This window comes from Consotaella salsifontis, assembly GCF_900167365.1.
Classification (GTDB): Bacteria; Pseudomonadota; Alphaproteobacteria; order Rhizobiales; family Rhizobiaceae; genus Consotaella; species Consotaella salsifontis.
Map to the genome: position 1 here is coordinate 55,125 of NZ_FUXL01000003.1, position 109,811 is coordinate 164,935.

General features: G+C 63.7%; 118 protein-coding genes (1 of these 118 only partly in view). 80 read left to right on the forward strand and 38 right to left on the reverse strand.

Annotation, left to right across the window (positions count from 1 at the left end):
• Positions 1–682, forward strand: partial view of an alpha/beta hydrolase gene (locus tag B5D38_RS04440; protein WP_245318828.1) — the 3' portion only. 74 nt of this gene lie to the left of the window's left edge; the window shows 682 of its 756 coding nt (coding positions 75–756); its start codon lies off the left edge, out of view; it ends in the stop codon at positions 680–682.
• A complete protein-coding gene (locus B5D38_RS04445; protein WP_078707181.1) occupies positions 679–1,359 on the forward strand; it encodes a GNAT family N-acetyltransferase in 681 nt (226 codons plus the stop codon). Before B5D38_RS04440 ends, B5D38_RS04445 begins: the two co-directional genes overlap by 4 nt.
• Positions 1,360–1,465: 106 nt before the next feature.
• On the opposite strand, the gene B5D38_RS04450 is transcribed toward B5D38_RS04445, so the two are convergent.
• The 4 genes from B5D38_RS04450 to B5D38_RS04465 all read right to left on the reverse strand — a co-directional run bounded on the left by B5D38_RS04450 (position 1,466) and on the right by B5D38_RS04465 (position 4,625).
• The gene (locus tag B5D38_RS04450) at positions 1,466–1,927 is read right to left on the reverse strand and encodes a hypothetical protein (protein WP_078707182.1); all 462 of its coding nucleotides are present in this window, start codon (positions 1,925–1,927) and stop codon (positions 1,466–1,468) included.
• A 103-nt stretch (positions 1,928–2,030) separates the two neighbouring features.
• Complete coding sequence (locus tag B5D38_RS04455; protein WP_078707183.1) at positions 2,031–2,990, reverse strand: 2-hydroxyacid dehydrogenase; 960 nt, start codon at positions 2,988–2,990, stop codon at positions 2,031–2,033.
• A 1-nt stretch (position 2,991) separates the two neighbouring features.
• Positions 2,992–4,044: a LacI family DNA-binding transcriptional regulator gene (locus tag B5D38_RS04460; protein WP_078707184.1), complete on the reverse strand. Its 1,053-nt coding sequence runs from the start codon at positions 4,042–4,044 to the stop codon at positions 2,992–2,994.
• A 113-nt stretch (positions 4,045–4,157) separates the two neighbouring features.
• Entirely contained in the window at positions 4,158–4,625 is a 468-nt protein-coding gene (locus B5D38_RS04465; RefSeq protein ID WP_078707185.1) for a MarR family winged helix-turn-helix transcriptional regulator, read from the reverse strand.
• Positions 4,626–4,744: 119 nt separating this feature from the next.
• Here B5D38_RS04465 and B5D38_RS04470 point away from each other — a divergent pair, with 119 nt between their 5' ends.
• From B5D38_RS04470 to B5D38_RS04485, 4 genes are all read left to right on the forward strand, one after another.
• On the forward strand, positions 4,745–5,539 hold the full coding sequence (locus B5D38_RS04470) for a creatininase family protein (RefSeq protein ID WP_078707186.1): 795 nt from the start codon (positions 4,745–4,747) through the stop codon (positions 5,537–5,539).
• A 164-nt stretch (positions 5,540–5,703) separates the two neighbouring features.
• Positions 5,704–6,819 (forward strand): CobW family GTP-binding protein, encoded by a 1,116-nt coding sequence (locus B5D38_RS04475; RefSeq protein ID WP_078707187.1) that lies wholly within the window; start codon positions 5,704–5,706, stop codon positions 6,817–6,819.
• The gene (locus B5D38_RS04480) at positions 6,819–7,799 is read left to right on the forward strand and encodes a WD40 repeat domain-containing protein (protein WP_078707188.1); all 981 of its coding nucleotides are present in this window, start codon (positions 6,819–6,821) and stop codon (positions 7,797–7,799) included. Before B5D38_RS04475 ends, B5D38_RS04480 begins: the two co-directional genes overlap by 1 nt.
• Positions 7,800–7,835: 36 nt before the next feature.
• On the forward strand, positions 7,836–8,246 hold the full coding sequence (locus B5D38_RS04485) for an NUDIX domain-containing protein (RefSeq protein WP_078707189.1): 411 nt from the start codon (positions 7,836–7,838) through the stop codon (positions 8,244–8,246).
• Between the two features lie 8 nt (positions 8,247–8,254).
• Here B5D38_RS04485 and B5D38_RS04490 read toward each other — a convergent pair whose 3' ends face one another.
• The gene (locus B5D38_RS04490; protein WP_078707190.1) at positions 8,255–8,917 is read right to left on the reverse strand and encodes a glutathione S-transferase family protein; all 663 of its coding nucleotides are present in this window, start codon (positions 8,915–8,917) and stop codon (positions 8,255–8,257) included.
• A gap of 204 nt (positions 8,918–9,121) precedes the next feature.
• On the opposite strand from B5D38_RS04490, the gene B5D38_RS04495 reads away from it, so the two are divergent.
• Entirely contained in the window at positions 9,122–9,826 is a 705-nt protein-coding gene (locus B5D38_RS04495; RefSeq protein WP_078707191.1) for a haloacid dehalogenase type II, read from the forward strand.
• 138 nt (positions 9,827–9,964) lie between these two features.
• Here the strand turns inward: B5D38_RS04495 and B5D38_RS04500 are convergent, their stop codons facing one another.
• Positions 9,965–10,357: a winged helix-turn-helix transcriptional regulator gene (locus B5D38_RS04500; protein ID WP_078707192.1), complete on the reverse strand. Its 393-nt coding sequence runs from the start codon at positions 10,355–10,357 to the stop codon at positions 9,965–9,967.
• 174 nt (positions 10,358–10,531) lie between these two features.
• Here B5D38_RS04500 and B5D38_RS04505 point away from each other — a divergent pair, with 174 nt between their 5' ends.
• Both B5D38_RS04505 and B5D38_RS04510 read left to right on the forward strand, forming a co-directional pair.
• Positions 10,532–11,350, forward strand: coding sequence for an alpha/beta fold hydrolase (locus B5D38_RS04505; RefSeq protein WP_078707193.1), 819 nt, complete (start codon positions 10,532–10,534; stop codon positions 11,348–11,350).
• Positions 11,351–11,395: 45 nt separating this feature from the next.
• A complete protein-coding gene (locus tag B5D38_RS04510; RefSeq protein WP_245318831.1) occupies positions 11,396–11,539 on the forward strand; it encodes a hypothetical protein in 144 nt (47 codons plus the stop codon).
• Between the two features lie 21 nt (positions 11,540–11,560).
• On the opposite strand, the gene B5D38_RS04515 is transcribed toward B5D38_RS04510, so the two are convergent.
• The 3 genes from B5D38_RS04515 to B5D38_RS04525 all read right to left on the reverse strand — a co-directional run bounded on the left by B5D38_RS04515 (position 11,561) and on the right by B5D38_RS04525 (position 13,254).
• Positions 11,561–12,010 carry a MarR family winged helix-turn-helix transcriptional regulator gene (locus B5D38_RS04515; protein WP_078707194.1) on the reverse strand — a complete coding sequence of 150 codons (450 nt, stop codon included), beginning with the start codon at positions 12,008–12,010 and terminating at the stop codon, positions 11,561–11,563.
• 23 nt (positions 12,011–12,033) lie between these two features.
• The gene (locus B5D38_RS04520; protein ID WP_078707195.1) at positions 12,034–12,459 is read right to left on the reverse strand and encodes an organic hydroperoxide resistance protein; all 426 of its coding nucleotides are present in this window, start codon (positions 12,457–12,459) and stop codon (positions 12,034–12,036) included.
• Positions 12,460–12,837: 378 nt separating this feature from the next.
• On the reverse strand, positions 12,838–13,254 hold the full coding sequence (locus tag B5D38_RS04525) for a MarR family winged helix-turn-helix transcriptional regulator (protein ID WP_078707196.1): 417 nt from the start codon (positions 13,252–13,254) through the stop codon (positions 12,838–12,840).
• A 61-nt stretch (positions 13,255–13,315) separates the two neighbouring features.
• Between B5D38_RS04525 and B5D38_RS04530 the strand changes: the two genes are divergently transcribed.
• Positions 13,316–14,002: an alpha/beta fold hydrolase gene (locus B5D38_RS04530; RefSeq protein ID WP_078707197.1), complete on the forward strand. Its 687-nt coding sequence runs from the start codon at positions 13,316–13,318 to the stop codon at positions 14,000–14,002.
• Positions 14,003–14,211: 209 nt separating this feature from the next.
• On the opposite strand, the gene B5D38_RS04535 is transcribed toward B5D38_RS04530, so the two are convergent.
• Both B5D38_RS04535 and B5D38_RS04540 read right to left on the reverse strand, forming a co-directional pair.
• The gene (locus tag B5D38_RS04535) at positions 14,212–14,790 is read right to left on the reverse strand and encodes a GNAT family N-acetyltransferase (RefSeq protein WP_078707198.1); all 579 of its coding nucleotides are present in this window, start codon (positions 14,788–14,790) and stop codon (positions 14,212–14,214) included.
• A gap of 96 nt (positions 14,791–14,886) precedes the next feature.
• Positions 14,887–16,020, reverse strand: a complete 1,134-nt coding sequence (locus B5D38_RS04540) for a type III PLP-dependent enzyme (RefSeq protein ID WP_078707199.1) — start codon at positions 16,018–16,020, stop codon at positions 14,887–14,889.
• A 526-nt stretch (positions 16,021–16,546) separates the two neighbouring features.
• Here B5D38_RS04540 and B5D38_RS04545 point away from each other — a divergent pair.
• The 3 genes from B5D38_RS04545 to B5D38_RS04555 all read left to right on the forward strand — a co-directional run bounded on the left by B5D38_RS04545 (position 16,547) and on the right by B5D38_RS04555 (position 19,255).
• Complete coding sequence (locus B5D38_RS04545) at positions 16,547–17,461, forward strand: LysR family transcriptional regulator (protein WP_078707200.1); 915 nt, start codon at positions 16,547–16,549, stop codon at positions 17,459–17,461.
• A gap of 79 nt (positions 17,462–17,540) precedes the next feature.
• A complete protein-coding gene (locus tag B5D38_RS04550; protein WP_245318833.1) occupies positions 17,541–18,203 on the forward strand; it encodes a DUF1007 family protein in 663 nt (220 codons plus the stop codon).
• Positions 18,194–19,255 carry a nickel/cobalt transporter gene (locus B5D38_RS04555; RefSeq protein ID WP_116002583.1) on the forward strand — a complete coding sequence of 354 codons (1,062 nt, stop codon included), beginning with the start codon at positions 18,194–18,196 and terminating at the stop codon, positions 19,253–19,255. Before B5D38_RS04550 ends, B5D38_RS04555 begins: the two co-directional genes overlap by 10 nt.
• A 30-nt stretch (positions 19,256–19,285) precedes the next feature.
• Here B5D38_RS04555 and mntR read toward each other — a convergent pair whose 3' ends face one another.
• Entirely contained in the window at positions 19,286–19,780 is a 495-nt protein-coding gene (mntR, locus tag B5D38_RS04560; RefSeq protein WP_078707203.1) for a manganese-binding transcriptional regulator MntR, read from the reverse strand.
• Between the two features lie 148 nt (positions 19,781–19,928).
• Between mntR and B5D38_RS04565 the strand changes: the two genes are divergently transcribed.
• The 7 genes from B5D38_RS04565 (at position 19,929) to B5D38_RS04595 (ending at position 26,136) form a co-directional block, all read left to right on the forward strand.
• A complete protein-coding gene (locus B5D38_RS04565) occupies positions 19,929–21,239 on the forward strand; it encodes an Nramp family divalent metal transporter (RefSeq protein ID WP_078707523.1) in 1,311 nt (436 codons plus the stop codon).
• A 115-nt stretch (positions 21,240–21,354) separates the two neighbouring features.
• Entirely contained in the window at positions 21,355–21,906 is a 552-nt protein-coding gene (locus B5D38_RS04570) for a regulatory protein RecX (protein ID WP_078707204.1), read from the forward strand.
• A gap of 133 nt (positions 21,907–22,039) precedes the next feature.
• Positions 22,040–22,603, forward strand: a complete 564-nt coding sequence (locus B5D38_RS04575) for a type 1 glutamine amidotransferase domain-containing protein (protein WP_078707205.1) — start codon at positions 22,040–22,042, stop codon at positions 22,601–22,603.
• 154 nt (positions 22,604–22,757) lie between these two features.
• A complete protein-coding gene (locus B5D38_RS04580; protein ID WP_078707206.1) occupies positions 22,758–22,982 on the forward strand; it encodes an aa3-type cytochrome c oxidase subunit IV in 225 nt (74 codons plus the stop codon).
• Positions 22,983–23,087: 105 nt separating this feature from the next.
• The gene (locus B5D38_RS04585) at positions 23,088–24,290 is read left to right on the forward strand and encodes a Re/Si-specific NAD(P)(+) transhydrogenase subunit alpha (protein WP_207552891.1); all 1,203 of its coding nucleotides are present in this window, start codon (positions 23,088–23,090) and stop codon (positions 24,288–24,290) included.
• Positions 24,290–24,718, forward strand: a complete 429-nt coding sequence (locus tag B5D38_RS04590; protein WP_078707207.1) for a proton-translocating transhydrogenase family protein — start codon at positions 24,290–24,292, stop codon at positions 24,716–24,718. Before B5D38_RS04585 ends, B5D38_RS04590 begins: the two co-directional genes overlap by 1 nt.
• A gap of 14 nt (positions 24,719–24,732) precedes the next feature.
• Positions 24,733–26,136: an NAD(P)(+) transhydrogenase (Re/Si-specific) subunit beta gene (locus tag B5D38_RS04595; protein ID WP_078707208.1), complete on the forward strand. Its 1,404-nt coding sequence runs from the start codon at positions 24,733–24,735 to the stop codon at positions 26,134–26,136.
• Positions 26,137–26,226: 90 nt separating this feature from the next.
• On the opposite strand, the gene B5D38_RS04600 is transcribed toward B5D38_RS04595, so the two are convergent.
• From B5D38_RS04600 to rpsU, 4 genes are all read right to left on the reverse strand, one after another.
• Positions 26,227–26,709: a DUF992 domain-containing protein gene (locus B5D38_RS04600; protein ID WP_078707209.1), complete on the reverse strand. Its 483-nt coding sequence runs from the start codon at positions 26,707–26,709 to the stop codon at positions 26,227–26,229.
• 241 nt (positions 26,710–26,950) lie between these two features.
• The gene (locus tag B5D38_RS04605) at positions 26,951–27,805 is read right to left on the reverse strand and encodes a tetratricopeptide repeat protein (protein WP_078707210.1); all 855 of its coding nucleotides are present in this window, start codon (positions 27,803–27,805) and stop codon (positions 26,951–26,953) included.
• Between the two features lie 55 nt (positions 27,806–27,860).
• A complete protein-coding gene (locus B5D38_RS04610; RefSeq protein ID WP_078707211.1) occupies positions 27,861–28,061 on the reverse strand; it encodes a hypothetical protein in 201 nt (66 codons plus the stop codon).
• A gap of 26 nt (positions 28,062–28,087) precedes the next feature.
• Entirely contained in the window at positions 28,088–28,318 is a 231-nt protein-coding gene (gene rpsU / locus B5D38_RS04615; protein ID WP_078707212.1) for a 30S ribosomal protein S21, read from the reverse strand.
• A 356-nt stretch (positions 28,319–28,674) separates the two neighbouring features.
• Here rpsU and B5D38_RS04625 point away from each other — a divergent pair, with 356 nt between their 5' ends.
• Positions 28,675–29,736 (forward strand): cytochrome-c peroxidase, encoded by a 1,062-nt coding sequence (locus B5D38_RS04625; protein ID WP_078707214.1) that lies wholly within the window; start codon positions 28,675–28,677, stop codon positions 29,734–29,736.
• A gap of 86 nt (positions 29,737–29,822) precedes the next feature.
• Here the strand turns inward: B5D38_RS04625 and B5D38_RS04630 are convergent, their stop codons facing one another.
• The 3 genes from B5D38_RS04630 to B5D38_RS04640 all read right to left on the reverse strand — a co-directional run bounded on the left by B5D38_RS04630 (position 29,823) and on the right by B5D38_RS04640 (position 32,571).
• The gene (locus tag B5D38_RS04630; protein ID WP_078707215.1) at positions 29,823–30,437 is read right to left on the reverse strand and encodes a glutathione S-transferase family protein; all 615 of its coding nucleotides are present in this window, start codon (positions 30,435–30,437) and stop codon (positions 29,823–29,825) included.
• 106 nt (positions 30,438–30,543) lie between these two features.
• Complete coding sequence (locus B5D38_RS04635) at positions 30,544–32,097, reverse strand: ABC transporter substrate-binding protein (protein ID WP_078707216.1); 1,554 nt, start codon at positions 32,095–32,097, stop codon at positions 30,544–30,546.
• 144 nt (positions 32,098–32,241) lie between these two features.
• Positions 32,242–32,571 carry a hypothetical protein gene (locus B5D38_RS04640; RefSeq protein WP_078707217.1) on the reverse strand — a complete coding sequence of 110 codons (330 nt, stop codon included), beginning with the start codon at positions 32,569–32,571 and terminating at the stop codon, positions 32,242–32,244.
• A 280-nt stretch (positions 32,572–32,851) separates the two neighbouring features.
• Here B5D38_RS04640 and B5D38_RS04645 point away from each other — a divergent pair, with 280 nt between their 5' ends.
• Positions 32,852–33,766 carry a class I fructose-bisphosphate aldolase gene (locus B5D38_RS04645; RefSeq protein WP_078707218.1) on the forward strand — a complete coding sequence of 305 codons (915 nt, stop codon included), beginning with the start codon at positions 32,852–32,854 and terminating at the stop codon, positions 33,764–33,766.
• 171 nt (positions 33,767–33,937) lie between these two features.
• Here the strand turns inward: B5D38_RS04645 and B5D38_RS04650 are convergent, their stop codons facing one another.
• Entirely contained in the window at positions 33,938–34,378 is a 441-nt protein-coding gene (locus tag B5D38_RS04650; RefSeq protein ID WP_078707525.1) for a c-type cytochrome, read from the reverse strand.
• A 595-nt stretch (positions 34,379–34,973) separates the two neighbouring features.
• Here B5D38_RS04650 and B5D38_RS04655 point away from each other — a divergent pair.
• Complete coding sequence (locus B5D38_RS04655) at positions 34,974–35,690, forward strand: outer membrane protein (protein WP_078707219.1); 717 nt, start codon at positions 34,974–34,976, stop codon at positions 35,688–35,690.
• Between the two features lie 94 nt (positions 35,691–35,784).
• On the opposite strand, the gene B5D38_RS04660 is transcribed toward B5D38_RS04655, so the two are convergent.
• The 5 genes from B5D38_RS04660 to B5D38_RS04680 all read right to left on the reverse strand — a co-directional run bounded on the left by B5D38_RS04660 (position 35,785) and on the right by B5D38_RS04680 (position 41,697).
• Positions 35,785–36,723, reverse strand: coding sequence for a carbohydrate kinase family protein (locus B5D38_RS04660; protein ID WP_078707220.1), 939 nt, complete (start codon positions 36,721–36,723; stop codon positions 35,785–35,787).
• A 199-nt stretch (positions 36,724–36,922) separates the two neighbouring features.
• Complete coding sequence (locus B5D38_RS04665; RefSeq protein WP_078707221.1) at positions 36,923–37,918, reverse strand: magnesium transporter CorA family protein; 996 nt, start codon at positions 37,916–37,918, stop codon at positions 36,923–36,925.
• A 212-nt stretch (positions 37,919–38,130) separates the two neighbouring features.
• Positions 38,131–39,816 (reverse strand): sensor histidine kinase, encoded by a 1,686-nt coding sequence (locus B5D38_RS04670; protein ID WP_165690786.1) that lies wholly within the window; start codon positions 39,814–39,816, stop codon positions 38,131–38,133.
• Positions 39,817–40,160: 344 nt separating this feature from the next.
• Positions 40,161–40,892, reverse strand: coding sequence for a L,D-transpeptidase (locus tag B5D38_RS04675; protein ID WP_078707223.1), 732 nt, complete (start codon positions 40,890–40,892; stop codon positions 40,161–40,163).
• A 142-nt stretch (positions 40,893–41,034) separates the two neighbouring features.
• Positions 41,035–41,697 carry a haloacid dehalogenase type II gene (locus B5D38_RS04680; RefSeq protein WP_078707224.1) on the reverse strand — a complete coding sequence of 221 codons (663 nt, stop codon included), beginning with the start codon at positions 41,695–41,697 and terminating at the stop codon, positions 41,035–41,037.
• Between the two features lie 197 nt (positions 41,698–41,894).
• Between B5D38_RS04680 and B5D38_RS04685 the strand changes: the two genes are divergently transcribed.
• The 4 genes from B5D38_RS04685 to B5D38_RS04700 all read left to right on the forward strand — a co-directional run bounded on the left by B5D38_RS04685 (position 41,895) and on the right by B5D38_RS04700 (position 45,274).
• Positions 41,895–42,770 carry a branched-chain amino acid aminotransferase gene (locus B5D38_RS04685; RefSeq protein WP_078707526.1) on the forward strand — a complete coding sequence of 292 codons (876 nt, stop codon included), beginning with the start codon at positions 41,895–41,897 and terminating at the stop codon, positions 42,768–42,770.
• Positions 42,771–42,983: 213 nt separating this feature from the next.
• On the forward strand, positions 42,984–43,586 hold the full coding sequence (locus B5D38_RS04690) for a superoxide dismutase (RefSeq protein ID WP_078707225.1): 603 nt from the start codon (positions 42,984–42,986) through the stop codon (positions 43,584–43,586).
• Positions 43,587–43,766: 180 nt separating this feature from the next.
• Positions 43,767–44,231: a c-type cytochrome gene (locus tag B5D38_RS04695; RefSeq protein WP_078707226.1), complete on the forward strand. Its 465-nt coding sequence runs from the start codon at positions 43,767–43,769 to the stop codon at positions 44,229–44,231.
• Positions 44,232–44,356: 125 nt separating this feature from the next.
• Positions 44,357–45,274 (forward strand): c-type cytochrome, encoded by a 918-nt coding sequence (locus B5D38_RS04700; protein ID WP_078707527.1) that lies wholly within the window; start codon positions 44,357–44,359, stop codon positions 45,272–45,274.
• Between the two features lie 27 nt (positions 45,275–45,301).
• Here the strand turns inward: B5D38_RS04700 and B5D38_RS04705 are convergent, their stop codons facing one another.
• Together B5D38_RS04705 and B5D38_RS04710 are read right to left on the reverse strand one after the other, a co-directional pair.
• Positions 45,302–46,783, reverse strand: a complete 1,482-nt coding sequence (locus B5D38_RS04705; RefSeq protein ID WP_245318837.1) for an MFS transporter — start codon at positions 46,781–46,783, stop codon at positions 45,302–45,304.
• Positions 46,784–47,003: 220 nt separating this feature from the next.
• Positions 47,004–49,100 (reverse strand): S9 family peptidase, encoded by a 2,097-nt coding sequence (locus B5D38_RS04710; RefSeq protein ID WP_078707529.1) that lies wholly within the window; start codon positions 49,098–49,100, stop codon positions 47,004–47,006.
• Positions 49,101–49,483: 383 nt separating this feature from the next.
• On the opposite strand from B5D38_RS04710, the gene B5D38_RS04715 reads away from it, so the two are divergent.
• The 8 genes from B5D38_RS04715 to B5D38_RS04750 are packed head-to-tail and all read left to right on the forward strand — an operon-like array spanning position 49,484 to position 55,894.
• The gene (locus B5D38_RS04715) at positions 49,484–51,841 is read left to right on the forward strand and encodes a putative monovalent cation/H+ antiporter subunit A (RefSeq protein ID WP_078707530.1); all 2,358 of its coding nucleotides are present in this window, start codon (positions 49,484–49,486) and stop codon (positions 51,839–51,841) included.
• A complete protein-coding gene (locus tag B5D38_RS04720; protein ID WP_078707227.1) occupies positions 51,838–52,257 on the forward strand; it encodes a Na+/H+ antiporter subunit B in 420 nt (139 codons plus the stop codon). The genes B5D38_RS04715 and B5D38_RS04720 overlap by 4 nt, the downstream gene beginning before the upstream one ends.
• On the forward strand, positions 52,257–52,634 hold the full coding sequence (locus B5D38_RS04725; protein ID WP_078707228.1) for a Na+/H+ antiporter subunit C: 378 nt from the start codon (positions 52,257–52,259) through the stop codon (positions 52,632–52,634). Before B5D38_RS04720 ends, B5D38_RS04725 begins: the two co-directional genes overlap by 1 nt.
• A gap of 3 nt (positions 52,635–52,637) precedes the next feature.
• The gene (locus B5D38_RS04730; protein WP_078707229.1) at positions 52,638–54,242 is read left to right on the forward strand and encodes a Na+/H+ antiporter subunit D; all 1,605 of its coding nucleotides are present in this window, start codon (positions 52,638–52,640) and stop codon (positions 54,240–54,242) included.
• Entirely contained in the window at positions 54,239–54,712 is a 474-nt protein-coding gene (locus tag B5D38_RS04735) for a Na+/H+ antiporter subunit E (protein ID WP_078707230.1), read from the forward strand. The genes B5D38_RS04730 and B5D38_RS04735 overlap by 4 nt, the downstream gene beginning before the upstream one ends.
• Entirely contained in the window at positions 54,709–55,062 is a 354-nt protein-coding gene (locus B5D38_RS04740; RefSeq protein ID WP_078707231.1) for a cation:proton antiporter, read from the forward strand. Before B5D38_RS04735 ends, B5D38_RS04740 begins: the two co-directional genes overlap by 4 nt.
• A complete protein-coding gene (gene mnhG / locus B5D38_RS04745; RefSeq protein ID WP_078707232.1) occupies positions 55,059–55,472 on the forward strand; it encodes a monovalent cation/H(+) antiporter subunit G in 414 nt (137 codons plus the stop codon). Before B5D38_RS04740 ends, mnhG begins: the two co-directional genes overlap by 4 nt.
• Positions 55,469–55,894, forward strand: a complete 426-nt coding sequence (locus B5D38_RS04750) for a DUF423 domain-containing protein (RefSeq protein ID WP_078707233.1) — start codon at positions 55,469–55,471, stop codon at positions 55,892–55,894. Before mnhG ends, B5D38_RS04750 begins: the two co-directional genes overlap by 4 nt.
• A gap of 12 nt (positions 55,895–55,906) precedes the next feature.
• On the opposite strand, the gene B5D38_RS04755 is transcribed toward B5D38_RS04750, so the two are convergent.
• Positions 55,907–57,151 (reverse strand): D-alanyl-D-alanine carboxypeptidase family protein, encoded by a 1,245-nt coding sequence (locus tag B5D38_RS04755; protein WP_116002584.1) that lies wholly within the window; start codon positions 57,149–57,151, stop codon positions 55,907–55,909.
• 206 nt (positions 57,152–57,357) lie between these two features.
• Between B5D38_RS04755 and B5D38_RS04760 the strand changes: the two genes are divergently transcribed.
• From B5D38_RS04760 to B5D38_RS04785, 6 genes are all read left to right on the forward strand, one after another.
• Positions 57,358–57,609 carry a hypothetical protein gene (locus B5D38_RS04760; protein ID WP_078707234.1) on the forward strand — a complete coding sequence of 84 codons (252 nt, stop codon included), beginning with the start codon at positions 57,358–57,360 and terminating at the stop codon, positions 57,607–57,609.
• Positions 57,610–57,658: 49 nt separating this feature from the next.
• The gene (locus B5D38_RS04765) at positions 57,659–57,901 is read left to right on the forward strand and encodes a hypothetical protein (RefSeq protein WP_078707235.1); all 243 of its coding nucleotides are present in this window, start codon (positions 57,659–57,661) and stop codon (positions 57,899–57,901) included.
• Between the two features lie 315 nt (positions 57,902–58,216).
• Positions 58,217–58,477, forward strand: a complete 261-nt coding sequence (locus B5D38_RS04770; RefSeq protein WP_131829865.1) for a hypothetical protein — start codon at positions 58,217–58,219, stop codon at positions 58,475–58,477.
• Between the two features lie 98 nt (positions 58,478–58,575).
• A complete protein-coding gene (locus B5D38_RS04775; RefSeq protein ID WP_078707532.1) occupies positions 58,576–59,034 on the forward strand; it encodes a DUF411 domain-containing protein in 459 nt (152 codons plus the stop codon).
• A gap of 220 nt (positions 59,035–59,254) precedes the next feature.
• Positions 59,255–60,583: an omega-aminotransferase AptA gene (gene aptA, locus B5D38_RS04780; protein ID WP_078707237.1), complete on the forward strand. Its 1,329-nt coding sequence runs from the start codon at positions 59,255–59,257 to the stop codon at positions 60,581–60,583.
• A gap of 45 nt (positions 60,584–60,628) precedes the next feature.
• Positions 60,629–61,048, forward strand: a complete 420-nt coding sequence (locus tag B5D38_RS04785) for a VOC family protein (RefSeq protein ID WP_078707238.1) — start codon at positions 60,629–60,631, stop codon at positions 61,046–61,048.
• A 14-nt stretch (positions 61,049–61,062) separates the two neighbouring features.
• Here B5D38_RS04785 and B5D38_RS04790 read toward each other — a convergent pair whose 3' ends face one another.
• From B5D38_RS04790 to B5D38_RS04815, 6 genes are all read right to left on the reverse strand, one after another.
• Positions 61,063–64,254 carry an efflux RND transporter permease subunit gene (locus tag B5D38_RS04790; RefSeq protein ID WP_078707239.1) on the reverse strand — a complete coding sequence of 1,064 codons (3,192 nt, stop codon included), beginning with the start codon at positions 64,252–64,254 and terminating at the stop codon, positions 61,063–61,065.
• A gap of 9 nt (positions 64,255–64,263) precedes the next feature.
• A complete protein-coding gene (locus B5D38_RS04795) occupies positions 64,264–65,784 on the reverse strand; it encodes an efflux RND transporter periplasmic adaptor subunit (protein WP_078707240.1) in 1,521 nt (506 codons plus the stop codon).
• Positions 65,781–66,293 (reverse strand): GbsR/MarR family transcriptional regulator, encoded by a 513-nt coding sequence (locus tag B5D38_RS04800; protein WP_165690787.1) that lies wholly within the window; start codon positions 66,291–66,293, stop codon positions 65,781–65,783. The genes B5D38_RS04795 and B5D38_RS04800 overlap by 4 nt, the downstream gene beginning before the upstream one ends.
• 109 nt (positions 66,294–66,402) lie before the next feature.
• A complete protein-coding gene (locus B5D38_RS04805; RefSeq protein WP_078707242.1) occupies positions 66,403–67,737 on the reverse strand; it encodes a FliI/YscN family ATPase in 1,335 nt (444 codons plus the stop codon).
• Positions 67,734–68,459, reverse strand: a complete 726-nt coding sequence (gene flgF / locus B5D38_RS04810) for a flagellar basal-body rod protein FlgF (protein ID WP_078707243.1) — start codon at positions 68,457–68,459, stop codon at positions 67,734–67,736. The genes B5D38_RS04805 and flgF overlap by 4 nt, the downstream gene beginning before the upstream one ends.
• Before the next feature lie 2 nt (positions 68,460–68,461).
• Entirely contained in the window at positions 68,462–69,253 is a 792-nt protein-coding gene (locus B5D38_RS04815) for a DUF1217 domain-containing protein (RefSeq protein ID WP_078707244.1), read from the reverse strand.
• A gap of 142 nt (positions 69,254–69,395) precedes the next feature.
• Between B5D38_RS04815 and motA the strand changes: the two genes are divergently transcribed.
• The 17 genes from motA (at position 69,396) to fliP (ending at position 81,811) form a co-directional block, all read left to right on the forward strand.
• Positions 69,396–70,268 (forward strand): flagellar motor stator protein MotA, encoded by an 873-nt coding sequence (motA, locus tag B5D38_RS04820; RefSeq protein WP_078707245.1) that lies wholly within the window; start codon positions 69,396–69,398, stop codon positions 70,266–70,268.
• Positions 70,269–70,271: 3 nt separating this feature from the next.
• Complete coding sequence (locus tag B5D38_RS04825) at positions 70,272–71,225, forward strand: FliM/FliN family flagellar motor switch protein (RefSeq protein WP_078707246.1); 954 nt, start codon at positions 70,272–70,274, stop codon at positions 71,223–71,225.
• Positions 71,206–71,610 carry a hypothetical protein gene (locus B5D38_RS04830; protein ID WP_078707247.1) on the forward strand — a complete coding sequence of 135 codons (405 nt, stop codon included), beginning with the start codon at positions 71,206–71,208 and terminating at the stop codon, positions 71,608–71,610. Before B5D38_RS04825 ends, B5D38_RS04830 begins: the two co-directional genes overlap by 20 nt.
• 138 nt (positions 71,611–71,748) lie before the next feature.
• Positions 71,749–72,066, forward strand: a complete 318-nt coding sequence (gene fliN / locus B5D38_RS04835) for a flagellar motor switch protein FliN (protein ID WP_425349314.1) — start codon at positions 71,749–71,751, stop codon at positions 72,064–72,066.
• A 37-nt stretch (positions 72,067–72,103) separates the two neighbouring features.
• A complete protein-coding gene (locus B5D38_RS04840) occupies positions 72,104–73,129 on the forward strand; it encodes a FliG C-terminal domain-containing protein (RefSeq protein ID WP_165690788.1) in 1,026 nt (341 codons plus the stop codon).
• 195 nt (positions 73,130–73,324) lie between these two features.
• Positions 73,325–74,413 (forward strand): flagellar biosynthesis protein FlhB, encoded by a 1,089-nt coding sequence (gene flhB, locus B5D38_RS04845; protein WP_078707249.1) that lies wholly within the window; start codon positions 73,325–73,327, stop codon positions 74,411–74,413.
• A gap of 4 nt (positions 74,414–74,417) precedes the next feature.
• A complete protein-coding gene (locus B5D38_RS04850; RefSeq protein WP_078707250.1) occupies positions 74,418–74,864 on the forward strand; it encodes a hypothetical protein in 447 nt (148 codons plus the stop codon).
• Positions 74,865–75,162: 298 nt separating this feature from the next.
• Complete coding sequence (flgB, locus tag B5D38_RS04855; RefSeq protein ID WP_078707534.1) at positions 75,163–75,543, forward strand: flagellar basal body rod protein FlgB; 381 nt, start codon at positions 75,163–75,165, stop codon at positions 75,541–75,543.
• A gap of 7 nt (positions 75,544–75,550) precedes the next feature.
• Positions 75,551–75,967, forward strand: a complete 417-nt coding sequence (flgC, locus tag B5D38_RS04860) for a flagellar basal body rod protein FlgC (protein ID WP_078707251.1) — start codon at positions 75,551–75,553, stop codon at positions 75,965–75,967.
• A gap of 86 nt (positions 75,968–76,053) precedes the next feature.
• Entirely contained in the window at positions 76,054–76,299 is a 246-nt protein-coding gene (gene fliE, locus B5D38_RS04865; protein ID WP_280949369.1) for a flagellar hook-basal body complex protein FliE, read from the forward strand.
• An 85-nt stretch (positions 76,300–76,384) separates the two neighbouring features.
• Positions 76,385–77,167: a flagellar basal-body rod protein FlgG gene (flgG, locus tag B5D38_RS04870; RefSeq protein WP_078707253.1), complete on the forward strand. Its 783-nt coding sequence runs from the start codon at positions 76,385–76,387 to the stop codon at positions 77,165–77,167.
• Positions 77,168–77,169: 2 nt separating this feature from the next.
• Positions 77,170–77,661 carry a flagellar basal body P-ring formation chaperone FlgA gene (gene flgA, locus B5D38_RS04875; protein ID WP_078707254.1) on the forward strand — a complete coding sequence of 164 codons (492 nt, stop codon included), beginning with the start codon at positions 77,170–77,172 and terminating at the stop codon, positions 77,659–77,661.
• Complete coding sequence (locus B5D38_RS04880) at positions 77,661–78,851, forward strand: flagellar basal body P-ring protein FlgI (RefSeq protein ID WP_078707255.1); 1,191 nt, start codon at positions 77,661–77,663, stop codon at positions 78,849–78,851. The genes flgA and B5D38_RS04880 overlap by 1 nt, the downstream gene beginning before the upstream one ends.
• An 11-nt stretch (positions 78,852–78,862) precedes the next feature.
• Entirely contained in the window at positions 78,863–79,531 is a 669-nt protein-coding gene (locus tag B5D38_RS04885) for a MotE family protein (protein ID WP_078707256.1), read from the forward strand.
• Between the two features lie 2 nt (positions 79,532–79,533).
• Positions 79,534–80,238, forward strand: coding sequence for a flagellar basal body L-ring protein FlgH (flgH, locus tag B5D38_RS04890; RefSeq protein ID WP_078707257.1), 705 nt, complete (start codon positions 79,534–79,536; stop codon positions 80,236–80,238).
• Between the two features lie 233 nt (positions 80,239–80,471).
• On the forward strand, positions 80,472–81,029 hold the full coding sequence (locus B5D38_RS04895) for a flagellar basal body-associated FliL family protein (RefSeq protein ID WP_078707258.1): 558 nt from the start codon (positions 80,472–80,474) through the stop codon (positions 81,027–81,029).
• The gene (gene fliP / locus B5D38_RS04900) at positions 81,026–81,811 is read left to right on the forward strand and encodes a flagellar type III secretion system pore protein FliP (RefSeq protein WP_078707259.1); all 786 of its coding nucleotides are present in this window, start codon (positions 81,026–81,028) and stop codon (positions 81,809–81,811) included. Before B5D38_RS04895 ends, fliP begins: the two co-directional genes overlap by 4 nt.
• Positions 81,812–81,897: 86 nt before the next feature.
• On the opposite strand, the gene B5D38_RS22700 is transcribed toward fliP, so the two are convergent.
• The 3 genes from B5D38_RS22700 to B5D38_RS04915 all read right to left on the reverse strand — a co-directional run bounded on the left by B5D38_RS22700 (position 81,898) and on the right by B5D38_RS04915 (position 84,305).
• On the reverse strand, positions 81,898–82,023 hold the full coding sequence (locus B5D38_RS22700; RefSeq protein ID WP_280949366.1) for a hypothetical protein: 126 nt from the start codon (positions 82,021–82,023) through the stop codon (positions 81,898–81,900).
• A 231-nt stretch (positions 82,024–82,254) separates the two neighbouring features.
• Complete coding sequence (locus B5D38_RS04910; protein WP_078707261.1) at positions 82,255–83,130, reverse strand: flagellin; 876 nt, start codon at positions 83,128–83,130, stop codon at positions 82,255–82,257.
• Positions 83,131–83,447: 317 nt separating this feature from the next.
• Positions 83,448–84,305 (reverse strand): flagellin N-terminal helical domain-containing protein, encoded by an 858-nt coding sequence (locus B5D38_RS04915; protein ID WP_078707262.1) that lies wholly within the window; start codon positions 84,303–84,305, stop codon positions 83,448–83,450.
• A gap of 502 nt (positions 84,306–84,807) precedes the next feature.
• On the opposite strand from B5D38_RS04915, the gene B5D38_RS04920 reads away from it, so the two are divergent.
• The 22 genes from B5D38_RS04920 to B5D38_RS05025 all read left to right on the forward strand — a co-directional run bounded on the left by B5D38_RS04920 (position 84,808) and on the right by B5D38_RS05025 (position 109,430).
• Positions 84,808–87,351, forward strand: a complete 2,544-nt coding sequence (locus B5D38_RS04920) for a flagellin N-terminal helical domain-containing protein (protein WP_165690789.1) — start codon at positions 84,808–84,810, stop codon at positions 87,349–87,351.
• Positions 87,352–87,931: 580 nt separating this feature from the next.
• Complete coding sequence (locus B5D38_RS04925; RefSeq protein ID WP_078707264.1) at positions 87,932–90,052, forward strand: flagellin N-terminal helical domain-containing protein; 2,121 nt, start codon at positions 87,932–87,934, stop codon at positions 90,050–90,052.
• 257 nt (positions 90,053–90,309) lie between these two features.
• Positions 90,310–92,052: a flagellar basal-body MS-ring/collar protein FliF gene (fliF, locus tag B5D38_RS04930; protein ID WP_078707265.1), complete on the forward strand. Its 1,743-nt coding sequence runs from the start codon at positions 90,310–90,312 to the stop codon at positions 92,050–92,052.
• A complete protein-coding gene (locus B5D38_RS04935) occupies positions 92,049–92,810 on the forward strand; it encodes an SPFH domain-containing protein (protein ID WP_078707266.1) in 762 nt (253 codons plus the stop codon). The genes fliF and B5D38_RS04935 overlap by 4 nt, the downstream gene beginning before the upstream one ends.
• The gene (locus B5D38_RS04940) at positions 92,807–93,973 is read left to right on the forward strand and encodes a flagellar motor protein MotB (RefSeq protein ID WP_078707267.1); all 1,167 of its coding nucleotides are present in this window, start codon (positions 92,807–92,809) and stop codon (positions 93,971–93,973) included. The genes B5D38_RS04935 and B5D38_RS04940 overlap by 4 nt, the downstream gene beginning before the upstream one ends.
• Complete coding sequence (locus tag B5D38_RS04945; RefSeq protein WP_078707268.1) at positions 93,970–95,322, forward strand: hypothetical protein; 1,353 nt, start codon at positions 93,970–93,972, stop codon at positions 95,320–95,322. Before B5D38_RS04940 ends, B5D38_RS04945 begins: the two co-directional genes overlap by 4 nt.
• Entirely contained in the window at positions 95,319–96,989 is a 1,671-nt protein-coding gene (locus B5D38_RS04950; protein WP_078707269.1) for a flagellar hook-length control protein FliK, read from the forward strand. Before B5D38_RS04945 ends, B5D38_RS04950 begins: the two co-directional genes overlap by 4 nt.
• A 91-nt stretch (positions 96,990–97,080) precedes the next feature.
• On the forward strand, positions 97,081–97,548 hold the full coding sequence (locus B5D38_RS04955; RefSeq protein WP_245318841.1) for a transglycosylase SLT domain-containing protein: 468 nt from the start codon (positions 97,081–97,083) through the stop codon (positions 97,546–97,548).
• A gap of 122 nt (positions 97,549–97,670) precedes the next feature.
• The gene (locus B5D38_RS04960) at positions 97,671–98,342 is read left to right on the forward strand and encodes a response regulator transcription factor (protein ID WP_078707271.1); all 672 of its coding nucleotides are present in this window, start codon (positions 97,671–97,673) and stop codon (positions 98,340–98,342) included.
• Between the two features lie 193 nt (positions 98,343–98,535).
• Positions 98,536–100,518: a flagellar hook-basal body complex protein gene (locus B5D38_RS04965; RefSeq protein ID WP_078707272.1), complete on the forward strand. Its 1,983-nt coding sequence runs from the start codon at positions 98,536–98,538 to the stop codon at positions 100,516–100,518.
• A 36-nt stretch (positions 100,519–100,554) separates the two neighbouring features.
• Entirely contained in the window at positions 100,555–101,973 is a 1,419-nt protein-coding gene (gene flgK, locus B5D38_RS04970; protein ID WP_078707273.1) for a flagellar hook-associated protein FlgK, read from the forward strand.
• 13 nt (positions 101,974–101,986) lie between these two features.
• Entirely contained in the window at positions 101,987–103,063 is a 1,077-nt protein-coding gene (locus B5D38_RS04975; protein ID WP_078707274.1) for a flagellar hook-associated family protein, read from the forward strand.
• 54 nt (positions 103,064–103,117) lie between these two features.
• Entirely contained in the window at positions 103,118–103,465 is a 348-nt protein-coding gene (gene flaF / locus B5D38_RS04980; RefSeq protein WP_078707275.1) for a flagellar biosynthesis regulator FlaF, read from the forward strand.
• On the forward strand, positions 103,465–103,923 hold the full coding sequence (gene flbT / locus B5D38_RS04985) for a flagellar biosynthesis repressor FlbT (protein ID WP_078707276.1): 459 nt from the start codon (positions 103,465–103,467) through the stop codon (positions 103,921–103,923). Before flaF ends, flbT begins: the two co-directional genes overlap by 1 nt.
• The gene (flgD, locus tag B5D38_RS04990) at positions 103,920–104,351 is read left to right on the forward strand and encodes a flagellar hook assembly protein FlgD (RefSeq protein WP_078707277.1); all 432 of its coding nucleotides are present in this window, start codon (positions 103,920–103,922) and stop codon (positions 104,349–104,351) included. Before flbT ends, flgD begins: the two co-directional genes overlap by 4 nt.
• Positions 104,351–104,617: a flagellar biosynthesis protein FliQ gene (gene fliQ / locus B5D38_RS04995; RefSeq protein WP_078707278.1), complete on the forward strand. Its 267-nt coding sequence runs from the start codon at positions 104,351–104,353 to the stop codon at positions 104,615–104,617. The genes flgD and fliQ overlap by 1 nt, the downstream gene beginning before the upstream one ends.
• Before the next feature lie 158 nt (positions 104,618–104,775).
• On the forward strand, positions 104,776–106,866 hold the full coding sequence (gene flhA / locus B5D38_RS05000; protein ID WP_078707279.1) for a flagellar biosynthesis protein FlhA: 2,091 nt from the start codon (positions 104,776–104,778) through the stop codon (positions 106,864–106,866).
• Positions 106,866–107,615 carry a flagellar biosynthetic protein FliR gene (locus tag B5D38_RS05005; protein WP_078707280.1) on the forward strand — a complete coding sequence of 250 codons (750 nt, stop codon included), beginning with the start codon at positions 106,866–106,868 and terminating at the stop codon, positions 107,613–107,615. The genes flhA and B5D38_RS05005 overlap by 1 nt, the downstream gene beginning before the upstream one ends.
• Positions 107,612–108,019: a hypothetical protein gene (locus B5D38_RS05010; RefSeq protein WP_078707281.1), complete on the forward strand. Its 408-nt coding sequence runs from the start codon at positions 107,612–107,614 to the stop codon at positions 108,017–108,019. Before B5D38_RS05005 ends, B5D38_RS05010 begins: the two co-directional genes overlap by 4 nt.
• Positions 108,020–108,066: 47 nt before the next feature.
• On the forward strand, positions 108,067–108,597 hold the full coding sequence (locus B5D38_RS05015; protein WP_078707282.1) for a rod-binding protein: 531 nt from the start codon (positions 108,067–108,069) through the stop codon (positions 108,595–108,597).
• A gap of 9 nt (positions 108,598–108,606) precedes the next feature.
• On the forward strand, positions 108,607–108,960 hold the full coding sequence (locus tag B5D38_RS05020; RefSeq protein ID WP_078707283.1) for a hypothetical protein: 354 nt from the start codon (positions 108,607–108,609) through the stop codon (positions 108,958–108,960).
• Complete coding sequence (locus B5D38_RS05025) at positions 108,957–109,430, forward strand: hypothetical protein (protein WP_078707284.1); 474 nt, start codon at positions 108,957–108,959, stop codon at positions 109,428–109,430. The genes B5D38_RS05020 and B5D38_RS05025 overlap by 4 nt, the downstream gene beginning before the upstream one ends.
• A 20-nt stretch (positions 109,431–109,450) precedes the next feature.
• Here the strand turns inward: B5D38_RS05025 and B5D38_RS05030 are convergent, their stop codons facing one another.
• Positions 109,451–109,765, reverse strand: a complete 315-nt coding sequence (locus tag B5D38_RS05030; RefSeq protein WP_131829866.1) for a hypothetical protein — start codon at positions 109,763–109,765, stop codon at positions 109,451–109,453.
• Positions 109,766–109,811: the final 46 nt, after the last annotated feature.

Below are 109,811 nucleotides of genomic sequence, written 5' to 3' on the forward strand. Positions count from 1 at the left end.
GCGTACGCCCCTGGTCGTCTTCCTCTATGGTGGCAGTTGGGACAGCGGCTCGAAGGACCTCTACTTCTTCGTCGGGCAGTCGCTCGCCAGCGCCAACATCGCTGTCGCCATTCCCGATTATCGGCTTTATCCCGACACGGTCTTTCCCGGCTTTGTAAAGGATGCGGCGCGCGCGGTAGCGACGGTCCACCGAGCCCTTGGGGAGGGGCAGTACCTCCCCGAGGGCGATCATCCCCTGTTCCTGATGGGTCATTCGGCGGGGGCCGAGATCGCCGGGCTCGTCGCCCTCGATGGCAGCTATCTTCGCGCGGAGGGCGCCGATCCTTCAAAGATCGCCGGGTTCATCGGGCTTGCTGGTCCCTATGATTTCCTACCTCTGAAGGAAGAGCGTTACCGGCGCATCTTTCCCGCCGCAACGCGAGCCCAGAGCCAGCCGATCAACTACGTCTCGCGCGCTTCGCCGCCCATGCTCCTCATCGCCGGAACGGATGACACCACCGTCGATCCCGCCAACACGAGACGTCTTGCCGACAAGGCCAGCGCCGTCGGCGCAAAAGTGGAGGCGGCGCTCGTTCCCGGCCAGACTCACATCGGCGTTCTCAGCGCCCTGGCGACGGCGCTGCCGTTTCGCGACACCAGTATTCGCGCCCGCATTCTCGATTTCATTGGGAGCCGATCATGACCAAAGATCTCGCGCGGTTCTCCCCGCGTGCCCTGCCAGGGGCCGAGACCATGTCCGGCAGGAGCGTGGATATCGTCCCCATCGTCGATGAAAGCCGCTTCGGCGAACTCTGCGAAACCTTTGCCGGCATCGACGAGGCGCAATGGCGTTATCTTGGATACGGCCCCTTCGGCGATGCGGACGAGCTTCTCGCGGCCCTTCGCAAGACAGCGTTTTCCAGCGGTCTTCTGCTTCATGCAATTGTGCCGAAGGATAGCGGCAAGGCCTCCGGCTGGATCGCCTTCATGCGCGCCGACCCGGCCAACGGTGTCATCGAGATCGGCCATGTCAGCCTTGGGCCCGCGCTGAAGCGCAGTCGGGCGGCGACGGAAGGCTTCTTCCTGATGATGCGCCGGGCGTTTGACGAGCTGGGCTATCGCCGCCTCGAGTGGAAGTGTGACTCCGGCAACCAGCCTTCAAGGCAGGCGGCCGCGCGGCTCGGCTTTACCTACGAAGGCACGTTCCGCCAGCACATGGTGGTGAAGGGGCGAAACCGCGACACGGCCTGGTTCTCGATCATAGACGGCGAATGGCCGGCTCTCAAGGCGGCCTTCGAGGCGTGGCTGGCGGACGACAATTTCGACGGATCAGGCCAGCAGAAGCGCCGTCTCTCTGGTTTAATGACGATGAGTGCCTGAGGCCCGCGCATACGCGAATGAATGGCCCACCGGCCTCGGCGTCCGAGCCTGCTTCATCACGCGAGTCGTAAGGCGTCCGGCGACGCCGCCCCGGTGCCAGAAGCCGTCAGCTTCTGGCCGGGACAATGGTGATCAGCGCATTCGACGGATAGATCGACTCGTAAAGCACACCGTCGCCCGGCGCGAACTCCAGCACGGTCTCGCCGCCGCTGTCCGCCATGATCAGCACACCCGATGGGGTCGAGCGCCAATAGGCGATCTTGGAGAGCTCGGGCGAGGCCGAGCAATGGGAGACGATCGGCACACGGCTGAAATTGTGGTCGGCCACCTGAGGATTGGCCACCTTGCAAGTGGCGCCCGACCTCAGGTCGATCAGCCGAGCGGCCTTGGGGCCTTCGCGGGTGTCGCTCTGGATCGAGCCGGTGATCTCGTGGCTGGGCTGGACCTCGGCATCGGCAATGACGGTGGCCGGCAGCCCCGCGCCCGGGACAATCGCAACCCCCTGCACACGGGAAGCCAGCATCACTCCGGCCACGCCAATTGTAAGGGCGATCGCGGCAAATCTCATCGCACCTACTCCGACAAGGTTTCGTTCATCCTATCCAAGAACCGATATTCAATAAAAGTTACCCGAACCTTTCCGTGGTTCGTTAACCATCATCACAGAAACGTCAACGATATTCCTCCCGCATTTCCGCCACGGGCGTCAAGGGCTTGCGCGTTTCAAACCAGCTCTTGAGGTTGTCTACGACCAATTGTCCCATGGCTCGCCGCGTCGCGCGCGATGCGGAAGCCACATGGGGGGTCAGCACGACGTTGGGGAGGGAGAGGAGCTCCTCGGGCACGTTCGGTTCGTTCGCGAAGACGTCGAGGCCGGCGGCCCGGATGGTTCCGCTCTCCAGCGCCTCGACCAACGCGGGCTCGTCGACGATCGTCCCACGACCGATATTGACGAGGATGCCGTCCGGGCCGAGGGCCCTGAGAACCTCCGCGTTCACCGCCTTGTCGGTTTCCGCGCCGCCGGGAGCCGCGATGATCAGCGTATCGACCGCACCGGCGAGTTCGACAAGGCTCGGATAATAGTCATAGCCGATGTCGTCGCGGCGCCGGCGGTTGTGATAGGCGACGGAGAGTCCGAACGCCTCGAGTCTGCGGGCGATGGCCATGCCGATCCGTCCGAGCCCCAGGATGCCCGCGCGCCGTCCCCTGAGGGTCGCCTGCGTCAGCGGGTAGGAGCCCTTCGCCTTCCACTGTCCCGCCCGGAGATAGGCTTCTGCGCGTGGCAGCTCGCGCACCGTGTTGAGAAGAAGGCCGAGCGCAGTGTCCGCCACCTCTTCCGTCAGAACGTCGGGGGTGTTCGTCACCATGATCCCGCGTTCCAGCGCCGCCGCCGTATCGATACCGTCGTAGCCGACGCCGAAATGGGAGATGATCTCGAGGTCGGGCAGGCTGTCCATCGCATCGGCGTCGACGGCGCCGAACAGGGCGACGCCCTGAATGCCGCCACGAACCTCCGCGGACAGCTCATCTCGAATGTTCCGGTCGAAGACGGTGACGTCGAAGGTTTCCTTGAGAGTGGCCAGCGTGTCCGGATTCAGGCGCGAATTGGCGAGGACGCGGATCGTCTTCATGTCAGGCATGGCGGGAGGCGGCTTCCGTGCGTTGAAGAGTGAATGGGCGGTATTCGCTGGAGCTGCGAATCCTGAGTGTCGGCGTGATGAGCTGGGTGCCGAGGGGGATGTCTTCACCTTGAAGCCGCGCCAGCAGGCTGCGCGCCGCCAGCCGTCCCACCTCGCTCTGGCCATTGGCCACGGTGGTCAGCGACGGCGTCGCGATTTCGGCTTCCTCGATGTCGTCATAGCCGACGACGGCGATATCCTCGCCGGGCGTCAGGCCCGCGCGGCTGAGGCCGTACATCAGACCGAGCGCCACAAGATCGGAGTAGCAGACGACGGCCGTCGGGAGCGGGGAAAGCGCGACCAATCTTGGCGCGGCCTCAAACCCGCCATGACGATTGCGGGCGCCCTTGAGTCGCCATTCGGGTTTGAACTCGATATCCGCCGCCTCTAGGGCCGCAAGATAGCCCGCCTCGCGTTCGCGCGCGGTGGAGGTGAGGTCGTCGCCGCCCACCATGGCGATCCGGCGATGCCCCTTCTCGATGAGATGTTCGACGGCCAAGCGCATACCGCGCCGGTCGTCGCCGTGAAAGCCGGGCACCTCGACGCCGTCAACCGTACGGGCGACGAGCGTAACCGGCAGGTCGTTCTCCTCGGCAAGGCGGATGTCGGCGGCCGGCGTGCCGATCGCCGGCGACATGATCATGCCGTCCGCGCCGAGCTGGAGCATGGTGTCGATGAAGGCGCGCTGCTTGGCGAGCTGGTCGTAGTGATTGCAGAGGATGAAGGTGTGCTGCTGGCGGTCCAGCTCGCGCTCGATGGCGGTGAGAATTTCGCCGTAGAACGGGTTCATCATGTCATGCACGCAGACGCCGATGATTCCCGATTTCGATGTCCTGAGGCTCGCCGCACGGCGATTATAGATATATCCGGAGGCGCGCGCCTCCTCCTTGATGCGTTCCCGCGTGGCTTCCGCCACCAGCGGGCTGTCGCGAAGCGCGAGCGAGACGGTGGCCGTGGAAAGGCCCAGCGCCTCTGCGATCGTCGACAGTTTTACTTTTTGGGCCAACGGGTTTCTACCTGACGTGGAGACGACGTTCGTCGGCATCTATGACAAAGTCGAAGCGGGACCGGAAGGCCAACTTCGCAATCCGACGCAACAAGTGCGTTCTCCGTCCGCATTTATTCATCGTTCTCCGTCTCGTCGGAGGATGAAGCCTCGCCCAGGCTGCGCTCGATGCGGCGCAGCAGCTTGCGCAGCGCCTTGCGCTCCTTTGAGGAAAGATCCTGAAGCGCGGCCTCCTCGACTTCCTCCTGAGCGGCGCGCACCTTTCCGACCAGCGACTGTCCCGCCTCCGTGAGATAGGCACGGCTCTGGCGCGCATCCTCGGCCGAGACGCGCTTCTCGACAAGGCCCTGCGCGGCAAGGCGGGTGATGGTCTTCGTCACCGTGGGCGGGCGCACCGCCAGCTTCTCGGCAAGATCGCGCAGCGCCACGCCATCTTCTTCCGCCAGTGCCAGAAGCACGGCATCCTGGCCGGGATAGACGTCGATTTCGGAAAGGCGCTGGGAGAGTGCCGTGCGGCCGGCTCGCGCCGTCAGAACCAGCTGACGCATCGTCGAGCGCTGTTTCTTTTTCTTGCCGGCCATCGTCGCCCCCCTCGGCGAAATTCCGGCTAAGATGGCCTATGGGCAGGCATACTGTCCAGCCGCAGTTTGCGGCCTACGGCCAATACTGTTGCATTTTGACGTGGAGAGACGGGCGGACGATGCTGGCAAGACGTTTCGAGGAGGCCTCAGCCGCTGAATTGGGGCGGGCGCGGGACCATCTCGCGGAGGCGGTCGCCGTGCTTCCCATCGCCGCGACGGAGCAGCATGGGCCTCATCTGCCGATCGGGACTGATTCGATCATCGCGGATCACATGGTGGAAGCCGTTCTCTCTGGCCTGCCGGACGATTGGCCCGTGACGTTCCTGCCGACGATGCGGATCGGCGCTTCGGCGGAGCACGCCGGGTTGCCGGGAACGCTCAGCCATGACTGGGACCTGACGGCGCGACTCTTGATCAGCCTTGGCGAAGGGCTGTCGAAGACGGGATTCCGCCGCCTCGTGTTCGTTTCCTCCCATGGGGGTAACACGCCGTCGATGGACGCCGCGGCGCTGCATCTGCGCCAGACGATGGCGATGATGGTCTCCGCCGTTTCGTGGCAGCGCTTCGGCCTGCCGGATGGGGTCCTGCCGGAGGCGGAGATCGCCCACGGCATTCACGGCGGCGCGGTGGAAACCGCGCTCATGCTGCATTTCCGGCCAGATCTGGTGAGGCACGATGCGGTCGCCGCCTTCCCGTCGCTTCAGACAGAGCTGGAACGCGGGGCAAAGCGCCTGCGCGCCCACGGCCGCATCGGCTTTGCCTGGAGCGCCGGCGATCTCAATCCTCAGGGCGCCGTCGGCGATGCGCGGCTGGCGACGCCCGAGATCGGACGCGCCATCGCCTGCCATCAGGCGGTGGGCTTCATTGAGCTTCTCGCGGATATGCTGGCCTTCGATCTGAAGAGGCTCGCCTGAAAAGCTTCGTCCCCCGTGCAAATGACGCGAAGCGGGCTTATATCGAAGGCCGATCCCTGATCGGGCTCGAGGCTTGGCCGTTCAAGTCCGACATCAGTTCTCTTGCTTGGCGCAGGTTCTGATCCCAAGAAGGCACTCTTGCGGACCCTGCTTAGGAGTTTTCCATGTCCGAGACGCTTCCCGCGACCGCAGACCAGATCCCCGTGACCGTCCTCACCGGCTATCTCGGCTCCGGCAAGACGACGCTTCTGAACCGGATCCTCTCGGAGGATCATGGCCGCCGCTACGCCGTCATCGTCAACGAGTTCGGCGAGATCGGCATCGACAACGACCTCATCGTCGAATCGGACGAAGAGATCTACGAGATGAACAACGGCTGCGTCTGCTGCACGGTGCGCGGCGATCTGGTGCGCGTCGTCGAAGGGCTGACGCGGCGCAAGGGGCGGTTCGACGCCATCCTGGTGGAGACGACCGGGCTCGCCGATCCCGTTCCCGTCGCCCAGACCTTCTTCATGGACGACGACGTGCGCGCCAAGACCAAGCTGGATGCCGTGGTCGCCCTGGTCGACGCCAAGCATCTGCCGCTTCGTCTCAAGGATTCGAAGGAGGCCGAGGACCAGATCGCCTTCGCCGACGTGGTTCTTCTCAACAAGACCGATCTCGTGACGCCGGAGGAACTGGCCAAGGTCGAGGCGACGATCCGCGCCATCAACCCGCACGCCGTGATCCACCACACCCAGCGCGCCGAAATTCCTCTCGACCGTGTGCTCGGGCAGGGTGCCTTCGATCTCAGCCGCGTGTTGGACAACGATCCGGCCTTCCTGGAAGAGGCCGAGCACGCCCATGAGCACGACGACCACGTGTGCGGGCCGGACTGCGACCACGACCATCATCATCACGGCCATGACCATCATGACCATGACCACCACGATCATGACCACGACCACCATCATGGCGCCCTGTCGGACATCCATGACGTGACGGTGGTCTCCGTGTCGCTTAGGGGTGGCGAGCTCGACCCGCGCAAGTTCTTCCCGTGGATTCAGGCGATCACCCAGGAGCAGGGGCCGAACATTCTTCGCCTCAAGGGCATCATCGCCTTCTCCGACGATCCCGACCGCTATGTCGTCCAAGGCGTCCACATGATCATCGAGGGCGACCACCAGCGTGCCTGGCGCGAGGACGAGCGGCGCGAAAGCCGCCTCGTCTTCATCGGGCGCGAGCTGGATCGCAAGGCGCTCGAGGAGGACTTCGCCCGCTGTGCCGCGAAGGCCGCCTGATGCCTTCCGTTGCCCCTTACGACTTTGACGAGCTGGTCGAGGCCGCGCTCTTCCTGAAGGGAGAGCCGGTCTTCGCTCTCGCCGACGGCACGGTGCGCTTTCCCGCCGGCGGAGAACGAACCGTTGAAGCCCATGCCGGCGGGCTTCTCTCGGCGCGGCTGGACCCGGCCGGGGGCCGGCTGATCACCGGCGGAGAGGACGGCCGCGTCGTGGCCGTCACTTCCGACGCAAGTGTCAGCGAGTTGGCCTCGATCGGGCGCAAATGGGTAAACCGGGTTGCCGCCGGGCCGTCGGGCGTGGTGGGCTTTGCCGTCGGCCGCAGCGCCTTCGTGTGCTTTGCCGACGGCAAGGTGAAGGAGTTTGCGCAGCAGCGCACCGTCGAGGATATCGCCTTCGCCCCCAAGGGGCTGCGCCTCGCTACCGCGCGCTACGACGGCGCGACGCTGTTCTTCGCGGGAACGGACTCGGCGCCGACAGAGCTGGAATGGAAAGGCGCGCATATCGGCATCACTTTCTCTCCGGACGGGCGCTTTCTCGTGACCTCGATGCAGGAGAACGCCCTTCATGGCTGGCGCCTCGACGATGGCCGCCATATGCGCATGGCCGGATATCCCTCGAAGGTGAAGAGCTGGTCCTGGTCGGCCAAGGGGCGCTGGTTGGCGACGGCAGGGGCGCAGGTGGCTGTCGTGTGGCCCTTTGCCGGCAAGGACGGGCCGATGGGCAAGCCGCCGCTGGAGCTGGGCCTTAGGGGCGGGGACATCATGGTGACTTCGGTCGCCTGCCATCCCACCGAGGACATGGCGGCGATCGGCTATGCCGACGGCATGATCCTCGCTGCGCGCTTCGCCGACCAAAAGGAGGCGCTGCTCCGGCGCGGTGGGAAAGGCGCCGTCCAGACCATGGGCTGGGATGCCTCTGGCTCACGCCTCGTCTTCGGTTCGGAAACCGGCGAGGCCGGCATGGTCGATATCACCGGCTAGGGGCGACTCGCTTGTCGAAGCGGTCGGGGCGTTCCAATGCAGTTTGAACCGCGCGTCGGCTGTGGCGCCGCGATCATCCGCGATGGCCGCATCCTGCTCATTCAGCGCCTCACCCCGCCCGAGGCCGGCGCCTGGGGGCTTCCTGGCGGCAAGATCGACCTCTTCGAAGAGGCTGCGACAGCGACGCAGCGCGAGATAGAGGAGGAAATCGGCCTCGCCATCGAGCCGCGAGAGCTACTCTGTTGCGTCGATCAGATCGATCGAGGCGCGGGCACCCATTGGGTCGCGCCCGTCTTCCTGATCGAAGGCTTTTCGGGGACACCGACAATTCGGGAGCCCGCCAAACACGGCGGGCTCGGCTGGTTCGTCCTTGAGGAACTGGCTTCTGAGATTACAACGCCGACCAGGGTCGCCGTCGCGGCGCTGCTCCGCCGAGCGGCCGAATAACCTTCGATTCATGCCGTCGGCGCGCCTTGCGCTCGGTCCGCCGCTGCGAAATGCGCGAGCTGGTCGCCATGCGCCTTGACGAAAGCCGGGCGCGCCGTCGCCCGCGCGACATAATCCCGACAGGCGGGGTGAGACGTCAGCCCGCCGAGGCCGTCGGCGACGCGCAGCACGTCCGCCATTAGGATGTCGGCGATGGAGAACGGGCCCGCGAGCCATTCGCGGTTGGCCAGAACCGGTTCGAGACGGTCGAGCCGGCCTTGGAGAAAGGTCTCGAAGCGCCTTTTCTCGGGCGAATCGTCGGCAAATTTCTCGAATTTCAGGATCGCCCAGGGCAGGACCGCCGTCTCCACCGAATTGAGCGCCGCCAGCACCCATTCCAGCACCACGGCGCGGCCGCGCGGGTCGCTGGGCATCAAGGCTTCGCTCTTGTCGCCGAGGTGGAGAAGAATCGCGCCGCTCTCGAAGATCGACAGGTCGCCGTCCGTCAGCCAAGGCACCTGGCCAAACGGCTGGTGGAGAAAGTGCTCGGCCGGCCGGTCGCGCACCGGAGTCGTGGCGATGCTGTAGGGCAGGCCCGCCTCTTCGAGCGCCCAGCGCACCCGAAGGTCGCGCACGAAGCCTCGCGGTGCCTCTGGCACCCAATCAAACGTGGTCAGAACGAGTTCAGCCATGCAGCGCCTCCTATGGGTTGATATCAACCTATATGGATAAAGGAGCATTTGCAATTGGATCAGGAGCGCGGAATGCCGTAGCGGAGCCGCGCCCTGTTCCAGTGCATCGACCAGGATCCGCGACGGGAGGACTGGACGTCTGAGCCCGGGATGCGCGACAAATCACACCGTTGGCTGAACCGCCAACGGTGGAGGGATCCTTCGATGACACTACCCGGCAACAAGCCGTCATGGCTGACCTTCGATTGCTACGGCACGCTGATCCAGTGGGACGAGGGGCTTCTGGCGGCCGTCGAACGCATCTTGTCTCGGCAGGGCGAGACGAGCATCGACGCGCGGTCGCTGATCGCCACCTATGACCGCTACGAGCATGCACTGGAGCAGGAAGAACCGCACCGCCCGTTCCGGACCGTGGCGGGTGAGGGGCTGCGGCGCGCGATGGCCGAGCTCGGCCTCGAATGCCGCCCGGAGGACGTCGAGACGCTGACCTCCAGTATCGGAGCAATGCCGCCGTTTCCCGAAGTCGTCGGCGCCCTGGCGGACCTCAAGGCGCAGGGCTTCAAGCTATGCATCGTCTCCAACACCGACGACGACATCATCGCCGGCAACGTGGCGCAGCTCGGCGGCCATATCGACCGCGTCATCACCGCCGAGCAGGCGCGCGCCTACAAGCCGTCGCGCGGGATTTTCGAGCATGCCTGGGAAGCGCTGGGCGTCTCCATGGACGAGGTCGTCCACATCTGCGCCAGCCCCCATCTCGATCTGGTGGCGGCGCGCGATCTCGGCTTCCGCGCCATCTGGATCGATCGCGGCACGGGCCGGCGCGCACCTGTGGACTATAAGCCGAACGAAGTCTTCCCGACGCTGGACCGCGTGCCCGCTCTCGTTAAGCAGGTTGGCTGGGGTTGAGCGAACGCCATTGATCGATGCAGGCGACGCCGCAGAAGGGCGGTCCAGCGCAATGAATTCCGCGACAAGGGCGGGCGCGGGGTGTTCGACCCAGCGGTCTCGAGCCGGCGTTCGGCATGTCCTCAGCGCAACAACGTCTTAGGCGTCGTTTGCCAAGGGGGTATTCTGCTGCTTGGCATCGTAAAGCCGCTTGGCTTCTTCGAGGTCATCCAGGTGTGCGATCGACCAGTCGTAGACAGCTCCAAAAGGGACCTGGAGCGTTCGCCCGAGGGAGGTGATGGAATACTCCACGGCGACGGGCGAGGTTGCAAGAACGCAGCGTGAGATCAGACCGTTGCGCTCCAACCGTCGCAGCGCCTGCGTCAGTGCCTTGTGGGTGACGCCTTCCAGGCGGCGCTTCATCTCGTTGAAGCGCGAAGGGCGCTCGCTGAGGATGGTGAGGATCATGACGGCCCATTTGTTGGCCACCTGATCGAAAAAGGATCGCGCCGCGCAGTCGGCGAAGAAAATCGGATCATTTTCGCAAGCCACTAGGTATCCTCAAATCGCTCTACGCTCCTCGAAGTGCGTAATTGACCCTAAATATACGACGTGTACCTACCTGTCAGCTTTTATTTGAAGCCGATTTGACAGGAGACGGGGACACAGATGGATCGACGGGAATTTTCGAGACGAAGCCTATCCGGTCTTGCGGGAGCAGCAGCGATGATTGCCGCAGCACCCGCAAAAGCTCTAGCGGCAACGCCTAAAACCGCGCGCCTTTTCTCGACTGAGAGCGGCAAGGGACGAAACCTTCTGCTGCTTCACGGCTGGACAGCGGACTCGAACGACTGGAGCTGGCAGCTTCCCGTTCTGGAAAGTCGATACCGCATTGTGGCCGTCGATCTGCGAGGCCACGGCTGGTCGGAGGTCATGCCGTCCGGCGCCTACCGCCCTGCCGACTACGTCGCGGATATCGAGGCGCTGCTGGACACCCGCTACCCGGAAGAGAGGTTCGTGGTCATCGGGCATTCCATGGGGGGACAACTTGCCGCACGCCTTGCAGCCAAGCGTCCCGACATCGTGGATGCCGTCGTGTCCGTGGATGGCTCCCTGGGGTTCGACGAAAGCCTGACCCCAGTGTTCGAGAAGGTCAGCGCTGATCTTCGTGCCGGTGATCCGGGCTCAGTCGCGCCCGCGCTCTTCGATCAGTTCTACGATCCTGCGACGTCGCCCGCCATGAAACGTTGGCACGCGCGGCGTGCGCAAGGGATGCCAGCCCATGTGGTGAGAAAGACATTCGGACCGCTGTTTCTGGGCGCCGGCCAGGTCGGAGTCGGTGCTCAAAGCGAGCTGTTCTGCCGGACGCTTCGCGTCGCCTTCTATCATCTGTGCCGCGATCAGGCGCAGGCCGAGCGAATGCGGCCATGGTTTTCCCATCCCTCATCGAAGGTGGAGGCGTGGAGCGATGCCGGGCACTGGATCATGGAGGATCGCCCCGACGACGTGAACGCCGCGCTCACAGACTGGATCGACAGTCTGTGATTGCTTTCAGATAACCACGTCAGACCAAAACGCGGTTCCGATCTGGTGGCGGCGCGCGATCTCGGCTTCCGCGCCATCTGGATCGATCGCGGCACGGGCCGGCGCGCACCGGCGGACTATACGCCGAACGAAGTCTTCCCGACGCTGGACCGCGTGCCCGCTCTCTTCGCTGAGATCGGCTGGGGCTGAGAGCGGGCGAGGTGCTTTACCTCATGGGGGGGCGCCCTCTGCCAGCGTCTTCACGACGTGGCCCAGCATGTCGCGAAGCTTTCGCGCATCATCGCGATCGATATGAAGATTGCGCGCCAGCGTTTCAGGCACAATATGGGCGCGAGCGCGCAGCGCGCGACCCGCCTCCGTCAGGTTGATCAGAACACGCCGCTCGTCGGCAGGATCTCGCTCGCGGGTGATCAGCTCTGCGCGTTCCATGCGTTTGAGAAGCGGCGTCAACGTTCCGCTGTCGAGGAAGAGACGCTTGCCCAAATGGCCGACGCTGGACGGCGCCTCCTCCCACAACACCAGCATCACCAGATATTGCGGGTAGCTCAGGCCGAGCTCGTCCAGCGCGGGGCGGTAACGCCGCGTAACCAGATTGGCCGCGGCGTAGATCAGGAAGCAGACTTGGTTGTCCAGGCGAAGAAGTTCGTCCGATTCGGCCATGTGCGCCTCTCTCGCTTGTTCCCTCAGCGTGTCGTCACGTTGAGAGCGACATCGATATTGCCGCGCGTCGCGTTTGAATAGGGGCAGACAGCATGCGCCTGCCGGACGATCTCTTCGGCCTGGGTCTGCTCTATCCTCGCGATGACCACGTCCAGAGCCACGGCGAGGACAAAGCCACCGCTTTCATTCGCCGAAATGGACACGGTCGCCGTCACCTCGATGTCGTCATCCTTGATGCCGGCCTTGGCCTGGTGTGCCACGTGCATCACGGCGTTCTCGAAGCAGGCCGCATAGCCGGCGGCGAAAAGCTGCTCCGGATTGGTCTTGCCGCCTTTGCCTCCAAGCGCTTTCGGCATCGCCAGGGAGAGATCCAGGATGCCGTCCTCGCTCTTCACCGAGCCATTGCGCCCACCGACGGCGACGACTTTCGTCGAATAAAGGGTGCTCATAGCGCGTTCCTCTGTCTTAAACTGATTTCAGACAATTATATTGTGCGCAATATAATTGTCAACTGGCGGAGCCGCGTTTGCGTCGGCAATGCTTGAGAAATGCCTTCAGAAGGTAAAAAGGGCCCCACCCGGGCAGAGCGGCATTCATTATCTTGATTGGAAGCGGAGCCTTACGCCGCCTGTTCGCGCCGCTCAGCCTGGCGCCCTGTAGGGAGGGCCTCCTTGCGAAACCGTCGAGCCAGCCAGGAGCACGTTCCAAGGCTACAAACCGATCCCGCTCGAAAGGACCGAGCATGAAGACCGCGCCGGTCTTTCGGCGGAAACGCCGGAGGCGCATATATTCGGCATCGAGGCGCTGATCGATCCGCCTCGTCTTCGTCAGTCCGAGGTTTCCAACAGCCGATCGAGAAGGTGCGCGAGATGCTTCCGCTCGTCTTCGCCCAGCGGCGCGAAGGATTGGGTCAGCACATCCTCGACGATGGAACGGCCGTGTTCGAACATTGCCTCGCCGCTCTCGGTCAACGAATAGGCGAGGGCGCGTCCCCGTCCGGCGCTACGGCTGACCAGACCCTTGTCCACCAGTCGTGCCACCAGGGCTCCGAAGGATTGGTCAGTCTGAAATGTATACCGAGCCAGGGCGTGGGACGAAGCGCCAGGGCAGTGGGCGATCGCCCGTAGCGCATCCCATTGGGCCAGCGAAGATCCGATCATTGTCAGGCGCGAATCCAGCGCGCGGTGGTGGCGCGTCTGCAGCTCCTTGATCGCGCGTCCCAAAAGCTCGACCGTGTTTGACATCAAATAAGGAACCTTATATAAAAATACTTACGATAAATCTCATCCGCCGCAGGAGCTGTCAATGTCGAAGTCTTTGTCCGCGCTCGCTCGGGAAAACGAAATGGACATTCAGGAGTTCGGCGAGGGTCGCCAGCTGCTGTTGCTCCATGGCGGCGGTGGCCGCGGCACCTTGGAGCCTTTCGCCCGTTCCCTGGCCGACCGATTCCAGGTCTTTCTCCCAACCCATCCGGGCTTTGACGGGACAGCGCGGCGCGACACCATCGCCTCCGCGCGGGACCTTGCTTGCGCCTATGTCGACCTCGTCGCCGCCGCCGACATGCGGGGCCTCCTCGTCGCAGGGTTTTCCATGGGAGGATGGATAGCCGCAGAAATGGCGGCCTTGCACTCGGCGCGCCTCGCCGGGCTCATTCTCGTGGACGCCGTCGGCCTTTCCGTACCAGGCGAGACAATTCTGGACGTGTTCACGACGCCACCAAGCGATCTGCCGAGCTACAGCTATCACCGCCCCGAGAGGTTCCGCATCGATCCTGCCTCGCTCGGTCCCGAACGGAGAGCGGCGATCCAGGCGAACCTCAGCGCTCTTGCCGCCTACGACACTTCGCCGACCATGCAGGATGAGAGCCTTGTCGATCGGCTGCGCGGCGTAGACATTCCTGCGCTCGTCCTATGGGGAGCAAGCGACCGCGTGGCGACGCCCACCTACGGCGGGCATTTGCTGATGCGCTGCCGAGAGGACGCTTCGAGATGATTGCCGAAGCCGGACACATGCCGCAGATCGAACAGCCGGATAGCCTCCGCTCCGCCATCGTGAATTTCGTTGAGACCCTTCGCTGAAGGTCGGTTTGCTCCGGACCGGTCGTGGAATGACTGACGGCAACCGCGCTGAAGCGTCGAGGCGACTGAGCGCGGCCTCGGCGCCTCCCGTCCCGAAGCGCGCAGGTCACCCGGTTTGCGGCCTTACGCCGCCACCCGCCGACGTTCGATCTTGCGTCCCGTGGGCGTGATTCGCCCGGCGACACCGTCGAGCCAGCCCGGGATGAGTTCCAAGGCCAGGAGCCGGTGCCGCTCGAAGGGGCCGGGCATGAACAGCGCGCCAGTCTTCTCCGCCGAAAAGCCGAAGCGGGCGTAATATTCGGGATCGCCCACCAGGATGATGGCGCCGTGGCCGCGCTTCTGGGCGTCGGCGATCGCCTCTCTCATCATGGCCGAGCCAAGACCGCCGCCGTGCTGGCGCGGATCGACCGCCAGAGGTCCGAGGAGGAGAGCGGGGACCGCCGCGCCTTCGCGCATGCCGGCGCCGATATTCCACAGCCGAACGGTGCCGGTGAGGGCGCCGCTGCCGTCCAATGCCGAGAACGCGAGCCCTTCGGCAGGCAGCCGGCCGCGCCGGATGGCCTCCGAAGACTTTCGCTTGCGCCCCGGCCCCATGGCGCGGTCGAGCAGAGCCTCGCGCGCGGCCACATCGGCCGGCGCCTCGGCGCGGATTTCAAACGCGGGGCGGGTGAGACCCTCGGAGGAAAGAGCGAGTGCGGACATGGCACCACCTCGAATGGACGAGAGGCGGAAGGATGCGCGCCGAACCGGGAAGCGATGCAGCGCGCGGGCGAAAGGCCCGGCGCCGCTGGCGCCGGGTCAGATCACGTAGCTTCGCAGCGGCTCAAAGCCGTTGAACGCGACGGAAGCGTAGGTCGTCGTGTAGGCGCCGGTGCCCTCGATCAGGATCTCGTCACCGACGGTGAGCGAGATCGGCAGAGGGTAGGGCGTCTTCTCGTACATGACGTCCGCCGAATCGCAGGTCGGACCAGCGAGAACGCAAGGCTGCTTCTCTTCATGGTCGCGTCCCGTGACGATCGGGTAGCGGATCGCCTCGTCCATCGTCTCGGCGAGACCGCCGAACTTGCCGATGTCGAGATAGACCCAGCGGTTCTCGTCGCTGACGGACTTTTTCGAGACCAGGACGACCTCAGCCTTGATCACGCCCGCGTCGCCGACCATGCCGCGACCCGGCTCGATGATCGTCTCCGGGATGCAGTTGCCGAAGTGGCGGCGCAGGGCATCGAAGATCGAGCGGCCATAGGCCTCGGCCGTGGGTACGTCCTTGAGGTACCGGGTCGGGAAGCCGCCGCCGAGATTGACCAGCGTCAGCACGATGCCCTTCTCGGACAGCGCGCGGAACACCCGGCCGGCATCGGCGAGCGCCTGGTCCCAGGCCTCGGTATTGGTCTGCTGCGAGCCGACGTGGAAGGAGATGCCGGTGGCCTTGAGGCCGAGGGCATGGGCCGTTTCCAGAACGTCGATCGCCATCTCCGGCACGCAGCCGAACTTGCGCGACAGCGGCCATTCGGCGCCGGCGCCGTCGGTCAAGACGCGGCAGAACACGCGGGCGCCAGGGGCCGAGCGGGCGATCTTCTCCACTTCCTCGACGCAATCGACGGCGAAGAGCGACACGCCAAGCTGGGAGGCGCGGGCGATATCGCGCTCCTTCTTGATGGTGTTGCCGTAGGAGATACGCGCCGGCGTCGCGCCGGCGGCGAGAGCCATCTCGACCTCGGCCACTGAGGCGCAGTCGAAATTGGAGCCGAGCCGCGCGAGCAGCGACAGGATCTCGGGTGCGGGATTGGCCTTCACCGCGTAGTAGATGGCCGAGTCCGGCAGCGCCCTGCGAAAGGCGTTGAAGTTGGATTCGACGACATCGAGGTCAACCACGAGGCAAGGGCCATCGGGTCGTCGGTCGGCGAGGAAATCGAGAATGCGCTGCGTCGCCATCGGGGGCCTCCCAACAGTCAAGGTGTCAAGGTGCGTCAACGCCTTCGTGCACACCGGCGCATGGGCCGGGCGTGAACGCTGCGAAACGCGACTCGAGCGACGAATCAAACGCTGCCATAGCGTCGTCCGCCGTTATGTCTGCCTTGGCTTGGAGGGCTTGGACCCGCCGCACTTAAGGCAATGAGGGTGTGCCTCTTCAGTATTCCCGGCTTTGGAGACCGGGAGAGACCAGAAAGGCCCGCACCGTCGTTGCTTCAAGGCGTCCTCGATCTTGCTCGCTGCAAGACCGACTGGGTTTGATCCCAGGTACCGTCCCGGTAATCCTCGCATTTAAGGACCGGGGGACGCCCACAGGCACGTGCGACTTTGGGCAAGTCGGGATATAGGCAAAGCGAGTGTCACACACAACCCGCAAACTTGACGCGGCGGTTGATTTTTCCGGTCCAGTGAAGGACGACACTGCGGGTGCGGGAAAACTGCAACGCCCGTCAGTTTCGCGTAAGGCAAGTGGGGTGCCGGCAAGCCAATGGACACGCTGACGCGCATGCGCGCCTTCATCGCCGTGGTGGAGAACGGCGGCTTCTCCGCCGCCGCCCGAAAATCGGGCCGCTCCAAGGCGCTTCTTTCCAAATATGTGCGCGAGTTGGAGGACGAGCTCGGCGTTCTCCTCATCAACCGGACGACGCGGCAGGTGGCCCTGACGGCGGCGGGGGAAACCTATTACGCGCGCTCGACCGCCCTTCTCGATGACCTCGAGCATCTCAACGAGGAGGCGCGTGAGGCCGCCGGGCGTCCGCAGGGTCGTATCCGCGTGAGCGCGGCGCGAACCCTCGGCGACAGCGAGTTCGGCGGCTGCCTCGTCGATTTCTGCTCGGCCTACCCGGATATTTCGCTCGACGTCGACCTCAACGACAACTTCGTCGATCTGCTCGAGGAGGGCTTCGATGTCGCGATTCGCATGACGCGGCTCGCTGATTCGACCTTCATCGCGCGCCGCCTGGCGTCGCTCGACTTCGCGATCTGTGCGGCGCCTGCCCTGATCGCCAGGGTGGGACGGCCGAATCACCCCTCCGACCTCGCCGGACTTCCGGCGGTGGTCGATACCAATTCGCGTTTCAAGTCGAGCTGGGCGTTTCGCGATCCCACGACCGGCGACAGTCTGCCGGTCGCCATCGCGGGACAGTTTTCGGCCAACAGCCCGGTGGCGGTCAAGGCCGCGGTTCTGGGCGGGCTTGGTTTCGCGCTTTCTCCGGAATTCGTCGTGAGGGACGACGTGAAGGCGGGGCGTTTGGTCACGGTGCTGGATGATTTCATGCCGCGCGAGGCCGGCATCTACGCGGTGTTCCCTCATCGCCGCCACATGCCGGCGCGCGTTCGCCTGTTTGTTGATTTCCTGGCGGGGTGGTTCAAGCGGCACGAGGCCGGCGCGCCGGAGGATTGAGCGCTGCGGGGCGCCGGGGCGATCCACACTTCCGCCACGCTTGCCCGGTTAACGATGATCCCAGAGTGGGGCGATGTTCATGACTCGATTCTGCCTTCCTGGGGCGCTGGGATTTGTACTTGGGATTGCCGCCGCGTCCCCCGCATGGGCGCATCCCCATGTCTTCATCGACGCTCATATGGAGATCGTCGGCGCGTCCGACGGCAAGCTGAAGTCGGTTCGCAACGTCTGGCGGATGGACGAGCTCTTCTCCTCGTCGGTGTTGATGGACTTCGACAAGAACAAGAACGGGACGCTCGATCCGGACGAGCTTCAGGCGGTCGGCAAAACCGTCAGGGATTCGATCGCGGAGTGGTCCTACTACACCTTCGTCTCGACGGCGGGAAAGGAGGTGACGATGCACGCCCCGGCGGAGATCGGCGCACTCTACAAGGACGGTCAGCTCTTGCTGTTCTTCGAAATGGAGGCCGGGGAGGCCGTCGACCTCAAGACGCAGCCCCTGACAATCTCGAACTTCGACGAGACCTTCTATGTCGCCTTCGACTATCCGGACAAGGATGGCTTCCAGCTGGTGGATATGCCGCCAAGCTGCACCGATCAGGTGGTGATTCCCGACGAGGATGAAGCCGCGCAGCAATGGGTGAACTCGGTGGCCGCGCTCGGGCCCGACCAGACGATCCCCGACGACGGCATCAACTATTCGCAGATCCTGGCGACGAGGGTGGAGATCAAATGCGGGTAAGGCTTCTCCTTGCACTGGCGTTGCTCTGCGTCCTGGCGGCGCTGGAGCCCGCGCTCGCCAAGTCGTCGCTCGGCATCGGCAGCGCCGACTCCAGCATCGACGCGAGCGGCGGCGTCTCGCGTTGGTTCCTCTGGGTCACAGCTTATCAGCGCGAATTCTTCACCGCTCTGCGCCATGCGATCGTCGGCCTCAAGGAGGGGCCGCAGGGCATGCCGCTCCTCGTCGGCGTCTCGTTCGCCTACGGCATCTTTCACGCCGCCGGACCGGGCCACGGCAAGGCGGTGATCTCGTCCTACATGATCGCCAATGAGGTTCAGCTGCGCCGCGGCGTCGTGCTCTCCTTCGCCTCCGCGCTGGTCCAGGCGCTGTCGGCGCTGCTCGTGGTGGGAGCCGGGTGGTTCGTCCTGCGCGGGACGTCGATCTCGATGACCGATGCGAGCGACGCGCTGGAGACCGCTTCCTTCGGCCTCATCGCGCTTTTCGGCGCCTATCTCTTCGCCAAAAAGCTCGTCGCCATCTGGCGTCGGCGCCGCCCCGCCCTGGCGTTCTCGCTCGCGCCGAACCTGATGGTCGAAGGCGCGCCTGCTCTTCGTGCCGGCGGCGCAAGCGGCTCCTCGGTTCGTATGATGCCAGCCGCCTCGGGATACTATGACGCCGGCGTCTGCACGGGCGAGGCCGACTGCGACTGCGGCCGAAGCCACATCGCCGATCCGGCCAGTCTCGGCGGGCGCCGCCTCGGTTTGAGCGCGGCGGCATCGGCGGTGGTCTCCGTCGGGATTCGTCCGTGCGCCGGCGCCATCGTGGTTCTGACCTTCGCGCTGATGAACGGCCTCTATGCCGCCGGCATCCTCTCCGTCCTCGCCATGGCCGTCGGCACGGCGATCACGGTTTCGGTGCTGGCGACCCTTGCCGTCATGGCAAAGGACGTCGCGCTCCGGATGGTGGGCGGAACCGGATTTTCGGGCCTGGTGCGGGATGGCCTGGAGCTGGCGGCGGCGGCCGTGCTGATGTTTTTCGGGCTCGGCTTCGTTCTGGCGATGCTGAGCGCCTGAGCCTTAATCTTCCTATCGATCGGACGCGGTCTACACCTCGGGGGCCGATCGCACGAAATCCGAGAAGGCGGCGAGGGTCGCATCCGATACGTAATGCTCGATGCCCTCGGCATCGACCGCTGCGATTTCCGCCGGGACGCCGATCGCCTTCAGGAACTCGATGACGATGCGGTGGCGCACGCGAACGCGTTCGGCCATGGCCGCGCCCGCCTCTGTCAGGAAGACGCCGCGGTAGGGGCGGGAGGTCACGAGCCCCTCGCGCTTCAGCCGCGCCACGGCCTTCGCCGCCGTCGGATGGGTGACGCCAAGACAGCGGGCAATGTCGGTGATGCGCGCCTCGCCATGCTCTTCCATGAGGTCGGCGATGAGCTCGGTGTAATCCTCCAGGATTTCGGCCGATCGGGCCGAGCGTGTCTGGCTGAAGCGATGGGCTTCCGCGCCGAGATCGGGGGCGGATTGTTCCGCGCCGGCTACGGCTTCGGCCGGAACGGCGGCTCTCTTCTTTCTCGGCGCTTTGTTCTTCATCGGCACATTATGAAGACATGGCTTTAAAATTCAACGGGCAGCACTGTCCCCGCTGAATTTATCCACGGGCTGCCTCTTGAACGTGAGGCCTATTGACAAAGATGTAGCCTTGGCTTCATTTCACTGCATCGGCAACATCGCGACCTCCATGACATTGCTCTCTTCATCAAAATCCTCGATGTCGCAGCGCACCAGCGCGGCGATCGCCAACACTCTCGCGGGGCGGCGCACCGGTCCGTTCTCGGCGTTTCTCTTCGCCGGGCCGGCGGTCATCGCCTCCATCGCGTACATGGACCCCGGAAACTTCGCGACCAACATCCAGGCCGGGGCCAAATACGGCTATGCGCTGCTGTGGGTGGTTCTGGCGGCCAACCTCATCGCGATGCTGTTCCAGGCGCTCTCAGCCAAGCTTGGCATCGTCACCGGTCGCAACCTCGCCGAGCTATGCCGCGAGGAGTTTCCGAAGCCGCTGGTCTGGGTCATGTGGGTGGTGAGCGAGATCGCGGCGATGGCCACCGACCTTGCCGAATTCCTCGGCGGAGCCATCGGCCTTTCGCTGATCTTCGGCTGGCCGCTCATGGACGGCATGATCGTCACCGCCGTCGTGACCTATGGAATTCTGCTTTTCGAGCGCCATGGATTTCGGCCGATGGAGCTGATCATCGGAGCTCTCGTCGCCTTGATCGGCCTTTGCTACCTCGTAGAGATGTTCATCGCGCCAGTTCGCTGGGGCGAGGCGGCTCTCGGGCTGGTGACGCCGCAGATGCCGGATGCAGAGGCTCTGATGATCTCCGTTGGCATCATCGGCGCCACGGTCATGCCGCACGCCGTCTATCTCCATTCGGGCCTGACGCAGAACCGCGCGTCGCCACGCAGCAATGCCGAGCGGCGCATCCTCGTGCGCTTCTCCAACCGCGAGGTCGTGTTGGCGCTGGCGCTTGCCGGCATGGTCAACATGGCCATGGTGATCATGGCTTCCAGCGCGTTCCATATCGGCCACAGCGAGGTCGCCGAGATCGAAACCGCCTATCACACGCTGACGCCGCTGCTGGGCGCCGCCGCCGCCGCGGTATTCCTCGTCTCGCTCATCGCCTCGGGCATCTCGAGCTCGGTCGTCGGTACCATGGCAGGGCAGATGATCATGCAGGGTTTCGTCGGGTTCCACATCCCGATCTGGCTCCGTCGTCTCATCACCATGGCGCCGGCCTTTGCCGTGGTGGCGGCGGGAGTCGACACCACCTATGCCCTGGTCATGAGCCAGGTGATCCTGTCCATCTCACTGCCTGTGCCGATGATCGCTCTCGTCCTCTTCACGCGGCGGCGCGACCTGATGGGCGAATTCGCCAACCGGCGCCTGACGGACTTCGCCGCCATCGCCGGTGCCACCGCCGTCCTCTCGCTGAACTTCATTCTCCTCGCCATCACGTTCGGCGTGCCGATCCCCTATCTCGACGCCTGAGCGAGAGGCGGAAGGCCGCGTCCGGTCAAGGCGGGGGCGGACTGCGGAGCTGTTTGCTTCCCGCTGTCGCGCCCTGCGTCTTTTCCGGCGGCAGTATCGTTGTCTATAGAGACGCATGACCGACGATCGCCCCGCGCCCGAACCTCGCCAGCCCCGGCCACGACCGGTGACGCGGGAATGGCTGATGCGCGCGTCCAGCACCTATCTCTCGCGCTATGCCAGCTCCTCGGATAATCTGCGCAAGGTTTTGCGGCGCAAGCTCGTCCGCCGCTTAGCGGGGGAGACGGCTGCCGTTTCCGACGAACATGCCGCGCTCGTCGATTCGGTCGTCGCCAGTTTCGTCGAGCTCGGGCTTCTCGACGACGAGGCCTATGCCGAGGCGAGGCTGAACAGCCTCAGGCGGCGCGGCGCGCCCTCCCGCCAGATCGCCGCCAAGCTCGCTAATCGCGGTGTCGATGCGGAAACGGTGGCCCGCGCGATCGCCGCCGATCCCGTTTCCGACCGGCAGGCGGCGCTGCGCTATGCCCAGCGCCGGCGCCTTGGCCCGTTTCGCATCAGGGACAGGGCGGAGCGGCGCGAGCGCGACCTCGCGGCGATGGTGCGCGCCGGCTTCAGCCTGGCCGACGCGCTCGCCGCCATCGATGCGACCGACGATCCAACCGACTGATCGCATTTTGAATTTTTGGCCGGGCGGGAACTCCCTCCGGGTCGACCCGTTAATCGAGGGACCCAAGAAAAATCAGCGTCCGCCACGCCGCTTTCGCCGGCGATGGACGCCTTTTGACAAGGAGTTTTTCTCGATGCCCAGCATCAAGAACGCCAAGATCGCCATTCTCGCCACCGACGGCTTCGAGCAGTCTGAGCTCTTCCAGCCGCTGGAGGAACTCAAGAAGGCGGGAGCCACCGTCGAGGTGCTTTCGCTCGAGCCCGGCGAGATCAAGGCATGGGACAAGACCGACTGGGGCAAGAGCGTCAAGGTCGACAAGACCCTCTCGGAGGTGCGCGTGACCGAATATGACGCGCTGGTGCTTCCGGGCGGTCAGATCAATCCGGACAAGCTGCGGGCCGAGCCCAAGGCCGTCAGCTTCGTGCGCGAATTCTACAACTCGAAGAAGCCGCTCGCCGCGATCTGCCACGCTCCGTGGCTGCTGATCGAGGCCGGCGTCATCAGCGGCAAGGACGTGACCTCGTACAAGTCGATCAAGACGGACGTCATGAACGCCGGCGGCAAGTGGACCGACCAGGAAGTGATGGTCGACGAGGGCCTCGTGACCTCCCGCAATCCCGGCGACCTTCCGGCCTTCATCGCCAAGGTCATCGAGGAAGTGGAAGAGGGGCGCCACGACGACCGCCGGGCGGCCTGACACGGCTCGCTCTGGGTGCGGGACAACGCACCATTATCCCTTATCGCATGACGGAAACCGGCGGCCCCAGGCCGCCGGTTTTCTTTGGTCCGTCGGCGTTGCCATTAAGATGTGCGATCGTGTATTTCCACGAGATGAGACGACGGAGGTTTTAATGGCCGAACATGCGCGTTTTGAGATGAGCACCGCCGCCCAGATGGATTATCCGGAGCACGAGCGGACCTATTCGTTATTCCTCAAACTCCTGAAGTGGGGCAGCATTGCCGTCGCGTCGCTGTTGATTGCCATGGCGTTTGGCTTCGTCGGCGGCGGTGGCTTCTTCGGCGGGGTGATCTCCTTCGTGGTCGTCCTGGCGATCGCCTATTTTGTCGCACGTTGAGGTTTCCACACCTCGATTGATTGACAGGAACGCCGGTCGCATTCTTTTTCGGCCTGATGGTCGGCATTGGCCAGCGACGGCCACAACAGCCTGAGGGGGCTTTCATTGAAGCTATTCGTTCCGAAAGAGCGCGACTCTGCGGAGCCGCGTGTGGCGGCGTCACCTGACACGGTGAAAAAACTGAAAGGGCTCGGTTTCGACATTGTCGTGGAAAGCCGGGCCGGTATCGATTCGCGCATCACCGACGAAGCTTTCACGGCGGCTGGAGCCACGATCGGTTCTGCCGACGACGCCCGAGACGCCGACGTCGTTCTCAAGGTTCGTCGCCCGACGGACGAGGAGCTGTCCTCCTACAAGCGCGGCGCCGTCGTCATCGCCATCATGGACCCCTACGGCCAGGACGAGGCCGTGGGGCGGATGGCCGATGCCGGCATTTCCGCCTTCGCGATGGAGTTCATGCCGCGCATCACCCGCGCCCAGGTCATGGACGTTCTCTCCAGCCAGGCGAACCTTGCCGGTTATCAGGCGGTGATCGACGCGGCGGCGACCTATGATCGCGCCTTTCCGATGATGATGACGGCTGCCGGCACCGTTCCTGCGGCCCGCGTCTTCGTGATGGGCGCGGGCGTCGCCGGCCTCCAGGCGATCGCCACCGCCAAGCGCCTCGGCGCAGTGGTCTCGGCCACCGACGTGCGGCCCGCCGCCAAGGAACAGGTCGAATCGCTCGGCGGCAAGTTCATCGCCGTCGAGGACGAGGAGTTCAAGCAGGCGGAGACTGCCGGCGGCTATGCCAAGGAGATGTCGAAGGAGTATCAGGCCAAGCAGGCCGAGCTCGTCGCCTCCCACATCGCCAAGCAGGACGTGGTGATCACCACGGCGCTGATTCCCGGGCGCCCCGCGCCGCGGCTCGTCACGCGCCAGATGGTCGATTCGATGAAGCCGGGCTCCGTGCTCGTCGATCTCGCGGTCGAGCGCGGCGGCAACGTCGAAGGCGCGGTCGCCGGTGAGGTGGCCGAGGTCGGGCCGGCAAAGGTCGTCGGCTACCTCAACGTTCCCGGCCGCATCGCCGCCACCGCGTCGCTGCTCTACGCCAAGAACGTCCTCGCCTTCCTGGAGACCATGGTCGACAAGGAGACGAAGGCGCTGAAGCTCGACTTCTCCGACCAGCTGATCAGCGCGACCGCGCTGACCCAAGACGGCAAGGTGGTCCACCCGAACTTTCAGAAGAAAGCCGAGCCCGCTCCGGCGAGTGCCCCTGAGGCGGCTCCCGATCAGAACGGCGCCGAGCCCGCGAAGGGGAACGACTGATGGAAAGTCAGAACGCCTTGGACGCGTTGCGCAACATCGATAGCGCCGGCACGGCGATCGAGAATGCGCGCGCGAGCATCGAGAACCTTCTCACCGACGTCGCGGCTCAGGGCGTCGCCGGTGCGGCACACGCAGCGACGGGGGTCGACCCCTTCGTCTTCCACTTCGCGATCTTCGTGCTGGCCATCTTCGTTGGCTATTACGTCGTCTGGTCGGTGACGCCGGCCCTGCATACGCCGCTCATGTCCGTGACCAACGCGATTTCGTCGGTCATCGTCGTGGGCGCGCTGCTCGCCGTGGGCATTGCCACCTCGGGACTTGCGACGGGCTTCGGCTTCATCGCCCTGGTGCTGGCAAGCGTCAACATCTTCGGCGGCTTCCTCGTCACCCAGCGCATGCTGGGCATGTATAAAAAGAAGGAAAAGTGAGGGGCTGATCGATCATGTCCGCAAGCTTCGCAGCCTTTCTCTATCTCGTCTCCGGCGTCCTGTTCATTCTGGCGCTGAGAGGCCTGTCGCACCCGACCACAAGTCGTCGGGGTAACGTGTTCGGCATGGTGGGCATGGCGATCGCCGTGCTGACCACCCTGCTGCTCGCTAAGCCCAGCTTTGGTGGCCTGGCGCTCATCGTTCTCGGCATCGCCATCGGCGGCGGCTTCGGCGCCTATGTCGCGAAGAAGATCGCGATGACGGCCATGCCCCAGCTGGTGGCCGCCTTCCACAGCCTCGTCGGCCTCGCCGCCGTCATGGTCGCCGCCGGCGCGCTCTATGCGCCCGAGTCGTTCGGCATCGGCATGGTCGGTTCCATTCACACCGAGGCGCTGGTCGAGATGTCCATCGGCGTCGCCATCGGCGCCATGACGTTCACCGGGTCGATCATCGCCTTCCTCAAACTCGATGGGCGCATGAGCGGCAAGCCGATCATTCTCCCGGCTCGCCACCTCATCAATCTCGGGCTCGGCGCGCTTCTGATCATCCTGGTGATCACGCTGGCCACCACGGAAAGCCATCTCGCCTTCTGGCTGATCGTCGTCCTCGCGCTGGTGCTCGGCGTCCTCCTGATCGTCCCGATCGGCGGCGCCGACATGCCGGTCGTGGTCTCGATGCTCAACTCCTACTCGGGCTGGGCGGCGGCCGGCATCGGCTTCACGCTGCAGAACCTTGCGCTGATCATCACCGGCGCGCTGGTCGGCTCTTCCGGCGCGATCCTTTCCTACATCATGTGCAAGGGCATGAACCGCTCGTTCATTTCGGTCATTCTCGGCGGCTTCGGCGGCGAGACGGGACCGGCGGGCGCGGGCGGCGACCAGGGCGACCGCACGGTGAAGCAGGGCTCGGCCGACGACGCCGCCTATCTGATGAAGAACGCCGCCAAGGTCATCATCGTGCCGGGATACGGCATGGCCGTGGCCCAGGCGCAGCATGCCCTGCGCGAGATGGCCGACGTTCTGAAGAAAGAGGGCGTCGACGTGCGCTATGCCATCCATCCGGTGGCGGGTCGCATGCCGGGGCACATGAACGTGCTGCTCGCGGAGGCCAATGTGCCGTACGACGAGGTGTTCGAGTTGGACGACATCAACTCCGAGTTCGCTCAGGCGGACGTTGCCTTCGTCATCGGCGCCAACGACGTGACCAATCCGGCCGCGCGTGACGATCCGTCGTCGCCGATCTTTGGCATGCCGATCCTCAACGTCGATCAGGCGGGCACCTGTCTTTTCGTCAAGCGCTCGCTCTCCTCGGGCTACGCCGGCATCGACAACTCGTTGTTCTATAAGGACAACACGATGATGTTGTTCGGCGATGCAAAGAAGATGGTCGAAAGCATCGTCAAGGCGATGGCCGAATAGCTTCGGTCCATTCGAACGGCAAAGGCCCGCCTCGGTGTCTCCGCGGCGGGCCTTTTTGTTTGGTCGCTCAAACCTGCGGGAACAGCCGATTCAGCCGGCGTTGCCTGCCGGAGACAACGTGAACTTCGTGACGCCGATGGCGGCATTAACGCCGCTCTGCGCCTGGACGCTGATCGGCTGAAGCGTGAGACCGTTGTCGGCGCCGGCAAGGACCTTGACGCCGCCACCCGCCGCGAACGAGGCATCGGCGCTGGCGCCGCCATAGGTGCCTGCCAGAGACCAGGGCTTGTAATCATTGCCCCCCACGGAAAGCACGGTCCACTGCATCACCGTCTCGCCGGTGACGCCGACATCCAGGCCGAAATTGTCGAGCTTGGCGTTGTAGAGCTCGTGAGGCGCCTGGGAGTTGGCGGGCGTGAATTCACAGACCAGGTTTTCCGAAGAGCCGATGATGAAGCCGGTGGAGCCATTGCTGTGGCAGACGAGAGATCCGAGTTCCGAGTCGGCGGAGGCGGACAGCGGCAAGGCGACCATGGCCGAGGCAAGGGCGGCGGCGAAAACAAGCTTCTTCATTGGGGAATGACTCCGAACATTTCGTTGGAGGCGAAATGATGCCGAGCCGAACCGGTTCCGTGTCGCTGCCAAAGCGCTCATCGCGAAAGTCCCGGAACGGAGCCAATCGGACGATGGCTCGTGCCCGACAAGAAGGGCGCCACAGCCTGGGCCTGGAGGAATCAACCTTCCTGGTCACACGCAAAAAAGAAAGGCGCCGGGAAGGGCGCCTTCGATGATGCCGGATAAGCTGCCAGAAGTCTCAGGCGCCGCTGGTGCGCGCCATGCCATCCTTGGCCGGTCGATAATTCGGGTCGATCTGAGCCGCGCGGGCGTAGGACTTGAAGGCGCGGGATTTTTCGCCGCGGCGTTCGTAGACGATCGCCTGGTTCGTCCAGTATTCGGCGTTGTTCTCGTCTAGCTTCAGGGCCTGGTTGAAATCCGAGAACGCGTTTTCGTCGTCGCCGAGCGCCAGATAGGAGACGCCGCGGCCGGAATAGGGCTCCGGTGCGTTGGCCTGAAGCGAGATCGCGGTCGAGAAGTCCTCGATCGCCTGCTTGTGCTGTCCGTCGAGCTGATAGAGAAGCCCGCGATTGTGATAAGCGCGGGGATCGGTGGTGTTCAGCGCGATCGCGCGATTGTAGTCGGAAAGCGCCTCGCGATTGCGTCCGGCGGCGCGATAGACGTTGCCGCGCCCGATATAGGCAGCGTCGTAGTTGGAATTGATCTTCAGCGCCGCGTTGTAGTCGTTGATCGCGTTGACCGGCTGATTGATCTGTCGATAGACCAGCGCGCGGTTGGCGTAGGCCTGATAGAAATTTGGATCGATCTGGATCGCCGCGGTGAAATCGGCGATGGCCTTCTCGTACTCGCCCGCCCGGCCATAGGCGGTGCCGCGAACGTTGAGCGCCTCGGGGTCGCGCGGGTTGGCGGCGACGGTAGCGGAAAGCGAGGCGATGTTCTCTTGCGAGCCTTGCGCCTGATCGAGACGGATCACCTGAGCCGTTGGCGTGGACTGGCAGGCCGCGAGCAGGAGCGAGAGGAGCGTGGCCACCACGGGACCGGTCGAGCCGGCCTTCTTCGCAAGGGCCCGGCCAGCGGACAGATCATTCCCCATTCGATTCACGCCTCGGTTCCTCTGCTTGTCATCCATGTTTCGAAACTTGGCGCGTTCATGACGCGAAACCAGAGCCTTGGCGACTGCTTAAGGCCTGATCGCCCGTGATTCGCCGTTTCAGCCACATGGCCTTTGCCGTCGATCCTGCCATCATTCCTTCCGACAGAGCCAAGATGTTGAGCTCTGGCTTGATGGATGGTGCCAGAACAGACCGCAAGCGCAAAAAGACGACGTCCTCGCGGCCGTCGTCCATCATCGCATCCGTCCGTGAGAGATGGCGGATCAGTGCGCCGCGACGCGGCCGCCCGACGTCAGCCCCTCGCGCTGGGCGCGCTTGCGGGCGAGCTTGCGGGCGCGGCGTACGGCCTCTGCCTTCTCGCGAGCGCGGCGCTCCGACGGCTTCTCATAGAAATTACGCATCTTCATTTCACGGAAGACGCCTTCGCGCTGCAGCTTCTTCTTGAGCGCGCGGAGAGCCTGATCAACGTTGTTGTCGCGAACGAGTACCTGCACCGAAGAGTCCGTTTCTCATGTTCGATCGGATTGTGGAAGAGGATCAATATATAATCCTCTCGCGGAAGACTAAGCTTCCGCAAGTGGCGCTCCATTACCAGATCACCGGATCGTTGTCGAGCGGCTTCGATGCAGCCGCGAGCGGAAAAGTGGATGGCGCGGCGGCTGTGCTTTTGCTGTCAACGAATGAGCGAATACGAGCTGGGCCCCGACTGGCTGCGACGATTTAACCCATGATTTGGCCGGCATTGGAGGCTGAAAAGCGGCCGGTGCAGGTGGCGGCATTGATCCATATCAAAGTTGCATGGGTGGTGCGATGATCGTATCGGGCGAGTTTTTTAGAAGGAGTCTAAGAAATGACCCGCCTGGGAGTATGGTTTTTGGGAGTGGGAACTGGGGTGCTGCTCGCGGCCTCGGGCGCCTCGGCTGATGAACTTCGAGATCAGGCCAAGGACCTGTTTCCGCCGGTTCCGGCCAAGGTGGCCCACGTGCGCGGCCAGCCGGTGACGAGCGGCCAGATAGACCTCGGCCGCATGTTGTTCTTCGATCCGCGCCTTTCGGCGAGCCACGTCATCAGCTGCAACACCTGTCATAACGTCGGCACCGGCGGGGCGGACAACGTTCCGACCTCGATCGGCCATGCCTGGCAGCAGGGCCCGAGAAATTCGCCGACAGTGTTGAACTCCGTGTTCAACGTCGCCCAGTTCTGGGACGGGCGCGCCGCCGATCTCAGGGAGCAGGCGAAGGGTCCCGTCCAGGCTGGGGTCGAGATGGCCAACACGCCGGATCGCGTCGTCGCCACGTTGAAGAGCATGCCGGCCTATGAAGCTGCCTTTGAGAAGGCCTTTCCGGACGCGCCGGACGCTGTGACCTTCGACAATATGGCCCTCGCTATCGAAGCCTTCGAAACGACCTTGGTCACGCCGAATTCCCGTTACGACCAGTTCGTCCAGGGCGACGACCACGCCCTGAACCAGGAAGAGCGCCGTGGCCTCCAGGTCTTCATCGATTCCGGATGCAGCGGTTGCCATTACAGCTCGAATTTCGGCGGTCAGGACTACTTCCCCTTCGGCGTTGTCGAAAAGCCCGGTGCCGAGATTCTTCCCGAGAAGGACAAGGGCCGCTTTTCCGTCACTCAGACCGCGACCGACGAGTATGTCTTCCGCGCCGCACCGTTGCGCAATGTCGAGTTGACCGCCCCCTATTTCCACAGCGGGCAGGTGTGGGACCTTAAGCAGGCCGTCGGCGTCATGGCGACGGCTCAGCTGGGAACGGAGATGCCCGAAGGGGACATCGACGCAATCGTCGCCTTCCTGAAGACGCTGACCGGCGAACGCCCTGAAATCGACTACCCGGTTTTGCCGGTAAGCACGGAGGCGACGCCAAAGCCCGACTTTGGCAGCTTGCCCACGAAATAGGGAAAGGTGCGGGAGGGTTCGCCTCTCCTGATGACGGTCTAAGGCCCCCGGCGTTCGAGCCGGAGGCCAAGAGTCGTCAAGGTGTCTCACGCTGGCGCGGAGGCTCGCGCCAGCGCGGGCCGGGCCGCGATCGGGCCGACATAGGCCTGGATCGTCGCACTTTCCCGAATGCGTGGCGCGCCGAATGCGCCCGCGAAGTTAAGCGCGGCGCCCATCACCAGATCGGCGGCCGTGAAGCGATTGCCGACAAGGAAGCTGCGGCCTGCCAGCTCCTTTTCCAGCGTCTCAATTACCCGGTCATAGCTGCCCCAGCCGGCGGAAATTTCCGGCAGGGGCGGCGCGTCCTTGCGCATCATCGCCTCTGTCATGGCCGGCTCCAGACAGGACCCGACGAAGAACAGCCACCGATAATAGGTGCCGCGCTCGCTGGAGGACAGGGCGGGGGCGAGGCCCGCTTGCGGATAGGCGTCTGCGAGATAGGCGATAATCGCGTTGGCTTCGGTGATCACCGTCCCGTCCGCCAGGATCAGTGTCGGGATCTTCCCCATCGGATTGAGTTCGCGCAGTCGCTTGCGGTTGGCGTCATCGTGGTCGAACTCAATGGGGATCAGAGTGTAGTCGGCTTCGACCTCTTCCAGCATCCAACGGGCGATGACCGCCCGGCTTCTCGGGTTGAAGAAAAGCGACAGCTTGTCCGTCATGATGCCTCCGCGTGAAAACGATGATTCGAGAGCGTGATCGCCGAAGCATAGCGCAGCTCACGCTCCGCTCTCGCTCCAATGTCGCGCATTCATGGGCGGTGGACGACTACTCCTTCCTCACCTTGTCGAGGCGAGGGAGAGCCGTGGGGGGGAGAGCGAAATCCTTGACGGTGCTCCGGGCGACGGCATTCGCCTTCCCATGGGCGACGAAGACCCACGGCGCATCGTCGTGGGCGATGCGCTGAATCTTGCTGTAAAGCGTTGCCCGCTCTGCTCTGTCCGTACTGACATGCGCAGCCTCGATCATCTGGTCGAGGTCCTTGTTCGCGTAAAGCCCGACGTTGAAGCCGCCCCTGTCCGGCGTATTGCTGCTTCGCAGAGCCAGATAGGGCAAGGTGTCCGGGTCCGCTGTCATCCACGCCATCTCGGCCATGTCCGCCCGGCCCAAAAGCCCGGGATTGACCCGCGAGAGGAAGCGAGTCCAAGAGGCGCTCTCGATCGCAACGTTGAGGCCCACCTTCTGGAGATCCGCGGCGATCGCCTTGGCCATGGCAAGAGGCGACAGCATGCCGGCGCCATCCTCCGCTGCCAGCAGAACGACCGTGCGCCCCTCCGCGCCCGCTTCACGGATCAGCCGCCGGGCCTTGTCGGGATCGTAGGGGTAGGGCGCGGTCTTGCCGTCGAGAGCCCATGTGAAGGACGGCGAGATGGGGCCGGCGGCTTCCACGGCCGACCCGCCCAGCACGTCCTCTACCAACGTCTTCTTGTCGATGGCCAGATTGGCGGCCTTGCGCACCCTCTTGTCGGCAAACGGCCCTTCTTGCGTGTTGAGGAAGAGGAACCAGAGATGCGGCTTCACCGCCTCGAAGACCTGGAATGCGCGATCCTTGGCGAAGGCGCGCCGTGCATCGGGATCAAAGTCGAACGCAAGATCGATGTTGCCGGAACGAAGGGCCGCCGCGCGGGCGGCGGCATCCCCGACAGTGCGAAATTCGACCGCCACAAGGAGAGGCGCGCCGTCCCAGTAATCATTGTTGCGTGACAGGGTGAGGGCTTCTCCGGGGCGCCACTCGCCAAACCGGAACGGACCGGTGCCTACGGGCGACCGGGCGAAGGTCTTGCCGCCTTTCTTCACCGCCTCAGGAGAAACGATAAGGCCGGCGGGATGAGCGAGGTGGGAAAGGAAGGGCGCGAACGGCTCTTTCAGATGAAAGATGACGGTTTGCGGATCAGGCGCATCGATACGAGCCACCGCTGAAAACAGGTACGCAAACGGAAATGGACCGGTATCGTGGAAAGGATGATCCGGCCGTAGCATCCTCTCAAAGGTGAACTTAACGGCTTGCGCATCCAAGAGCGCCCCGTCGTGAAACCGGACTCCCTGGCGCAAATGAAAGGTGTAGGTCAGTCCATCGGGCGATATGTCCCATCGGCTCGCCAAAGCGGGCTCGATGTCGAGGGAGTCCGGCTTGAACCGCACCAGACCGTCGTAAAGATTGACCAGGACGCGGAAATCGCTGTCCAGCATCGCCGATTGCGGGTCGAGGGAGGTGGACTCGGATGCTTCTCCCACGATGAGCCTGTCGGCTGCGCTCTCGGCACGACCCGGCGCCGCCCAAAAGGCCAAGGCGACCAGCGTCAGGGCAACAACAGCCTTCAAACGTTGACCGGAACAGAAGAGACGGCGGAGCAGGAATGACAAGAAACGTCCCCGTCGATCGATTGGCGCGACGAAGGGGCAAGATAAGGTTCGATGCCGCCGATGCAAACCCCGCGTTCCGATCAGGGGCACCAGACGCTGTCCTTAGAGCATTGGGCCGATCAGGCCGCCGGCGATCACCAGGAAGCCCGCTACGATGGTCAGCGGAACGAGATTGTCGGAGGGGGTGTCCTCTGGCTCCATGGTCTCGTCTTCTTCTCTCACGGGGTCGAGGTGAAAGCCAAGAGGGGAGAGTGTGACGGACGGCTTAGTCAAATCCCATCTCGCCGGCTGGCGCGTCGCGGCATCCGTATCGACCATCTGCCACTCGAAATGAGCCCGCGCGGCAGCGGCGACGCTGCTTCTCGTCAGCGACGGCACGGCGGACGATGGATGGTCCGTCGGTGAGAAATGCGATCGTTTGCTGTGCGCCATGACACTCCTCCCTTCATTCCCTTCGTTAATAAGAAGGAAACGATCGAACGGGCTGTTGGTTCAAGAACCCAAGAACGGATGAGCGAGGAAAAAGGAACGACAATCCGCCGCGTCGTGGGCGAATGCTCGTGCCCTCGAGCGACAGGAAAAAGCCGAAGAAATTCAACCGATTTTAATATTCCCTTCGGCGCTGCAACATCTTTACGCGGCGAAATGTGAGAGCAAATATGCCCACGTCACCAGCGGTGATCCCGAGCATTAAGGATATACGTGAGGCAAGATGTATAGAACTGAGAAGGTGCGAGAAATTCTGTCCTGGTACGAAGGTGAAACGCCGGGCGTCAAAAGCAATCTCTCGCGGCTGTTGATGCATGGAAAGCTCGGGGGAACCGGACGTCTGGTGATCTTGCCTGTGGATCAGGGCTTCGAGCATGGGCCGGTGCGCAGTTTTGCTCCCAATCCGGCCGGTTATGACCCGCATTATCACTATCAGCTCGCCATCGACGCCGGGGTGTCAGGCTACGCCGCGCCTCTCGGCCTTCTCGAGCAGGGGGCAGATTCGTTCGCCGGCGAGGTCCCGCTAATCCTCAAGATGAACAGCGGCAACCTGCTCGGGGCGGCAGCCAACGACCAGGCAGTGACCGCGAGCGTGGCGGATGCCTTGCGCCTCGGCTGCGTCGGCATCGGCTTCACCATCTATCCCGGCTCCGACCGATGCTACGACATGCTGGAAGAGCTTCGCGATCTTAGCCTCCAGGCCAAGTCTCGCGGTCTTATCACCGTCGTGTGGTCCTACCCTCGCGGTGGCAAGGTCACCAAGGAAGGGGAAACCGCCGTCGACGTCGTGGCATACGCCGCTCACATGGCGGCGTTGATGGGCGCGACCATCATCAAGGTCAAGCTGCCCACCGAGCATGTCGACCATGCGGACACCCGCTCGTCCTACGACAACCATGCCGTGGCCATTTCGGATGCAGCCGATCGCGTCCGCCACATCATGGAGGCGGCCTTCGCCGGCAAGCGCATTGTGGTCTTCTCGGGCGGCGCCGCCAAGACGCGGGACGAGTTGATGGACGAGGTCAAGGGAATTCGCGAGGGAGGCGGGAACGGCTCGATCATCGGCCGCAATTCGTTCCAGCGACCGAAGGAAGAGGCGCTGAAGCTCCTCGACGAGATCATCAGCGTCTACCGCTGATCGCTTGCGAAGACTTTTGGGAGGAAGGAATTGGCCGCACCGCGTGTGCGGCCAATTTCGTTAGACACCGGTTCTTGATGACACTCTACCGGCGCCGGCTTTCGCTGAACGGGATGAGACTTTGGCCTCGATCGCGGTCCTGGGCGGCCGCCGCGCTACCGACTAGATCGCTTACTTGCCGTCGGCCGCGGCGATGCGCGCTGCCGGATCGGCCTCCTTGCCGTCTTCGTCGAACGAGGCGAGGTAGGCGATCAGATTGGTGATGTCCTCGTCCTTCTTGATTCCGGCGAACACCATCTTGGTCTTGGGCACCACGTCCTTGGGCGAGCGGACCCACTCGGTCAGGAGCTGGGTGTTCCAGGTCTTGCCCTGGCCCCACGCCGCGAAGTCCTTCGAAAACGGATAGCCTTCCACCGCAGCGACTTCCTCGCCGACGATGCCGTTCAATTCGGGGCCGACGAGATTCTTGGCATTCGGCCCGATCCGGTGGCAGGCCATGCATTTCGAGAAAACTTTCTTGCCGGCCGCCGGATCGCCGACGGTCTGGGCAAGGGCGGGCAGGCAGACCAGGGTCGCAACGGCGGCTCCGGCCAGAATGCTTTTCACGCGCATCATTCCTCCATGAGGTCTCTGGCAGCATGGACGGTATGGACTGCCGGCGCCTCCGGAGCAACCGCTGCGCCGACCGTCGGCGCGAAAAGGCGCAGCCGTGAGACACGTGCGGGCACCAGAATTGCAACCGCCGACGCTCCGCACCGACCCAGGGAAGGCGGTATGGCTAACGATCGGTAAATCCAAAAGCGCTGGCAAAACAAAAGCGTGGCGGATCGGCAACAGTGGCGGTCGTGATGCAACCGCCTACCTTGCAGCCGCAAAATTCGGCCTCATTTCATCCCCAACAACAAACGTGTCGCGCGGTCGAGTGGTGACACGGATCGTTGCAGGCGGGTCCCATCGGAAGGGCCGCCGTTTAATAAAGATGAAAGGTTTTTTGGTCACTAATTGGAAGGAATGCTGGCATCTCACCACGTAATCGAGGTGAAACAAGCATGAGACAAGCAACATCGGAAACGGGTTGCTGATCACCGGACAAGATCAGATTCCACAATTTGGACATCGACCTTTCTGAACCTCAGCGTTCGGGGCGGATATTTTTTGCTTCTGCCTTGAGCAAATGTCGCGTAGCGACAGAAATTGGAGTATCGACATGAAGCGCATTGCTCTTCTGCTGGCGTCCACCGCTTTCGTCACCCCGGCGTTCGCAGCCGACATCGTGATGCAGGAGCCCCCGGCACCGGCGCCGGTTTACGAGGCTGCTCCGGCCTACACCTGGACCGGCTTCTACGTCGGTGGCCAGCTCGGTGGCGCCTTCGGCGGCGACATGTTTGACAACAGCGGCGACGACGCCTCGCTCATCGGCGGCGCCCACGTTGGCTACGACTACCAGATGGACAACTTCGTGTTCGGTGGCGTGATCGACATCAGCGGCCTTGACGCCTCCTCGCGTCAGACCTTCGACATCGACGTCAATGGCGACGATGTTACCGACGGCAGCGTCAGCTCCAAGACCGACATCAACTTCCTGGCCACCGCCCGCCTGAAGGCCGGCTTCGCCTGGGATCGCGCCATGATCTACGGCACGGGTGGTCTTGCCTACGCCAATGTCGACACCTCGGTCGGCAACAGCCTCTATGACGCTGGTTACCGCGTGCGCGGCGATGACGACGATTTCGGCTATGTCGTCGGCGGCGGCGTCGACTTCCTCGCCACCAAGAACATCTCGGTCGGCGTCGAGTACCTCTACACCAATCTCGGCTCCAACGATTTCGACGTCGATGCTCCTGGCGTTGACGCCGACTTCTCGACCAGCAAGGACCTCGACTTCCACACCGTGTGGGCCAAGGCTTCCTACCGCTTCAACTAATCGATCTTCGATTGTTTAAAAAAAGACCCGCCGAGCTTGACGCTCGGCGGGTCTTTCTTTTTGGGGTATGATTTTGTGCGGTTCGAATTTCTGATCACGCGAGGCCGAGGTCGGCGCGGCGGGGAAGATCGGCGCCGCGACGCGAGCAGGTGACGGATGCGGCTTTCACCGCGAAGCCGAGCAGGCCGGAAAGGGCTGCTTCGTCGAGTCCGCCCAGCGCATCCTTCGACAGCAACCGGTCTTCCTTCAGCTTGGCGAGAAGCGCCGCCTGAAACGTATCGCCTGCGCCGACCGTATCGACGACCTTGACCGGTAAACCTGCCGCCTCGGAGGCTGCGCCCGAGCGGCACCGCGCCAAAGCGCCGTTTTCGCCGCGCGTGACGACCGCAAGCCCGGCTCCCGCCGCAATCCAATCTTCTGCGACACTCGACAGGCTTCGGTCGGGATAAAGCATGGCGAGGTCTTCCTCGCTCGCCTTGATCAGCCCCGCCTTGGGAACGATCCGCGATACACGCTCGCGCCACAGATCGAGGTCGGGCTCGATCGAGGGGCGGATGTTTGGGTCGTAGGAGATGAAGCGGCGCCCGGCTTCCTGATCGATCAGATGCTGGAGGGCGCTGGCGGTCGGCTCGGTGACGGTGGAATAGGAGCCGACATGGATCGCCTCGACTTCCGCCGGGAGGGCAGGGATATCCTCGATCTCGATGGAGCGATCGGCCGTGCCCTCGACATAGAAGTCATAGGTGGCCGAGCCCGAGGCGGAGAGGGAGACGACCGCCAGTGTCGTGTTGCGGCGCGTCGCGATCAGGAGGTTCGTCCCGATTCCCTCGCGCGTCATGAAGTCGCGGATGCGGCGGCCGAACACGTCGCCCGACATCTTGGTCAGATAGGCGACGGGGTGTTCGAGGCGCGAGAGCCCGAGCGCCACATTGAGCGGTGATCCGCCCACATGGCCGGCCAAGGAAATTTTGGAAACGTCGCTTTCGGGTTCGCTGAAGAGATCGAACAGCGCGTCGCCACAGCACAAAAACATCGTCGGTCCTTCCAATGTGTGGATTCGAGCGTGGAAAATGGCGGTCGCGCGCCCCCGGCCAACCGGTTGACTCCTCCTCCAGAGCCGGTTGGGCGCTCGTCTGGTTCATCCCGCAAAGATGGCGCGCACGCAAGAGCGGCGGGGCGCCGCGACCCCTCGTCTCCCGAGATGACACTGTGGGAGAGGAACGAGCTCCTGGCTAGAGCCAGTGCTTGTAGCGGAAGAAGATCAGGGGGAGGATGGCCGAAAGGAGCATCAGGCCAAGGGCCATGGGATAGCCGAAGTGCCAGCCAAGTTCGGGCATGAATTGGAAGTTCATGCCGTAGATGGAGGCGACCAGCGTCGGCGGCATGAAGCCGACGGCGGCGACCGAGAATATCTTGATGATGGCGTTCTGCTCGATCGAGATCATGCCGACGGTGGTGTCGAGCAGGAAGTTGATCTTGTTCGACAGGAAGGACAGAAAGTCGTTCAGCGACTGGACGTCCCGCGCCATCGCCTTGACCCGCGCGCGCGTTTCCTTCTGGGGCTTGCGCCGGTCGAGGACGAGCTGAAGGAAGGGCATCATCCGGTCGAGGGTCGCAAGGCTTTCGCGCGACCGCGACGAAAGGTCCCCCGATGCGCCGAGCCGGCGCAGCAGCTCCTTGAACGCCTTGGTGGCCGTCGGCTTCTTGTCGCCGGATGTCGTGAAAATGTCTGTCGCGATCTGGTCCAGATCGACCGCTTGCGCCTCCAGCATGTCCGCCAGGCGATCGATGATGGTTTCCAGGAGGCCGATCAGAATGCTGTCGGCCGAAGGCGACGCGCCGCCTGTCAAATCGGTCGGCACGTCCTTGCACAGCTTGGTGCTGAAGAGCGCGAAGCTCTTCGGCTCGCAGTAGCGAATGGTGACGAGGCGAGAGCCGGCAAGGATGAATGTGACCGGAGAGAAGGTTGGCCTGCCGCTCTGGACGCCGTGAACCACGGACGCCGTCAGGAAGTCGGCGCCACCCTCCGAATAGAGCCGGCTGGACACCTCGATCTCGCGCATGTCCTCCTTTGACGGCAGGTCAATGCCGCAAAGTGTCTCGATCGCCCTGATCTCGTCGAAGCTCGGCATCAGCGCGTCGATCCAGATGGCATCGCTCAACGCCTCGCTCGGCTGCGCGCGTGTGCCCTGGATTCGACCGGATTGTAGGCGATAGACGTCCAGCATGTCCGACTTCGGTCTCCACCGCTGCTTCCAGAGCCAAGCGCGATCCGGCGGGATCGCCGCTTCACCCCAAATCCATGTTTCGGAATGATGTTGTCCCGAGAGGTTGCGGGACTTCTCGGGAGTGTGTCTGAGACCGCAGCACCCTTACACAAGTCGCGTCGCGGTGGCACCTGTCGCGATCGCTAAAAAAGACAGACGCGGATCGTGGGGGGTTAACTCATCGATACCGATTCAAGGGGAGCGGTGAGGCGCCAGACGACGCCGCTTGGGGCGAAGTCCATCAGGACGTCGCCGCCCAGGCCGCGCGCCGTCATCTTCTTTACGACGAGACTTCCAAACCCCTGATGGCGCGGCACCGCGACCGGCGGGCCACCCGTCTCGCGCCACGTGATGGCGAACTCTTCGCCCGCCACCGTCCAGGCGATCTCGACCCGGCCTTCGGCAACGGACAAAGCGCCATATTTGGCCGCGTTGGTCGCCAATTCGTGCAGCGCCAAGCCGATGGTCTGGGCCGCCGACGGATTGAGCCAGACCTTCGGCCCACCGATGATGAACTGCTCGCTGCCGCCGTCACCCGCCCCGAAGGCGGCCAGCTGCGTCGCGATGAGGTCGGCGAGCGGGGCGCTTTCCCATCCCTTGCCGGCGAGAAGGTCCGCCGAACGGGCGAGCGAACTGAGCGCCTGCGACAGGGTTTCGAGCAGCGCCGAGGCGTCGTTGCTCTCGCGCGCTGCGCGTCGCGCGATGGCGGCGATCAACGCGTATTGATTCTTGGCGCGATGCGTCATCTCGCGCATCAGGAGCCGGTTTTGTTCCTCGGCTTCCCTGCGCTCACGCGAAGCACGCGCCAGGGCTCTGGAAACAGTGCCGATCTCATCGAAGCGAGTCCGGATGGGCATCGCCGGCTCGCCTCGGCCCAACGCTGCGGCCTGGTGGGAAAGGCGCAGGATAGGGGTCGCGACCGTCCGGCCGAAGAGTACGGCCAGGGATAGACAGAACACGGCGAGGATGGTGCCCGCGCCGACCAGCATCATCCACGACCGGGAGGCGCTCTCCTCGATCACCCTGCGAGGCACACCGACGGTCGTCGTCCAACCTGTGAGGAAGGAGGTCTGACTGGCCTCGATCATGGACCGGTGTTCGTCGCGCAGCGTCTCGGCCACGGACGGGTTTTCCTGAGCGACCTCCTTGATGCCGATGCCGTTGCTCGAGGAAAGAGCGGCAAAAACGCGCCGGCCCTTGTTGTCCTTGACCACCGCCGCCCATGCCTCTGGCAGGGTGCGGTTGGTCAGAAGCGAGCCGAGACTTTCCGCCGGCCGGTTGACGACGAGAACATAGACGACCTCATCGCGACGGATCACCGGCACCGCCACATGAAAGAGCATGTCATCAGCGTTCGGGCCGTAATAAACGTCCGAAATCTGCGGCGTGCGCGTCTGGAAAGCCTTTTCGATGGCGTCGGCATATGCCACCGGAGCGGGCTCCATGGGGAAGGGCTGCCGGGTGTTCAGCACGACCTGCATCTGCGGATTGACCAGAACCGCATCGGCGTTGGCGAGCGCGGCGCGCGTCCTCTCGTGGAAGCGCGAAAGGTCTTCCTCATCGAGGAAGGGAGAGGAGGCGAGCACATTGGCCGCCGTCAGCATGCCGTAGATCTCGCGATCGATGGCGTTGGAGACGATGACGGCGGTATCGGCCACCTGGCCGGCAGCCAGCTGCTCCTGCTGACGGGAGAACTGCACGATGAGATAGGCGCTGAAGAGGAGGGCCGGAACCAGTACGAGCAGAGCGAAGAACGCAAGATAGACCCGCAGCGGCGGCCGGTGGAACCAGCGGAACCGCCGCGAGCTGCGATTGGCGCGGGTCTGCGCCCCATTGGTCATCTCAGCCTGTAGAGTCATCCCCCGGCCGTTCTTCTGGCCCAATCCCCCATTGAATCGGCCCACCGTCTCAGGATATCGCATCTCGCCTGCCGTGTCCGGTGTGCGTACGCCTATCCCGATCGCTGAACATCGTTTCCACGCGTTCAGCTGAAGGTGACAAAGCTCCGTCGCGTCCCACTCTCTCCATTCGGTCGTTCGCAGCAAACTAAGGCGCTGATGGGGCGAGTGCGTCTTTCAGCGCCATAATCCTTAACGAAAGCTTGAAATGCGCCCCGATGGCCGTCAGCCGGCGTTCGGGGCGCTAGCGCGAGGGCGGAAAAGGCGCCAGAAGGCAATGCGCCTTGTGCCGCAAGCCGCGTCGCTCAGGCGACGCCGCCCTGGCGAACGACGACGTCCGTGCCGACCGGAACGCGATCGTAGAGATCGATGATGTCGTGGTTCATGAAGCGCACGCAGCCCGACGAAACCGCCTTGCCGATCGTCCAATATTCCGGCGTCCCATGAAGGCGGTAAAGCGTGTCGCGGCCGTTCTGGAAAAGGTAGAGGGCGCGCGCTCCCAGCGGATTGGTCAAGCCTGGATCCATGCCGTCTGCATACTTCGTCAGTTCTGGCTGGCGCGCGATCATTTCCGACGGCGGCGTCCAGGTCGGCCACTTCCTCTTCATCTGGATCTTCGCCCGGCCGCCCCAGGAAAATCCCTGGCGTCCGATGCCGACGCCATACCGCATCGCCCGGCCACCGGGCATCACGAGGTAGGCGTACCGGCTCGGCGTGTCGATCACGATCGTTCCCGGTGCCTCACCCGTCGGATCGGCGACCTCCTGGCGGAGGTAGCGCTTGTCGACCCTGCGAAGATCAATCCCCGGAATGCGAAAGCCGCCATCCTCGATAGGGCCGTAGGCGGCAGCATAGCGGGAAGGGGAGCCGTCATAACCCGCATAGGGATCGCCCGCGCCCGGCTGGAGAACGACGCGGGCGCGCGGGCCGACCGAGGAACATCCCGCGGCAAGCGCCGTCGCGCCAAGGCTCAGGCCAACGAGAAGCTGGCGCCGGGAAAGAGAGGGGGCGGCACCGTCATTCTTATGCGAACTCATGCGAACATTCTTCCAGCCAGATGCGCGCCGGTCCTTGATTGGCGGCGCTGTTGTTGAATTTCCTGGCGGCGAACATTCTACGTCGGGGAACGTTCCGCAATGGATGACCAAATCAAGCCTGTGTGACTGGAAAGGCACAGCCTCACAGCATGGTCGGCAACGCCTTGAGATCAGGGAGAACGGCGGTCGGCGGAAGATCGAGATATTCGTCGGGCTGTCGCGTGCGGTTGATCCAGACCGTCGTGAAGCCGAAACGGGCGGCACCGGCGATGTCCCACCGGTTGGAGGATTGGAAGGAGACGGCGTGAGGATAGACGCGGTAAGCGGTTCCCACCATGTCATAAACGTCGGGCCAGACCTTGAAGCGCTTGATGTCCTCGGCTGAAAACACGCGATCGAAGAGCTGGGCGAGGCCGGCCGAGCGGATGGCCCGCTCCAGCATCTCATGGGAGCCATTGGACAGGATGGCCAGCTTGGCTCCCCGGTCCTTCAGCGCCCCAAGGACCTGTGGAACCTCCGGATAGGTATCGAGATCGCGGTAAGCCTCCAGGAGCGGCTCGCGAAGCGCGCGGTCCGCTTCCGGCACGGCGGCGAGTGCATGATCCAGCGCATCCACCGTAAGCTGCCAGAAGTCGCGCTCGCACGGACCCATCAGGCTGCGCACCCAGGAATATTCGAGCTGCTTTCGGCGCCAGAGCGCGGCAAGGCGCTCCCCCGCCTCGCCGAGGTCGCCAGCATGGCGATGCACCGCCGCACTGGTGTCGAACAGCGTGCCATAGGCGTCAAAAACATAGACCGTGTGCAATGCGAACTCCCTGTGCCCGATCCAAAGCGAATCGGCGATCTTCCGCAGCCTGCGAGTTAGGCCGCCTCAAGGCAAGAGGACGCGTTGTCTTAGGACGCGAAGCACCTGGAACGAAGGGTTTTCATGCCGCAGGGCATGTTCTATTGATCCACCGTGAAAGACATGCCTCCAGCAGAGGCGGTGTCATGGAGGCAATGATGGCTGGCAACGATACGCGAACGCTGACATTCTTCGACGGGCAATGGGCTGAGGGCAATCCTGGGCTGATCGGTCCGCGCAGTCATGCCATGTGGCTCGGTTCGACGGTCTTCGATGGCGCGCGCTGGTTCGATGGGTTGGCGCCCGATCTCGAACTTCACTGCCAGCGGATCAATCGTTCGGCGGTCGCGCTCGGCCTTGAGGCGACGGTCCCCGCCGAGGAGATCGTTCGGCTGACCAAGGAGGGGCTTGGCCGCTTCGACGGCAAGACCGCGGTTTACATTCGCCCGATGTATTGGGCGGAGGACGGCGGATACATGGGCGTTCCGGCCGAGCCGACCTCGACCCGCTTCTGCTTGTGCCTCTACGAGTCGCCGATGATCTCTCCGGCCGGGTTCTCTCTGTCGGTGTCGCCGTTCCGCCGGCCGACGCCGGAGACCATGCCGACGCTCGCAAAGGCCGGATGCCTCTATCCCAACAGTGGCCGCGCCATCCTTGAGGCGCGCTCTCGCGGCTTCGACAACGCGCTGATGCGTGACATGCTCGGCAACGTGGTCGAGACGGCCACCTCCAACGTCTTCTATGCCAAGGATGGCGTCGTCTATACGCCGGCGCCTAACGGCTGCTTCCTCAACGGGATCACGCGCCAGAGGGTGATCGCGCTGCTGCGGGCGGACGGGGTCGAGGTGCGCGAGATGAATGTCACGGCCAACGACTTCCTTGCCGCCGACGAGATCTTCTCCACCGGCAATCACTCCAAGGTCGTTCCGGTGACGAAATTCGAGGATCACTCCTTCCAGCCCGGGCCGCTCTACCATCGCTCGCGCGAGCTTTACTGGGCGTTTGCCAAGGAATTTGGGCGCATCGACGTCTGAGGAGGCGAAGCCGGACGCATTCGATCGCTCGTGCGGACGGAGCTGACGCATTCGCGTCGGCAACCTTGTCGATGCGATATTTTGCCGCCTACTGACCGGCGGCCGGCATTCCCTTCTCGCATTCGCGAACTAAGTAGCGGTGAGCGCCGCGGCGCGCCGGTTCAACGGCGCGTCTCTTGGCATGAGTTGATTTCAGCAGGAAGGAAACCACCGATGGCCTTCACCCTCCCCGAGCTTCCCTACGCCTATGATGCGCTCCAGCCCTATATGTCCAAGGAGACGCTGGAGTACCATCACGACAAGCATCACAACGCCTACGTGGAAACCGGAAACAAGCTGGCCGCCGAAGCTGGCCTCTCCGGCAAGAGCGTCGAAGAAGTGGTCAAGGAATCCTACGGGAAGAACCAGCCGCTCTTCAACAATGCGGGCCAGCACTTCAACCACATCCACTTCTGGAAGTGGATGAAGCCGGGTGGCGGCGGAAAGAGCCTGCCTGGCAAGCTGCAGACGGCGTTCGACTCTGACCTTGGTGGCTACGACAAGTTCCGCGCCGACTTCGTCCAGGCGGGCGTGTCGCAGTTCGGTTCGGGCTGGGCCTGGGTCGCCTTCAAGGATGGCAAGCTTCAGGTCATGAAGACGCCCAACGGCGAGAACCCGCTCGTCCACGGCGGTGTGCCGATCCTGGGCGTCGATGTTTGGGAGCACTCCTACTACATCGACTATCGCAACGCCCGGCCGAAATATCTCGAGGCCTTCGTCGACAACCTGATCAATTGGGATCATGTTCTCGAATGCTACGAGAAGGCCGCGGGCTGATATAACCTCTGAGCCGCGATCCATGGCCTCGCGTCCCAACGGGCGCGGGGCTTTCGTTTGTCTTCGGCCGACCAACGTCGCTCACGGTAAATTCAGAACAGGTGGCGGTTTTCCAGTGGCCGACGGTCGTTCGCCGCCTATCATCCTCCAATCTCGACACTGAGGGAGAAGGGGATCACGATGTTTCACCTGCCGAGACCATCCAACCGGACGATTGCGCTTGCCCTTGCCGCGGCCGTCGCCACGTGCGGCGTCGCTTACGCGCAGAACGAGGCCGTCATCAAGGAGCGCCAGGAGCTGATGAAGCACAATGGCGCGGCCGCCAAGGCCGCCAGCGGCTTCATCCGGGGCACCACGCCCTACGATGCCGCCAAGGGCATGGAAATCCTGACAACGCTCCAGGACACGGCCGAAAAGTTCGGAACGCTCTTCCCTGAGGATTCCAAGACCGGTGGCGACACGGAAGCCGCTCCCGCCATTTGGGAGAAGCCGGACGAGTTCAAGGCGGCTCTCGCCAAGTACAAGGCCGACACCGACAAGGCTGTCGCCGCCGCCCCGCAGGACGTCGATTCCTTCAAGGTGGCCTTCGGCATGGTGGCCAGCAACTGCAAGTCCTGCCACGAGGAATTCCGCATCGACAAATAGGCGGTGCGCCGTCCCGAAGGCTCCTCGGCCATCCTGGATCGCCGAGGAGCCGGACAAAAGTCTTGAGGGGCTTTCGCCTCTTGCGGTTCTTCGATCGTGCAGTTCAGGAAGGGCACGGCTTCCTCATGGCAAAGCGTCTCCTCCTCATCCTCATCGTCCTCCTTGCCCTTGGCGCAGGCTTGTTCTTCTGGCTGACAGAGCCAACGCGGATGGAGAGTGCGGCGCTCGCCGAACAGGACTCCGGCGATGCGAAGCGGGGAGAGCGCGTCTTTTGGCTGGCGGGCTGCGAATCCTGTCACGCGCGTCCCGACGCCAAAGGCGAGGCGCAGTTGGAGCTGGCCGGCGGTCTGCCGCTCAAGACCGATTTCGGCACCTTCTACGCCCCCAACATCTCGCCGGACCCGGACGACGGCATCGGCCGCTGGACCTTCGCGGATTTCGCCAACGCGCTTCAGCGTGGCGTGGACCCGGAGGGCCGCCATCTCTACCCCGCCTTTCCCTACACGTCCTATGTGCGCATGAAACACGAGGACGTCGCAGACCTTTGGGCCTTCATGAAGACGCTTCCCCAGGTCAAGGGGCGAGCGCCCGATCACGAGCTTTCCTTTCCCTTCAACATTCGTCGGGGCATCGGGCTATGGAAGCTTGCCTTCCTCTCGTCCAATCCTGTTGTGACACTGCCCGCAAGCGCTTCCGACGCAGCGCGCGCTGGGCAGTATCTCGTCGAGGGTCCGGCCCATTGCGGCGAATGCCACACGCCGCGTCGCTTCGCGGGCGCGGGCGGGCTTGATCACGCACGCTGGCTCGGTGGGGCGCCCAATCCCGAAGGCGAGGGCAAGGTGCCCAACATCACGCCCGCCGCGGATGGCCTCGGCTCATGGTCGGCCGACGAGATCGCGGAATATCTCGCTACCGGTTTCACGCCCGATTTCGATACGGTGGGCGGCGCGATGGTCGCGGTGCAGGAAAACATGGCTAAGCTGCCGGATGAGGACCGGCAAGCCATCGCCGCCTATCTCAAGGCTGTGCCGGCCGTCGACTGACGGGTTTCGCGCGCCCCGCTCGTCGCCTTACTCGCCCAACGAATGGGCTGCGCCTTCTGCCGGTCCCGCGGCCTGCGCTGGCGGCGCAAGTTGGAGACGACTCGCGAGCAAGGCAAGAAAGAGCATTGCCACGGCGACATAGGCGAGGGAGGCTTCCATCGCGGCGGAATAGGCGGCCGGGCTCGTGCCGGAGCCGAGCGTGCCGAAGAAGATCTGTCCGTTGAGCGCGATGCCAAAGGCGAGACCCATCTGCTGAAACGTCTGGATCGTTCCGGCGGCCGAGCCGGCGTCTCGACCCTGCGCGACCGACATGGCCGTGGGAAAGAACGGCGCCGTCGTCGATCCCATGCCGAAGCCGCCCACGAAAAGGGGAAGGGCGAGGGTCAGCGACGAGAGCTCGCTGCCGAGTCCGGAGACAATGACGAAGAGCGCGGCCATCGCCGACGCGATGATCAGCGGCCCGATGATGAGCCGCGTCTTGACGTAGCGCTGTCCGAACTGGCCGGCGATCAGCGATGCAACCAGCACCCCCGCCGGAAACGGTATCGTCGTCAGGCCCGAGTGGAACGGCGTGAAGCCGAAACCCATCTGCAGGAAGATGGCGATCAGGAACATGAAGCTGGAGGGCCCAGCGAACAGGACGCACACCATGGCGAGGGCGACCCTGAACTGGCGGTTGCCCAGGAGATCGACCGGAACGAGCTGCGTCTCGCCTCTTGCCGCGCGCCTATGCTCCCATGCGAGGAAGAGGGCGGCGAGGAGGGGCGAGACGGCCATGGAGGCGAAGCTCCAGAGCGGCCATCCCACTTCCCGCCCTTCCACCAGCGGAAAGACGATGGCGAAGATCGTCGCCGCGCCGAGGAGAATGCCCACAATATCCACCGGGGCGCGGCGCTGGCCACGCGGAGCGGGCTTGAGAAGAATGGCGCCGGCGAGGATGGCGAAGATGCCAACGGGAACATTGATCAGAAAGATGGGCCGCCAGGAAAGATCGAAAATATTCATGCCGATCAGGCTGCCGCCGACCAGAGGGCCGGCCACCGAGGCCGTGGAATTGGCGACGCCGAAAAAGGAGAAGGCGAAGTTGCGCTCGTGCGGCGGGAAGATCACCTGCGCAAGGGCCATCACCTGAGGCATCATCATCGACGCGGACAGCCCCTGGAATGCGCGCGAGACGACCAGGATCTCGATGTTGGGCGCAAGCCCGCACAGCGCGGAAAACAGCGTAAAGCCGAAGACGCCGGAGAGGAACATGCGCTTGCGCCCGATGACGTCGCCAAGCCGGCCGAACGGCAGGAGACCCAGCGCGAACGCCATGATGTAGATCGCCACCACCCATTCGATTTCGGCGCTCGAGGCGCCGAGTTCCCGCTTCAGGCTCGGAATGGCGACGTTCACGATGGTGACGTCGGTGAGGTTCATGAAACCGGCGATGAGCAGGACGGTCAGCGTGATCCAGCGCCGCGGATCGGGCTCGGTTTGATCGATCGGTGGCGGCGTATCTTGCACGTCGAACTCCAGACTTCTCCAGCCGGGCGGTCAGGGCGGGACCGCGAGCGATGCGATCCAAACCGGGCTTCACCCGCCGGTTCGCAGGGCTGGATGGCTTCCCCTGGTGCGGCGGGGGCGGCGATTTTGCAAGGGCGCTGGCAGAAAAAGCGCAGCCGGGCAGCCTCATCATGGCTGTCCGGCCGCGGGGTGTGAGACTTCGCTGCGGCTCGAGGGTCGGCTATTGCCGGCCCATCACCTTGAGCGCGAAGGCATAGATGTAGGCGATCTCCTCCAGCCGGTTGAAGCGGCCCGAGGCGCCGCCGTGGCCGGCGTCCATGTTGATGCGCAGGAGAATGGGATTGTCGTCCGTCTTCAGTTCCCTCAGACGCGCCACCCATTTCGCCGGTTCCCAATAGGTAACGCGCGGATCGGTGAGGCCGGCCAGCACCAGCATCGGCGGATAGGGCTGGCGCTTGACGTTGTCGTAAGGGCTGTAGGACGCGATGATCTCGTAGTCCTCGCCCGAGAGGATCGGGTTGCCCCATTCGGGCCATTCGGGCGGGGTGAGGGGCAACGTGTCGTCCAGCATGGTGTTGAGCACGTCGACGAAGGGCACGACGGCGATGATGGCCCCGAACTTTTCGGGAGACATATTGGCGACCGCCCCCATCAGCATGCCGCCGGCCGAGCCGCCTTCGGCGACGATGCGCTCATAGGACGTATAGCCCTCCGCGACGAGGTGGTCGGCGACGGCGATGAAGTCTGTGAAGGTGTTGGCCTTGTTGCGCCGTCGCCCGGCATCATACCAGGCGAAGCCCTTGTCCTTGCCGCCGCGAATATGGGCGATGGCGTAGATGAAGCCGCGATCCACCAGCGACAGGCAATTGGTGTTGAAGGACGCGGGAATGGTAATGCCGTAGGAGCCGTAGCCATAGAGCAGCACGGGCGCCGAACCGTCGAGGGCGGTGTCCTTGCGGTAGAGCAACGAGACCGGCACCATCTCGCCATCCTTGGCGGGCGCGAAGATGCGCCGCGTCACGTAGTCCGCCGAGTCATGCCCGGACGGCACCTCCTGGGTTTTCAGGAGCGTGCGCTCGCGCGTCTCGACGTCGTAGTCGAAGGTCTGGTTCGGCGTCGTCAGCGAGGAATAGGTGAAGCGGATGGTGGTGGTGTCGAACTCGTAGGTGCCGGCGAGGCCCAGCGAATAGGCCTCTTCTTCGAAAGCGATGGCGTGCTCGGCGCCATCGGCGAGGCGCTTGACGACGATGCGCGGCAGGCCATCGCGCCGCTCCAGCCAGACGAGGTGCCGCTTTAGCGTGAAGTGGCTGAGGATGAGACGCCCCTGCTCATGCGGCACATAGTCGCGCCAGCTGCCTCGCCCGGCTGCATCCGTCGTGGCGGTGACGATCTTGAAGTCCTCGGCGCCGTCGGCGTTGGTCAGGATGTAGAGAGTGCCGTCCGACTCATCGACGTCGTACTCGATCCCGGTTTCCCGCGCGGCCAGAAGCCGGGGCTCGGCCGCCGGGTTGGAGGCCGGGATAAGCCAAACCTCCGAGGTTTCGTGATCGTGGATGTCGATCACGACGTATTCGCCGGATTGAGTCTCTCCCACGCCCATGAAGAAGCCGGCATCAGGCTCCTCGTAGATCAGCGGATCGTCGGCGGGGTCGGTGCCGACCGCATGGTAGTAGACGCGGCTTGGCCGGTGGCGGGCATCAAGCCTTGTATAGAAGAAGCCGCGCGAGCGCGCCGACCACGCGACGCCGCCCGAGGTATCCTCGATCCTTTCGCCGAGGTCGGTCCCGGTTTCGAGATCGCGGATCGAGACGGCGAAATACTCCGATCCCTTGTCGTCGTGCGACCAGGCGAGCCAGCGGTGGTCTGGCGAATGGCTGATTCCGCCGAGCTGGAAATAGGTGCGCGCTTTCGCTTCCTTCTCTCCATCGAGGAGAATATAATCCTCTCCCCCTTCGCGCCTGCGGCGAAAAAAGCGCGGATATTCGGCTCTTTCGACGTAGGAAACGCCATAGGACCAAGGTCCGTCCGGGGCGGGAACAGACGAATCATCCTCCTTGATCCGGCCGCGCATCTCGGCCACGAGAGCCTCGCGAAGATTCTCGGTTCCAGCCATCACCTCGGCCTGGTAGGCATTCTCTGCCAGAAGGTGAGCGCGTATGTCCGCATCCAGGATCGTCGTATCCTTGAAAACGTCCTGCCAATTGTGCGCCCTTAGCCACGCATATTCGTCCGAACGCTCTCTTCCGTGGCGCCTGTCAATGATCGGACGGCGCTCGGGGAGGGGAGGCTTGGGCAGCGCGGCGGAGGAACTGGACATGGCGCTCTCTGCTGAATGCGACGACGGGCCGGCTGCGGTCGTATCCGCCTGGCCGGAAGGGGTGATCACCATTACGGATGGTTCGGCAATTTGGCAGGCGAAGTTTCTATGGTCTTTAACGTCGGGTAAAGGCGGGCGACAGGCTTAACGTCGCCCGCGCTTGTGGATTAAGGAATATAGTCCTCGTTCTTAATGGTGTGGCGTCACGGCCGGGCGGCCGAGGCAAAACCTCTGTTGCAAACACTTGTAGGGGCATGGGTCGATGCCTAACTAGCCCCCTACGACACAGGACTTTGCACATCGTCCACGGCCCTTTTGGGGCAAAAATGCATGTGGTCTTGGCCGGCCGAGCGCGCCGGCTTCGAAAGGAGACGGCCAGCACGATGACCGCCACCGATACTGGGCCGCTTTTCCTTGTCCTTCTATTTCCTCTTCTCGCGGCCGCGCTGGCGCCTCTTCTGACTTCCGCTCTTGGCCATCGCGCCGCCTGGCCGCTGGCTCTGGCTCCCGCTGCTGCCTTCGCGATTGTCGCCGCGAATGGCGGGGGCGTGTCGGCGGGGCAGCCTCTTCTCTTCGGCTTCGATTGGATTCCCTCGCTCGGCATCCGCTTCTCGTTCCGCCTGGACGGTCTTTCCTTCGCTTTCGCCCTTCTCGTCACGGGCATCGGCGCCGCTGTGGTGCTCTACGCGGGGGGGTATCTCAAGGGCCATCCCGGCCAGGGGCGGTTCTTCTCCTTCATCCTGATGTTCATGGCGGCGATGGTGGGGCTCGTCCTTGCCGACGACCTGATGACGCTGCTGGTTTATTGGGAACTGACCTCCATCACCTCTTTCCTGCTGATCGGCTTCGATCATGAGCGGGAAAGGGCGCGGCGCGGCGCCATCCAGGCCCTGGTCATCACAGGGGGCGGCGGGCTTGCCCTCATGGCTGGGCTCATTCTCATTCGATGGGCGACCGGTCTTTCGTCAATGAGCGAGATTCTCGGCTCGGGCGAGGCGCTGCGCCAGAGCGCCTACTACGTGCCCGTCCTGGCGTTGATCCTTGTGGCCGCCTTCACCAAGTCGGCGCAGGTGCCGTTCCACGTCTGGCTTCCCAACGCCATGGAGGCGCCGACGCCGGTTTCGGCCTATCTCCATTCGGCGACCATGGTGAAGGCTGGCGTCTACCTTCTGATGCGGCTCAATCCCGCGCTGGGCGACACGGCCGCATGGGAGACGATCCTGCCGCTCTTCGGTGGCGCGACGCTGATCACCGGCGCGCTGCTTGCCCTGGCGCAGACGGATATGAAGCTTATCCTCGCCTACACGACCGTCGCCTCTCTCGGCCTGATGATCATGCTGATCGGCGCCGGTTCCGAAACGGCGGTCGAGGGCGCCGTGCTCTACCTGCTAGCCCACGCGCTCTTCAAGGGTGGGCTCTTCATGGTCGCCGGCTCCGTTGATCATGGCGCCGGCACGCGCGATCTCACCGCCCTCGGCGGCCTGCGGCGAGCCATGCCCATCACGTTCGCCGCCGCGCTTCTCGGCGCCCTTTCCATGGGCGGTTTGCCGCCGTTCTTCGGCTTCCTCGCCAAGGAGGAAACCTATTCCGGCCTTGCCGGTCTCGACACGCGGGCGTTGATCCTGACCGGCGTCGCCGTCGCCGGCAATGCCTTAATGTTCTCCGCCGCTTTCCTGGTGGCGCTGAAGCCCTTCCTCGGAAAGCAGCCCGAGACGATCCATCATCCGCATGAGGGCCCGGTGCTGCTGTGGATCGGTCCGATGACGCTGGGGCTTGTCGGACTTGTCGCGGCGCTCGGTGCCTCCTTTACCCATCATGTCGTTTCGAGCCCAATGGCGAGCGCCGTCATGGGCGAAGCCGTCGACATCCATGCAGTTATCGCCTTCCACTGGGGCGTGCCGCTGATGCTGTCGCTCCTCACGGTTGGCCTCGGCATTGCTCTTTATCTCGCCGCCGGACCGGTTCGCGCGGTCCTTCAGAAGGCCGTGACAGGCGTTGGCTGGGGGCCGGATCGCGGCTTCGATCAGGCGATGGGCGGGCTGGTGCGCCTTGCCTTCTCGGTGACGCGTTGGCTGCAATCAGGCCGGCTCGACTTCTACATGACGACCGTGTTCGTGATCGTGGCGGCGGCGCTTCTCCTGCCGATGATCGCCTTCGGTGGTCTGCCGACGGTTCCCGGCGTCCCGGCGCTCGAATTCTACGAGTGGACAGTCCTCTTCATGGCGGCGGCGGGCGTGATCCTGGTTCTGATCACCAGGAATCGGTTGACGGCGATCGTTTCCCTCGGCGTCCAGGGCTTCGGGGTCGCGCTGCTCTTCATGTTCATGGGCGCGCCGGATCTTTCATTTACTCAGTTCATGGTCGAAACGCTGTCCGTCGTCATCCTTGCCCTGGTCATGACGCGGCTCAGGGTCGCGGTCGATGATCATCGACCGTGGATACAGGTGGTGCCGGACGCGACCATCGCGGTGGCCGCCGGAGCCGGCTTCGGGCTTCTCCTGCTCGCGGTAACGCAGATGCCGTTCAACGCGGCGCTTTCGGACTTCTTCATCCGCCACAGCTACGCCATCGCGCACGGCCACAACATCGTCAACGTCATCATCGTCGACTTCCGCGGCATCGACACCATGGGTGAGATTGGCGTGGTGATGGTGACGGGCCTCGCCATCCTCGCGCTCATCCGCATTCGTGTCGGACGCCGAGCCCCAGCCATGCCCGATCCCACGGAGACGACGCCGTGAAGTCCATCATCTTCCGCTTCACCGCGCCGTATCTTTCGGTGCTCATGCTGGTCTTCTCGGTGTTCGTGCTTCTGCGCGGGCATAACGAGCCTGGCGGCGGCTTCATCGGCGGCCTTATCGCGGCTTCGGCTTTCGCCATCTACGGGATCGCGGCGGGCGTCGCCTCGGTGCGCCGCGCGCTCACCTTTCATCCGATGGCGATCGCCGCCTCGGGGCTGGTGCTCGCGGTGCTCTCCGGCGTTCTTTCGCTGCCGCTGGGAGATCGGTTCCTGACGGCGCAGTGGGCCTTTCCGAAGATCTTCGGCGAGGAACTGGCGCTCTCGACGCCGCTCTTCTTCGATATCGGGGTCTATCTCGTCGTCACGGGAGCGATCACCTCCATTGCCCTCGCTCTTGAGGAAAGGGATCACGACTGATGGAAGTCGCGCTTTCCGCCCTCGTGGCGCTGTTCTTCGGCGCAGCCGTCTATCTGCTGCTTTCCAAGCACATCATCCGCATGCTTCTGGGCATGGTCTTTCTCGGCAACGCGGTGAACCTCCTGATCTTCACCACGGGGCGCGTGGCGAGCGTCGCGCCGCCGGTCATCCCGGAGGGGGCTACGGTTCCGCCAGATGCTGTCGCAAATCCCTTGCCCCAGGCGCTGATATTGACGGCGATCGTCATCTCCTTCTCCTTCTTCGCCTTTCTCCTGGTGCTGGCCTATCGCGCCTATCAGGACATCGGCACCGACGACACCGACAAGATGCGCCTCGCAGAGCCGGAGGAGCGGGGGCTGCCGCCCCTGGGGTACTGATCCATGGCCACGCCCGCTCCCTCCGCCGCCGTGGATGCGATGCTTTCGACGCCCGTTCCGGCCGCCGACATGCTCATCGTCATGCCGCTCGTTCTGTCGTTCCTCTTTGGCTCGGTCCTCCTCATGGTGCGCAAGCGCGTCGAGTGGCACGGCTGGATTTCCGTGCCGGGCTTTGCGCTCGTCTTCGCCGCCGATGTGGCCCTGCTCTTCAAGGTGGCGACGGGCGGTCCCTTCACCATGATGATGGGATCCTGGCGCGCGCCGTTCGGCATCGCCTTCACCCTTGATCTCATGGGGGCGCTTTTTCTTGCCACCGCCGGCTTCGTGGCGCTCGCGGCGGCGATCTTCGCCGTCGTCTCGGTGGATCGGCAGGAGAAGCGCTATGGCTTCTTTCCGTTCCTCTTCCTCATGATGGGTGGGGTTTCCGGCGCTTTCGTCACGGGCGACATCTTCAACCTCTATGTCTGGTTCGAGGTGCTGCTCATCGGATCGTTCGGACTTCTGGTGCTCGGCTCGCGGCACGCACAGCTGGACGGCACGACGAAATATGCCTTTCTCAACCTCGTCGGCACGACGCTTTTCCTCATCGCCGTCGCCTATCTCTATGGCGTCTTCGGCACGCTCAACATGGCCGATATCGCCAGGCAAGCAGCCGATCGTACGGAGAATGGCGCGGTCGCCACCATTGCCATGCTCTTCCTGGTTGCTTTCGCGATGAAGGCCGCGGCCTTCCCCTTGAACGCCTGGCTACCCGCCTCCTACCATACGCCGCGCTTCGTCGTTTCGGCTCTCTTCGCCGGGCTTTTGACCAAGGTGGGCGTCTATGCGCTGATCCGTGTCCTGGTGATGCTCTTTCCCGCGCAGCACGCCGGCATGGCCGGCATCGTGGCCTGGATCGCCGGCCTCACCATGATGACGGGCGCGCTCGGCGCGTTGGCACAGACGGATATTCGGCGGCTGCTGAACTATGTCGTTATCGCCGGCATCGGCACGGTCTTCGCCGGCCTTGCCATTCCGCAGGCTGTCGGCGCAGCGCCCGGCGCGCTGGCCTCCGGCCTTTCCGGCGCGATCTTCTATGCGCTTCATTCCATCGTTGTAATGACGGCGCTCTATCTTGCGGCCGGCGTCATCGCCCGCCGGACCGGAGCTTCGACGCTCGAGACGGTGGGCGGCTTGTGGCGTGAATCTCCATTGCTTTCGGCCCTCTGTCTCGTCTTCCTGCTCGCGGTCTCGGGCCTGCCGCCGTTTTCCGGCTTCTGGCCGAAGGTGATGCTTGTACGCGCGGCGTTCGCCGCTGAATTGCCGTGGCTGGCGGCCGCCATCCTCGTCTCGGGGCTGATCCTGACGATCGCCAGCGCCCGGGTCTTCGCGTTCGCGTTCTGGCGGCCGCTGCCCCAGGCCGGAGGAACGGACACCGAGAAGAGCGGCGATTTCAATGCCAGCGTACCTGAGCATCCGGCCCCCCTTCTGCCGCTGGTCGCTCTCGCGGCCTTCGTTCTCGCGGCCGGGGTCTGGCCCGAATGGCTGTCGCGCCTGACGACGGCCGCCGCCGACGGGGTCGTCAACCCCACCGCCTATATCCAATCGGTCTTCGGAGGTGGCGCATGACGACGTTCGTCATCAACCTTCTCCTGGCGATCCTGTGGGTCGCTGTCACAGGGTCATTCACGCTTCTGAACCTCGTCTTTGGCTTTGCCCTCGGCGCCCTGGCGATCTCCCTCATTCGCAGCGGCCATGGCGGTGTCGGATATGTGGAGCGCGGTCGCCGCATCGCGGTGTTGGCGGTGTACTTTCTCGGCCAACTCATGCTTTCGGCCTGGCGTGTGGCGATGGTGGTGCTGCGTCCGAAGCTGGCGATCGAGCCCGGCATCTTCGCCTTTCCCTTGAGCGTCAAAAGCGATTTCGAAATCACTCTCCTCGCCAACATGATCACGCTGACGCCGGGCACACTCTCCGTCGACGTCTCCGAGGACCGGTCGACGCTCTACGTCCATGCACTGGACTGCTCCGACGCCGAGGCGAGCCGGCGCGAGATTCGCGACGGGTTCGAGCGGCGCGTTCGGGAGGTTTTCGAATGACGCTGCGCGATCTCGCCGACCTGGTTGTTCCCTTCGCCCTTCACGTTGCCATGGCCGCGCTCGCACTGGCGTTCCTGCTGGTCATCTGGCGGATCTGGAAGGGGCCGACCCTCGCCGACCGTGTGCTCGGCCTCGATCTCATCACCTCGACGACCGTCTGCTTCATCGGCGTCATCGCCATCGATACCGGCTTCACGATCTACGTCGATGTCGCGATTGGCCTCGGCCTCGTCGGGTTCCTCGCCACCGTCGCCTTTGCCCGCTTCATCCTGGTCCAGGAGAAGAAGGACGAGGCCGCATCTCACCGGCTGGAAGCTGGCGACAAGGCTGCCGACGAGGGCTCCGCATGATCGACGTTATCCGCATCCTTGCCGCGTTGCTGGCGCTCGGCGGGGCGCTGTTCACGCTTGCCGCCGCCATTGGCGTTCTGCGTCTGCCCGATCTCTACACGCGCATGCATGCCGCCTCGAAGGCTGGTTCCGTGGCCACGGGCATGGTGATGATCGCGCTCGCGCTCGTCGCGGCCTCGACCGGTGAGGCATTGCGCGCGCTCGCCGCCGTGCTCTTCTTCCTGCTGACGGCGCCGATCTCGGCGCATCTCCTGGCGCGGGCCGCCTATGCCACCGGCACGCGGCTCTGGCCCGACTCGGTGCTTGACGAGATGCCGCAGCAGCCGACCGGGCTTCGCCGCATTAAGCTGCCGCCGGAGCCATCGGGCCCGCCGGCGGACAGGCCATCAGAGGGAAGCGTCAAACCATGAACCGGACGGTCGCCGCCATCATTCTCTTCGTCGCGGGGCTTTTGGGGGCCGGCGGCGTCGCCGGGCTGGCCTATGCCGCTCATGGGGGCGGCGACACCCACTTCATCGCCTCGGCCGCCGGCATCGCCGTCGCGCATGCGCCGATTCTGGCAGCCTTGGCACTGGCCCGGCCGGGGGCGCTGCGGGGCGCATGGCTCGCGGCGATGCTGCTGGCGATCGGTGCGGTACTGTTTTCCGGCGACCTCACCATGCGCACCTTCATCGGAGACCGGCTGTTTCCCTATGCTGCGCCGACCGGCGGCCTTGCGATGATCGCCGGTTGGCTGACGATCTCGCTCGGCGCCATCGCCAATCTCTTCACAGAGCCAGCCGAGCCCCGGCGGATCGAATCGGGGCTGCTGCCGATGGATCGCGGGCGGTAAGGGAGGAACGGGTCAGCCCGCCGGCGCGGGCTGCGGCTCTGCGGCCTCGCTGTCGTCGCCCCAGATCTTGCTCCAGGCCCAGAGGAAGGGCATCGCCGCGACGCGCTTGGTCGTCGACCAGCTCTTTTGCCAGAACGTCAGCGCCGGCACGTCGCCGTTGGCCAGAAGGTCGACCTCCTGCACCGTCTGACCGTCACGGGAGATGGTGAGGGTGCCGATCTTCGCGCCCTTGACGACAGGCGCCGTCACCGGATCGACCTTGGCGGTCTTCTGGACATCGTCGGCGATGCCGCGCTGCATGAGGAGGGCGACCTTCTCGGCAGCGACCACCGGCACGCTCTCAGCTTGACCGTCCAGCACCTTGGCCGTGGCGATCTCCGCGCCCTGTTCGACGACGACGCGGTTCTCGAAGGCGGAGAAGCCATAGCCGAGGAGCTTGCGCGCCTCTTCCGACCGCTCGCGGATCGAATGAGTGCCGGTCATCGCCAGAACGAGGCGCCTGTCACCCTGCTTGGCCGAGGCGACCAGACAATAGCCGGCCTCGGAGGTGTGTCCCGTCTTCAGCCCGTCCGCGCCGAGCCCAAGACCGAGCAGCGGGTTTCTGTTGCCCTGCTTGATGCCGTTGAAGGTGAACTCTTCCTCGCTGAAGACGTGGTACTGGTCCGGATAGGTCTTGATCAGATGCTCGGCGAGCGTGGCGAGATCGCGCGCCGTGACGTAGTTTTCAGGGTCGGGCAGGCCATGAGGATTGGCGAAGTGAGAGCCGGTGAGGCCGATCTCCTTGGCACGCTGGTTCTCGATGTCGGCGAAGGTTTCCGTCGATCCGGCAATTCCTTCCGCCGCGACGATGGTCGCGTCGTTGCCGGACTGAATGATGATGCCCTTGATGAGATCACCGACGCTCACCTGCGAATGAAGCGGCAGGAACATTGTGGAGCCACCGGAAGAGGCACCGCCCTCTCGCCACGCCCTTTCCGAGACCGTGAACTCGGTGCTCGGCTGAATCTTGCCGGTCTGGAGCTCGTGGAAGATCACCTCGACGGTCATGAGCTTGGCGAGGCTCGCCGGCGGAACAGGCTTGTTGGCGTCCTTCTCGAACAGCACCTGACCGGTGTTGAAATCGATGAGGATCGCCGTTTCGGCGGCTGTGTCTATGGCGCGGGCCGGAAGAGCGAAGACGACCGCAGCGAGAAACAATGTGGACAGGCGAAGGCCCAGACCCCGGATCATGGTGTTCCACTGTCTCGTTTCCGACATCGTACGGCCTCTTCATTCATCCTGCGGACGCGCCGAATCACCCCGGTCGCGGATGGGCGCAGTTTATCGTCATCGTCCGGGAGATGAAGGGCCGGCAGAAAAAACGATAAATTCTGTGGCTCGTTAACCGCGTTGATCGCCGGCGCGGAACCAACGGGCCACCGAAGGGTTAGCTGTCCAACCGAACATTGTTGGAGACTACCCCGATGGCTTTTCCCAAGAAGGCCCTCGCCGGCGGAGCCTTGCTCTCCTTGCTGGCCCTTCCTGCCTTTGCCGTTGTCGTTAATCCGGCCTCTTCAGTCAATTCTCCCGAGAAGCAAGCTTCCGTGAATCTCTCCGTCGCCGGCGTGCCGGTGCCGACGCCGCGCCCCGAACTGACGGCCGACAATTCCGTCGAAGTCCAGCGCAACGCTAACGGTATCCGCCTGGTGGGCCCGCGCTTCTTCCCCGATCACTGAGCGGCGTCCGAGCCCGCAGCCTTCAATTCCATCCTCCAGGACCACTGCCATGAGCACCATCGAGCCCCGCGAGCCGGGTGAGCGCACTGTCATTGTCAATAACGACCGAGGCGTCGATCCCGGTCCTGCCGCGCCCCGCAGCGGGGGCGGAGGCGGCTGGTTTCTCGCCGGCATTCTCGTCGTCGTCCTGGTCGTCGGCTTCTTTATCGTCGGGGGCGGTTCTCTCACGGGCAATGGCGGCAGCGTTGCCGTGAAGATGCCGAACGTCGACGTGGACGTCGCCAAGAACTAAGCGGCTTCCTTTTTGATCATGGCTTCCGGCCTCTGGATCTCGCTTCCGGGGGCCGCTCTCGCATAAGGTCTTGGTTCCGGAAGCCAACGGCGGGCGCATGAGGGAAATCAATGCGGCCTTTCCTCCCTCCGGAGATATGAAAGTCGAAACAGATTCAGGAGAGGCGAGCTGACCAAGAGGATGAAACACCGGCTGAAGCACGCGATCCAGCGGCTCTCTTCCGCGTTGATGATCCTTGCGCTCGTCCTCTTCGGAGTTCTTGGAGCGGGGCTGTCTGCCCGGGCGGGCCAGACAGACTGTTTTAGGACCGGTTCCATGACGGCTGCACCGTGCCAGGATCACCAGAGGGCGGATGATCGCGCTATTCCAGGCAGCCTGCCCGATGGCGCCTGCGTCTTCCACTGTCTGCCGATTCCCGCCGCCGCGCCCGTCTTGCCGCTCTCGCTCGATCCAGGTTCCGGGCTTCGTGTCGCGGCATCGGATCAAACCGGCGAGGCCGTGCATCTGGCACGGCTGAAGCGCCCTCCAAAGGAACAGTCCTGGCCGGGTTCGTCGCGCGACGATGATACGGCCTGAGGACGCCGAATGCCTTGCTCGCCGCGAGGCTTCTTGCCTTTGGAATGCTGGCGAAGGTGCAGCGACGTGCGCCCGCCGCGATTTCTGGAATGACGACTATGACATCAACCCTCAAGCGCGCGCTCGCCGGCGCAATTCTACTGACTACCGCCGTCGCGGCAGCCGGCCCGGCTCTTGGCGCCGGAAAAATGCTCAAGGTGTTCTCGGCCGAAGGCTGCGAATGCTGCCACCTCTGGATCGCGCACATGAAGAGCGCGGGCTTTTCCGTGAACGGCGAGGTCATCGACTACAACCGGCTCGACACCATGAAACAGGAAGCCGGGCTCGAGCCCGAGCAGACCTCGTGCCATACTGCCTTCATCGACGGTTATGTCATCGAGGGGCACGTTCCGGCCCGCGAGGTTGAACGTCTTCTGGCGGAACGGCCTAACGCGCGTGGCCTCGCCGCGCCGGGAATGCCGGCCGCCGCGCCCGGAATGGACATGGGCGACGATCCCTATGATGTGCTGCTGATCCACAAGGACGGAACGAGCGAGGTTTACGCCTCCTATCGTTGACGGCTGGGGCTTTGGATGAAGGCATCCGAGGCGGCCTTTGTCGCTTTGGGTGCTCTTCCCTGATCCACTTCCTGCTGCCTCATTTTTTCGCGCGCTCTATGACTGCGCGAATTCCCCGCGACTTGGCTTGACCAGCCTCCGGCCCGCTTCTAGCGTCAGGGTGGTCATTGAACCAGGAGTGCGGGTGCAGCCCGCATTGGCCGCGAAGAGGGCAGGCGCCATGAGCGAGAGCGGGTCCACCGTCCCCAACAACCTCGAAGCATTCTGGATGCCGTTCACGGCGAACCGGCAATTCAAGAGCGAGCCGCGCCTCTTCGTCGCGGCCAAGGACATGCACTACGTCATGGCCGACGGCCGAAAGGTGCTCGACGCGACCGCCGGCCTTTGGTGCGTCAACGCCGGCCATTGCCGGCCGAGGATCACCGAGGCCATTCGCCAGCAGGCGGGCGAGCTCGACTACGCGCCTGCCTTCCAGATGGGACACCCGAAGGCGTTTGAGCTTGCGGCACGCCTTGCGGCGATCGCGCCGGCGGACCTCGACCATGTCTTCTTCACCAATTCCGGCTCGGAGTCGGTCGACACAGCGCTCAAGATCGCTCTCGCCTATCATCGCGCCAAGGGGGAGGGCACGCACACGCGCCTTATCGGCCGCGAGCGCGCCTATCATGGCGTCAATTTCGGCGGCATGTCGGTGGGCGGCATCGTCGGCAACCGGAAGATGTTCGGCACGCTCCTTTCCGGCGTTGATCACATGCGCCATACGCACGATCCGGCGCGCAACAGCTTCACGCGCGGGGAGCTGGAGCATGGCGCCGACCTTGCCGAAGACCTCACCCGCCTGATCGCGCTTCACGACGCGTCGACCATCGCCGCAGTCATCGTTGAGCCGGTCTCCGGGTCGACGGGCGTCTTGCCACCGCCCAAGGGCTACCTGAAGCGTCTGCGCGACATCTGCGATCAGCACGGCATTCTCCTGATCTTCGACGAAGTGATCACCGGCTACGGCCGCGTCGGCGCCGCCTTCGCGGCAGAGCGCTTCGGCGTCGTGCCCGACATCATGGTGACGGCGAAGGGGCTCACCAACGGCGTCATCCCGATGGGCGCCGTGTTCGTGCGCGGCTCGATCTACGACGCCTTCATGCAGGGACCCGAGAATCTGATCGAGTTTGCCCACGGCTACACCTATTCGGGCAATCCCATTGCCGCCGCCGCCGGGCTCGCGACCCTGGAAACCTATCGCGAGGAGGGGCTCTTCGAGCGCGCCAGGTCCATCGAAGCCTTGTGGGCTGATGCCCTTCATTCGCTGAAGGGCGCCCCGAAGGTCGTCGATATCCGCACCATCGGCCTCATCGGTGCGGTCGAACTGGAGCCGATCCCCGGCGCGCCCGCCAAGCGCGCCTTCTCGGCTTTCCTCAAGGCGCTGGAGAAGGGCCTCCTCATTCGCACCACAGGCGACATCATTGCCTTTTCGCCGCCGCTCATCGTCACCGAGGGCCAGATCGGCGAGATCGTCGACATTCTCTCGGATGTCCTGGCCGACATCGACTGAACCGCGGTTTCAGCCGACCCCTGACAACATATCGGAAGGTTCGCGATGACGACGCATCTTGGCCGGCTGGTCGACCATATCCATATCCGCGTCGCCGATGCTCAGGCGAGCCTCCGCTTCTACCGGGCCGTTCTCGGTGCCCTGGGCCTTCAGGTCGAGGCGAAGGGTGACGACTTCTGGTGCGACGAGTTCTACGTCTCTCCCGCCGAGGGCAAGGTCTCGAGCGTTCACCTCGCGTTTCAGGCGGCTGGCCCCGGCAAGGTTGCCGCCTTCCACGCGGCAGGGCTCGCGGCCGGCGGGCGTGACAACGGGGCGCCCGGCCCAAGGCCTTACCATCCCGGCTATTACGCCGCGTTTCTGCTCGATCCCGACGGCAACAACATCGAGGCGGTGTTCCACGGCCCGACGCGGCGCTCGGCGCAATCGATCTCCGTATCGCGCACCGAACAGGAAGGTGCGGAATAGCCCTCCTGCGAGGCCTATTCCGCGGCGGATGGGACGGCGCGTGGCGAAGCCAGCGGGTCGGGTTCGTCCAGCGGGCTCTGCGTGCCGCGGCGGCGAAGGCGTCCCCACCAGGCGATGAAGCATTCGCCCAGCATCAGCATGGCCGGCGTCAGGATCAGCGTCAGGGTGGTGGCGAAGGTCATGCCACCCGCGATGGCGCTGGAGAGCTCGGTCCACCACTGGGTGGATGGCGCGCCGAACTCAATCTTGCGGGAGATGAGGTCGACATTGGCCGCGAGCACCATGGGCACGAGGCCGAGGACCGTGGTGATCGACGTCAGGAACACCGGCCTCAGGCGCTGCGCGCCGGTGCGAAGGAGTGCTTCCATCACGGGTTGGCCGCTGCGGCGCAGGTCGTTGTAGGTGTCGATGAGGACGATGTTGTTGTTGACCACGATGCCGGCCAGCGCGATCAGCCCGATGCCGCCCATGACCACGCCGAACGGGCGGCCAGTGATGAGCAGACCGTAGAACACCCCCGCCGTGGAAAAGATGATCGCCGTCATCACCAGGATGGCTTGGTAGATCGAGTTGAACTGCGTCACCAGAATGATGAAGATCAGGAAAATGGCCGCGCCGAAGGCGCCCATCAGGAAGCTTGCCGCCTCGGCCTGATCCTCCGCCTCGCCCTTGAACTGATAGGTGACGCCGGGCGGCAGCTCGGCCTTTTCCATCCGGGCGCGCAGAAGCTTCACCTCGTCGTCGGCCAGTGTTCCCTGGTCGACATTCGCCTGAATGCTCATGACGCGCCGCTGATCCAGCCGAACGATGGAGTCGACCTTCGGTGAGGGCGTAAAGCTGACGAAGTTGCGGATCGGCATCAGGCCATTGTTGGTCGGAATGCGCAGTTGCCCCAGGCGCTCCAGCGTCCTGTCGTCAGTCGGGAAGCGCACTCGGATATCGACTTCGTCGTCGGCATCCTCCGGTCGGTAGTCGGATATCTTGATGCCGGCCGTGAGCAGCTGCACGGCCTGGCCGAGCAACGTGACGTCGGCGCCGTAGCGCGCGGCCTCCTCGCGGTCCACCTTCACCTGCCATTCGACGCCGGGCAGAGGGCGCGTATCGGTGACGTCGACGAAGCCTCCGATCTCGTCCATCATGGTGCGCACTTGGCCGACTGCCTTGCCGATGGCTGCGAGATCGGGGCCCTTGATGCGCAGGTCGATGGGCTTGGCCGAGCCGGGCCCATTCTCCTGCTGCTCCACCTGGATGGTAACGCCGGGGATGTCGGCTACGCGTTTGCGGATGTCGTCGAAGATGACGGAAGCACGCCGCCGCTGGTCCCAATCCTCCAGCTCCAGCTGAATGATGCCGATGACGTCCTCGCCGGATTGCCGCGACTGGCCGGGGCCGAGAGTGCGGGCATAGACGCTCTTGACCTCCGTCAGATCAAGAAGACGATCCTCCACGCGGCGCACGAGGTCATCCTTCTCATAGATGGAGAGGTTGTCGCGCGCCCTGATCTGAACTTGCGCGAAGTCCGGCTCGATGGACGGGAAGAACTGAACGCCGCGCCCGAACTCGGCATACCCATAGAAGGCGCCGACCAGCAGGCAGACCGCGATCATCAAGGTAGCGATCGGCGCCCGCACGGCGGCGTGAAGCACCTTCAGATAAAGCCCTGTCCAGCCGTGAACCTCCCGAAGGTCGCCTTCCTCGGCAGCATGGATCTGGCGCCGGACGTCCTCCGGCAGCGGTTGGGCCTTGCCGATGAGGCCGCCGAGCACGGGAATGAAGACCAGGGCCATGAAGAGCGAGGCGGTCAGGGTGATCAGAACCGTGATCGGCAGATACTTCATGAATTCGCCGACGACGCCCTGCCAGAAGAGGAGCGGCAGGAAGACGGCGAGGGTGGTGGCGGTGGACGAGATGATCGGCCATGCCATGCGCCGGGCGGCCGAGGCATAGGCCTCGGGCGGGCTTGCGCCCTCCAGCAGCTTGCGGTCGGCCAGCTCGCACGAGACGATCGCGCCGTCGACCAGCATGCCCGCGACGAGGATCAGCGAGAAGAGCACGATGATGTTCATCGTGTAGCCGCTCATCCAAAGCACGGTGATGCCCGCCAGGAAGGAGCCGGGGATCGACAGGCCAACGAGGATGGAGGATCTGAGGCCAAGCGCGGCGACGATGACGATCATCACCAGGATGATCGCCGACAGGACGTTGTTCTCGAGGTCGCCGAGCAGGGTCACCACCTGCTTCGACTCGTCCTGCGTGTACTGAACCCGTACCGATTCCGGCCAGTTCTTTTGTGTGGCGGTGACGACGTCCCTGACCGCCGAGACTGTGTCGATGATGTTGGCGCCGGTGCGCTTCTTCACCTCGAGCGCGATGGAAGGCTGGCCGTCGAGGCGGGCGAATCCCTCCGGATCCTTGAAGGTGCGCCGGGCGATGGCGACGTCCTTGAAGGTCAGCACGGTGGAGCCGTCGACCTTGATCGGCAGGTCGAGCACATCCGGCACGTCCTCGATGAGGCCGGGCACCTTGAGGACGATGCGACCCGCGCCCGTATCCATCGCACCGGCGGCGATGAGCCGGTTGTTGCGGCTGATCTGATTGACGAGATCGCCGAAGGAAAGATTGTAGGTTTCCAGGACCGTCGGGTCGATGAGCACTTCCATCAGCTCGTCGCGGTCGCCGCCGACGTCCACCTCGAGCACGCCGGACAGCGCCTCGATGTCGTCCTGGAGTTTTTTTGCGAGCGAGACCAGGGTGCGCTCCGGTACCGGGCCGGAGAGGATGACCGTCAGAATCGGGAAGAGCGAGATGTTGATCTCGGTGACGACCGGTTCGTCGGCTTCGGCCGGTAGGTCGGGCTTGGCCTTGTCCACCGCGTCCTTGACGTCCTGCAGGGCCTTGGCGGAGTTGAACCCTGCATCGAAGGTCAGCTGCACCGAGGCGAAGCCCTCGGAGGCGTGGGCCTCCATCTCGTCGAGGCCCGACAGCGAGCCGAGTTCGGTTTCGAGCGGGCGGATCAGCAGCCTTTCGGCGTCCTCCGGCGAAATGCCTTCCAGGGACACCGAGACGTACATGATCGGGATCGGGACGTCGGGGGAGGATTCCTTCGGGATGGACCGGTAGCCGATGATGCCCGTGATGAGGATCAAGGCCAGAACGAGAAGAACCGCTCGCGATCGGCTGAAGGCGGCGTCGATGATGGAGTGCATCGGCGTCTCCTACTGGCCTGCCGTGGCGGCCTTGACGAGGGCCGCCAGCAGGCCGAGCGTGACCTCGCCCGTTACTTTCAGGTCATGGGCCTGCTCGAATTGACGGATCGCCGAGCGGGTCGCCTCGCCGAGCTCGCCGTCGATGGGGCCGGGGTCGAAGCCAAGCGCCGAGAGGCGCTCCTGCAAGAGCCGCACACCGACCTGATCGGGAGCTCCGTTGGCGAGATCGGCGAGGGCGCCCGCCGTCGCTGCCCCTTCGGGTTCCGGTGCCGAGCCTTGCGTTTCGCCTTTTGTCGCGCTGTCCGATGCAGGAGCCGGCGCCATCAGTGTCGACGAGGCACGGTCTGTGCCTGTGTCCGCTCCGACGCCCGCCGGGCTGGCGATCTGGCCAGACGTGTCGGCCGGCACGGGCTCCGTGCTCTTTCCGGCGGGGACGGGATGCACCGTCTCTCCCGCCGAAACGAAGCCCTGACCGACGGAGATGAGGTTCACCTCGTCCGGCAGCCCGGAGACCCACAGTCCCTTGGTCTCAGCCTTGACCAGCTGAACGGGATAGAAGGCGACCTTATCCTCTGGCCCAACGGCCTTGATGCCAAGCGTTCCTTCGGTGTCCAAGGCAAGCAGCGCGGCCGAGACGAAGTGGGCGGGAACCTCCCCGACTGGAATCCTGACGCTCGCCGAGATGCCCGAGGGAATGTCGTGATCGGGATTGGGAACCGCTATCTCGACGCTGAAGGTGCGGGTCGTGGAACTGGCGTTCGCCGCGACGTATCGCACGGTCCCCTGTCGTGTCTGTCCGGTGATGAAGGAGACTTCCGCGCTCTTGCCCGTTTTTATCTGCGCAATGCTTTGCTGCGGCACCTGGATTTCCACCACCAACGTGTCGATGTCGAGGATCTTTCCGGCTTCTGTGTCGGCGGTGACGACCTCGCCGATGTCCAGGTCAAAGCTATCGAGGACGCCCTTGATCGGCGCACGGACCTCGGTGTTGCCGGTGGTCTGCCGGATCGCGGCGAGCGACGCCTCCGCGGCGGCGAGGCCCGCCCGAGCGTCGGTCAGCTGCTGGTTGGTGCCGTAGCCGGTCTTCGACAGGCGCTCGGCCGCGTCGAGATCGCGCTGGCGGGCGGCAAGCGTCGCCTCGGCCTGGGCGAGCTGGGCCGCCCGATCCTCAAGGTCGATCTTGGCGATCAATGCCCCTTCCTGAAGGCGGTCGCCTTTCTTGACCTCGACGCTTTCGACTGTTCCGGCGGCCCGTACCCGCACCGGCGTGGTGCGGTCCGGCCGCGCCTCACCCTCGCTGGCCACATATTGCGTGACCGGCCGGGCCTTGGACGAGACTGTTTCGACTGACATGATCGGGCGGCTGCGCTCATGCGGCGCCTTTGGCGTCTCGGCCGGCCAATAATATCCGCTGCCCATCCAGGCGGCGAGCGCGACCACGAAAACCGCGGCGATCCAGCCGGCGTGAGAGCGCCTCTCCCTGACCGGCGGGCGCGTCTCTTCCGGGGGAGTCGTGACGGGATCGGTCATCGGCCCGTCCCTCCTTCGCTGTCGGCCCGGCCGAGCCGCTCCGCGGCCTCGCCAAGCGCATCGGCCATGATCGTGAAGAAATCACGCGTGCGGCAAAGCCTGCGGCGCTCGTCGGTCGTGGAAGGCAACTCGGCCACCAATGTCTCGACGTCCTCCGCCGTGCGCAGCATCCGCTCGCGGATGCCGTCGATGAGGTTGGCGCAGGGCGTAGCGGTCAGCTGGAAATAGTCCTGGCGCTCGCCTGGATGGGAGAGGCGCTCGATCATGCCCTTGCTTTCGAGCAGGCGGGCATTGGTGCTGATGGAGCCCCGGCTGACATTCAGACGCCGCGCCAGATCGCCAAAGCTGATGGGCTGGCCCTCGAGAATCATCAACGCCATCAGTCGGCCGGCGATACGGGGCAGCCCGTCCAGCTCGAAATGCTGCCCCATGCGCGCGATGAACTGCTCGCGCGCCTCTTGCGCCCTGTCGGGCGGAACGGCCTCTGTCGGCCCCGGCTTCAGAAACATGGCCCGCACATAAGCAGCCGCCATCGTTCAGACAAGGCTGAACGATGGCGTGCTTAACAATGCCCTAACGCCGTGCTGGTTTCGCCCGTCGCGGCGAAAGGTCGCGGCCTCAGGCGGCCGCCTGGATGTTCTGCTTCAGCTTGCGGCTGAGTTCGTCGAACGGCGACCCGTTGAGCTTGTCCTGGGGCCGCTGGATCAGACCCGAGTAGATGTGCGGCACGAGATCCACGGCCTGGTCGAGGGCGCCATCGGCGCCGCGCTGATAGCCGCCGAGAAGACGGAGATCGCGCGTGTCCTCGAAGCGGGAGATCATCGACTTCAGCCGCGTCACCAACTCGCGCTCCTGTGGCGTCCAGGCGAGTTCCGCGAGGCGCGAGATCGACTTGAGCACGTCGACCGCCGGGAAGCGTCCCTGTTCGCCGATCTCGCGGTCGAGGACGATATGGCCGTCGAGCGTGCCGCGAATGGCGTCGGCGATGGGATCGTTGTGGTCGTCGCCGTCCACCAGCACCGAGAAGATGCCGGTGATGGTGCCCGAACCCTCAAGGCCCGGGCCCGCGCGCTCCAGCAGACGCGGCAGCTCGGAAAAGACGCTCGGCGGATAGCCCCGCGACACGGGAGGCTCGCCGGCCGCCAGCGCCACGTCGCGCGCGGCGTGGGCGAGGCGCGTCACGCTGTCGACGATGAGCAGCACGTGCTCGCCGCGATCACGGAAGAACTCGGCGATGGTGACGGCCGTTTTCGGCGCGAGGCGGCGCATCATCGGGCTTTCGTCGCCTGTCGCCACCACGGTGACGACGTTGGCGAGATCGCCCGACATGGTCTCCTCGAGGAACTCGCGCACCTCTCGGCCGCGCTCGCCGACCAGGGCAACCACGACGGTGTCGAAGCCCTTGGCGCGGGCCAACATGCCCATCAGCGTCGTCTTGCCCACGCCGGAGCCTGCGAAAACGCCGATGCGCTGGCCCTTGATGAGCGGCGTGAAGATGTCGATGACCTTGACGTTGGTCTTGACCGGCTCCTTCACCCGGCCGCGCTTCAGCGCCGGGGGCGGCATCGACTCCGTCGCGCGCTCGTCTGTTCCCCGTTCCAGGGGGCCGAGGCCGTCGCAAGGCTGGCCGAAGGCATCGACAGTCCGGCCCTTCCAGCCCTCGGCGGGCGCAATTGTCAACGGGCCGATCCGCCGCGCCGGCGCCTTGACACCGCGGGTGAAGCGGTTGGCGAAGGGCTTGACGGTGAGGGTCGTCTCTTCGATGCGCACGACCTCGCCGATCTCATCGCCGTCGGGGCCGGGGCAGGCGACACAGTCGCCCAGTTTGACGAAAGGCGACAGGCCGGCCACGCGGAATGCCTGAGCCGAGACGTCGACGATATGGCCCGAGATATCAAGCAACGGGCCATTGAGCGCGGCGGAAGCATCATGCTCCGCGGATTCACTCGTCACGAGGTTTCTCCGAGATCTCTCACTGCATCATTAAGGGAGCGTTCCGAGGTATCGACCAGGTTCGCCGCGCTCTCGAACGCGCGCTGAACCGTGATCAGCTTCGTCATCTCCATCACCGGATTGACGTTAGCCTGCTCGACGAAGCCCTGCATGACGCCCGCTTCGCCGAAATCGAGAACCGGAATGGCCGGCAAGTTGGAGGTGACGCCCGAGGTTCCGGCCCGCTCCAGCTGGGCGGTGGCGGGGATCTGGAACAAGCCGACGGCGCCGAGCTGCGCCCCGTTCTGGGTGATCATGCCGTCGCGGGCGATCGTGATGGGGCCCGCCCCCGGATCGATCTGGATGGGGGCGCCGCCGACGTCGAGGAAGGGCTCGCCGTTCACCGTCAAAACATCGCCCTGCTCGCTGATGCGCATGCGCCCGTCGCGGGTGTAGACCGTGCCGTTCTTGCCCTGGATGGCGAACCAGGCGTCGCCCGCGGCCGCCATGTCCAGCGAATTGCCGGTGGAAACCAGCTCGCCGCCACGGGTCGAGATGTAGGTGTCGCCCTTGGAGCTGAACGCCGTGGGGTCGGCGCTGGCCTGCGAAAGGACGGTTTCGAACTTCACCTCCTCGGCGCGAAAGCCGACGGTGCGCGAGTTGGCGACGTTGTTGGCGATGGTGTCGAGGCGTTTTTGGAGCGCGATCTGGGCCGACAGCGCGACCGGGAGTGCGGACTGCATGATTAGCCCTTTGAACGAAGTGTTTGAAGCGTGAGAAGCAGTCCGGAATCGAAGCCGGTGCTGGCGGAATTGCCTGTGATGAGCTGCAACGCCGGATTGTCGGAACCGGCCGAGGAGTTCTCCATGTCGTACATGACTAGGAACTTCTTGATGAACTTGTCGAGCTTGTCGGGATCGGAAAGGTCCGGGATATCGATCCGCTCGGCGTACATCTTCGCCTGTTTGTCGATGTCGATGGAGCCCGTCGAGGCATCAAGCCCGACTGCCGTGCGCGCGACCTGAAGGAGCGCCGGGTCCGCGAGAATCGAGTAGGCGCTGGTGATCTCGCCAGCCTCGGCCTTGCGCTGGAAATAGAGGGCGAGACGGGCCCCCTCGTTCTCGTCGCCGGCCTTTTCTTCCATGGTCTGCCGCAGATAAGTGCCGACGACCTGCTGCCCGAGGGAAGAGGCGTCGAAGGTGGCGTTTCCGTCCGAATCGAAGGTGAAGGCCGCGGCCAGCGCCTTGTAGCGGCTGTCCGTCAGCGAGTTCGCAAAGCTCTTCGAGTCGGAGACACCCTCAGACACGACTTTGCGGATGAAGGCTTTGGCATAGGCCATATCCTCCAATCCATAAGCCTTCAAAGCATATCGATAGACCTTATCATTCGACATAAAGTCGTCGATCGTTTTGATACTGGAAAGGCTGTTTTGGAAATTCTCGGTGGCCCGCTCGACAGCCGGTTGATTTGCCGTGCGTTGCAGGGAAGATGTCATGTCCCGGCTGATGATGCCGTAACTGGCCGTCGCAGTAAGCATGGCATGATCTCCGACAGTCAAAGAGGTCTCGGCGGGACCATCGTGCCTTGGCCTTGCGCCAGGCTGGCGCAGCGTCAGTCAGGTCCGCGCAAGCCGGATTTTCTAACTCGGTTAGGTATCAGTCGAAGCAAGAGGTCCCGTCATGGGCATCATCATCGGACTCGTCGTCACGCTGGGCTGCCTTCTTGGCGGCTATACTGCGATGGGCGGCCATCTGTCAGTCCTCGTCCAGCCCTTCGAGTACCTTATCATTCTGGGATCGTCGCTTGGCACCTTTCTGGTCGCCAATCCCCTGAAGGTGGTGAAGGACACAGGCAAGGCGATCCTCGAGGCTTTCAAGAACGCGGCTCCCAAGCAGCGCGATTATCTCGACGTGCTCGGCATTCTGCATCAGTTGATGCGGGAGATGCGGTCGAAGTCGCGGAGCGAGGTCGAAGCCCATGTCGACAGCCCGCAGGATTCGGAGATCTTCCAGGCGTTCCCCAACGTCATGAAGAACACGCTGATGACCAACTTCATCTGCGATTACTGCCGGTTGATCATCATCGGCAACGCCCGTCCCCATGAGATCGAGTCTTTGATGGAAGAGGAGATCCACACCATCTCCCGCGACACGTTGAAGCCCAAGGCTGCCCTGCAGGACGTGGCGGATGGCCTGCCGGCACTCGGCATCGTCGCCGCCGTGCTCGGCGTCATCAAGGCCATGGGCGCCCTCGATCAGTCGCCCGAGGTGCTCGGCCACCTCATCGGCGCGGCGCTTGTCGGCACCTTCGCCGGTATCTTCTTCTCCTACGGCGTGATCGGCCCGCTGGCCAACAAGGTCAAGAGCGTGCGCGAGAAGCGCGTGCGCCTCTACGTCATCATCAAGTCGACGCTGATCGCCTACATGAACGGCGCCATGCCGCAGGTCGCGCTGGAATACGGCCGCAAGACGATCTCGGCCAATGAGCGTCCGACCATCGATCAGGTCGAAACCGAAACCATCGGCGGCGGTTCCGCTGCCCAGGCGGCGTAAACCATGGCCCAGCCCGCGAAAGACATCATCACCTCTGGCAACATCGGCGCCCGCCTTCGCTCGGCGAGCGAGGTCGAGCCCGGCCGCCTCCCTCGGCTCAAGATGATCGCCGAGGAATGGGCCGAGGACGCTCTCGGCGCGATGAAGAAGCTCGCCGTCAACCCCATCGAGCTCGAACTGGTCTCGATGTCGACGACGACCTTCCTAAAGTCTTCGAAGGACTATTCCCAGGCGGCGATCGCCGAGGTCGTGCGATCCCCGGCTTGGACCGAGGCCGGCTTCATCCTCGCCGACGCGATGTTCGTCGAGCTCATCACCGAGGCGGTTTTCGGCGGTGAGGGAGGCAACCGTGAGCCTTCCAATCGCCCGCTGACGGATCTCGACAAGAACGTCATCCATCTCGTCCTCAAGACGATCAACAAGAGCGCGACCCATGCCTTCGCCAAGCTCGCGGATATGCCGCTGACGCTGGGCGGCCACATCTTCGATCACGACATTGGCGAGGCGCTCGCGGGAGTGCTTCCGGCGGAAAAGACACGCTTCGTCGGCCTGTCGTTCGAGCTGCGCATGGGCGGGCAGAAGAGTACGTTGCGCTTCGCTCTGCCGGAGAGCTTCCTGGCCTTCCATCGGCGCAAGCTCGTCTCCGTTCCCGAAGTGGTGACGACGACGCCCGACGAAAGCTGGACGCGAAAGATCGAGGTTGGCCTCGGCAAGGCCGACATGGGCATTCGCGCCGTGCTCGGCGAGAAAGCGATCACTCTCGATATGGTTTCCCGCTTCGAGGTCGGGCAGACCATCGTCCTTGACGAAACCATGCAGAGCCTCATTCCCATCGAATGCGAGGATCAGCGCCTGTTCCGTGGCCGCGTCGGCCGTTCGCGCGAATTCTACGTCGTGCGTGTCGAGGAAAAGGTCGATCCGACGGAGGAGTTCATCGATGATATCCTCGCTCGTTGACGTCACGCTCCTCGGAGCGCTTCTTTTCACGAGCTGGCGCACCGCGACGATGTACCGCGAGCTGAAGCGCGTGCGGCAGGCCGGCAGCGACCTCGAGGAGGCGCTGAAGGCAGCCGACCGGACGATCAACGGAGCCGCCCACACGGTGGTGACGCTGAAGCACGAGGGGCTCAAGACGCTCAAGACCCTGGAGGCGCGCTGCGCCGAGGCCGAGGGCGCCGCCGCGCGGCTGGAGGACCTCGTCGCCAGGGCCGAATGGCACTGCTCGGGACAGGGCGCCCGTCCGCAGGAGTCGATCGTGGTTTCCGGCCCGTGGGCCGCAGGTGAGGCGCGTCATCGCGTTCCTGCCTCGCACCAGCCCCGGATCGTAGACCAGACAGTATAGCGCCCCTGTTCAGGCCCTCCCATTTCAATCAAGCACAGGATGACAGCTGTGGAAGATGACGATTTGCCTTTGGGCGGAGACGCATTCGACATGAACGACGCGAACTTCGATGGTGATGCGTCGGTCGAGGAAATGGCGATGGACGACGAGACTGTCGTCCCTCAGTCCGATGGAAAGCCGGATCTCGGCATCATCATGAGCATTCCCGTGACCATGCAGGTGGTTTTGGGCAAGGCCGTGATGCCCGTGTCCGACCTGGTGAAGCTGGGCCGCGGCGCCATCGTCAAGCTTGATTCGAAGGTGGGCGAGCCGGTCGATATCACCGTCAATGGCCGTATCGTGGCACGCGGCGAGATCGTCGTGCTCGAAAAGGAAGAATCCCGCTTCGGCATCACCTTGACCGAAATCGTTACGCCGGGAGTGCGGCAGGGCCGCGCCAAGAGCGCCGCAGCCTGATCGCACCATGGTCACCACCTACGTCACCGAAAGCCGAATGTCACAAGGCCCCCAGGGCGGGGCGGCGAGAGCGGCGGTTCTGCTCCTGACGCTGGGCGCGCCCGGTGCGAGCAAGCTGCTGAAGTACCTGTCGCCTGACGAAATTCGCGCGATCCGCCAAGGCGCGGTCGGGCTGGAGCCGGTGTCGCGGGCTCAGCTCGAGCAGCTGGTGGAAGAGTTCCAGAACGCGCTGAAGACGGGGCCGGGCCTTTCCGGGCCGGCCCAGCAGATGAAGGATCTGTTGAAGAACGCTCTGTCGCCGGAGGAACTGGCGACGATTCTCGGCGACGAGGACGTGGACGATCACGAGGCGGCGGCGTTCGATCCTGGTTCAGGCTCCGTATGGACCGATCTCGAAAAGGTCGATCGCGAAGCGATCATCATGACGCTGAAGCGCGAGCATCCGCAGGTCGTGGCCGTCATCCTCTCCAAGCTCGATCCCGATGTCGCGACCGGCATCGTCATCAAGCTGGAGCCGGTGTTCCGGCATGATGTCATGCGGCGAATGCTCACGGTGAAGCCTCTGGCCTTGCCTGTGCGCCTTCTGGTTGAGACGCAGATCCGCCAGGGTCTTCTCGCCTCGCCCGAACAGGCCGGAGGCAACCGCTTCACGATGCTCGCCGAAATCGCGAACCGAATGGACAAGCGCCAGACGGACGAACTCCTGGAGGCCATCGCGGCGGTCCAGCCGAAGGATGCGGTTTCGCTCAAGAACCTACTCTTCGCTTTCGAGGACATCCCGGCGCTGCCGCTCAAGTCGCGCTTCGTGCTCTTCGACGGCATCCCGACGGAGACCGTTATCATCGCTCTGTCGGGCGCCGTGGAAGACATCAAGAACGGCGTGCTCGAAGCGCTTGGCGCCCGCGCCCGGCGCATGGTGGAAGCGGAGCTGGCGCAGAAGAACTCGGTGCCGCCGCAAGACGTGGCCGCGGCGCGCCGTCTGGTCAGCAAGGCCGCGCTGCGTCTCGCCTCGGAAGGCAAGATCGTTCTGCGCGAAGAAGGCGCCGCCGAAGAAGCGGCCTAAGCCTGCCTCGACCGGCTTTTGCCGGCCGAGGCACAGGGCGGCGAGCGGCTTCGTCTCGTCGCTTGCCGGAACTGTCGCCCATCGCACCGGCGATCAAAAGACCGAGAGAGTGGATTTCGGCGCATATTTTGCTTCGTTGACAATTCGACATCGCGTTGAAGCCGGAATATTAACCTGGAATGAGGCAGGTTCAGCTTGGCGGAGGCAGCCGACAGGGACAGCAAAACAGAGCAACCGACAGAGAAAAAGATCCGCGATACCGTCGAGAAGGGCAATTTGCCGGTCTCGAAAGAAGCGCCGATCCTCGCCTCTCTGGTGGCCGCCATGGCGTTCATCGTCTTTCAGGCGAGGGATGGAACGGCCCGTTTGCTTCTTGGCCTGGAGACGACATTTGAAAACCCCACCCAGTGGGAGCTCGGCACGGGCACCGATGCGCTTCATCTTCTCTCCGTGCTGGGTTTCGAGTTCGCCAGATTCGTCTTGCCGGCCGCCGCGCTCTTCCTGCTTTGCGGCGTGGCCGCCTCTGTCCTCCAGAATGCGCCGCAGCTCAATTTCGAGCGTATCCGGCCCAAGTTCTCGAACATCTCGCCCAGCCAAGGCTGGAGCCGGATCTTCGGGGTTCGCGGTTTCACCGAGTTCGGCAAGGCGATCTTCAAGTTCGTCACGATCGGAGTGGTGGTCAGCCTGCTCCTGTCGTCCGACCTCAACACCATGTTGAGCTCGATGTTCTCAGACCCGCTCCTGCTCCCCGAAACGATCCTCACCCTTGCCATGCGGCTCTTGGCGGGCGTCTCGATCGCGACAATTCTCCTGGTCACGGCCGACCTTCTCTTGTCGCGCCTGTTCTGGCGGCGCGATCTCAAGATGAGCAAGCAAGAGATCAAGGACGAACTGAAGCAGGCCGAGGGCGACCCGATGATCAAGGCGCGCCAGCGCCAGATCGCCCGCGAGCGCACCCGAAAGCGCATGATGGCCGCCGTGCCGAGCGCCACCCTCGTCATCGCCAACCCGACCCACTATGCGATTGCCTTGCGCTATGTGCGCGAGGAGGGCGGAGCGCCGATGGTCGTGGCCAAAGGCACCGATCTCGTCGCGCTGAAGATTCGCGAAATCGCCGAGGCGAACGACGTGCCCGTGATCGAGGACAAGCTGCTCGCAAGGTCCATGTACGATCATGTCCAGATCGATCAAATGATTCCGCCGCAGTTCTACAAAGCGGTCGCTGAAATCATATACTATCTCTACTCCCGCAGCGGAGCGAAGGTGGGAGCCACGGCGGTTTAACAGTATGCTTGATATCAGAAACCGACATACGGCCGTGCGCGAACGGCTTCTCGCCGAGGCTCTCCAGGAGATCGTCGCCGAGCTTCGATTGGTCGACGTGGTCGACTACATCGCCTTCCTGCGGATGGGCGAGCACGGCAACATCGGCGACATCGTGCGCTCGTCGAGCGAGCTGCACATGAAGCCGGGCGTCCTGCGATTCGCCGACGGTGGCGAGATCGACCTCAACTGGGGCAGCGTGCCGGTCATAGCCCTGGACCTCGAGTTTCGGCACGAGCCGGTGGTGGTTCATTTCCGCCTGGAGCTCGGTGCCGTCAATGCGGCCGTCGATATCCGCTACATCGAGGTGGAGGATGGTGAGGATGCTACCGCCGCCGAAGTGACGGATCGTCTGCGCCACGCCATCGAGGCGTCGAAGATCAAGCCGCAGCCGGTGACGTCCGTCGCCTGACCGGCGATCCCAGGGCGACCATTCCAACCCTTTCAGCGCGAGGCGGCGGGCGAGAGCTCGCCGCCTCGTCTTGTTTCTGCCCGCGTTCCGGGCCAGCCGATAACCTGACCGCTGCCTGGATGCCGGTGGCCTCGCCGTTTGCGCCCGGACCGAACCGCCGCGTCGGAAGCGGCCGACGCCCCGCAGGGTGGCGGAAGATGCGCGGCTTTTAGGGCAGGAATGTCCCTCCTCAAGTTTCAGACAAGCGCCTGTCGGTAGTTCTTCCCCAACACGCTCAAGACCCATGGCGGAGGCTTCGATGGATTCGATTTATCTGATGGGAATCGCGTCCCGCAGGGCTGACTGGCTGTCGAACAGGCAGACGGTGATCGCCGAGAACGTCGCCAACGCGAACACTCCCGGCTACACGTCCAAGGACATCAAACCCTTCTCCGACGTCATGAACACGACGCGCCTGGAGATGGAGGCGTCGAGCCCGATGCATCTCGTCAGCGCCGGTGGGCGCAGCGTCGATGTCGACGAGACCAAGGAAAACGCCTGGGACGTTCTTCATTCGGGCAACTCCGTGTCGCTCGAACAGGAAATGCTGAAGGCCGGCGAGGTGCAGCGCGACTATTCGCTGAACACCTCGATCGTCAAAGCCTTCAATCGCATGCTGCTGACCACCGTGAAGGGCTGATCCACCGATGTCCGATCCCATCATCTCGTCGTTGAAGATCGCATCGAGCGGTCTTGAAGCCCAATCGAAGCGCCTTCGCGTCGTTTCCGAGAACATCGCCAACGCCGAATCCACCGGCAAGACGGCGGGCGCCGATCCCTATCAGCGCAAGACCGTCACCTTCAGCCAGGAACTCGATGCCGTCACCGGAACGTCGCTGGTCAAGATCGACCGCGTTGGCAACGACACGACCCCCTATCCGGTCGAGCTCGATCCCGGCAACCCGGCCGCCAACGCCGATGGCTATGTGAAGATGCCGAACGTCAACATGCTGGTCGAGATGGCCGACATGCGCGAGGCAAACCGCTCCTACGAGGCCAATCTTCAGGTCATCAAGCAGGCGCGCCAACTCATCAACATGACCATCGATCTCCTGAGGAGCTGAACAAGATGATTTCGGCCATCGGTGCGGCGCTGCCGCGTCTCGATACCGCCCGCGTCGATTCCGCCGGCTCGATCGGCACGACGTCCATGCCGGGCGCCACGCAGGGAACCCCGGCGACGGATTTCTCCTCGGTGCTCAAGGAAGTCGCGGCCGACGCCGTCGATACCATGAAATCGGCCGAGGCGACCTCGATCCAGGGGATCAAGGGCCAAGCCTCGACCCAGGCCGTCGTCGACGCCGTGATGCAGGCCGAGCGCACGCTCCAGACCGCGGTTGCCCTCAGGGACAAGGTCGTGGCCGCCTATCAGGAAATGTCGCGGATGTCGATCTGACATTGCCGCATCCGCCAAGCGCGCAAGCGCTTCGTGACCGCTGAGGAAACGGCGCTTTCCGCCGCCCGCGAATGAGGATCCACCGATGAGAGCACTCGCCATTGCCGCCACCGGCATGAACGCCCAACAGACGAATGTCGAGGTGATCGCGAACAACATCGCCAACGTCAACACCACCGGCTTCAAGCGTTCGCGCGCCGAATTCACCGACCTTCTCTACCAGGTCGAGCGACTTCAGGGTGTTCCGGCGCGCGGTGGCGAGGCGCTGATCCCCGAGGGCGCGCAGATCGGCCTCGGCGTCAGGACGGCGGCCATCCGCTCGGTCAACATCCAGGGCACCTTCGCCCATACCGGCAACCAGCTCGATCTGGCGGTCGCGGGCAAGGGCTGGTTCCAGATCACCGGGCCCGGCGGCGACATCCTCTACACTCGCGACGGCGCCCTCAACACCAACGACCAGGGCCAGCTCGTCACCGTCGACGGCTATGCGGTCGAGCCCGCCATCACGGTTCCGCAGGATCAGACCAAGATCACGGTGAACGCGACGGGCGAGGTCTACGCGACGGTCAACGGTGAGGAGCAGCTTCTCGGCCAGCTCACTCTCGTCAACTTCGCCAACGAGGCGGGGCTCGCGGCGCAGGGCGGCAACCTGTTCAAGGAAACCGCCGCGTCGGGCAATCCGGTCGCCGGCATCGCCGGCGATCCCGGCTTCGGCGAAATCCACCAGGGCTACCTCGAGGATTCCAACGTCGACCCGGTGCAGGAAATCACCGAGCTGATCTCCGCCCAACGCGCCTACGAGATGAACTCCAAGGTCATCCAGGCCGCCGACGACATGTCCAGCGTCATCTCCAAGGGCATCCGCTGATCATGAGCGCTTCGACCGTGACGACGGACAAGCTGCGGACGCTCTCTGGCTGCATCATCGCGGCTGCCGCGGTGCTGCTCCTCGGCGCGGTCCGCGCTTGCGCCGCCGATATCGACCTTCCGGTTCCCAATGCCGTGGTCTATCCGGGGCAGGCGGTTCTCGACAAGGTCGCCGGGGCACGCCGTTTCCGCGTGCCGGGCGACCGCCTGTCCTCCTATGTTGTCGAGGAGGAGATGCTGGAGGGCAAGATTGCCCGCCGCACGCTGCTTCCCAACAAGCCCATCCTTCTGGCGGATCTCACGACACCCGATGTCGTGAAGGCCGGCACACCCTCCACGATCGTCTATCGCGACGGCGGCCTGCTGATCACGATGCTCGGCGTTCCCCTCCGCTCAGCAGCGGAAGGCGAGACCGTGCGCGTCAAGAACGCCGACACCGGCGTCGTGGTCGCCGGCCGTGTGATGGCCGATGGCACCATCGAGGTGACCCCGTGATGAGAACCGCCATCCTCGGCCTTCCCCTGGCCTTGCTCGCACTTTTCTCGCAGCCGGCGCTTTCCGCCGATCTCGCGCCGGGCAGCTATCCGGCGGCGGGGTTCTCCTCCGGCCGCAGCTGCGGCATCGCGCCTGAGAGCGTCAGCACCGGCGGAACCCGCATCAAGGATATCTCCTTCATCAAGGGCGTGCGCGAGAACCAGCTCGTCGGCTACGGCCTGGTGATCGGTCTCCAGGGCACGGGCGACAGCCTGCGCAACTCGCCCTTCACCGAGCAGTCGATCCAGTCGATGCTCGATCGCATGGGCGTCAACGTACGCTCCAACTCGCCGCGCAGCCGCAACGTCGCCGCCGTCATCGTCACCGCCGAGCTGCCGCCTTTTGCCGGAGCCGGTTCGCGCATCGACATTACCGTCTCCTCCATGGGCGACGCCGCGTCGCTGATGGGCGGCACGCTGGTGATGACGCCGCTCTACGGTGCTGATGGCGAGATCTATGCGGTCGGGCAGGGGCCGCTGGCCGTGACCGGCTTTACCAGCCAGGGCGAATCCGAAAAGCTCACCCAGGGCGTGCCCACGGTCGGGCGTATCTCCAACGGCGCGCTCGTCGAGCGCGAGGTGCCCGGCAGCTTCGAGAACAGCTCGCTCACCATGGAGCTGCGCAATCCCGACTTCTCCACCACCATCCGAATGGTCGACGTGATCAACGCCTATGCCACCCAGTGCTATGGTCAGGCGGTGGCGAAGGAGGAGGATCTTCGAACCATTCGCCTCAATCGTCCGGGGCGCATCTCCGCCACCCGCTTCATCGCGGAAATCGGTCAGCTCATGGTGACGCCCGATCAGACCGCAAAGGTCGTCATCGACGAGCGCACCGGCACGGTGGTCATCGGCAAGGACGTCCAGATTCTTCCCGTCGGCGTGACCCAGGGCAATCTGACGGTGCGTGTCAGCGAATTGCCATCGGTCTCGCAGCCCGCGCCGTTCTCGAACGGTCAGACGACCGTGACGTCGGAAACCATCATCGATGCCAAAGAGTCCGGTGGAAACTTCGCAGTCGTCCAAGGCTCAAATCTCGACAGCGTGGTGCGTGGCCTCAACCGGATCGGACTGAAGCCGATCGGGATCATCGCCATTCTGCAAGCCATCAAGACAGCCGGCGCCCTGCAGGCCGAAATCGTGGTGCAGTGAGGAGAACTTTCATGACCCGCCGCCTCCTTCTTCCCGAATTGCTGCGTCGAATCGTGAAGTCGACCCCGCTTGTCCTCGTGGTTGGTGCTCTCTGCGTCGGTTTCGTTCATCCCGTGCCCGCGCAAGAAGCCGGAGCGCCGGAGGCCGTGGCCCAGAAGGCGATGAAGCCGGGCAAGATCGACATTCAGGCGCTCCAGGCGCAGACCCCACAGGTGCGCCTCATCGGACCGGACGGAACGCCGGCGACCGTAAATCAGGATGCCAGCGAGGTGGAGCGCTACTGCCTTAACATCGCCGACAAGGCCCAGGATGCGCGCTACGCCATTCAGCAGCAGCAGCTCAAGGACCTCCACACACAGCTCGAGCAGGCGATCGCCGATCTCGAAGCCAAGCGCCAGGAATATCAGGACTGGTTGAAGCAGCGTCAGGAGTTCATCGACCAGTCGGCTTCACTGATGGTCGACATCTACGCCAAAATGCCTTCGGACGCGGCCGCGCAGCAGCTCGCCAGCCTCAACCGCAAGGATGCGGCGGCGATTCTCGCCAAGCTGAAGTCGCGCACCTCCTCGGCGATCATGGGCGAGATGCCGACCAAGACGGCTGCCGAAATCGCCAACGTCATCATCCAGACAACCGTCAATCCCGATGCGCCGGCGCTGACGACGGAGAATAAGTCGTGACAATGAAAAAGGGCGCTGCCGCGCTCGCCGTTGCCGTCGCCCTCGCCGGTTGCTCGACACCGCCGAAGGACTTCATGCGCGAGCCGAGCCTTTCGCCGGTGGGTTCCGGCATAGCCGAACCACCACTCACGCAGCAGGTGGCCTATCCGGCACGTCCGCCCATCGTCGGCCATTCGCTGTGGAATGACCGAGGCGCGGCGCTGTATAGCGACCCGCGCGCGCTCAATGTCGGCGACATCGTCACGGTGAAGATCAAGATCAAGGATCAGGCCAAGCTCGACAACACGTCCGAGCGCAGCCGCGACTCCGATATCACCAACGGGCTCAGCGCCTCAGGGGCCTATCAGACCCACGTCTTCGGACCGCTGAGCTTCGATCTTGGCGCCAACGACAAGTCGGAATCGAAGGGCAAGGGGACGATCAAGCGCAAGGAGGATATCGATCTCTCCGTCGCCGCCGTCGTCACCCAGGTTCTGCCCAACGGCAATCTCTTCATCTCCGGGCAGCAGGAGGTGCGGGTCAACTACGAGGTGCGCGTGCTCTCGATCGCCGGCATCATCCGTCCGCGCGACATCCTGCCCGACAACACCATCGCCTACGACAAGATCGCCGAGGCGCGAATCGCCTATGGCGGACGCGGTCGAATGACGGAGGTCCAGCAGCCGGGCTGGGCGCATCAGATCTACGACGCCATCGCGCCGTACTGAGCCGTCAAGACATCGACTTTTTGCAAAAGCCCGCGCCCTCACCGGCGCGGGCTTTTTCGTACCGCTGTGCCGCACTCGCTCAGTTGATCCTAAGTCTATCGTAACGCTTTGTTAAGCAAGTCTCGGAACAGGCTGAAAGGCTATCGCTTGGCTGACAGAGGCGCGACGCACGACGCGCAGCGCCCGTCGCGAGCATCATGCTCGGTCTTTCGCAACACGAAAGAGATTGGCCGATGACCGATACGAGCGCCGATGGCCTCGAGGCCCTGACTGCCCTGCTGGAAGAGAACAAGCCGAAGAAGAGCCCTGTTCTCCCCGTCGTCCTGACTGTGGCGGCTTTGACGCTGTTGGCGGTGGGCGGCGGCGCCGGCATCGGCTGGCTGATCGGCGGTTCCAAACCCCAGCCCGCGCCGGAAAAGGCGGCGGGTGCGGCGGAGGGCGCCGCCAAGGATGCGAGTGCCCTTCCCGAGAGCCTCTATGGCGGCGGTCCCGAGGCCGGCCCCATCGCCCTGGTGACGCTGCCGCCTGTGCTGACGAATCTTTACTCGCCCAGCAACGTCTGGGTGCGCCTTCAGGCGGCCGTCGTCATTCGCTCCAAGGAAGTGGAGAACGCCGACGTGCTGGCCGGGCAGATCCAGAGCGATGTGATGACGTTCATGCGCACGGTGCAGCTCCCCCAGATCCAGGGTGGACGCGGCCTGTCGCATCTGCGCGAGGATCTTACCGAGCGCGCCAAGATGCGTTCGCCGGCCGTGCTCGACTTCATCATCGAGGCTTTGGTCACCGAATGACGCACCATCGGCTCGTTCTGCTGCTGGCTCTCCTGGCCGCGCTCGTTCCCGGCTCCGCCTTCGCGCAAGACGTCGGCAGCGCCGCCAGCAGCCTCGCCTCGCTGATTCCCGCCGGGGATGCGGCGGCGTCCGGGCGGATCGTGCAGCTTTTCGGCATCGTCACGGTGCTTTCCATCGCGCCGGGGCTCCTGGTGATGGTGACGTCCTTCACCCGGATCGTCATCGCGCTGTCGATCCTCCGAAGCGGTCTCGGCCTTCAGACGACGCCGGCCAATCTCATCCTGATCTCGCTGGCGCTTTTCATGACGTTCTTCGTCATGTCGCCGACCTTCGATCGCGCCTGGAACGACGGGTTGAAGCCGATGCTCGACAATCAGTTGAGCGAGCAGGACGCTTTCGAGCGGATGGCCGATCCTTTCCGCGATTTCATGCTATCCCAGGTACGGGCCGAGGATTTGCGCCTGTTCAGCGACATCGCCGACACCACCAGCCGCGCGCGCGTCGAGCCGATCGAGCAGGGGGACGGCGAAGGGCAGGTGGTGGACTATCGCGTCCTCATCCCGGCCTTCATGATTTCCGAACTTCGGCGCGGCTTCGAGATTGGCTTCCTGATCGTTCTGCCGTTCCTGGTGATCGACATGATCGTGGCGACGCTGACCATGTCCATGGGCATGATGATGCTGCCGCCCACCATCATCTCGCTGCCCTTCAAGATCCTGTTCTTCATCCTGATCGACGGCTGGAACATGCTGGTTGGATCGCTGGTGCGCTCCTTCTTTTGAAAGAGTGGCGGGGAGGAAAAGAAAAAAGGCCGGCGCCTCGGGTTGAGGCGCCGGCCTTTTTTTGACGTCCCGCGGTTCCTTCCCCGTTATCGGAACAGCAGGAGAATGCCCTCAGCGGCGGCGCTCGGCGTCGGCAGGACGAGAGTGAGCTTGGCCGGGTCGAGAGTGGTGCGGCGCCCCTGGCGGGGAGCCTCCATGGTCATCTTCGTCATGGTGTTTCGCCTTATCCCTGTTGCGGCCCCTTTGGGGCTCTTATGGGATTGAAGATAGAGGCCAACTCTGAACATCGCGCTGAAATTCTTCGCAAATTTTCGATAAACGCGGTGCGGCCGGGTAACTCCCCGTAAAGCAAAAGCACCCCCGGCGATGGTGTCGCCGGGGGTGCGGGACCAGTAGGCCGTTGCCGGGTGCGTGCAACGGGGAAAGCAGCTTTCCCGGAAAGCCTACTGGAAGAGGCGAAGGATGTTCTGCGAGGAGGCGTTGGAGATCTGGAGCGCCTGGGTTGCGAGCTGCTGCTGCACCTGGAGAGCGGAGAGCCTAGTGGACTCCTCCTCCATGTTGGCATCGACGAGGCTCGACAGCGCCGAACTCTTGATGTCGGAGATGGTCTTCAGGAAGGTCTGCTGCGATTCGATTTGCTCGGACAGCGCGCCGACATTGGCGGCGAAGGTCGTCACTTTGCCGATTGCGCCGGTGGACGCGTCATCGAGCGCGGTGAGGATCAAAGCAATATTGCCTGCGACGTCCAGGTCCGACTGACCGAAGTCAGTGATGTTTTTTGCAAAGTCGGTCGCTTTGATGTCGGTGTCGGTCAGGACCGTCGAGAGATTGGCCGCGATCTGGTATTCGCTCTTGATAAATGCACCGGCACTATCGACGCCGACGTTGAAGGAGATCTTGTCGGTGGACGCGAGCCAATCGGTCTCGCCGGTCTTGGAGGCCGCCAGGGCCGCAGTGATGGTGTTCTGCGCGCCGGTGATCTTCGTCATCAGGGCCGACTTTTCGGTGTCGTCCGTGCTGTTTTGATAGCTGGTGAGCGCTGTCTTCATCGTGTTCAGCGCACCGACGATGCTCTCGGCTGCGGTAGCGGCGGTCGCAGCAGCCGACTTGTAGTAGCTGAGCCCGGCGGAGAGCGACTCGTTCGTCGAGATTTCGGAGCGGATCGTGGTAGCGGCCGACCATGCGGCGGCGCCATCCTTGGCGGAGGCGACCTTGAGGCCGGAAGAGATGCGGCCCTGGGTCTGCTGGAGCTGGCTGTTGATGGACTGGAGATTGCGCAGAGCTGCGGTCGAAGCGTAGTTGGTGGTGACGCCGTACATGTTCTTGTTCCCCGTTGTGTTTTGTCGTTGTCGACGGGGAAATTGATATGCTGCACCTATGCAAAACTAAGCTGAGAAAAAGGTTAGAATTTTAGATAGTCGGTCTGTCTGGCAAGTGCCTGCAAGGTATAGTTTCTTATTTTATTATTTTGCGCCGCAAATTCGAACGACGGTTTTTACCGATCGGCAACCATGCTCCCTGGCGTTCCTTATATTCCAACGCGTTGCGCCCCCGGCGACGTTTGTCGCCGGGGGCGCGGGGTCCAATAGGCCGTTGCCGGGTGCGTGCAACGGGGAAAGCAGCTTTCCCGGAAAGCCTACTGGAAGAGGCGAAGGATGTTCTGCGAAGAGGCGTTGGAGATCTGAAGCGCCTGGGTCGCCAGGGACTGCTGGACCTGAAGGGCGGAGAGCTTGGTGGACTCCTCCTCCATGTTGGCGTCGACCAGGCTCGACAGCGCCGAATTCTTGATGTCGGAGATGGTCTTGAGGAAGGTCGAGTGGCTATCGATGCGCTCCGCCATCGCGCCAAGGCCTACCGCGATCGTCGTGGCGTCGCCAATGGCCGTATCGAGGGCCGTGTTGAGCGACGACGCGGAAGCGGTGATGTCCGCCGCCAAGAAGTTCGTGATGAACTTGCCCGAGCCGCCGCCGGTGGCGTCCACGTTTGTCAGCGTGTCATCCAGGTCCACGGCGGTGGTGAAGCCATCGGTGACGAATGCGCCGGCGCTGTTGACGCCGACATTGAAGGAGATGGCGGCGGCGTTGCTGAGCCAGTCCTTGCCATCCGTCTTCGAGGCGGCGAGGGCGGCCTTGATGGTGGCCTGAGCACCGGAGATGCTGCTCATGATGGCGGCTTGCTCGTCGGTGTCCGACGTCGCCTGATAGTTCGCTACGCCCTGCTTGATGGTGTTGAGCGCGTCGACGATCGACTGGGCGGCGGTCGAGGCCGTGTCGGCCGCTGCCTTGAAGTATCCGAGGCCGTCGCGGATCGCGTCATACTTGGAGACTTCTGCGCGGACGGTGGTGGCGGCGGACCATGCGGCGGCGCCGTCCTTGGCGGAGGCGATCCTGAGGCCGGAGGCGATGCGGGTCTGGGTCTTGTCGAGCTGGGCGTTGATGGACTGGAGATTGCGCAGGGCTGCGGTCGAAGCGTAGTTGGTGGTGATGCCGTACATAGTATTTTCCCCGTTGATTTGTTTTGTGTCGTTGTCGACGGGGATATTTCTACTTCGAATTCATCCAAGTTCTTGAGAATAAAAACGATCGAATTTTATCTATGTCCGATTTTGTTTGGTTAAATAAGTGAATTACAGAATCTAAATCATAAACTTCACGAGCCTTATAGGAAGCCTGCCCAACCTTATGGTTCGTCATGCCATCAGGAAAGCCGTTTTTTTGATCGTCTTCACATACTGAATAGCATCCTTACATAATAATATATACAGTACATAAATAAAATAAACTGCGTATAAAGAAAGCCTACAAGTTTATATGGCTTGTATACAAAGTAGATTCAAGAATCATGCAAGAAATTTACCTTGGATTAAGGATGTAAACCTAGGTTCGACTGCATGACGAAGCGGTCAAAACCAGAGACCGAAGGCATGATGCCGATACGTCATACCGGCTCGACCCGGAATGTCCCCCAAGATCAACAGTTTTTCGGGACAAGTATCCATGACCAGCGTTCTCTATAACGCCGCCGCCACCACCGCGCTGCGCGTTCTCCAGAGCACCAATTCCAAGCTCGACACCGTCGAAAACCGCATCTCCACCGGTCTCAAGATCGGCGAGGCGAAGGACAACGCCGCTTACTGGTCGATCTCGACCACGCTGAAGTCCGACAACGCCGCCATGTCGAGCGTCTCCGACGCCCTCGGCCTCGGCGCCGCCACCGTCGACACCGCCTACACCGGTCTCAACAACGCCCTCGGCGTCCTGAACTCGATCAAGGAGAAGCTGACCTCCGCGACCCAGGACGGCGTCGACCGCGCCGCCGTGCAGGACGAAATCAACGCCCTCCAGGACCAGCTCGAATCCGTCGCCACCTCCTCGTCCTTCTCGGGCGAGAACTGGCTGTCGGTGAACTCTTCGGTTTTCGGCTACAGCGCCAACAAGAGCGTCGTTTCGTCTTTCACCCGTGACGCCTCCAACTCGGTTTCGATCGGCACCATCTCGATCGACACCTCTGCGCTCGCTCTCTATGACGTGGGCGGCGGCTCGGGCATCCTCGACTCGGAAACCGCGCTGACCGACTCCGCCGGCAACTACATCACCTACGGCGGCAACGCCGGCGGCACCGCTCCGGCGACGAGCTCGCTCAACTTCTCCGGCGTTTCCACGGGCGCCGCGGCCGGCTCCAATGCTCCGGCTTCGGTCAGCCTTGGCACGCTCAACATGGCGGGCGTGACAGAGGGCGACTCCATCGAGTTCGCGCTGACCGTCGACGGTTCAGCGGGCACCGTGAAGCTCTCGACCAACGGTCTGACCGCTGCCAACTTCGAGGGCAACCTTCAGACGGCTGTCAACAACGCAGTCGGCGCCGGCAAGGCGACCGTCACGGTCGACGCCACGACCAAGGAAGTGAAGATCGAGACCGTCAGCACCGGTGGTGCTGCCGCGATCACCGTCGGCGCCACCCAGGCGGTGAACGGCGACGCCTCGCTCTCCGCGCTCGGCGGCCTTCTGACCAGCACCTCGCTGCCGGCTCCCGATTACGGTGCGGCAACGGAAGCCAGCGCCACGATCGGCAGCTTCGCGACCGCCGCTCTGGCCACGAACGACACCTTCTCGTTCAAGCTGCAGTACGGCGCGAACGTCGTCAGCGTCACCCACACGTTCTCGGCTCCTGAGCTGGCTGCCTTCTCCGCTGCGAACAACCCGACCGAGTCGGAACTTGCCGGTCTTCTGCAGACCGACATCGACACGGCTCTGGCTGGCGTGACCGGCTACAACCCCGGCGACGTCACCATCTCGGGCGTCGACGCGTCTGGCACCTTCACCTTCACCACGGCGAACAAGGGTGCTGACCAGAGTGTCGGCGCGTTCGACTTCGCCGGGACGGGTGGCGCGGCTGCCCGCTTCGGCATGCCGACCCAGACGACCGCTGTCGGCTCGACCGGTGTGGTCGGCTACGGCACGTCCGAGGCCGCCGAACTCACCATCGGCACCTTCGACAACACCGGCATCAAGCAGGGCGACCGGATCAGCTTCGATCTGAACGTCAACGGCTCGATCCAGACCATCACCGTCGACACGGCGGGTCTCACGGGTGTCAACCCGGCGGATCTCGTCTCCGATGGCGCCAAGTTCCAGACCCGCGTTCAGGCGGCTCTCGACGCGGTGTTCACCGGTGCCGACCGCGTGGTCTTCACTGTCGACAGTGGCACCCAAGCCATGAAGCTCAAGACAGTGGCGGAAGGCGACACGAAGTTCATCGCCATCTCCAACGTCGGTGTGACGGACGGTGACGGCGCGACGACCGCCAAGGCCGGCCTGACCACGATTGCTGCTCCGACGACCGCCAACGGCTCGGGCAGCGGCACGGCCACGGTCGCCGAGCTGACCAGCGCCACGGCGTTCTCCGGCTCGCAGACCTTCGGCGCCGACGACACGCTGACCATCAACTTCAAGGTCAACGGCACGGCTGACTCGGTCACGATCGACAAGGCTGCCGTCATGGCTGCCAACGGCGGCAGCGCCACGATCGCCGATGCGACGCAGTACGCGGCGGTGCTCGACTCCGTGATGAACGCCAAGGGCGTCACCGTCACGGCCGACGGCTCCAACAACATCGTGTTCACCAAGAACACGGCGGCCGGCGTCGGCACGCTGGAAGTGACCGGCGTCACCTCCAACACCAGCGCCGACACGATGTCGGTGGCCGGCATCGACATCAACTCCACCGACTTCAAGGCTCTCACCAAGACCCAGCAGTCGACGGTGATGGCGGCGTACATCTCGGTGGTCAACAAGGCCATTGGCCAGGTCACCGCGGCTGCCTCGGCCATGGGTGCGGTCGCCAGCCGTATCGATCTGCAGAAGGGCTTCGTCACCGACCTCATGGACACCATCGACAAGGGCGTCTCTGGCCTCGTCGATGCCGACATGAACGAAGAGTCGACCCGTCTTCAGGCCCTTCAGGTCCAGCAGCAGCTGGGCGTCCAGGCCCTGTCGATCGCCAACCAGTCGGCTCAGAATGTCCTGCGTCTTTTCCAGTAGGCCGTCAGAGTCGGTAGAGGAACCGGCCTGACCGACATGCTGCACTGAGTTTCTAGTATTGTCGGTGCGGCCATAAACTTGGAATCCCCCGGATTGTCTCGTCGATCCGGGGGTTTTTTGTTTTCGGGATGCTGTTTCCAGGCGCGGCTTTCACGCCCGCGCGCGGCAACGGCATGAGCCGTTTCTTGCCTGTTCTCTGCCGCCTCCGACGGGCGCGGCGAGGCGGCAGGCCGCTTCAAGGCCGGCGAGGCGACAGCCTTCGCCCGTCGCAGGCGGCGAACCAACCCCACCCATCATCCAGACAAAGGAGCTGACCAAAGAGCCAGGCGAACAGCACAAACACGGCCGAGCAAGGCCGCCGACCTTCAGCAAGGCATGTCTTCAGCGGACGGGAAAGAATGCTTCCCGTGCGATAAGGTCCGGCTGTGCCGACTTTCACACCCTATTAATATGTGGCGACTAGATTGCCGTGTATGACGAATTAACCGGCTTTTCCGGTTGAAGGCATGATGCCGGCTCGTCATCCCGGCACGACCCGGAATGTCCCCCAAGATCAACGAGTTTTTCGGGACATCACAGTATGACCAGCGTTCTCTACAACGCCGCCGCCACCACCGCTCTGCGCGTTCTCCAGAGCACCAACACCAAGCTCGACACCGTCGAAAACCGCATCTCCACCGGTCTCAAGATCGGCGAGGCGAAGGACAACGCCGCCTACTGGTCGATCTCGACCACGCTGAAGTCCGACAACTCGGCCATGTCGAGCGTCTCCGACGCCCTCGGCCTCGGCGCCGCCACCGTCGACACCGCCTATCAGGGCCTCAACAGCTCGCTCGACGTTCTCAACAAGATCAAGGAAAAGCTGACCTCGGCGACCCAGGATGGCGTCGATCGCAAGGCTGTCCAGGACGAGGTCGATGCCCTCCAGGAGCAGCTGAAGTCGATCGCCAACTCCTCGACCTTCTCGGGCGAGAACTGGCTGTCGGTCAATTCGCAGGTCGCCGGCTACAACCCGACCAAGAGCGTCGTCGCCTCCTTCACCCGCGATGCCAACGGCTCGGTTTCGATTGGCAAGATCGACATCAACACCTCCTCGATCGCGCTCTACGACGCCAGCACCGTCAGCGACTCGGGCGGCATCCTCGATGGCCAGGTCGCGCTGAAGAAGGCCGACGGATCCGACCTCAAGGTCGGTGGCAAGGCGACGGACAAGGGCAACACCTCGACGGGCGGCTTGAGTGCAACCGCCAGCTCGGATACCGGCGTTGCAGCGACGGCCCTGGAGGGAACGGCCGGTGCTCCTGGAACGCCGACTGCGACTTTCGCCTTCGGCACCTTCGATGCAACTGGTATTGATACCGGCGACACGATTAGCTTCAACCTGACTGGGGGAAGCGCGACGAGCGCAACGGCAGTCACTGTCGATCTAACCTCCGTCACCGATGCTGCCACCCTCCGCACGGCGATCACGAACGCGCTGACGACCGCGACGATCACGGGTGTCACCGTCGGCGGCACTGGCAACGCGATTACCTTGTCCGCAGCGACGGATATTACCGTTGCTGGCACGACACCCAACAACGTTAACGCCGATGGCACGACGACAACGACGCTGGGCCTCGGCAACGGCACTCAGACGGCCTCAACTGGGACCGGGACCGCAGGCGAGCTGACCACCGGCACGTTCACTACGACCGGGCTGGCTGAAGGTGACCAGCTCACTTTCTCGCTGACGGTCGATGGCGCGGCTGAGCCGGTCGTGAAGACCATCACCGTTGGGGCTTCGCACAGTGTCTCGGACATTGCAGCGCTCCTCGACACGGCGTTTGACGGCGCCGTCGACGTGGCTGAAGGCAGCACCCCTGACACCGGCAAGTTGGTCTTTAAGTCTCAGTCTACCGGTGCAGCATCGAACGTTAAGCTCAACAGCGTCGTGATTAAGGACGCCGACGGCGCCTACAAGGTTCCGTCGACCCCCACCGGTCTGCCGACCACGGAAGCCGCTACGGTATCTACTGGCACGTTCTCCGCGCTCACCCTCGACAAGGACGACAACCTTTCCTTCACCATCCAGGTCGACAAGGCCCTGGCGCCGACGACCGTGCGGATCGACCAGGCCCTGGTCGACTCTGCCCTCAAGGATGTCACTGGCCACACGTCGGGCAACATCGCCGACGCCGACCAGTTCAAGACGGTGATGGAAGCCGCCTTGAAGGCCGCGAACGTCAAGGGCGTGACCGTTGGCAAGGCCGGCACGACTGGTTCTGAGCACCTGACCTTCACGTCGGAGACGGCGGGTGCGGACTCGAGCCTCAAGCTCTCGGCTGTCAATGTCAGCCAGGGTGCCTCGACGATCTCGGTCGACGAGATCGACGTGACCTCGGAGAGCTTCACCGCGCTGTCGCAGGCCGACCAGGCCGATGTGCTCGCGGCCTACATCTCGGTCGTCAACACCGCGATCAGCAAGGTGACGGCGGCGGCTTCCTCTCTCGGCGCGGTCTCTGGCCGCATCGAGCTGCAGCAGGGCTTCGTCACCGACCTCATGGACACCATCGACAAGGGCGTTTCCGGCCTCGTCGATGCCGACATGAACGAGGAGTCGACCCGTCTTCAGGCTCTCCAGGTCCAGCAGCAGCTGGGCGTCCAGGCCCTGTCGATCGCCAACCAGTCGGCTCAGAACGTCCTGCGTCTCTTCCAGTAAGCTGGTTAACGCCGCCCGAAAGGGCGGCACGCCAGCGCCGCACCGAGCCGACGCAAGGCTCGATCCGGCTTCAAGAATTGGAACCCCTGGGCCTTTGGCCTGGGGGTTTTCTTTTACCAGGGAGCGATACGAAGCGGCATGGCAGGCGCAAGTCGAGAGCGCCGTTAACCTTCGTTAGCCATAGCTTAACCCCCGCGCAAGCTTGCCCCGCAATAGTCCCGCTTGAAATGCGGTGACATGGCATTAGGGGGCCCTTTATGACCTTCGTCGGGCGCGAACAAGTCGAACAGGTGATGGCGAATCTCGGCGCGCTGGGGCCGAGAAAGCTCGGCGCGCTGGCGATTGTCGGCGCGTTGATCGTCGCCATCGTCGGTATCGGCGCCTACTATCTCAGCAGGCCCGATATGGAGGCCCTTTATTCGGGTCTCGAGCGGTCCGACGTGACGCGTATCTCCGCCACGCTCAGCGAGTCAGGCATTCCCTTCAGCGTCAACACCAAGGGCGACACGGTGATGACGCCCTTCTCGCAGACCGCGCAGGCCCGCATGCTCCTTGCCGAGCACGGCCTGCCGAGCGGCGAGAGCGGCGGCTACGAGCTGTTCGACAATCTCGGCTCCATGGGCCTCACCTCCTTCATGCAGGAAGTGACGCGGGTTCGCGCCCTGGAGGGCGAGATCGCTCGCACCATCCAGACGCTGAGAGACGTTCGCGCAGCCAGGGTTCATATCGTGCTTCCCGACGAAGGCTCGTTCCGGCGCGAGAAGCAGAAGCCCTCCGCCAGCGTCGTCATCCGCACCGACACGCCCGAATCATTCACCTCGGCGCAGGCGATCCGCCATCTCGTGGCGGCGGCGGTCCCGCAGATGACGCCGGAAGAGGTGACGATCCTCAGCGCGGACGGCACGCTGCTCGCCTCGGGCGATGATTCGACCTCGGCCGCGCCGACCAAGCTGTTCGGCATCGAGAAGATCGTCTCGAACGGCGTCGAGGAGTCGATCCGGCGCACCCTTTCGCCCTATCTCGGCATCGGCAACTTCCAGTCCTCGGTGGTCGCGCGGCTCAACACCGACCGCAAGCAGGTCAACGAGCGCATCTTCGATCCCGACGGCCGCGTCGAGCGCTCCGTGCGCACCGTGCGCGAAACCAACAATTCGACGAATTCGCAGACGGAAACGCCCGTCACCGCCGACCAGAACGTTCCGCAGGACCAGACCCAGGCCGCGAGCGGCAACCAGTCGAAGACGGATTCCGAGCGGCGCGAGGACCTTTCCAACTTCGAGATCAACGAGAAGACCATTCAGACCCAGTCCGATGGCTATTCCGTCGATCGTCTGTCCATCGCCGTCGTCGTCAACCGGGCCAAGCTCGCCGAAACCATCGGCAAGGACGCGACGCCCGAGCAGATCGACGCCGCTCTGGCCAACATCAAGAACATCGTCGCTTCGGCGGCCGGCTATTCCGAGAAGCGTGGCGATCAGCTGAATGTCAGCGCCGTCGACTTCGTGGCCTCCGCCGACTCTCTCGAGCCCGTGCCTGCGCCTGGCTTCGGCGAGATGTTCATGCGCCAGTCCGGCACGCTCATCAACGCTCTGACGGCGCTCGTTGTCGCGGTCCTTCTGATCTGGTTCGGCCTCAAGCCCGCCATCCGCGCCATCACGGCCACCTCCGCGACGGCCGCCGCCGCTGCCGAAGACAGCATCAACCTCGAGAATGCCGGAATGGCGGATTTCGCCGGCATGGACGCCATCGGTGGCGCCGACGATGGCGCGCCGCTCACCAACGAGATGGCCGAAAACCTTCTCGCGGGCATCGATTTCGACGGTGTCGGCGGTGCCATGGGTGGCGCCATGGGCGGCGCCATGAGCGACGACCTTCTCGAGGAACTCGCCGAAAGCAAGCGCAACTCGCCGCAGGCGCGCCTCGCCAAGCTCGTCGAATTCGATGAAGAGCAGGCCGCTGAGATCTTGAAACAGTGGATTCACCAGAAGGAGGCCGCATGACCGCGATCCCTCTTGCCCAATACCTGTCCGAGTTCGAGCAGCGCACGGCAGTCCCATTCCGCAACGGAAAACCCCACCGCCACGGGCGGGCGGAGCAGGCGACCTTCGAGCATCTCGGCTACGGGAGCGAGGAAGAACCGGCGCCGGTGCTTTCCATCGAGGCGGATGCCGAAGCCTCCTTCGAGGACGCGGCGCCTGCTCTGGCTGAAATCGAGCTGACCCCCGAGCCCTCTCTCGATCTCGACGATGTGCGCGAGAAGGCCTTCTGTGATGGCCGCGAGTCGATGCGCGCCGAGATGGAGGCCGTCTTCGCCGAAACCCTCGCCGAAGAGCGCGCCAAGGCCGAGAAGATGCGCGATGAAGCGGTTGCCGAGGCGCGCAAGCAGTGGATCGGCGAGGAGGCGGAGCGCATGGCGGAACGCTTCGCGACCGGCCTCGAGCGCCTGGAGAACACGGTGAAGACGGCTCTCTCCGCCGTCCTCATGCCGGTCGCGACCGGTGCGCGCCAGCAGCGCACGGTCGAGGAGCTGATCGGCGCGATCCGCACCATGGCGCTCGACGGCAAGTCCTATCAGATCGTCGCCTCCGGCCCCGAAGACCTTCTGAACATGCTGTCCGAAAAGCTCGGCGAGCACAGGAAACTCGTGACGTTCGAGGCAGGCGAGACCGCGGAAGAGGTGCGTGTCTCCGCCGACACGACGGTGATCGAGACGCGTCTGTCGTCTTGGCGGCGTGCGTTGGAAGAGGCTTTGTCGTGAGCGAGACCAACCCGCATGCGGGCCACGGCGAGATCATCATCGTCAAGCGCGGCCATGATGATCACGAGGAGCATCATGGCGGCGTCTGGAAGATCGCCTTCGCCGACTTCATGACGGCCATGATGGCGTTCTTCCTGGTCATGTGGCTGACGAATGCGTCCGACGATGCGACCAAGAAGCAGATCGCCCAGTACTTCAATCCGATCAAGCTCAACGACGCGACGCCGTCGGCGCGCGGCCTCAAGGACGGCAATGCCGGCGAGGAGATCCCGGTGCCTGAACGTGGGGCGGGCAACGCCGATGCCTCAGGCGAGGGGTCGGGCAAGCCTGTCGCCGGTCCAGAGAAGGGCGGCGATGCCGAAGCGATCTTCTCCGATCCCTATGCCGTGCTTGCCGAAATCGCCGCAGAAGGTGGTCCCGGCACCGGCGAAAAGCTCGGCGCGGAGGGGCAACCCAACGGCAATGGCATGCCTGGCCTGAATGGCGGCGAAGCCTATCGCGACCCTTTCGATCCGTCGTCGTGGCAGCTCCAGCCCAACGCGGTCGCCAGTGCGAAACCTGGCACGACCCAAGTCGCGCCGCCGGAATTCAAGACGACCGTCGTCGTCAAGGACCCGCCGAAGCCGTCTGACAAGCCCGACACTGCCGAGAAGACTGCCGATGCGGAATCCAAGGCCGACAAGCCGAAGGATGAGGCCGCCAAGCAGGAGCAGCTGAAGCAGGATCTCGAGAAGCAGATCGCCGAGATCGCTCCGGGATTGCCGGCCAACGTTCAGGTGAGCCAGGGCAACGGCGGCGTGATCGTCTCCATTGCCGACGAGGGCAACTCAGGCATGTTCGAGATCGGTTCGGCCAAGCCGACCGCGGCGACGATAAACATGATGGCGGAGATCGCGCGCATCCTCTCGACGCGCAAGGGATCGATCTCGCTGCGTGGCTACACCGACGGGCGGCAGTACAAGGACGGCGCGTCCTACGACAACTGGCGTCTTTCGACCGACCGTGCCCAGATGGCCTATTACATGCTCGTGCGCGGTGGACTCGACGAGAATCGGGTGAAGTCGATCGAGGGCTTCGCGGACCGCAATCTGAAGGTGCCGGACAACCCCGAAGCGGCTGCCAACCGGCGCATCGAGATTCTTCTGACCGAGACGCCGGCATGACAAACCGCTCTGCCTTTGCTCCCATTGCGACCCTGGGTGCCGTGCTCTTGCTCGGCCAACCCTTGGCGCATGCCGAGGATCACGCCACCGAACCAACGCACGCCGTTGACCCGGCCGCGGCCGGCGATGCCGCGACAGCGACTGCTCATACGTCCGCCGGTGCCGAGACGGCCACGGAGGCCGCGCCCGCTGATCAAGCGGCGGTGGCGGAAGGCGGGGCGACCGCGGACGAGCGCGGTCCCTGGAAGCTCGCGCGCCCGCCGATGCCGTTCGAGATCGTGCGTTCGATGCAATTCCTTCAGGATCAGGTGGCGCGCGGAAACGGCCGCGCCATCGCGGTTCAGGCGCGACTTCTCCAGCGCTTCGGCGGCGCCTTCCTTGACCCCAACCCCGACTTCTGGTCGGACCCGCGCAATCTGCGCGCGGCGGCGCTTTTCGCCCTCAGCGGCGGCCCGCCGGCGGCGCTGCGTGGGCTGTTGGGACGTGTCAACATCGAGGGCGACGCCAAGACGATCATCGAGGGCGCTCTTGCCTATGTCGAAAACCGGCAGAAGGAGGCGCGCGAAAAGCTGTCCTCGCTGGATTTCCGGGGCATGGAGCCGGGCCTGGCCGCTCATATCAACCTTGCGCTCGGGCAGATCGATCAACTCGACAATCCCAAGCAGGCTATCGGATTCCTCGATCGCGCGCGGCTTCTCGCGCCGGGCGGCCTGATCGAGGAGGCAGCGCTGCGCCTCGAGGTTCTGCTGGCCGATCAGGTGGGCCAACCGGACAAGGCGGATGGCTTGGCACGGCAGTATTTCGACCGCTACGCCAGTTCGGCCTATGCGGACAACTTCCGCGCCAGGTTTGCCGCCGCCTATGCCGACCGGCCGACCGCCGATGCGAAGAAAACCGTGGCGACGGCGATGGACATCACCGCCAACCTCGATGCGCCCAAGCGGCTTTCCGTGCTCCTGGCCGTTGCGCGCCGCGCGCTCGTCAAGGGCAACATGCCGCTGTCGGCCGAGGCATCGCGTGAAGCCGTGACCTTTACCGAGGCGGCGCCACCGGAGCGGGCGAGGGCGCTTCTCTATTCCGTGGCCTCGACCCTATCCACCATCGACTACGGCGAGGGAGCGGCGACCCTGAACGCCATCGACCCGACGCTGCTTCAGCCCGCAGACCGCGATCTTCGCGACGCGGCCTATTCCGTTCTGGAGCAGATCAAGACAGCCAAGACGCCACAGCTTCTCGCCGGAGCGGAGCCTGACTCGGCGAGCGGTCAGGGTGATCCATCGGCGTTGGCGAGCCGGGCCGAGCAATTGTTGAAACAGGTTTCCGACGACCTCAAGGTGAAGAAGCAATGACCATTGCAGTTGCTGCTGCCGCCATCGACGGCGACGCGGTCAAAGCGGTCGATGGCCGTGGCTCGCAGGCGCACAAAAAGACGGCTGGCAAGGAGTTCGACAGCGCGCTCGGCCAGACCATGAAGGATGCCGCCTCTTCTGGCGGCAAGACAAAGGCGGCCCGCGAGAAAGCACCGGACGACGCGGCCGACGCCGACGCGTCCGCTGCCGACGGCAAGACAGGGGAAGCCGGACGCACGTTTGGAATCCAGCTGGCGGGGGTACTTTGCGCGGGCTACATGCAGCGCGCCGAGGGACTCGGACGCGACATCGTCAAGCCGGCGCCGACGCAGGACGTCGACGTTCCATCGGCGAGTGTCGGGACTGAGGCGGCTGCCGAGGACGATATGAAACTCGGAGCCGACGAGCTGAAGCGTCTTGTCGGGCTCGCCAGCGGCCTTGCCAATGACGATGGCGTGGCAGCTCTCTCCACAGGCCCGACGGCAGCGAGCGATCCGGAGTCGCTCGACGCTCTGTCGCTTTCGCTCGGTGCCAAGGTCCGCGCGGCAATCGGCGAGGACGGCGAGGCGCCCAAGCAGGTGCGCGTCGATGTGGTTCACATGGAGACCCATTTCGAGCCCAACGAGGACCAGCAGGTCGTGCTCGACAACGCATCCTCTGCTCGGAACTTCCTGGCCGGCAACGCGGCTCGTTCGGGGGACGAAACGCAGGTGGATCTGCCGGCGGTGGATTTGCCGGCATCGGGAAAAAGCGGGGACGCGCCTTCGGAATCCGAGGCTGGCGCACCGCGGCCACGCGATGCGCGAGGCGCCTGGGCCAGCTTCGCCAAGGCGCTATCCTCGGCCACGGATCCGGACCATGCCTCCGGCATGGACACTGCCAAGAGCGACGTTGCTGAGCGAACTGCTCGAACGGTCCAGGCTCCCGTGGCGGCCGCGTCGCCCGACACAGGCGGTGGCGCTGCGTCGGATCGGAAGGGCAAGGACGATGGCGACCGCTCCAGTCGCTCTCAATCCCACTTCGTCGAGCCTCGGACGTCCGAGGTGACGATGAAGAGTGTTGCGCCCGCTCCGGCGAGCGGCGTTTCGTCCGCGAGCCCGACGCTGCAGGCCGATGGCGGCACCATCGTCGGCCAGGTCGCCAACCGAATTATCGAGGCGATGCAGCCCGAAAGCGAGGTGGCAAAGCCCCAGCAGACCGCTTCGGATACCGGCTTCCGCCTCAAGGCCGGTGGCGCGGCGCTGAAGACTATGCTGGTCCAGCTCCAGCCCGAGCACCTCGGAAAGATTGAGGTGCAGATGCGTCTCGTCAACGGCCAGCTCTCGGTCGAGCTTGCTGCCAGCAAGGCGGAGACCGCCATGCAGTTGGCCGACGACCGCGAGGGGCTGCGCAAGCTCTTGCAGGGCGCGGGCTTCTCCATCGACGATGCTTCCGTCAAGGTCGTCACGCGCGAAAGCCATCTGGCGCGTGCCGGGCAGGCGGACACTTCCGGCGGGCAGACCGCCGGCAATGGCGGCCAGAACGCGGCAGGGCAGGGTGGAGAACGCTCGTCCAGCGATGCCGGACAGGGCGGACAACGCCAATCGAGCAGCCAAAGAGGGCGTCCCAGCCTTGATGAAACATCGCTGCCGCAGGGTCGCTCTGGCGGTCCTTCTGTGTTTCTCTGATCTTTCTGGCGCCGCCGCCTTGGCGGCGCCGACCACAGCCGCGACAGCGGCTTTGCCCGCTCCTTCGGCCGTCGCGTCATGCGAGAAGGTCATGGTCGCCGCATCCCGGCGCACGGGGGTGCCGCTCGGCATCCTCTACGCCGTCGGCCTCGCCGAGACCGGCCGACGTGGGACCATGTCTCCCTATGCCCTGAACATCGCGGGCAAAGCCGTCTTCGCCGATGATGCCGGACAGGCTCTCGCCGCCTTCAACGCCGCGCGGGAAAGTGGCCAGACGTTAATCGACGTCGGCTGCATGCAGATCAACCACAAGTATCATGGTCAAGCCTTCCCCAGCGTCGCGGCGATGCTCGATCCCGCGCGCAATGTCGCCTATGCAGCACGGTTTCTCGCCGACCTGAGGCGCCGTGAGGGGAGCTGGACCATGGCTGTCGCGCGCTATCACGCGGGGCCCGACAACGACCCCGCCCAGAAGCGCTATGTGTGCCAGGTGATCGTTAATATGGTTGCCGTAGGAGTGGGGCGCTGGACCGACGAGTCTCGAAAATTCTGTAATTAAATCAAGTACTTACCTCGAAGTTCCAAAATTTTAACGATCTACTAAAAATTAAGGATATGAAGCCCGGGGCCCCAATCGTAATCATTAACCATAAAGAAAAACAAAGCGATTCGAGGGGTGTTATGATCGTCGTTGTCGATAACCGCGAGCTTGTGACCGAAGGCTATCAGTCCCTTTTCGGACGCGAGGGAATCTCCGCAGCCGGCTTCAAGCCTGAAGAATTCCGTGAATGGGTAGAGACCGCGCCTGACGCGGACCTGTCCGCCGTCGAGGCGTTCCTTCTCGGCGATTTCAACGACAGGTCGTCCTGTCCACGCCTCATTCGCAGCCGCTCGCGTGCTCCGATGATCGCTCTTGCCGAGGCGCGCAGCCTCGACGGAACGCTTGATCTCTTCGCCGCCGGCGTCGACGACGTTGTTGCCAAGCCCGTCCATGTGAAAGAAATCCTGGCCCGGGTCGGCGCCATTCGCCGCCGCGAGGGCCACGACAGCGGACGCACTGTCGTCGGCGAGATCGCCGTCTTCTCCGACGGGCGTGATGCCGAGGTTGCTGGCGAAACCATCGCGCTTCCCCGCCGCGAGCGCCGCATTCTGGAGTATCTGGTCGCCAATCGCGGTCGCCGCGTTTCCAAGCAGCAGCTCTTCTCCGCCATTTACGGCATCTTCGACGAAAACGTCGAGGAGAACGTCATCGAAAGCCACATCAGCAAGCTGCGCAAGAAGCTGAAGATGCGCCTTGGCTATGATCCGGTTTCTTCGAAGCGCTATCTGGGTTACGGAATCGGGGTGGATTGAAGAAACCGTCTAGACAGATACTTAATAAATAGTTAAAGGTCCGCCCTGGATATTCTGGCGGGCCTTTTTATTTTTTCTTCTTGTAGAATCGGGCTTTTGTCGTCTTTGGCCCGAGTAGCAACAGCTACACGCAAGGCTCCTTGCTTACCTCTTCCATCCAGTGATTTCCGCTGTGTGGAAAAGGGAACGTGGAATGAGCATCTACGGGATCATGCGCTCGAGTGTTTCGGGCATGAATGCGCAGGCCAACCGCCTGAGCGCGGTCTCTGACAACATCGCCAATTCGAACACGAATGGCTACAAGAGATCGCAGACCGACTTTTCAAGCCTCGTTCTCAATTCCGGTGCGACTGGCGTTTACAGCTCGGGCGTCGTGGAAACGACGACGCGCAACCTGATCAGCCAGCAGGGGAGTCTGTCCTACACGACGTCGACCACGGATCTTGCGATTTCCGGTAACGGCTTCATGGTCGTCTCGGATGCGGCCGGCAACCCGCTTCTGACACGTGCCGGCTCCTTCGTGAAGGACTCGCAGGGCAATCTGGTCAACTCGGCCGGCTTGACCCTCATGGGCTATAAGCTGCCCTATGGCGACACGGTGGGCGTGGCCAACGGCTACGCCGGCCTTGAGGCCGTCAACCTCAACACGTCCTCGCTGATCGCGACCCCGACGACGTCGGGCATTCTGTCGGTGAATCTGCCGAAGTCGGCTGACATGGGCGGCACCGCGGCGAAGATCAACGCCGGCGTGTTCGACGTTTCCGCCGCCAATGTCGGCGACAGGGTTTCCTTCGACATTTCTTTGGACGGCGCTACTGCCAAGAAGGTCACCGTCGTGACGACGGAGGACAATCTGGCGAGCCCGGCGGCGTTCGAAAACGCGTTGCAGAACGCCCTGGATGGCGTCTTCGGCACCGATCAGGTGGTTGCCGACGTCGATTCCAGCACCAAGGCGATCTCCTTTGCCACGGGTGACAAGGGCTCCGCCGCGTCGATCAAGCTGGAAAACGTCGGCACGGCTAACGGCGACGACATCATCAGCAGCACGCTCGGCCTTGCCCCGGCGACCAGCACTGTGGCGGCGACCGGTAACTTCGCCAGCGTCAAGATCGGCACCTTTAATTCGACGGGCGCGAGCATCGGCGACAGGGTCAAGTACTCAATCGCGGTTGACGGTAACGCTCCCGTCGATGTCGAAATCGTCCTGACCAAGGCCAACACGGCCTCGGCCGCCGCCTTCAAGACAGCCTTGCAGACGGCTGTGACCGCGGCGGGCCTTGGCGATGTGAAGGTCAGCGTTTCGGGCACTGACATCAGCCTTAGCCTCGGCACGGCCTCCAACGGTACGAACAACATCAGTGTCGGGCTGGCGGCAGCCTCGGCGCTCGATGGCGATGGAACGACGACCTCAAATCTCGGTCTTACCGCCGCTGCCATCGTCAACGGCACTGACCGAGTTCCGCCCTCGGCGAACCTGGCGACCTCGACTTACACCAAAAAGACGTCTCTGGTCGCCTATGACAGCGTCGGCGCTCCCGTGACGCTCGACATCTACATGACGAAGACCTCGGACAACGTCTGGGAGATGGCCGTCTATAATCGTGCCGACGCCGACAAGGGCACGGGCGAGTTCCCCTATTCCAGCGCGGCGCTGACCACTCAGACGCTGAGCTTCGACGGCGACGGCAAGCTCAGCTCTGCCGGCAACCTCACCTTCGTCGTGCCGAACGGCAAGGAGATGACGCTGGACATCTCCAGCTTCACTCAGCTCGGCGCCGATTATACTCTCCTCGAAGGCCAGACCAACGGCAATTCGCCGAGCGATGTCGACAAGGTCGAGATCAGCTCGGACGGCATCGTCAGCGCCGTCTTCGAGAACGGTTCGACGCTCAAACTCTACAAGATCCCCATGGCCATGGTGGAAAGCCCGGAAAATCTGCAGACGATCTCGGGCAACGCCTTCCAGGCCACGATGGCCTCGGGAGCTGTGACCATCGGCTTCGGCGGCGAGGGCAGCCTTGGCAAGCTCGTCTCCGGCGCGGTCGAGCTGTCGACCGTCGATCTGGCGTCCGAGCTGACGGACATGATCGAGGCGCAGAGAGGCTACACCGCCAACTCCAAGGCCTTCCAGACCGGCGCGGACATCCTCGACGTTCTCGTCAACCTGAAGCGGTAATCCGCGTCCGCCTAGCACGCAGATCCAGAGGCTTATATGTCGCTCACTTCCGCCCTCGACAGCGCGAAATCAGCCATCACGACCAGCTCTCAGCTGACGTCGATCGTTTCGCGCAATATCGCCAACGTCAATTCGACCACGGCGACGCGCAAATACGCGAACGTTGCGACGGGGGCGGACGGCAGCGTCTCGGTCATGTCGGTCTCGCAGTCGACCAACCTGGCGCTGTTCCGCAACAAGCTGGACGCGACCTCGGAGAACGCCTCGCTCTCGGCTCTGACGAGCGGGCTAGGCCAATTAGCAACAACGGTCGGCGATACCGAGGATGAGATATCGCCGGCTTCCCTGGTCGGAAAGCTCCAGAGCGCGTTGACCGCCTATTCCGCCAGTCCCGACAGCGCCGATCTCGCGCGTTCGGCGATGCAGGCGGCGAAGAACCTGGCGCAAGGCCTCAACGACGCCAGCGACGTCGTGGAGACGGTTCGGCGGGACGCCGACAATGCCATCTCGGTGGCGGCCGGCGAGATGAACGATCTTCTTGCCCAGTTCAAGTCGCTGAACGACAAGATCGTCTCCGGTTCCAAGCTTGGGGCGGATGTCACCGACTACATGGACCAGCGCGACCAGATCGTGTCGCAGCTTTCGGAATATGTCGGCGTCACGGTCGGCAAGCGCGCCAACAACGACATGGTGCTCTACACCGATTCCGGCGTGACCATGTTCGAGACGACGCCGCGGACCGTCAGCTACAGCAAGTCCATTCCGATGGATGCCGGTCAGGCAGGCAACAGCCTTTATATCGACGGCGTCGCAGTGACCGGCGAAAATTCGACCATGCCGATCCAGAGCGGCAAGATCTTTGGCCTGACACAGCTTCGCGATCAGGTCAGCGTCACCTATCAGAACCAGCTGGATCAGATCGCTCAGCAGGTGGTCAGCGCCTTCTCCGAGACGAGTTCGGGCAAGCCGGTTTTCGGCATCTTCACCGATCCCTCGGCCGACAGCCCGGACAAGATGAAAGTCGACGGGCTGGCCGGGCGGCTCAGCATCTCCGACAACCTTGCGGATTTCCCCCTGCGCGACGGTGCCCTCGGCAGCTACAACAGCGCGGGCGCTTCCGGCTTCGCCGATCACATCAACCAGCTCATCGACAATCTCAACGCGAAGCAGACCTTCGACGCCTCGGGCGGCATCGAAACCTCCGCGACGCTGGTCAACTTCGCCTCGTCTTCCGTCGGGTGGCTCGAGGGCGTGCGCTCCAACGCGCAAAACGAAGCCGAGTATCAGTCCACGGTGCTCCAGCGCACCCAGGAAGCCTTGTCGGATGCCACCGGTATCAACCTGGACGACGAACTGACGCAGCTCCTGCAGTTCGAACAGTCCTACCAGGCCTCCGCCAAGCTGATCTCAACGATCGACCAAATGCTGCAAGTTCTGCTCGACAGCGTGCACTAGGATCGCAAAGTCCATGAGCATCTCCACACTCTCTCTCATCACGGCCCAGCGGACGACGATCCTGCGCTCCCAGGAGCAGATCCGAGACGCGGAAAAAGAGGTTTCCACGGGGCGCCACGCCGACGTGGGTGCCTCGCTCGGCGCAACGACCGGACAGGCCGTCACCCTTCGGGTCGAACTGTCGAGCGTCGACAGCCAGCGCACCAGCAACAACCTCATCGGCGTCCGGCTCGATTCGATGCAGGACGTACTTTCAGGCCTGCAGAAATCGGCTCAGAGCTTCAACTCCGCGCTGGTGACGGGGCAGACGGCTTCGGTCGATATTTCGACGCTCGTCACCCAGGCGAACGCCGGTCTCGAGCAGCTTTTCGGCGCGCTCAACACCGCGACCAACGGCCAGTATCTCTTCGCCGGCACCAACACCTCGGAGCAGCCGAGTGTCTACAACAACCTCCAGGACTACGAGGGTTCGCCCGCGCAGGAGGCCCTGCTTCAGTCGGTGCAGGACTACAAAAACAATGTCGACTCGACCTTCAGCCTTGCGACCGCGACGCAAACGCAGATGGAGGACTTCCTCAATAGCTCCTTTGCGAGCCTCTTCGACTACGACCCCGACAATCCGTCGGACGCCGATGCGTCGACCTGGAAGAGCCTGTGGTCCAATTCCAACAGCGATCCTGTTCTGAACAAGATCACTTCCAGCGAGTCGATCGACGTCTCGGCCAACGCCAATCTCGGCGCATTCCGCGATCTGCTCCAGGGCTACGCCATGATGGCTGGGCTTGGCACGCAGAATCTCAGCGAGGGTGCTCGCAACGCCCTGGTGAGCAAGGCGTCGAGCCTGACCAGCGGCGCGGTTTCCGGGCTCATCGGCCTGCAGGGCGACATCGGCCTGCGTCAGGAGCGCCTCGAGGCCGCCAACGATAGGCTCGACAGCAAGAAGGCGGTCGTCAAGGCCTCCATCTCCAGCCTTGAGGATGTCGACGTCTACGAAGCCTCGACGCGGGTCACGATGCTGACCACGCAGCTCGAGGCAGCCTATTCCCTGACATCCAAGCTTCAGGGCCTCAGCCTGCTGAACTACCTCTAGACGGTCTGAGGCAGACCTACGCCGGCCAGCAACGCGCCAAACAAGAAGGTGAACATGTACCAGTTTTCCTATGCCGAGGTCGCTCAGGACGTGTGTGTCGATGCGCGGGAGCGCGAGCGTCAGGCCCTCGACCGGTCGGTCGAGTTGCTGCGGCGGGCGGAACGCAACGGCCCGCGCTCGCGCGATGCCGTTGAGGCGCTCTACGTGACGCGCAATCTCTGGGCCGTCCTGATCGAGGACTTGGCCCGCCCCGAGAACGATCTGCCCAAGCAGCTCAAGGGCGATCTCATCTCCATTGGTCTGTGGATACTTCGGCAGGCTGAAGCCATTCGACTGGGTCAGTCGCAGAACTTCAAGGGTCTGATCGAGATCTCCGAGACCATCCGCGACGGGTTGAATTAATGTCTGTGCTCCGGATTTCCCTCAGGGCCGGCGAGAAGATCTTCGTCAACGGCGCTGTCATGCGCGTCGACCGCAAGACGTCGATCGAGTTTCTGAACGACGTCGTCTTTCTTCTCGAAGGCCATGTTCTGCAGGCGGAGGACGCGACGACGTCCTTGCGGCAGCTTTACTTCATCATCCAGATGATCCTGATCGATCCGGCCAACGCGGACGAGGCGCGCACCATGTTCGCGCGGTCGAACGAGCTTCTCCTCTCGGCCTTCACGAATGATGAGATTCTGGACGGGCTGAACGACATAGCGGACATGATCGGCCGCAATCGTCCGTTCGATGCCCTGAAGCGCCTGCGCGCCCTGATTCCCATCGAGGACGCCATCATCGCGGGCGCCCCCGTTCCAGAAGTTTCCGACGAGCGCTTCGCTCGTCCGTCCAGGCTCGTTCAAGGAGCACGCTCATGAGCGTCGATTCCGTTTCGTCCACCAGCAACACACCGCCGACAAACACGTCGAACAATACGGCGAAGGACACGTCGGCCGCCAAGGCGGACATGAACTACGATTCCTTCCTTCAGCTTCTGGTCGCCCAGCTGAAGAACCAGGACCCGCTGGAGCCGATGGATTCCTCGGAATACATGGCTCAGTTCGCGACGTTCTCGCAGGTCGAGCAGACCATCAAGACGAACACGAAGCTCGATTCGCTTCTCAACGTCTCGGCCCTGACCCAGGCGGGTTCGATCATCGGCCTGACGGCGACCTCCGCCGATGGTGAGACCAGCGGTGTCGTGACCGCGGTCAAGATCACCCAGGATGGCGCGACGGCCGTCCTCGCGGACGGATCGACGCTGGTGCTCAACGAGGGCGTCAAGATCGCCTACGGGAACGCCTGATGAACGAGGCTGACGCGATCGACATCGTTCAGTCCGCCATTTGGACGATCGTTGCAGCGGCAGGGCCCGCCGTTGGCGCCGCCATGCTGGTGGGCATTCTCATCGCGCTCTTCCAGGCGTTGACGCAGATTCAGGAGGTGACGCTCACCTTCGTCCCGAAGATCCTGGCGATCTTCGTGGTGATCGCGCTCACCGCGTCCTTCACAGGCGCGCAGGTCTACGCCTTCACCCAGCAATCCTATTCGCGCATCGAGCACGGGTTCTAGTCCGCCGGTTCGGCGCGTCCGACATAAAGAGCCGGGCTCCATCGGGGCCCGGCTTTTTTCGTGAGAACAGGCAGGCGCAACCTTCGTCTGCGATGGATCGGCAATCTGGCGTGAAGACGTGTCTTCGCGCTTCGGCATGATGCCCCAGGAGTTGCCCGATGGCCGTCGACGCGCTGAAACCAGCCACCGTTGCCGAATCGAAAAGCCGCCGTGACATCGGCTTCGCTCTCGGCGTCACATTCATTCTGACAGTCCTCTTCGTGCCGATCCCGCCCATGTTCATCGACATGGGGCTGGCGCTTTCGATCTCACTTTCCGTGCTGATCCTGATGGTGTCGCTGTGGATTGAGAAGCCGTTGGACTTCTCCGCCTTTCCGACAGTGCTGCTTCTGGCCACGATGTTGCGCCTTTCGCTCAACATCGCCACGACGCGCGTCATCCTGCAATACGGCAACGAGGGCTACAACGCCGCCGGCCACGTGATCGGCGGCTTCTCGCAGTTCGTGATGGGCGGCGACTTCGTCATCGGTCTCGTCGTCTTCGTCATCCTGATCACCGTGAACTTCATGGTGATCACCAAGGGCGCGACGCGTATCGCGGAAGTGGGTGCGCGCTTCACCCTCGACGCCATCCCCGGCAAGCAGATGGCGATCGACGCCGACCTTTCGGCCGGTCTCATCGACGACAAGCAGGCGCAGCTGCGCCGCCGCGAGCTGGAAGAGGAAAGCTCCTTCTTCGGCTCCATGGACGGTGCCTCGAAGTTCGTGCGCGGCGACGCCATCGCCGGTCTCATCATCACCGCCGTCAACATCTTCGGCGGCATCATCATCGGCGTCACGCGCCACGGCATGGATGCGGCGAGCGCGGCCGACGTCTTCACGAAACTGTCGGTCGGCGACGGTCTGGTCTCTCAGATTCCGGCGCTCATCGTCTCTCTGGCCGCCGGCCTTCTCGTGTCGAAGGGCGGCACGCGCGGCGCGGCCCAGTCCGCGGTCCTCGGCCAGCTCGGCTATTATCCTCGCGCCCTGTGGGTGGCGGCCGGCCTCATGATCGTGCTCGCCGTGATGCCGGGGCTGCCGATGCTGCCCTTCCTCTTCCTCGCCTCGCTGATGGCCTTCACCGCCTACACCGTTCCGCGCCAGCGCGCCGAAATCGAGCGCAAGGCCGAAGTCAAGCGCCAGCAGGAAGAGGCAAAGGTCAAGGAGGCCGAGCGCGTCTCGGTCAAGGAATCGCTGCGGATTGTTGAAATCGAGCTGGTTCTTGGCAAGCAGCTCTCCGCTCATCTCATGCTGTCTCGCGACGAGCTCGCTCATCGCGTCCAGAAGATGCGTCGGCGCTACGCCTCGCGTTTCGGCTTCGTGGTGCCCGAGATCAAGCTGTCCGACGACTTCTCGATCGATCCCAAGGGCTACGAGATCAAGATTCACGGCACCGCGGTGGCAAGTCAGACGCTTCGCCTTGGCGCCTTCCTCGTCGTGCTCGGCGATGCTCCCCCGCCGGACGTGCCGCACGACATCACGAAGGAGCCTGCCTTCGGCCTGCGCGCGGCGTGGGTTTCCGAGAGCTTCGCCTCCGAGGTGCGGCGCAGCGGCTTTGAGCCGGTCGACACACTGTCCGTGCTCCTCACCCATCTGTCCGAGGTGATCCGCAACAACCTCGCCCAGCTTCTGTCCTACAAGGACATGCGTGGTCTGATCGACAGGCTGGAGCCCGAGTACAAACGCCTGATCGAGGAAGTCATTCCCGCGCACATGTCCTATTCGGGGCTTCAGGCGGTTCTCAAGCTCCTGCTCGCGGAGCGCGTCTCGATCCGCAATCTCAATCTCATCCTCGAGGCTATCGCCGAAATCGCGCCCCATGTGCGCCGCTCCGAGCCGATCGTCGAGCATGTGCGGATGCGCATGGCGCAGCAGATCTGTGGCGATCTGCTCCACAACGGCCAGCTTTCGGTGCTGAGGCTCGGCAACCGTTGGGACCTCGCCTTCCACCAGGCGCTGAAGCGCGATCCGAAGGGAGACGTGGTTGAATTCGACATCGACCCGCGTCTTGTCGAGGAGTTCGCGACGGAGGCGAGCAAGGTCATCCGCGCCAAGATGGATCAGGGCGAGAACTTCGCGCTCGTCGCGGCGCCCGACGCGCGGCCTTACGTGCGCATGATGATCGAGCGCATCTTCGTCAATCTGCCGGTGCTCTCGCATCTCGAGATCGCTCGCGGTGTCGAGATCAAGGCGCTGGGCTCGATCTCCTGATGGACCTGTCGACGACAATCCTGTCTCTGTTCCTGATCTTCTGCCGGATCGGCAGTTGCCTGATGGTACTGCCGGGATTTTCGTCCTCGCGCGTGCCTGTCCAGGTGCGGCTGTTCCTGGCCTTCGCGATCTCGCTGGCGCTGTCGCCGGTGCTCCTGCCGACCCTTCTGCCGCTCATGGAACGCGCGACGGATTCCGACCGTCTGTCCTTGATGATGACGGAGCTTCTGAACGGAATCTTCATCGGCCTGCTCGGGCGCACCTTCATGATCGCCCTGCAGTTCGGCGCTTCTTTCGTCGCCAGCGCCGTGGGACTGGGCCAAGCGCTCGGAGCGGGCATTGAGGACGGCGAGCACGGGGCCACGTTGGTGACGCTGGTGACGCTGACGGCGACGACGCTGATCTTCGTGACCAATCTTCATGCCGAGATCGCGCGCGCTCTTATTGCGTCCTATACGGCCATGCCGGTGAACGCAGGCTATTCGGTGCGCGCCGGGCTCGTCTCGCTCACCGACAATCTCGACGAGACGTTCATGCTCTGTCTCAAGATCGCGAGCCCGTTCGTGCTCTATGCGCTGCTGGTCAACTTCGCCATCGGCCTCGCCAACAAGCTGACCCCGCAGATCCCCATCTACTTCATTTCGATGCCGTTCGTTCTGGCCGGCGGCCTTATCATCTTCGGCTACTCGATCGGCGACTTCCTCACGATCTTTCTCCAAAGCTTCGCACGATGGGTGGCGCAGGGATGAGCGACAGTGAAAAGCGCGTGAAGCGGCTCGAGCGTCTCATGCGGGTGCAGACCAAGAAGCGCGAGATCGAGGAGTGGCGTCTCGCCCATCTGAAGCGCGAACGCTCGGAACTCGACCAGAAGGAGACGGACATCATCGCCAGTCTCGGCGTCGATACCGAACTCCATGGCCTTTTCCTGGACTCGAAGGTGCGGACCCTGCGGCGCAACGATCGCGCCAAGGCCAAGAACTCGGCCGATCAGGTTCTGTCGGCCCAGCGCCTGGAGCAGGAGCGCCGGCGGGAGAAGCAGGCCGAACGTTTCCGCGAGGAGGCCGAGCGCGTGGCGGATGCGCGGGCAGATCAGAAGGAATTGCAGTCCGTGCTCGAAAATCTGCTGTCGCGCGCGGATGCAAGCTTCGAATAAGTCGAAGCGCCTAGAACTCATCAGGAAGTTCGACGCGGATTCTGCGAATGGCCATTACTCCTCCGACCGATCTCGTCCTTGACGTCATGCGCGCAGCCGGCCCGGATGCGAGCGACGCGCTGGCGTCGCGTCTCGGCCGTGTGGGCCCGGCAAGCACGACCGCCACGGCGGATCAGGCGCTGGCCTTCAACGAGACCATGAAGAGCGAGGCGAAGGCCGCTGCTCCCGCTTCCTCGGATATCCTTCCGCTCGGGCACCATGAGAGCCGCAAGGCCTCGCCATACGAGAAGTTCGAGGCCTTCGTTCTCAGAAGCTTCGTCGAATCGATGCTGCCCAGCGAGGAGAGCGGCTTTTACGGCGATGGCGCCGGTGCCAACATCTGGCGCTCGATGATGGCCGAGCAGGTGGGCGATCAGATCGCCAAGGACGGGGGCATAGGCATCGCCGAGATGCTTGAGCGTCGTGCCGAGCAGAGCAAGAGCGGACAGCTCGCCGATATTTCGACTGATGCCGCGACCGCCGGCATGAATGCAGTGAAAGCCCGGGCCAGCGTGCTCCAGGGCCTTGAGGACTTGTAGGAGAGGACCATGGAAACCGTGCTGCTCCAGGCGATCGGCCGTCTCGAAACGGTGTTGGCGAACGAAACGGCTGCCTTGCGCGCCGGCGTCACCAAGGACCTCAAGGAATACAATGTGCGCAAGAACCAGAGCCTTCTGGAGCTGTCGCGCATGACTCGCGGCATGAATGCCGACGCGGTCTCCGACGTCGTCAAGGGGCGCCTGGCCAACCTGCGTTCCGGCCTTGATGCCAACCAGCGGGTGCTCAAGCTGCACGTCCAGGCCAGCGAGGAGATCGCAAACCTGATCGCACGGGCCATTGAGTCTGCCGAGTCGGATGGAACCTATGAAGCGCCCGTGCGCGGCGCGGTGCAGGCCAAATGATCAAGATCTTCGCTATCGGTCTTTGGGTCTGCGTGGTCACGCTGGGATCCAGCTATTTCGCGGCGTCCTTCGCCGAGAAGTCGCAACAGGCGGCTGAAGTCGCGGCCGCCGATGCGAAGCCAAGCTATTTCGAAGGTCTCGACTATCGCAAGACGGACCCGCTGACGGTTCCGATCATCGCGGACAACGAAATCCGCGGCTACATTCTCGCACGCTTCGTCTATACCATCGACGGCAAGACGCTTGCCCAGCTGAAGGTTCCGCCGGAGCCCTTCCTCGTGGATCAGGCGTTCCAGGCGGTCTATTCGCTGAAAGGCTTCGACTTCAATCGGCCTGAGCGCTACGATCTCAAGAAGCTGACGGCGGACATGAAGGAGGCGGTCAACCAGCGCTTTGGTCAGAACGTCGTTGAGGAAGTGCTGGTCGATCAGTTTGACTATATCGACAAGAAGGACGTCAAGCGCGGCTGATCCAATGAACGGCTGATGCGTCAGCTTCCGATGGCGTAGTAGGGACCGGCGATCCGTTCGCGCTCCTTGATGCCGACGGAGGCGGGCGGTCCTTCGAAGCAGACGCCAGCCTCCGGCCAGATGTTCCAGATCAACTTCGCGGGGCGCTTTTGCGCCTCGCTTTCGTCGTAGACGATGAAGTGCTCGGGCAGCGCCGTCTCCTTGAAGAAGCGAAGCTTGGCGCCTCTTTCCGATTGATCGGTCATCGCGCAGTCGCAAACGAAGCGCGCCGACAGCGTCAGCACTTTTGCCGGACGAAGACGGGTGCGCAACCGCTTGAACATTCGACAGTCCATTCCGCCTTCTCCTTTCTTCCTGCTCGTCCTCAACCTCGCCTGACGT

Bases quoted from the DNA above. Each gene is read 5' to 3' on its own strand.
- B5D38_RS04840 (WP_165690788.1), top strand. From the start codon at position 72,104: ATGTCACAAGGCCCCCAGGGCGGGGCGGCGAGAGCGGCGGTTCTGCTC.
- B5D38_RS05005 (WP_078707280.1), top strand. From the start codon at position 106,866: ATGGACCTGTCGACGACAATCCTGTCTCTGTTCCTGATCTTCTGCCGG.
- B5D38_RS04520 (WP_078707195.1), bottom strand. From the start codon at position 12,459: ATGAGCACCCTTTATTCGACGAAAGTCGTCGCCGTCGGTGGGCGCAAT.
- B5D38_RS04445 (WP_078707181.1), top strand. From the start codon at position 679: ATGACCAAAGATCTCGCGCGGTTCTCCCCGCGTGCCCTGCCAGGGGCC.
- B5D38_RS04695 (WP_078707226.1), top strand. From the start codon at position 43,767: ATGTTTCACCTGCCGAGACCATCCAACCGGACGATTGCGCTTGCCCTT.
- B5D38_RS04480 (WP_078707188.1), top strand. From the start codon at position 6,819: ATGCCTTCCGTTGCCCCTTACGACTTTGACGAGCTGGTCGAGGCCGCG.
- B5D38_RS04625 (WP_078707214.1), top strand. From the start codon at position 28,675: ATGACCCGCCTGGGAGTATGGTTTTTGGGAGTGGGAACTGGGGTGCTG.
- B5D38_RS04725 (WP_078707228.1), top strand. From the start codon at position 52,257: ATGGAAGTCGCGCTTTCCGCCCTCGTGGCGCTGTTCTTCGGCGCAGCC.
- B5D38_RS05010 (WP_078707281.1), top strand. From the start codon at position 107,612: ATGAGCGACAGTGAAAAGCGCGTGAAGCGGCTCGAGCGTCTCATGCGG.
- B5D38_RS04455 (WP_078707183.1), bottom strand. From the start codon at position 2,990: ATGAAGACGATCCGCGTCCTCGCCAATTCGCGCCTGAATCCGGACACG.
- B5D38_RS04515 (WP_078707194.1), bottom strand. From the start codon at position 12,010: ATGGCCGAATCGGACGAACTTCTTCGCCTGGACAACCAAGTCTGCTTC.
- aptA (WP_078707237.1), top strand. From the start codon at position 59,255: ATGAGCGAGAGCGGGTCCACCGTCCCCAACAACCTCGAAGCATTCTGG.
- B5D38_RS04955 (WP_245318841.1), top strand. From the start codon at position 97,081: ATGGTCGCCGCATCCCGGCGCACGGGGGTGCCGCTCGGCATCCTCTAC.
- B5D38_RS04570 (WP_078707204.1), top strand. From the start codon at position 21,355: ATGACCGACGATCGCCCCGCGCCCGAACCTCGCCAGCCCCGGCCACGA.
- B5D38_RS04490 (WP_078707190.1), bottom strand. From the start codon at position 8,917: ATGGCTGAACTCGTTCTGACCACGTTTGATTGGGTGCCAGAGGCACCG.
- B5D38_RS04575 (WP_078707205.1), top strand. From the start codon at position 22,040: ATGCCCAGCATCAAGAACGCCAAGATCGCCATTCTCGCCACCGACGGC.
- B5D38_RS04915 (WP_078707262.1), bottom strand. From the start codon at position 84,305: ATGTACGGCATCACCACCAACTACGCTTCGACCGCAGCCCTGCGCAAT.
- B5D38_RS04730 (WP_078707229.1), top strand. From the start codon at position 52,638: ATGGCCACGCCCGCTCCCTCCGCCGCCGTGGATGCGATGCTTTCGACG.
- B5D38_RS04885 (WP_078707256.1), top strand. From the start codon at position 78,863: ATGACCCGCCGCCTCCTTCTTCCCGAATTGCTGCGTCGAATCGTGAAG.
- B5D38_RS05020 (WP_078707283.1), top strand. From the start codon at position 108,607: ATGGAAACCGTGCTGCTCCAGGCGATCGGCCGTCTCGAAACGGTGTTG.
- B5D38_RS04545 (WP_078707200.1), top strand. From the start codon at position 16,547: ATGGACACGCTGACGCGCATGCGCGCCTTCATCGCCGTGGTGGAGAAC.
- B5D38_RS04660 (WP_078707220.1), bottom strand. From the start codon at position 36,723: ATGTTTTTGTGCTGTGGCGACGCGCTGTTCGATCTCTTCAGCGAACCC.
- B5D38_RS04710 (WP_078707529.1), bottom strand. From the start codon at position 49,100: ATGTCCAGTTCCTCCGCCGCGCTGCCCAAGCCTCCCCTCCCCGAGCGC.
- B5D38_RS04735 (WP_078707230.1), top strand. From the start codon at position 54,239: ATGACGACGTTCGTCATCAACCTTCTCCTGGCGATCCTGTGGGTCGCT.
- B5D38_RS04925 (WP_078707264.1), top strand. From the start codon at position 87,932: ATGACCAGCGTTCTCTACAACGCCGCCGCCACCACCGCTCTGCGCGTT.
- flgG (WP_078707253.1), top strand. From the start codon at position 76,385: ATGAGAGCACTCGCCATTGCCGCCACCGGCATGAACGCCCAACAGACG.
- flgF (WP_078707243.1), bottom strand. From the start codon at position 68,459: ATGCAGTCCGCACTCCCGGTCGCGCTGTCGGCCCAGATCGCGCTCCAA.
- B5D38_RS04910 (WP_078707261.1), bottom strand. From the start codon at position 83,130: ATGTACGGCGTCACCACCAACTACGCTTCGACCGCAGCTCTGCGCAAT.
- B5D38_RS04770 (WP_131829865.1), top strand. From the start codon at position 58,217: ATGACGGCTGCACCGTGCCAGGATCACCAGAGGGCGGATGATCGCGCT.
- B5D38_RS04960 (WP_078707271.1), top strand. From the start codon at position 97,671: ATGATCGTCGTTGTCGATAACCGCGAGCTTGTGACCGAAGGCTATCAG.
- B5D38_RS04755 (WP_116002584.1), bottom strand. From the start codon at position 57,151: ATGTCGGAAACGAGACAGTGGAACACCATGATCCGGGGTCTGGGCCTT.
- flaF (WP_078707275.1), top strand. From the start codon at position 103,118: ATGTACCAGTTTTCCTATGCCGAGGTCGCTCAGGACGTGTGTGTCGAT.
- fliE (WP_280949369.1), top strand. From the start codon at position 76,054: ATGCCGGGCGCCACGCAGGGAACCCCGGCGACGGATTTCTCCTCGGTG.
- B5D38_RS04590 (WP_078707207.1), top strand. From the start codon at position 24,290: ATGGAAAGTCAGAACGCCTTGGACGCGTTGCGCAACATCGATAGCGCC.
- B5D38_RS04655 (WP_078707219.1), top strand. From the start codon at position 34,974: ATGAAGCGCATTGCTCTTCTGCTGGCGTCCACCGCTTTCGTCACCCCG.
- B5D38_RS04450 (WP_078707182.1), bottom strand. From the start codon at position 1,927: ATGAGATTTGCCGCGATCGCCCTTACAATTGGCGTGGCCGGAGTGATG.
- B5D38_RS04765 (WP_078707235.1), top strand. From the start codon at position 57,659: ATGAGCACCATCGAGCCCCGCGAGCCGGGTGAGCGCACTGTCATTGTC.
- B5D38_RS04580 (WP_078707206.1), top strand. From the start codon at position 22,758: ATGGCCGAACATGCGCGTTTTGAGATGAGCACCGCCGCCCAGATGGAT.
- B5D38_RS04595 (WP_078707208.1), top strand. From the start codon at position 24,733: ATGTCCGCAAGCTTCGCAGCCTTTCTCTATCTCGTCTCCGGCGTCCTG.
- B5D38_RS04670 (WP_165690786.1), bottom strand. From the start codon at position 39,816: ATGACTCTACAGGCTGAGATGACCAATGGGGCGCAGACCCGCGCCAAT.
- B5D38_RS04565 (WP_078707523.1), top strand. From the start codon at position 19,929: ATGACATTGCTCTCTTCATCAAAATCCTCGATGTCGCAGCGCACCAGC.
- flgD (WP_078707277.1), top strand. From the start codon at position 103,920: ATGAGCGTCGATTCCGTTTCGTCCACCAGCAACACACCGCCGACAAAC.
- B5D38_RS04650 (WP_078707525.1), bottom strand. From the start codon at position 34,378: ATGCGCGTGAAAAGCATTCTGGCCGGAGCCGCCGTTGCGACCCTGGTC.
- B5D38_RS04950 (WP_078707269.1), top strand. From the start codon at position 95,319: ATGACCATTGCAGTTGCTGCTGCCGCCATCGACGGCGACGCGGTCAAA.
- B5D38_RS04815 (WP_078707244.1), bottom strand. From the start codon at position 69,253: ATGCTTACTGCGACGGCCAGTTACGGCATCATCAGCCGGGACATGACA.
- B5D38_RS04895 (WP_078707258.1), top strand. From the start codon at position 80,472: ATGACCGATACGAGCGCCGATGGCCTCGAGGCCCTGACTGCCCTGCTG.
- B5D38_RS04630 (WP_078707215.1), bottom strand. From the start codon at position 30,437: ATGACGGACAAGCTGTCGCTTTTCTTCAACCCGAGAAGCCGGGCGGTC.
- flbT (WP_078707276.1), top strand. From the start codon at position 103,465: ATGTCTGTGCTCCGGATTTCCCTCAGGGCCGGCGAGAAGATCTTCGTC.
- B5D38_RS04610 (WP_078707211.1), bottom strand. From the start codon at position 28,061: ATGATGGACGACGGCCGCGAGGACGTCGTCTTTTTGCGCTTGCGGTCT.
- B5D38_RS04535 (WP_078707198.1), bottom strand. From the start codon at position 14,790: ATGTCCGCACTCGCTCTTTCCTCCGAGGGTCTCACCCGCCCCGCGTTT.
- B5D38_RS04715 (WP_078707530.1), top strand. From the start codon at position 49,484: ATGACCGCCACCGATACTGGGCCGCTTTTCCTTGTCCTTCTATTTCCT.
- B5D38_RS04465 (WP_078707185.1), bottom strand. From the start codon at position 4,625: ATGGCCGGCAAGAAAAAGAAACAGCGCTCGACGATGCGTCAGCTGGTT.
- flhA (WP_078707279.1), top strand. From the start codon at position 104,776: ATGGCCGTCGACGCGCTGAAACCAGCCACCGTTGCCGAATCGAAAAGC.
- B5D38_RS05030 (WP_131829866.1), bottom strand. From the start codon at position 109,765: ATGGACTGTCGAATGTTCAAGCGGTTGCGCACCCGTCTTCGTCCGGCA.
- fliF (WP_078707265.1), top strand. From the start codon at position 90,310: ATGACCTTCGTCGGGCGCGAACAAGTCGAACAGGTGATGGCGAATCTC.
- fliN (WP_425349314.1), top strand. From the start codon at position 71,749: ATGGACGACGAGACTGTCGTCCCTCAGTCCGATGGAAAGCCGGATCTC.
- B5D38_RS04760 (WP_078707234.1), top strand. From the start codon at position 57,358: ATGGCTTTTCCCAAGAAGGCCCTCGCCGGCGGAGCCTTGCTCTCCTTG.
- B5D38_RS04825 (WP_078707246.1), top strand. From the start codon at position 70,272: ATGGCCCAGCCCGCGAAAGACATCATCACCTCTGGCAACATCGGCGCC.
- B5D38_RS04485 (WP_078707189.1), top strand. From the start codon at position 7,836: ATGCAGTTTGAACCGCGCGTCGGCTGTGGCGCCGCGATCATCCGCGAT.
- B5D38_RS04795 (WP_078707240.1), bottom strand. From the start codon at position 65,784: ATGACCGATCCCGTCACGACTCCCCCGGAAGAGACGCGCCCGCCGGTC.
- B5D38_RS04470 (WP_078707186.1), top strand. From the start codon at position 4,745: ATGCTGGCAAGACGTTTCGAGGAGGCCTCAGCCGCTGAATTGGGGCGG.
- flgH (WP_078707257.1), top strand. From the start codon at position 79,534: ATGAAAAAGGGCGCTGCCGCGCTCGCCGTTGCCGTCGCCCTCGCCGGT.
- fliQ (WP_078707278.1), top strand. From the start codon at position 104,351: ATGAACGAGGCTGACGCGATCGACATCGTTCAGTCCGCCATTTGGACG.
- B5D38_RS04640 (WP_078707217.1), bottom strand. From the start codon at position 32,571: ATGGCGCACAGCAAACGATCGCATTTCTCACCGACGGACCATCCATCG.
- B5D38_RS04530 (WP_078707197.1), top strand. From the start codon at position 13,316: ATGTCGAAGTCTTTGTCCGCGCTCGCTCGGGAAAACGAAATGGACATT.
- flgC (WP_078707251.1), top strand. From the start codon at position 75,551: ATGTCCGATCCCATCATCTCGTCGTTGAAGATCGCATCGAGCGGTCTT.
- B5D38_RS04965 (WP_078707272.1), top strand. From the start codon at position 98,536: ATGAGCATCTACGGGATCATGCGCTCGAGTGTTTCGGGCATGAATGCG.
- B5D38_RS04690 (WP_078707225.1), top strand. From the start codon at position 42,984: ATGGCCTTCACCCTCCCCGAGCTTCCCTACGCCTATGATGCGCTCCAG.
- B5D38_RS04975 (WP_078707274.1), top strand. From the start codon at position 101,987: ATGAGCATCTCCACACTCTCTCTCATCACGGCCCAGCGGACGACGATC.
- B5D38_RS05015 (WP_078707282.1), top strand. From the start codon at position 108,067: ATGGCCATTACTCCTCCGACCGATCTCGTCCTTGACGTCATGCGCGCA.
- B5D38_RS04775 (WP_078707532.1), top strand. From the start codon at position 58,576: ATGACATCAACCCTCAAGCGCGCGCTCGCCGGCGCAATTCTACTGACT.
- B5D38_RS04475 (WP_078707187.1), top strand. From the start codon at position 5,704: ATGTCCGAGACGCTTCCCGCGACCGCAGACCAGATCCCCGTGACCGTC.
- fliP (WP_078707259.1), top strand. From the start codon at position 81,026: ATGACGCACCATCGGCTCGTTCTGCTGCTGGCTCTCCTGGCCGCGCTC.
- mntR (WP_078707203.1), bottom strand. From the start codon at position 19,780: ATGAAGAACAAAGCGCCGAGAAAGAAGAGAGCCGCCGTTCCGGCCGAA.
- B5D38_RS04830 (WP_078707247.1), top strand. From the start codon at position 71,206: ATGATATCCTCGCTCGTTGACGTCACGCTCCTCGGAGCGCTTCTTTTC.
- B5D38_RS04555 (WP_116002583.1), top strand. From the start codon at position 18,194: ATGCGGGTAAGGCTTCTCCTTGCACTGGCGTTGCTCTGCGTCCTGGCG.
- flgB (WP_078707534.1), top strand. From the start codon at position 75,163: ATGGATTCGATTTATCTGATGGGAATCGCGTCCCGCAGGGCTGACTGG.
- B5D38_RS04800 (WP_165690787.1), bottom strand. From the start codon at position 66,293: ATGTTTCTGAAGCCGGGGCCGACAGAGGCCGTTCCGCCCGACAGGGCG.
- flgK (WP_078707273.1), top strand. From the start codon at position 100,555: ATGTCGCTCACTTCCGCCCTCGACAGCGCGAAATCAGCCATCACGACC.
- B5D38_RS05025 (WP_078707284.1), top strand. From the start codon at position 108,957: ATGATCAAGATCTTCGCTATCGGTCTTTGGGTCTGCGTGGTCACGCTG.
- mnhG (WP_078707232.1), top strand. From the start codon at position 55,059: ATGATCGACGTTATCCGCATCCTTGCCGCGTTGCTGGCGCTCGGCGGG.
- flgA (WP_078707254.1), top strand. From the start codon at position 77,170: ATGAGCGCTTCGACCGTGACGACGGACAAGCTGCGGACGCTCTCTGGC.
- motA (WP_078707245.1), top strand. From the start codon at position 69,396: ATGGGCATCATCATCGGACTCGTCGTCACGCTGGGCTGCCTTCTTGGC.
- B5D38_RS04605 (WP_078707210.1), bottom strand. From the start codon at position 27,805: ATGGGGAATGATCTGTCCGCTGGCCGGGCCCTTGCGAAGAAGGCCGGC.
- B5D38_RS04790 (WP_078707239.1), bottom strand. From the start codon at position 64,254: ATGCACTCCATCATCGACGCCGCCTTCAGCCGATCGCGAGCGGTTCTT.
- B5D38_RS04920 (WP_165690789.1), top strand. From the start codon at position 84,808: ATGACCAGCGTTCTCTATAACGCCGCCGCCACCACCGCGCTGCGCGTT.
- B5D38_RS04880 (WP_078707255.1), top strand. From the start codon at position 77,661: ATGAGAACCGCCATCCTCGGCCTTCCCCTGGCCTTGCTCGCACTTTTC.
- B5D38_RS04505 (WP_078707193.1), top strand. From the start codon at position 10,532: ATGATTGCCGCAGCACCCGCAAAAGCTCTAGCGGCAACGCCTAAAACC.
- B5D38_RS04785 (WP_078707238.1), top strand. From the start codon at position 60,629: ATGACGACGCATCTTGGCCGGCTGGTCGACCATATCCATATCCGCGTC.
- B5D38_RS04750 (WP_078707233.1), top strand. From the start codon at position 55,469: ATGAACCGGACGGTCGCCGCCATCATTCTCTTCGTCGCGGGGCTTTTG.
- B5D38_RS04675 (WP_078707223.1), bottom strand. From the start codon at position 40,892: ATGAGTTCGCATAAGAATGACGGTGCCGCCCCCTCTCTTTCCCGGCGC.
- B5D38_RS04665 (WP_078707221.1), bottom strand. From the start codon at position 37,918: ATGCTGGACGTCTATCGCCTACAATCCGGTCGAATCCAGGGCACACGC.
- B5D38_RS04685 (WP_078707526.1), top strand. From the start codon at position 41,895: ATGGCTGGCAACGATACGCGAACGCTGACATTCTTCGACGGGCAATGG.
- B5D38_RS04740 (WP_078707231.1), top strand. From the start codon at position 54,709: ATGACGCTGCGCGATCTCGCCGACCTGGTTGTTCCCTTCGCCCTTCAC.
- B5D38_RS04540 (WP_078707199.1), bottom strand. From the start codon at position 16,020: ATGGCGACGCAGCGCATTCTCGATTTCCTCGCCGACCGACGACCCGAT.
- B5D38_RS04700 (WP_078707527.1), top strand. From the start codon at position 44,357: ATGGCAAAGCGTCTCCTCCTCATCCTCATCGTCCTCCTTGCCCTTGGC.
- B5D38_RS04850 (WP_078707250.1), top strand. From the start codon at position 74,418: ATGCTTGATATCAGAAACCGACATACGGCCGTGCGCGAACGGCTTCTC.
- B5D38_RS22700 (WP_280949366.1), bottom strand. From the start codon at position 82,023: ATGACGAAGATGACCATGGAGGCTCCCCGCCAGGGGCGCCGCACCACT.
- B5D38_RS04645 (WP_078707218.1), top strand. From the start codon at position 32,852: ATGTATAGAACTGAGAAGGTGCGAGAAATTCTGTCCTGGTACGAAGGT.
- B5D38_RS04550 (WP_245318833.1), top strand. From the start codon at position 17,541: ATGACTCGATTCTGCCTTCCTGGGGCGCTGGGATTTGTACTTGGGATT.
- B5D38_RS04935 (WP_078707266.1), top strand. From the start codon at position 92,049: ATGACCGCGATCCCTCTTGCCCAATACCTGTCCGAGTTCGAGCAGCGC.
- B5D38_RS04600 (WP_078707209.1), bottom strand. From the start codon at position 26,709: ATGAAGAAGCTTGTTTTCGCCGCCGCCCTTGCCTCGGCCATGGTCGCC.
- B5D38_RS04945 (WP_078707268.1), top strand. From the start codon at position 93,970: ATGACAAACCGCTCTGCCTTTGCTCCCATTGCGACCCTGGGTGCCGTG.
- B5D38_RS04495 (WP_078707191.1), top strand. From the start codon at position 9,122: ATGACACTACCCGGCAACAAGCCGTCATGGCTGACCTTCGATTGCTAC.
- B5D38_RS04525 (WP_078707196.1), bottom strand. From the start codon at position 13,254: ATGTCAAACACGGTCGAGCTTTTGGGACGCGCGATCAAGGAGCTGCAG.